87 protein-coding genes and 1 tRNA gene (1 of these 88 only partly in view) are annotated in these 107,056 nt (G+C 65.4%); 60 read left to right on the top strand and 28 right to left on the bottom strand.

Translation table 11 applies throughout. The annotated features are described in order from the left end of the window. Both BM436_RS03445 and BM436_RS03440 read left to right on the top strand, forming a co-directional pair. Positions 1-318, top strand: a 318-nt coding sequence (locus tag BM436_RS03445) for an RNA-guided endonuclease InsQ/TnpB family protein (protein ID WP_143132948.1), incomplete at its 5' end; no start/stop codon positions are given. 102 nt (positions 319-420) lie between these two features. Continuing rightward, positions 421-597 carry a GNAT family N-acetyltransferase gene (locus BM436_RS03440; RefSeq protein WP_229488856.1) on the top strand — a complete coding sequence of 59 codons (177 nt, stop codon included), beginning with the start codon at positions 421-423 and terminating at the stop codon, positions 595-597. Positions 598-753: 156 nt separating this feature from the next. On the opposite strand, the gene BM436_RS03435 is transcribed toward BM436_RS03440, so the two are convergent. Continuing rightward, on the bottom strand, positions 754-1,083 hold the full coding sequence (locus BM436_RS03435; RefSeq protein WP_093553496.1) for a helix-turn-helix domain-containing transcriptional regulator: 330 nt from the start codon (positions 1,081-1,083) through the stop codon (positions 754-756). A 271-nt stretch (positions 1,084-1,354) separates the two neighbouring features. Between BM436_RS03435 and BM436_RS03430 the strand changes: the two genes are divergently transcribed. The 9 genes from BM436_RS03430 (at position 1,355) to BM436_RS03390 (ending at position 14,921) form a co-directional block, all read left to right on the top strand. Continuing rightward, the gene (locus BM436_RS03430; RefSeq protein ID WP_093553495.1) at positions 1,355-1,597 is read left to right on the top strand and encodes an antitoxin; all 243 of its coding nucleotides are present in this window, start codon (positions 1,355-1,357) and stop codon (positions 1,595-1,597) included. Positions 1,598-1,605: 8 nt separating this feature from the next. Further along, complete coding sequence (locus BM436_RS03425; RefSeq protein ID WP_093553493.1) at positions 1,606-2,016, top strand: type II toxin-antitoxin system VapC family toxin; 411 nt, start codon at positions 1,606-1,608, stop codon at positions 2,014-2,016. 181 nt (positions 2,017-2,197) lie between these two features. Further along, positions 2,198-3,628 carry a FecR domain-containing protein gene (locus BM436_RS03420; RefSeq protein ID WP_093553726.1) on the top strand — a complete coding sequence of 477 codons (1,431 nt, stop codon included), beginning with the start codon at positions 2,198-2,200 and terminating at the stop codon, positions 3,626-3,628. A 639-nt stretch (positions 3,629-4,267) separates the two neighbouring features. Next, positions 4,268-8,191, top strand: coding sequence for a DUF4214 domain-containing protein (locus BM436_RS38310; protein WP_093553491.1), 3,924 nt, complete (start codon positions 4,268-4,270; stop codon positions 8,189-8,191). Between the two features lie 180 nt (positions 8,192-8,371). Continuing rightward, positions 8,372-9,913 (top strand): class I SAM-dependent methyltransferase, encoded by a 1,542-nt coding sequence (locus tag BM436_RS03410; RefSeq protein ID WP_093553489.1) that lies wholly within the window; start codon positions 8,372-8,374, stop codon positions 9,911-9,913. 242 nt (positions 9,914-10,155) lie between these two features. Next, the gene (locus tag BM436_RS03405; RefSeq protein ID WP_093553487.1) at positions 10,156-12,006 is read left to right on the top strand and encodes a type I secretion system permease/ATPase; all 1,851 of its coding nucleotides are present in this window, start codon (positions 10,156-10,158) and stop codon (positions 12,004-12,006) included. An 8-nt stretch (positions 12,007-12,014) separates the two neighbouring features. After that, on the top strand, positions 12,015-13,373 hold the full coding sequence (locus tag BM436_RS03400; RefSeq protein WP_093553485.1) for an HlyD family type I secretion periplasmic adaptor subunit: 1,359 nt from the start codon (positions 12,015-12,017) through the stop codon (positions 13,371-13,373). Further along, positions 13,373-14,710 carry a TolC family outer membrane protein gene (locus BM436_RS03395; protein WP_093553483.1) on the top strand — a complete coding sequence of 446 codons (1,338 nt, stop codon included), beginning with the start codon at positions 13,373-13,375 and terminating at the stop codon, positions 14,708-14,710. The genes BM436_RS03400 and BM436_RS03395 overlap by 1 nt, the downstream gene beginning before the upstream one ends. Before the next feature lie 7 nt (positions 14,711-14,717). Next, positions 14,718-14,921 carry a DUF6447 family protein gene (locus BM436_RS03390; protein ID WP_093553481.1) on the top strand — a complete coding sequence of 68 codons (204 nt, stop codon included), beginning with the start codon at positions 14,718-14,720 and terminating at the stop codon, positions 14,919-14,921. 54 nt (positions 14,922-14,975) lie between these two features. Here BM436_RS03390 and BM436_RS03385 read toward each other — a convergent pair whose 3' ends face one another. Beyond that, the gene (locus tag BM436_RS03385) at positions 14,976-15,830 is read right to left on the bottom strand and encodes a sulfurtransferase (protein WP_093553479.1); all 855 of its coding nucleotides are present in this window, start codon (positions 15,828-15,830) and stop codon (positions 14,976-14,978) included. 93 nt (positions 15,831-15,923) lie between these two features. Between BM436_RS03385 and BM436_RS03380 the strand changes: the two genes are divergently transcribed. From BM436_RS03380 to BM436_RS03365, 4 genes are all read left to right on the top strand, one after another. Next, complete coding sequence (locus tag BM436_RS03380) at positions 15,924-17,039, top strand: acyltransferase family protein (RefSeq protein WP_093553477.1); 1,116 nt, start codon at positions 15,924-15,926, stop codon at positions 17,037-17,039. A gap of 154 nt (positions 17,040-17,193) precedes the next feature. Further along, a complete protein-coding gene (locus tag BM436_RS03375) occupies positions 17,194-17,847 on the top strand; it encodes a transposase (protein ID WP_229488854.1) in 654 nt (217 codons plus the stop codon). Positions 17,848-18,025: 178 nt separating this feature from the next. Then, entirely contained in the window at positions 18,026-21,544 is a 3,519-nt protein-coding gene (gene dnaE / locus BM436_RS03370; RefSeq protein ID WP_093553473.1) for a DNA polymerase III subunit alpha, read from the top strand. A gap of 91 nt (positions 21,545-21,635) precedes the next feature. Beyond that, the gene (locus BM436_RS03365; protein WP_177306918.1) at positions 21,636-23,501 is read left to right on the top strand and encodes a DUF4214 domain-containing protein; all 1,866 of its coding nucleotides are present in this window, start codon (positions 21,636-21,638) and stop codon (positions 23,499-23,501) included. Between the two features lie 12 nt (positions 23,502-23,513). On the opposite strand, the gene BM436_RS03360 is transcribed toward BM436_RS03365, so the two are convergent. Continuing rightward, positions 23,514-23,744 carry a DUF6139 family protein gene (locus tag BM436_RS03360; protein ID WP_093553724.1) on the bottom strand — a complete coding sequence of 77 codons (231 nt, stop codon included), beginning with the start codon at positions 23,742-23,744 and terminating at the stop codon, positions 23,514-23,516. 112 nt (positions 23,745-23,856) lie between these two features. Here BM436_RS03360 and BM436_RS03355 point away from each other — a divergent pair, with 112 nt between their 5' ends. Then, positions 23,857-25,437, top strand: a complete 1,581-nt coding sequence (locus BM436_RS03355) for an ATP-binding protein (RefSeq protein WP_229488852.1) — start codon at positions 23,857-23,859, stop codon at positions 25,435-25,437. Between the two features lie 13 nt (positions 25,438-25,450). Further along, entirely contained in the window at positions 25,451-26,047 is a 597-nt protein-coding gene (locus BM436_RS03350) for a response regulator transcription factor (RefSeq protein WP_229488851.1), read from the top strand. A gap of 28 nt (positions 26,048-26,075) precedes the next feature. Here BM436_RS03350 and BM436_RS03345 read toward each other — a convergent pair whose 3' ends face one another. Further along, positions 26,076-26,954 carry a glycosyltransferase family 2 protein gene (locus BM436_RS03345; protein WP_093553465.1) on the bottom strand — a complete coding sequence of 293 codons (879 nt, stop codon included), beginning with the start codon at positions 26,952-26,954 and terminating at the stop codon, positions 26,076-26,078. A gap of 241 nt (positions 26,955-27,195) precedes the next feature. Between BM436_RS03345 and BM436_RS03340 the strand changes: the two genes are divergently transcribed. From BM436_RS03340 to BM436_RS03325, 4 genes are all read left to right on the top strand, one after another. After that, a complete protein-coding gene (locus tag BM436_RS03340) occupies positions 27,196-28,278 on the top strand; it encodes an O-antigen ligase family protein (RefSeq protein WP_177306916.1) in 1,083 nt (360 codons plus the stop codon). After that, a complete protein-coding gene (gene waaF / locus BM436_RS03335; RefSeq protein ID WP_093553461.1) occupies positions 28,275-29,333 on the top strand; it encodes a lipopolysaccharide heptosyltransferase II in 1,059 nt (352 codons plus the stop codon). The genes BM436_RS03340 and waaF overlap by 4 nt, the downstream gene beginning before the upstream one ends. A gap of 22 nt (positions 29,334-29,355) precedes the next feature. Next, the gene (locus BM436_RS03330) at positions 29,356-30,903 is read left to right on the top strand and encodes a GGDEF domain-containing protein (RefSeq protein ID WP_093553459.1); all 1,548 of its coding nucleotides are present in this window, start codon (positions 29,356-29,358) and stop codon (positions 30,901-30,903) included. 183 nt (positions 30,904-31,086) lie between these two features. Continuing rightward, on the top strand, positions 31,087-33,207 hold the full coding sequence (locus BM436_RS03325) for a TonB-dependent siderophore receptor (RefSeq protein WP_229488849.1): 2,121 nt from the start codon (positions 31,087-31,089) through the stop codon (positions 33,205-33,207). 83 nt (positions 33,208-33,290) lie between these two features. Here BM436_RS03325 and BM436_RS03320 read toward each other — a convergent pair whose 3' ends face one another. From BM436_RS03320 to BM436_RS03275, 10 genes are all read right to left on the bottom strand, one after another. Next, complete coding sequence (locus BM436_RS03320; RefSeq protein ID WP_093553455.1) at positions 33,291-33,932, bottom strand: PEP-CTERM sorting domain-containing protein; 642 nt, start codon at positions 33,930-33,932, stop codon at positions 33,291-33,293. A 148-nt stretch (positions 33,933-34,080) separates the two neighbouring features. Beyond that, positions 34,081-35,544, bottom strand: a complete 1,464-nt coding sequence (gene rng / locus BM436_RS03315; protein WP_093553453.1) for a ribonuclease G — start codon at positions 35,542-35,544, stop codon at positions 34,081-34,083. Between the two features lie 49 nt (positions 35,545-35,593). Continuing rightward, entirely contained in the window at positions 35,594-36,214 is a 621-nt protein-coding gene (locus BM436_RS03310) for a Maf family protein (protein ID WP_093553451.1), read from the bottom strand. A 20-nt stretch (positions 36,215-36,234) separates the two neighbouring features. Further along, a complete protein-coding gene (rlmH, locus tag BM436_RS03305) occupies positions 36,235-36,705 on the bottom strand; it encodes a 23S rRNA (pseudouridine(1915)-N(3))-methyltransferase RlmH (RefSeq protein WP_093553449.1) in 471 nt (156 codons plus the stop codon). Between the two features lie 4 nt (positions 36,706-36,709). Then, positions 36,710-37,447, bottom strand: a complete 738-nt coding sequence (rsfS, locus tag BM436_RS03300) for a ribosome silencing factor (protein ID WP_093553447.1) — start codon at positions 37,445-37,447, stop codon at positions 36,710-36,712. Positions 37,448-37,449: 2 nt separating this feature from the next. Then, a complete protein-coding gene (locus BM436_RS03295; protein ID WP_229488839.1) occupies positions 37,450-38,091 on the bottom strand; it encodes a nicotinate-nucleotide adenylyltransferase in 642 nt (213 codons plus the stop codon). After that, complete coding sequence (gene hemF / locus BM436_RS03290) at positions 38,088-39,005, bottom strand: oxygen-dependent coproporphyrinogen oxidase (protein ID WP_093553443.1); 918 nt, start codon at positions 39,003-39,005, stop codon at positions 38,088-38,090. The genes BM436_RS03295 and hemF overlap by 4 nt, the downstream gene beginning before the upstream one ends. 111 nt (positions 39,006-39,116) lie before the next feature. Beyond that, positions 39,117-40,385, bottom strand: coding sequence for a phosphoribosylamine--glycine ligase (purD, locus tag BM436_RS03285; RefSeq protein ID WP_093553441.1), 1,269 nt, complete (start codon positions 40,383-40,385; stop codon positions 39,117-39,119). A 64-nt stretch (positions 40,386-40,449) separates the two neighbouring features. Beyond that, positions 40,450-41,175, bottom strand: a complete 726-nt coding sequence (locus BM436_RS03280; RefSeq protein ID WP_093553439.1) for a YebC/PmpR family DNA-binding transcriptional regulator — start codon at positions 41,173-41,175, stop codon at positions 40,450-40,452. 186 nt (positions 41,176-41,361) lie between these two features. Beyond that, entirely contained in the window at positions 41,362-43,644 is a 2,283-nt protein-coding gene (locus BM436_RS03275; RefSeq protein ID WP_093553437.1) for a DUF4214 domain-containing protein, read from the bottom strand. Between the two features lie 108 nt (positions 43,645-43,752). On the opposite strand from BM436_RS03275, the gene BM436_RS03270 reads away from it, so the two are divergent. The 4 genes from BM436_RS03270 (at position 43,753) to BM436_RS38305 (ending at position 46,260) form a co-directional block, all read left to right on the top strand. Then, on the top strand, positions 43,753-44,655 hold the full coding sequence (locus tag BM436_RS03270) for a DMT family transporter (protein WP_093553435.1): 903 nt from the start codon (positions 43,753-43,755) through the stop codon (positions 44,653-44,655). Positions 44,656-44,685: 30 nt separating this feature from the next. After that, positions 44,686-45,069, top strand: a complete 384-nt coding sequence (locus BM436_RS03265; protein ID WP_093553433.1) for a methylglyoxal synthase — start codon at positions 44,686-44,688, stop codon at positions 45,067-45,069. A gap of 80 nt (positions 45,070-45,149) precedes the next feature. Next, entirely contained in the window at positions 45,150-46,133 is a 984-nt protein-coding gene (locus BM436_RS03260; protein WP_093553431.1) for a quinone oxidoreductase family protein, read from the top strand. Continuing rightward, on the top strand, positions 46,126-46,260 hold the full coding sequence (locus BM436_RS38305; RefSeq protein WP_259741423.1) for a hypothetical protein: 135 nt from the start codon (positions 46,126-46,128) through the stop codon (positions 46,258-46,260). The genes BM436_RS03260 and BM436_RS38305 overlap by 8 nt, the downstream gene beginning before the upstream one ends. A 9-nt stretch (positions 46,261-46,269) precedes the next feature. Here the strand turns inward: BM436_RS38305 and BM436_RS03255 are convergent, their stop codons facing one another. Next, positions 46,270-46,923 carry a DUF4136 domain-containing protein gene (locus BM436_RS03255; protein WP_093553429.1) on the bottom strand — a complete coding sequence of 218 codons (654 nt, stop codon included), beginning with the start codon at positions 46,921-46,923 and terminating at the stop codon, positions 46,270-46,272. Positions 46,924-47,126: 203 nt separating this feature from the next. On the opposite strand from BM436_RS03255, the gene pepN reads away from it, so the two are divergent. From pepN to BM436_RS03230, 5 genes are all read left to right on the top strand, one after another. Next, the gene (gene pepN / locus BM436_RS03250) at positions 47,127-49,772 is read left to right on the top strand and encodes an aminopeptidase N (RefSeq protein WP_093553427.1); all 2,646 of its coding nucleotides are present in this window, start codon (positions 47,127-47,129) and stop codon (positions 49,770-49,772) included. Between the two features lie 33 nt (positions 49,773-49,805). Continuing rightward, positions 49,806-50,807 (top strand): class 1 fructose-bisphosphatase, encoded by a 1,002-nt coding sequence (locus tag BM436_RS03245; protein WP_093553425.1) that lies wholly within the window; start codon positions 49,806-49,808, stop codon positions 50,805-50,807. 136 nt (positions 50,808-50,943) lie between these two features. Continuing rightward, positions 50,944-51,019 (top strand) — tRNA-Thr (locus tag BM436_RS03240). Between the two features lie 210 nt (positions 51,020-51,229). Beyond that, positions 51,230-51,724 (top strand): hypothetical protein, encoded by a 495-nt coding sequence (locus tag BM436_RS03235; protein WP_143132944.1) that lies wholly within the window; start codon positions 51,230-51,232, stop codon positions 51,722-51,724. After that, positions 51,721-52,077, top strand: a complete 357-nt coding sequence (locus tag BM436_RS03230; RefSeq protein WP_093553421.1) for a hypothetical protein — start codon at positions 51,721-51,723, stop codon at positions 52,075-52,077. Before BM436_RS03235 ends, BM436_RS03230 begins: the two co-directional genes overlap by 4 nt. Positions 52,078-52,154: 77 nt before the next feature. Here BM436_RS03230 and BM436_RS03225 read toward each other — a convergent pair whose 3' ends face one another. Continuing rightward, the gene (locus tag BM436_RS03225) at positions 52,155-53,192 is read right to left on the bottom strand and encodes a helix-turn-helix transcriptional regulator (RefSeq protein ID WP_177306914.1); all 1,038 of its coding nucleotides are present in this window, start codon (positions 53,190-53,192) and stop codon (positions 52,155-52,157) included. Positions 53,193-53,396: 204 nt separating this feature from the next. Here BM436_RS03225 and BM436_RS03220 point away from each other — a divergent pair, with 204 nt between their 5' ends. The 5 genes from BM436_RS03220 (at position 53,397) to BM436_RS03200 (ending at position 58,651) form a co-directional block, all read left to right on the top strand. Further along, positions 53,397-54,347, top strand: coding sequence for a fatty acid desaturase (locus tag BM436_RS03220; protein WP_093553417.1), 951 nt, complete (start codon positions 53,397-53,399; stop codon positions 54,345-54,347). A 115-nt stretch (positions 54,348-54,462) separates the two neighbouring features. Then, entirely contained in the window at positions 54,463-55,326 is an 864-nt protein-coding gene (locus BM436_RS03215; protein WP_093553415.1) for an alpha/beta fold hydrolase, read from the top strand. Positions 55,327-55,457: 131 nt separating this feature from the next. Further along, positions 55,458-55,622 (top strand): rubredoxin, encoded by a 165-nt coding sequence (locus tag BM436_RS03210; RefSeq protein WP_093553413.1) that lies wholly within the window; start codon positions 55,458-55,460, stop codon positions 55,620-55,622. A 93-nt stretch (positions 55,623-55,715) separates the two neighbouring features. Continuing rightward, positions 55,716-56,882 carry an FAD-dependent oxidoreductase gene (locus tag BM436_RS03205; protein ID WP_093553411.1) on the top strand — a complete coding sequence of 389 codons (1,167 nt, stop codon included), beginning with the start codon at positions 55,716-55,718 and terminating at the stop codon, positions 56,880-56,882. A gap of 62 nt (positions 56,883-56,944) precedes the next feature. Beyond that, complete coding sequence (locus tag BM436_RS03200) at positions 56,945-58,651, top strand: GMC oxidoreductase (protein WP_218164806.1); 1,707 nt, start codon at positions 56,945-56,947, stop codon at positions 58,649-58,651. On the opposite strand, the gene BM436_RS03195 is transcribed toward BM436_RS03200, so the two are convergent. Continuing rightward, on the bottom strand, positions 58,560-59,177 hold the full coding sequence (locus tag BM436_RS03195) for a TetR/AcrR family transcriptional regulator (protein ID WP_093553407.1): 618 nt from the start codon (positions 59,175-59,177) through the stop codon (positions 58,560-58,562). The genes BM436_RS03200 and BM436_RS03195 overlap by 92 nt on opposite strands. 67 nt (positions 59,178-59,244) lie before the next feature. Continuing rightward, positions 59,245-60,033 carry a TetR/AcrR family transcriptional regulator gene (locus tag BM436_RS03190; protein WP_177306912.1) on the bottom strand — a complete coding sequence of 263 codons (789 nt, stop codon included), beginning with the start codon at positions 60,031-60,033 and terminating at the stop codon, positions 59,245-59,247. A 545-nt stretch (positions 60,034-60,578) separates the two neighbouring features. Here BM436_RS03190 and BM436_RS03185 point away from each other — a divergent pair. The 21 genes from BM436_RS03185 (at position 60,579) to BM436_RS03085 (ending at position 89,910) form a co-directional block, all read left to right on the top strand. Further along, positions 60,579-61,373: an enoyl-CoA hydratase/isomerase family protein gene (locus BM436_RS03185; protein ID WP_093553403.1), complete on the top strand. Its 795-nt coding sequence runs from the start codon at positions 60,579-60,581 to the stop codon at positions 61,371-61,373. 2 nt (positions 61,374-61,375) lie between these two features. Then, a complete protein-coding gene (locus tag BM436_RS03180; RefSeq protein ID WP_093553722.1) occupies positions 61,376-62,668 on the top strand; it encodes a CaiB/BaiF CoA transferase family protein in 1,293 nt (430 codons plus the stop codon). 17 nt (positions 62,669-62,685) lie between these two features. Then, positions 62,686-64,002 carry a fumarylacetoacetase gene (gene fahA, locus BM436_RS03175; protein ID WP_093553401.1) on the top strand — a complete coding sequence of 439 codons (1,317 nt, stop codon included), beginning with the start codon at positions 62,686-62,688 and terminating at the stop codon, positions 64,000-64,002. Continuing rightward, positions 63,999-64,505, top strand: coding sequence for a (2Fe-2S)-binding protein (locus BM436_RS03170; RefSeq protein ID WP_093553399.1), 507 nt, complete (start codon positions 63,999-64,001; stop codon positions 64,503-64,505). Before fahA ends, BM436_RS03170 begins: the two co-directional genes overlap by 4 nt. Continuing rightward, positions 64,505-66,898, top strand: a complete 2,394-nt coding sequence (locus BM436_RS03165) for a xanthine dehydrogenase family protein molybdopterin-binding subunit (RefSeq protein ID WP_093553397.1) — start codon at positions 64,505-64,507, stop codon at positions 66,896-66,898. Before BM436_RS03170 ends, BM436_RS03165 begins: the two co-directional genes overlap by 1 nt. Further along, positions 66,895-67,752 carry an FAD binding domain-containing protein gene (locus BM436_RS03160; protein ID WP_093553395.1) on the top strand — a complete coding sequence of 286 codons (858 nt, stop codon included), beginning with the start codon at positions 66,895-66,897 and terminating at the stop codon, positions 67,750-67,752. The genes BM436_RS03165 and BM436_RS03160 overlap by 4 nt, the downstream gene beginning before the upstream one ends. A 22-nt stretch (positions 67,753-67,774) precedes the next feature. Beyond that, positions 67,775-68,437, top strand: a complete 663-nt coding sequence (locus BM436_RS03155; protein ID WP_093553393.1) for a DUF302 domain-containing protein — start codon at positions 67,775-67,777, stop codon at positions 68,435-68,437. Between the two features lie 8 nt (positions 68,438-68,445). After that, entirely contained in the window at positions 68,446-69,699 is a 1,254-nt protein-coding gene (locus BM436_RS03150) for an SRPBCC family protein (RefSeq protein ID WP_143132940.1), read from the top strand. A 6-nt stretch (positions 69,700-69,705) separates the two neighbouring features. Continuing rightward, positions 69,706-70,740 carry an XdhC family protein gene (locus BM436_RS03145; RefSeq protein ID WP_093553388.1) on the top strand — a complete coding sequence of 345 codons (1,035 nt, stop codon included), beginning with the start codon at positions 69,706-69,708 and terminating at the stop codon, positions 70,738-70,740. Positions 70,741-71,047: 307 nt separating this feature from the next. Further along, a complete protein-coding gene (locus BM436_RS03140; RefSeq protein ID WP_093553386.1) occupies positions 71,048-72,904 on the top strand; it encodes a DUF1302 domain-containing protein in 1,857 nt (618 codons plus the stop codon). A gap of 19 nt (positions 72,905-72,923) precedes the next feature. Then, on the top strand, positions 72,924-74,273 hold the full coding sequence (locus tag BM436_RS03135; protein WP_093553384.1) for a DUF1329 domain-containing protein: 1,350 nt from the start codon (positions 72,924-72,926) through the stop codon (positions 74,271-74,273). Positions 74,274-74,381: 108 nt separating this feature from the next. Further along, a complete protein-coding gene (locus BM436_RS03130) occupies positions 74,382-75,554 on the top strand; it encodes a WD40/YVTN/BNR-like repeat-containing protein (RefSeq protein ID WP_093553382.1) in 1,173 nt (390 codons plus the stop codon). Continuing rightward, a complete protein-coding gene (locus BM436_RS03125; RefSeq protein ID WP_229488837.1) occupies positions 75,551-77,977 on the top strand; it encodes an efflux RND transporter permease subunit in 2,427 nt (808 codons plus the stop codon). Before BM436_RS03130 ends, BM436_RS03125 begins: the two co-directional genes overlap by 4 nt. Positions 77,978-77,995: 18 nt before the next feature. Then, positions 77,996-79,726 carry a methyl-accepting chemotaxis protein gene (locus BM436_RS38430; protein WP_143132938.1) on the top strand — a complete coding sequence of 577 codons (1,731 nt, stop codon included), beginning with the start codon at positions 77,996-77,998 and terminating at the stop codon, positions 79,724-79,726. 22 nt (positions 79,727-79,748) lie between these two features. After that, positions 79,749-81,401: a 3-(methylthio)propionyl-CoA ligase gene (locus BM436_RS03115; RefSeq protein WP_093553378.1), complete on the top strand. Its 1,653-nt coding sequence runs from the start codon at positions 79,749-79,751 to the stop codon at positions 81,399-81,401. 108 nt (positions 81,402-81,509) lie between these two features. After that, the gene (locus BM436_RS03110; RefSeq protein WP_093553376.1) at positions 81,510-82,694 is read left to right on the top strand and encodes a thiolase family protein; all 1,185 of its coding nucleotides are present in this window, start codon (positions 81,510-81,512) and stop codon (positions 82,692-82,694) included. Between the two features lie 172 nt (positions 82,695-82,866). Continuing rightward, complete coding sequence (locus BM436_RS03105) at positions 82,867-83,634, top strand: SDR family NAD(P)-dependent oxidoreductase (RefSeq protein ID WP_093553374.1); 768 nt, start codon at positions 82,867-82,869, stop codon at positions 83,632-83,634. A gap of 40 nt (positions 83,635-83,674) precedes the next feature. After that, positions 83,675-85,783, top strand: a complete 2,109-nt coding sequence (locus BM436_RS03100) for a 3-hydroxyacyl-CoA dehydrogenase NAD-binding domain-containing protein (RefSeq protein WP_093553372.1) — start codon at positions 83,675-83,677, stop codon at positions 85,781-85,783. A gap of 20 nt (positions 85,784-85,803) precedes the next feature. Continuing rightward, positions 85,804-86,988 (top strand): acetyl-CoA C-acyltransferase, encoded by a 1,185-nt coding sequence (locus BM436_RS03095; protein WP_093553370.1) that lies wholly within the window; start codon positions 85,804-85,806, stop codon positions 86,986-86,988. Next, complete coding sequence (locus BM436_RS03090; RefSeq protein WP_093553368.1) at positions 86,988-88,832, top strand: acyl-CoA dehydrogenase; 1,845 nt, start codon at positions 86,988-86,990, stop codon at positions 88,830-88,832. Before BM436_RS03095 ends, BM436_RS03090 begins: the two co-directional genes overlap by 1 nt. Positions 88,833-88,899: 67 nt before the next feature. Beyond that, positions 88,900-89,910: an AraC family transcriptional regulator gene (locus BM436_RS03085; RefSeq protein ID WP_093553366.1), complete on the top strand. Its 1,011-nt coding sequence runs from the start codon at positions 88,900-88,902 to the stop codon at positions 89,908-89,910. Positions 89,911-89,928: 18 nt separating this feature from the next. On the opposite strand, the gene BM436_RS03080 is transcribed toward BM436_RS03085, so the two are convergent. Then, positions 89,929-90,537, bottom strand: a complete 609-nt coding sequence (locus tag BM436_RS03080; RefSeq protein WP_093553364.1) for a TetR/AcrR family transcriptional regulator — start codon at positions 90,535-90,537, stop codon at positions 89,929-89,931. 337 nt (positions 90,538-90,874) lie between these two features. Between BM436_RS03080 and BM436_RS03075 the strand changes: the two genes are divergently transcribed. Together BM436_RS03075 and BM436_RS03070 are read left to right on the top strand one after the other, a co-directional pair. After that, on the top strand, positions 90,875-91,771 hold the full coding sequence (locus tag BM436_RS03075; protein WP_218164805.1) for a hypothetical protein: 897 nt from the start codon (positions 90,875-90,877) through the stop codon (positions 91,769-91,771). Positions 91,772-91,847: 76 nt separating this feature from the next. Next, a complete protein-coding gene (locus tag BM436_RS03070; protein ID WP_093553360.1) occupies positions 91,848-92,513 on the top strand; it encodes an SOS response-associated peptidase in 666 nt (221 codons plus the stop codon). A 52-nt stretch (positions 92,514-92,565) separates the two neighbouring features. Here BM436_RS03070 and BM436_RS03065 read toward each other — a convergent pair whose 3' ends face one another. After that, on the bottom strand, positions 92,566-93,213 hold the full coding sequence (locus tag BM436_RS03065) for a PEP-CTERM sorting domain-containing protein (protein WP_093553358.1): 648 nt from the start codon (positions 93,211-93,213) through the stop codon (positions 92,566-92,568). A gap of 213 nt (positions 93,214-93,426) precedes the next feature. On the opposite strand from BM436_RS03065, the gene BM436_RS03060 reads away from it, so the two are divergent. Continuing rightward, positions 93,427-93,633, top strand: coding sequence for a hypothetical protein (locus BM436_RS03060; protein WP_093553356.1), 207 nt, complete (start codon positions 93,427-93,429; stop codon positions 93,631-93,633). Positions 93,634-93,819: 186 nt separating this feature from the next. Beyond that, on the top strand, positions 93,820-94,116 hold the full coding sequence (locus tag BM436_RS03055) for a hypothetical protein (protein WP_093553354.1): 297 nt from the start codon (positions 93,820-93,822) through the stop codon (positions 94,114-94,116). 93 nt (positions 94,117-94,209) lie between these two features. Here BM436_RS03055 and BM436_RS03050 read toward each other — a convergent pair whose 3' ends face one another. From BM436_RS03050 to BM436_RS03015, 8 genes are all read right to left on the bottom strand, one after another. After that, the gene (locus BM436_RS03050) at positions 94,210-95,334 is read right to left on the bottom strand and encodes a branched-chain amino acid ABC transporter substrate-binding protein (protein ID WP_229488939.1); all 1,125 of its coding nucleotides are present in this window, start codon (positions 95,332-95,334) and stop codon (positions 94,210-94,212) included. Positions 95,335-95,455: 121 nt separating this feature from the next. Then, positions 95,456-96,250, bottom strand: a complete 795-nt coding sequence (locus BM436_RS03045) for a substrate-binding periplasmic protein (RefSeq protein WP_093553350.1) — start codon at positions 96,248-96,250, stop codon at positions 95,456-95,458. 190 nt (positions 96,251-96,440) lie between these two features. Further along, positions 96,441-99,200: a coiled-coil domain-containing protein gene (locus BM436_RS03040; RefSeq protein ID WP_143132936.1), complete on the bottom strand. Its 2,760-nt coding sequence runs from the start codon at positions 99,198-99,200 to the stop codon at positions 96,441-96,443. 150 nt (positions 99,201-99,350) lie between these two features. Further along, entirely contained in the window at positions 99,351-101,738 is a 2,388-nt protein-coding gene (locus BM436_RS03035; protein ID WP_093553346.1) for a glycoside hydrolase family 3 N-terminal domain-containing protein, read from the bottom strand. Between the two features lie 38 nt (positions 101,739-101,776). After that, positions 101,777-102,910 (bottom strand): sugar ABC transporter permease, encoded by a 1,134-nt coding sequence (locus tag BM436_RS03030; RefSeq protein ID WP_093553344.1) that lies wholly within the window; start codon positions 102,908-102,910, stop codon positions 101,777-101,779. 159 nt (positions 102,911-103,069) lie between these two features. Then, complete coding sequence (xylG, locus tag BM436_RS03025) at positions 103,070-104,593, bottom strand: D-xylose ABC transporter ATP-binding protein (RefSeq protein WP_093553342.1); 1,524 nt, start codon at positions 104,591-104,593, stop codon at positions 103,070-103,072. Between the two features lie 10 nt (positions 104,594-104,603). After that, positions 104,604-105,608: a D-xylose ABC transporter substrate-binding protein gene (xylF, locus tag BM436_RS03020; RefSeq protein ID WP_093553718.1), complete on the bottom strand. Its 1,005-nt coding sequence runs from the start codon at positions 105,606-105,608 to the stop codon at positions 104,604-104,606. 149 nt (positions 105,609-105,757) lie between these two features. Next, a protein-coding gene (locus BM436_RS03015; protein WP_093553340.1) for an IlvD/Edd family dehydratase crosses the window boundary here: on the bottom strand, positions 105,758-107,056 show its 3' portion. 471 nt of this gene lie beyond the right edge of the window; the window shows 1,299 of its 1,770 coding nt (coding positions 472-1,770); the start codon falls outside the window, past its right edge; its stop codon occupies positions 105,758-105,760.

Below are 107,056 nucleotides of genomic sequence, written 5' to 3'. Positions count from 1 at the left end.
ATCCTCGATCAGGGCTGGTACGAGTTCCGCCGCCAGCTCGCTTACAAGCTGGCGTGGCGCGGCGGCATATTGGTGGCGGTGTCGCCGCGCGACACAAGCCGGACCTGTCCGGGCTGCGGCCATGTATCGGCCGACAACCGGCCCACGCAAGCGGTGTTCGCGTGCGTGTCGTGCGGTTATTCGCGGCATGCCGACCTGGTCGGCGCGATCAACATCCTCAGGGCGGGACACGCCCGATGCGCCTATGAAGTGAGCGACGCGGCAAGGTCGCCAGCAGTAGGAACCCGCCGAAGCGGCTCGAACCGGCTCGATCGGTGACAGCGCCGTAGGAATCCTCCCCTTTCCGCGTCGGCGGCAACCGAAGGTTGAGGGGGCGGAGGATGTCAACGTCGGGCCCAGGGCGTCAAGCTTGGGGCTTCCTTGTTGCAAGACGCCGTCAACCGCGCTTTGATGGTTGCGCGAAACGCGGGTGTCCGGGCCCTGCTGGTGCATGCGCTTCACGACCGTGCCAAGGAATTCTACGAGCATTATGGTTTTCAACAGTCGCCACAACATCCGATGACCCTGATGCTGCGTTTGAGCACCGTGACGGCGTGACGGGCTTGCGCATTGAGAAACTTTAAATATTCGACGAAAACCCTTTGCTACAAAGTGTAATAGCTGTTCGACGTGGCGCTGGGGCGGATCGGCGCGGCGCTTGAGCGTCTGATGGTCGTGACCGTGCCTTGGCTTCCCGCAAAGGCCTGACCAGACTCAACTGATATGAGATGTGGCGGTGCCAGGAGTGTTCGCCGTCGTGGATTGTACCGCCAGGCGCAGCCCCATTGCCTTGAGGATAGCAGAGAGGCTACTCAGGACTGGATTGCCGTCGGGCGAGAGTGTGCGGTAAAGTTGTGTCGCGCTCAGGTGGGCGGTGCTGGCGACGGCCTGTACGCCACCAAACGCTTTCGTCATTTGCCGCAAGGCGATCAGAAGCTCGCTTTGATCGCCGTCCTCAAGAATGTTGTTGAGCAATTGCACTGCGTAGCCCGGATCTTCCCGCAGCAGCTCTGCCATTGCCTTGTCGTGTGATCTATCTTTCATCGCATCTCCTTTGCAAACTAGACAGGCATCATTGCCATCGGTCGTCAAATAATGTCGGATTTCATATATGGCAATATTCGTTTATAAACGAATTCGTGTCAAGGTTCGTGCGAGCGCGGGGCATGGGGCATATGGAAGAAGTCACCCTTCCATCGCCGCCTGAAGGCCCGTGTTTTCCGAACAGGTCTGATAAAAGGCTAAAAAATACCTATCATTGATAGGTACTATTGGGTGGTATATACTTCGAATAGCTATTGAAAAGGAGATTCAAATGCCATCCACCGCCAAGCTTTTCACCACCGGACGCAGCCAGGCGGTGCGGCTGCCAAGGGAGTTCCGGTTTCAGGGAACGGAAGTCTTCATTCGGCGCAACCCGGAGACGGGCGAGGTTGTGCTATCGCCTAAGCCAACATCGTGGCACGAGTTTTTCGAACTAGCCGACCGCACCGACATCCCGGCCGACTTCATGAGTGACCGCGAAGACCCGCCGGCCGAAGAGAGGAACCTGTTTTGAGCCGTTTCATGCTGGACACGAACATGGCTAGTTATGTCATCAAGGGGCGTCCGCCGGAGGTTCGTCAACGATTGGTCGCGCTGCCAATGGAAAGCGTTGTTGTCTCGGTTGTCACGCAAGCCGAACTGCTTTATGGCTTGGCCCGCAAGGGGCACCCAGCGGCCTTTGCAAATCTCATACGCGAGTTTTTGCTCCGCGTTGAGGTGTTGCCTTGGGATGGGGAAGCTGCAACCGTTTACGGCGATTTGCGATCATCGTGCGCCGCGTCCGGCATCACGCTAGGCGCACTCGATATGATGATTGCCGCGCACGCGGTGGCTGCTAAAGCGACTCTCGTAACGCACGACCAGGCCTTCTCCCTTGTTCCTCATGGTGTCCTCGCGGTCGAGGACTGGGTCGGTGCCGCCGCTCTCAAGTAGCCACACCGTTGGCGGAATGCACGGTCTAACCCGCATATTTGAGAAACATTGAATATCCGACAAAAACCCTTTGCTACAAAGTGTAACGTTCATGCGGCCTCAAGGGCATATCGCGGAGAATGTGATAGCTGTCACGGAAACTTATCCTGTGAGCAGGATAATGGCCGAAAAGGGGAACACCATGCTACGTCAACTACTCGCCGTGGCCGGCTTCGCGCTGGCCGCCCACACCGTTCAGGCCGCCGAGGCGGGCCGGATCATCTATGTCGCCGGCTCGGCGCAGGTGGCCGACCGCGCCGCCACGCTGAACGCGCCGGTGCAGGAGGGCGAGATGCTGGTGACCGGCAAGGATGGCTTCATTTACATCAAGACGGCCGACGACGGCCTGTTCATCCTGCGGCCCTCGACCAAGGCGCGCATCGCCGCCTACTATATAGATAAGCAGAATCCGGCGAACACCCGCATCAAGCTCGAACTGCTGAGCGGCGTGGCCCGCAGCAAGTCCGGCGAGGCGGTCAAGCTGGCGCGCCAGAACTTTCGCTTCAACACGCCGGTGGCGGCGATCGGCGTGCGCGGCACCGACTTCACCGTGTTCACCGACCAGGACACCTCGCGCGTGACGGTGCTGACCGGCGGCATCACCATCAGCGGCTTCGACGGCGCCTGCCGGCCCGAGGGCGGCGGTCCCTGCGAGGGCGCCGCCGCGCGCGAGCTGTTCGCGACGCAAAAGGGCCAGCTGTTGCAGATCCGCCGTGGCCAGCCCGCGCCGCAGATGCTGCCCGAAACCAATGCCGTGTCGCCCGACGCCGTCGCGCCGCCACGTCCGGACGAACCGGGCAAATCGCCGGCCACCACGCTGTTGCCGCCGCCGCAGGCGCCCAGCCTGGACGCGCAGAAAACCAACACGCTGAAGCAGCAGCTCGGCAGCAACCAGGAGCCCGGCGATGGCGGCAATGTCGTCACGCCCGAACAGCCAGGCGTGCCGACCGACCCCATCGTGACCGTGCCGCCGGTGACCGAAACCGGTCCGCTGCCGACCGAGCCGACCAAGCCGGTCGATCCCAAGCCCGCCGATCCCGTCAAGGTCGTGCCCGATCGCGGCATCGTGTGGGGACGCTGGCAGCCGGTGCTGGACCAGGCCGCCGCGGTTGATCTGGTGGCCGAGCTGAACAAGGGCTCCGAGCTGGTCGCGCAGAACTCCTACTACGCCTTGTTCCGCACCCAGGGCAAGGAATACCTGGTGCCGGAGCGCGGCGGGGTCAGTTTCGAGCTGAGCGGCGGCAGCGCCGTCATCCGCGATGACAACACGGCCATCGCCAACCGTTTGGCCAGCGTGGAGAACGGCGTGCTGAAGTTCAACTTCGACAACCGCACCTTCGCCACCAACTTCGACCTGGTCAACCAGAGCGAGCGCCTGCTGATGCAATCGACCGGCAAGGTCTCGTCCGACGGCCGCTTCGTGGGCGATCCCTTGTACGTCCAGCCCAACAACATGTCGGTGAGCGGCTTCATCAGCCTGGAAAACAGCGGCACGGCGGCCTACCTGTTCGACAGCCGCCTGTCTGGCGGACGCACCGTGTACGGCGCCACCAGCTGGAACAAGCCGAAATAGCCGTTGGCAACCGGCCGCAGCGCGCGCCAAGCAACTCCATGCAACCCAGGCTACTCCCGTAGGGCGGACTCTTAGTCCGCCATGCATGCAGTCCCGGCAACCATCCATCGGCCACCCCATCGGCCCACGACTGCCTTCCCCCATCCAGCCCGGATCTCAGCGGTGTGCCGCTGACATCCGGGCTGTTGTATTGTTCCCACTGCTCAGTAAAATTTCTTGCGCGGCGCTGCTGATGCGGTCTTACAACAGCGCCTGACGGCGAAATTACAATTGCTTACGAATTTCCAGCGACATCCGCCGAACGACGCCGTCAGATCAAAGATAGACGTTTTGAAAACATATTTTGGCTGTAAACGATGCTTGTTCCACCATGAAAAACAGGGCTGTAGCCCCGTAAACATGGGCTTTCCGGGTGGTCCGGTGGGAATCCTTGCATTGGGCGCAATCTTCCAAGATAATGACCCGCCGTATTAGTGTTAGTTGAATAAGTAACCACTATTCAGAGGATATTGCTCATTTTTGTGACGACCGTCACATTAAGCGCCCAGTACCTTCTGACATTATTCGGTACGTTAGATTGCAGTAGCCACCGCGTGACCTGCAAGTAACTTTATTAATTTTCCCTTAGGAGCAATACAAATGGGTATTTACGCTACTGATCTGCAAAAGCTTTACGTTGCATACTTCAACCGTCCTGCTGACCCAGTCGGTCAACAGTACTGGGAGAAGCTGCTCGAAGCTGGCCAGACGACTCTCGCCGCGGTGGCTAAGAACTTCGGTATCTCGAAAGAGTACACCGACCTGTTCGCTGGTCAAACCGACGCGCAGAAGATCAACACGATCTACGTGAACCTGTTCGGCCACAACGCCGACACCGCCGGCCTGCTGTACTGGGCTGACGTGCTGACCTCCGGTCGCGCAACCATCGACGTCATCGTGACCAACATCGCTGCCGGTGCCCAAGGCACCGACACCGTTGCTTACAACTCGAAAGTGTCCGCCGCTTCCGCGTTCACCGCCAAAGTGCTGACCACCGACGGTGGCGTGGCCGCCTACAACGGCGCCACTGCCAACGCCGTTGCCAAAGCGTACATCACCAGCGTGACCGATCCGGTTACCCTGGCCGCTGCCACCACCGACGCCGCCCTGGCCGCGACGATCACCAACGTTGGCACCGCTTCCGACCCACTGCTGGCCGCTTCGGTTGCCGCTCAAGCCGCTGTGACCGCCGCCAACACTGATGCTGTCGCCAAAGTGGCAGCCGCTGCCGCCGCTGCCACCGCTGTGACTACTGCGGAAACTGCCGCCGCTGCTGCCGTCACCGCCGCCGCCGCGACCGATGCTGACGCATTGACGGTTACCAGCACCGCCTCCGCCGCTACCGCCGCTACCGCTGCTGAAGCCAAGACCACTGCCGACGCGAACGTTGCCACCCAGACCAAAGCCGTTGCTGATGCGTTGGCTGCTGGCGATCAGACCGCTTACATCGCCGCACAAGCAGCACTGGCAACCGCTAAATCGGTGCAGGAATTTGCTACCGCCAATGCCACCACGACCGCTACCAAAGCTGCAAGCGACAAGGCTGCCGCTGACGCCGCTGTTGCCGCTGACGCCGCTGTTGGCACCACCGCCACCGCGCTGACCACCGCTGTGACCGCCGCTGGTACTGCTGCTACTGCAGCCACCGCTGCTGCTGCTGCTGCCAAAGTTGCTGCTGACGCGTTCACCGCCGCTGCTGCAAAAACCACCAGCGTGACTACCGACGACGCCGCTGCTGCTGCTGCTGCAACCGTCGCAACCAAAGCTGTTGCTGATGCCGCCAACGCCAACGGCGTTGTGGCTGTGATCAACACCTCGGCTGAGTTCGCTACCAAAGCTGCGATCGCTGATGCTGACGCTGCCGCTGTTACCGCAGCCCACGCTGCCGCCGCAACCAAAATCGCTGCAGTGAACTCCGTGGCAACCGCAAACGAAGCGATCACCGCCGCCGCTGCTGAAGTTGAAGCTGCCGCTAAAGCGCAAGCTTCGGCTCAGGCTGAGTTGGAAATCGCTACCAAATACGACACCGCTGCTAAGCAAACCACCGTTACGACCGATGACAACGCTGGCGCCGCTGCGCTGACCGCCGCACAAGCTGACGTTGCCGCAGCCGCAGCCGCTGTAACTGCCGCTGCCGCTGCAAAAGCAGCCGCTGACCTGCTGCCAGCTAACTTCGTCGCGAAGACCTTCACCCTGACCACCGGCGTGGATCTGGGCGCAGCCTTCACCGGCGCCGCTGGTGAAGACGCTTTCAACGCTACCACCACCGCGACTTTCAACGCGCTGGACAGCCTGGACGGCGGCGCTGGCAACGACACCCTGACCGTTGCTGATAACGTCGGCGCTGTCGCCACTGCTGGCGTCAAAGTGGTTAACATTGAAACCGCTAACCTGTCGGCCAAGACCACTGTCACCGCCAACACCACCACCTGGACTGGCCTGACCACCCTGAACGTTGTTGGTACCGGCACGCAAGACATCACCGCTGCCACCACCACCACCGTGACCGCTTCGAACAGCGGCGCTAACACCATCGACATCGTCGGTGCTGGTGGCGTCGTCACCGCCGCGACTGGCGCTGGCACGGTCAAGATCGGTCAAACCGCTGTTGCCAACGCGATCACCTCCGCTGTAATCACCGGCGGCACCACGGTAGAGGTGCGTGACCGTTCGGGCTCTTCGGCTGCTACCGGCTCGACCCTGAAATCCGTGTCGATCGATGGCAACACCGGCACCGCTACCCTGACCGGTAACGGCATCACCGGCGTGACCATCGCCAACACCTCGTCGAACGTCGACATCGTTGCCGCTGCTGCTACCCGTACCGATGCCATCACGCTGAACACCGTGACCGGTGGCACCGTGGCCGACGCAACCGCGACGACCCTGAACGTGACCTTGGCTGGCTCCGCCGCTACTACCGGCGTAACCATCTCCGGCGCTGCTGCGACCTCCGTGAGCGTAGCCAACACCAGCACCAAAGCCGCTACCATCGCTGCGCTGACCACTGGCGTTGCCAAGGCTGTTGCTCTGTCGGGCACCGCTGCCATCACCATCACTGGCGATACCCTGGACGCTGCCGCTGTTATCACCAGCACCAACTCCAGCGGCGTAACCCTGTCCCAGGCCCTGACGGCTGGCCAGCAATTCGTTGGTACCGGCTCGTCCGGCGCTGACACCATCTCGATCGCTACGGCTACGACCGTTGCCGACACGACTGGTGCTGGTGACGATATGGTTACCGTTGGTGGCGCGTTTGGCACCGGTGGCTCCGTTGATGCTGGCGCTGGTACCGACACCCTGTCGCTGACCGAAGCTCTGGCCGCCAACGACAGCCTGTCCGCTAACAGCACCTTCGCTGGCAAGATCAGCAACTTCGAGCGTCTGAGCCTGAACACGGTGACCGGTTCGAAAACTGTTGACCTGAACCAACTGGATGCGATCAACTATGTGACCACCACCGCAGCGACCGCACTGGTGCTGGACAACATGGCCGCCAACGGCACCGTTGTTCTGACCGCTGCGACCAACACTGTGACGGTTAACGAAGTCAGCGCTACGACGAACACGAACGACGTGCTGAATGTCGTCGTTACTCAGACCGCTGACACCGCTTTCGGCACCGTGACCGCCTCCAACGTGGAATCGCTGAACATCACGTCGACCGACAGCAACTCGACCGTCGCTGGTACCACCGACCACACCCTGACGGTTGTTGACACTGCCGCCAAGGCGATCGTTGTCACCGGCAATGCCCACCTGACGCTGACTCAGGCAAGCACCGCTCTGACCTCGATCAGCGCTGCTGGCATGACTGTGACTTCGGCTACCACTGCCGCAAATACCGCTGGCTTGAACTTCGTGAGCGGCAACCTGGGCCAAGCAGCAACCGCTACCGGTTCCGCTGGTGTTGATTCGCTGGACTTCTCCGCTGTCGCAACTTCCAAAGCCATCACCATCAATGGTGGCCTGGGCGGTACCGCTGGTTCTGCTGGCGATACGCTGATTGGCGGTGCAGGTGCTGACGTGATCACCTTCTCGGGTCTGGGTAACGCAACGCTGACGGGCAATGCTGGTTCCGATACCATTACCGGCTCGACTGGCGCCGACACCATCTGGGGTGGCGCAGCAGCTGACAGCCTGATCGGTGGCGGTGGTAACGACACCTTCAAGTACACGCTGGTGTCCGACTCCGCTCCTGGCGCGTTCGACACCATCACCGACTTCTCGGCGAAGACTGCTAGCGCAGCCGGCGATGTGATTCAATTCGCAGCCGCTATGTTCGGCGGTACCGCAACGACCGTTAATGTGTTCGTTGCTAACAGCGGCTCGCTGGCTCTGGCAGCACTGAGCGCTGCAACCCATACCGCGAACGAAATCATCGTGTCCCTGGACTCCTCGACCGGCACTCTGTACGTAGACGGTACTGGCGTTACTGCTGGCACGCCTGACGGCACCGCCGACCTGGCAATCGTGCTGACCGGTGTGACCACGCTGACCTCCAGCGCATTCACCATCGTTTAATGGTGTTCTCCTGACGGCCGCCGCAGTATGCGGCCGTCAGGTAGGTTGCATGAAAAAAGCCCGAAATCGGTGACGATTTCGGGCTTTTTTCATGCGCGTCCGAACGTGTGTTGGAGTGGCCGCAGGTACGCTACAATCTGGCCGTGATTGTCTTCTATTTAACTTTGACGGAGTGGTGACATGGGTTGGACTTCAGGATATATATCGGACATTGAATACACAGCGGGCTTTTACCAGGAGCAAAGCCCGGTGCTGCTAAATTATGTTTGTGCGCTGAATGGTGTTGAACCGGCGGTAACGGACTCGTTCTGCTATTTTGAGCTGGGTTTTGGACGCGGCCTGACGGTCAATCTGCTGGCTGCATCGAACCCGAACGGTCAGTTCTACGCCGCCGACTTCAATCCATCGCATGTGGCGGACGCGCGCGTGCTGGCCGCCGCCGCAGAACTGCCCAATGTGACGCTGCTGGAGAACAGCTTCGCGGATCTGGCGCAAGGCGCCGCTGACCTGCCGCAGTTCGATTACATTACGCTGCACGGCATTTATACCTGGGTCACGACGGAGAACCGCCAGCACATAGTCAATTTCATCGCCCGCTACTTGAAGCCGGGTGGCGTGGTATACGTCAGCTATAACGCGATGCCGGGCTGGACCGCCAGCCTGCCACTGCAGCGGCTGCTGGTGGAGTACGGTGACATCTTCCCCAACCGCAGTGATCTGCAAGTCACGGATGCGGCCGCTTTCGTCCAGAAGCTGGTCGACATTCAGGCAGGATATTTCGCGGCCGGTCCCGCCGCCTTGAAGGTTCGGCTGGACGGGTTGAAGACGCACAGCCGCAACTACCTCGTGCATGAGTACATGCACAAGCACTGGCAACCCTTGTATCATGCCGATGTGGCGCGCGACTTCGACGAGGCCAAGCTCGAATTCGCCGGCTCCGCCGAATTGCCGCTGGCTTACAACAAGCTTTACCTGACCGAAGAGAAGCTAGCGCTGATCAACTCGATTCCCGATCCAGTGATGCGCGAGACGCTGAAGGACTACATCCTGAACACGGGTTTCCGCAAGGATGTGTTCGTGCGCGGCGCGCGGCGCATGGGGGCGGTGCGCCGCATCGAGGTGCTGGGCCGATTCGGTGTGGCGCTGACCGTACCGCGCGACGCATTGGATAATAAGATGAAACTGGTGGTGGGGGAGGTGACTGTTGGTGCCGATATCTTCACAATAGTTTGCGATGCGCTGGCTCGCAAACCATATACCCTGCGCGAGTTGGAGGTGCTGCCGGCACTTGCCGGGAGACCGTTCGAGGACATTGTTCAAGTGGCGACGCTGCTGACAGCCTCCAAGCAAGGTATCATCTACATGGATTCCTATGCCGGTCAGTCGGTTGACGCTGCGCATCGCATGAATGCCGCAGTGTCGGCCTACACGCGCTATGACGATGAATTCAATACTCTGTGCTCGCCGCTGTCGGGTAACGGTTTTGTTGTGCCGTACGTCGCCCGGCTTGTGTACTGGTTGATGAGCAAGCAGCGGGTCGAGGCTGATGCCACTGCATTGGCGACCGCAGGCTGGCCCATCATGGCAGCACAAGGGAGGCGCATGATGAAGGACGGGGTCAGGCTGGAGTCGGATCAAGAGAATCTGGCCGAACTGCGCCAGCACATTGGGGCCATACTAGAGGAGCAGTTGCCATTGTGGCGCAAACTGAATATGCTGTAAGGCTGGACCGGGCGGATCCCCCCCCCCCCGCGGCCGCCTTTGTTACCTATTGATACAATAAGTTCTTTTCCCCGCCCTCAATAAAATGTGATGTGCGTCACATTTTCTCTTCGTTTTCGGCGATAATGTCACGTCTTTGATTATTCGTGGTGCGTGTGCATCACTTGGTCGCATGGGCATCGCCGTCGCAGTGGCGCGCCGCCGTACTTGCGTCATCTAGCCGTATCAAGCAGCCTATCCACATGAAAAAACTACTGAATCCGAAAAACGAAATTGAGCAGGTGCTGCTCAAGTTTAAGAGCACGTTTTATACGGTTGGCGCGTTCAGCGCGATCATCAACCTGATGATGCTGGCGCCGTCGATCTACATGCTGCAGGTGTATGACCGCGTGCTGCAGAGCCAGAACGAGATCACGCTGCTGATGTTGACCTTGATGATACTGGGCGCCTATCTGCTGATGGGGGCGCTGGAGCTGATACGTAGTTTCGTGCTGGTGCGCGTCGGCGCCCAGTTCGACATGGAATTGAACCGCCGCGTCTACACCGCCGCGTTCGAGCAGAACTTGAAACGCGCTGGCGGCAATGCCGGCCAGTCGTTGTCGGATCTGACAAACCTGCGCCAGTTTTTGACCGGCAATGCGCTGTTTGCCTTCTTCGACGCGCCATGGTTCCCGGTCTACCTGATCGTCATTTTCTTCTTCGAACCGTCTCTGGGCTGGTTCTCGCTGGGCGGAACCGTGCTGCTGGTGATTCTTGCTTATGTCAACGAACGCGTCACCCATAAGCCCCTGGCCGAAGCCAATTCGATGGCGATCGGTTCCAATACCCTGGCCACCAACAACCTGCGTAACGCCGAGGTGATCGAATCCATGGGCATGCTGCCCAATCTGATGGGCCGCTGGTTCAAGTTGCACGGTAAGTTCCTGCATCTGCAAGCGGAAGCGAGCGAAAAGGCCGGCATGGTGGGAGCGCTGACCAAGTTTGTGCAGGTGTCGCTGCAATCGCTGGTTCTGGGCTTTGGCGCCTTGCTCGTGCTCGAGCAAAAGATTACCCCCGGCATGATGATCGCCGCATCCATTCTGGTGGGCCGCGCCCTGGCGCCGGTGCAGCAAGTGATCGGTGTTTGGAAAAGCTGGGCGAGCACCCGCAGTTCGTACGAGCGCCTGAGTGCCTTGCTGGAGCTGAATCCCGTCCGCGAGGCGAGCATGGAGCTGCCCAAGCCGCAAGGCAAGCTGGCGGTGGAAAGCGTGATCGCGGCGCCACCAGGCGCGAAGGCCGCGCTGCTGAAAAACCTGAACTTCGCCATCAACCCGGGCGACGTGCTGGGCGTGATCGGCCCGTCCGGCTCCGGCAAGTCGACTTTGGCCCGTTTGCTGGTGGGCGTATGGCCCGCGCAAAGCGGCAAGGTGCGCCTGGACGGCGCCGATATCTTCCAGTGGAACAAAGCGGAACTGGGCCCCAACATCGGCTACCTGCCGCAGGATATCGAATTGTTCGCCGGCACCATCAGCGAAAACATCTCGCGCTTCGGGGAACTCGATCCAGAGAAGGTCGTGTTGGCGGCCAAGCGCGCCGGCGTGCACGACATGATCCTGCACATGCCAAGCGGCTACGACACCATATTGGGCGACGGCGGTGCCGGCCTGTCCGGCGGCCAGCGCCAGCGCCTGGGCTTGGCGCGAGCAATGTACGGCGACCCTTCGCTGATCGTGCTCGACGAACCGAACTCGAATCTGGACGACGTGGGTGAGCAGGCACTGCTGCAGGCCATTGCCGATCTGCGTCAGCATGGCAAGACGATTGTGCTGATTACCCACCGCACCTCCGCCATTGGCGCGACCAACAAGCTGCTGTTGCTGCGCGACGGGCAGGCTGAAATGTTCGGGCCTAGCGATCAAGTATTGGCGGCGTTGCAGCAAAACAGCCAAAAGGCGATCGCCCAGCAGCAAGCGCAACAACAGGCCCAGCAGCAGGCGCAGTTGCAGGCGCAGGCCGCCGCGCAGCAACAGGCCGCCCAGCAAGCGGCGCAGCAGGCCGCGGCCTTGCAAGCCTCCGCCCAGGCGGCGCAGGACGGCAAGGCGACCACGGAATAGGATAGAAGATGAAACTGATCGATACGAAAGCATTGGCGACCGACGTCGTCACGCGTGATGTCACCCCTGCCACCGTCAACACGGACGCGCGCGCCTATGCCCGCCTGGGCTGGTTTATTGTGTTGGCGGGCGTGGTGGGTTTCCTGCTGTGGGCGTCGTTCGCGCCGCTGGACAAGGGCGTGCCGATGCAGGGCAACGTGGCGAAGGAAGGCAACCGCAAGGCGGTGCAGCACCTCACGGGCGGCACGGTGGATGAGATCCTGGTCAAGGACGGCGACGTGGTCAAGAAGGGCCAGATCCTGGTCAAGATGAACTCGGTGCAGGTGACGGCGCAATCGGACATCACCAAGGTCCAGTTGCTGTCCGCAATGGCGGCCGAGGCGCGCCTGATGGCGGAGCGCGACGGCAAGAGCGCCCCGGACTTCAAGGAGGTGCGGGAGCGCTTCAAGGGCGACCCTCAGCTTGAGGAAAACATCGGCATGCAAACCCAGTTGTTCAATGCCCGCCAGTCCAGCCTGCGTAACGAGATGGGTGCGTTCGATGAAAGCGTCGCCGGCCTGAAGTTCCAGCTGACCTCGGCCCAGGCGGCGCGGGACAGCAAAAAGGAGCAGCTCGTCATCTTGAAGGAGCAGCTCGACAATCTGCGCGACCTGGCGAAAGACGGTTTCGTCGCCCGCAGCAGGCTGCTGGAAATGGAGCGCACCTATGTCCAGACCAGCGGCGGGATGGCCGAGGATGTGGGTAATATCGGCCGTATCCAGCGCCAGATGGCCGAACTGTCCTTGAAACGCTCGCAGCGCATGCAGGACTACCAGAAGGAAGTCCGCGGCCAGCTGGCCGACATGCAAAAGGAAGGCTCGGCGCTGGGCAGCCGCCTGAACGCCGAGAGCTACGCGGTGAGCAACGCCGAGGTGCGCGCGCCGGTCGACGGTGTGGTCATCGGCGTGGCCGTGTTCACGCGCGGCGGTGTGGTGCCGGCGGGCTTCAAGATGATGGACATCGTGCCGATGGATGACGCCCTGATCGTCGAAGGCCACCTCCCGGTCAACCTGGTGGACAAGGTGCATGTGGGCTTGCCGGTCGAGATTATGTTCTCGGCGTTCAACACCAATACCACGCCGCACATTCCGGGCACGGTCACCAAGGTGTCGGCCGACCGTCTGATGGACGAACGCACCGGCCAGCCATATTACACCGTCACCGCCAAGGTCACGCCGGAAGGCCAGAAGCTCATTCATAGCAAGAAGCTGGAAGTGCGTCCCGGTATGCCGGCCGACCTGTTCGTGAAGACCGGCGAACGCACGATGATGAGCTACATCCTGAAACCGCTGATCGACCGCGCCCACACGTCCATGTCGGAGGAATAATGCTGCAATCGCTGGTATCCAAACGCGGCCTGCTGGCCCAGGCGCTCGGCGCCGCCTTCCTGCTGCACAGCTCCGGCGCCTCGGCGCTGGGCCTGATGCAGGCCTACGAGGCGGCCCTGAAGAACGACCCGGTGTACCGCGCCGCCTTCTACAGCAACGAGGCCGGCAAGGAAAACCGGATACTGGGCCGCTCCAACCTGCTGCCCAGCCTGTCCGGCAGCTACAGCGGCAGCAAGAACCGGAGCGACATCAAGAACGGCGCCTTGCCGGAGACGCATCCGGAATACAACAGTAAATCGGCCGTGGTGCAGCTGCGCCAGACGCTGGTCAATTTCGACGCGCTGGCGCGCTACAAGCAAGGCGGCCTGCAGGCCGACTACAGCGCATCGATCTACATGAGCGAGCAGCAGCAGGTGGCGCTGCGCGTGGTGGGCGCCTACGTCGAGGTGCTGTTCAAGCAGGACCAGCTGGCCGTGGCCAAGTTCGAGCGCGACGCCTATGTCGAGCGCATGAAGGTCAACGACCGCATGTTCAGCAAGGGCGAGGGCACCCGCACCGACATGCTGGAGACCCGCGCCCGCCTGGACGTGGCCGAGGCCGCGCTGCTGGAGGCGCAGGACAACCTGGCCGCCACGCGCGCCACCTTGGCCGGCGTGATCGGCGGCGACCCGGGCGAGCTGGACCGCCTGACGCCGCAGTTCAGCCAGCGTCCGCTGGGCACGCAGAGTTTCGACGCCTGGAAGCGCCTGGCGATGGAGCGCAGCCACGAGATCCGCACCCGCCAGTTGGCCGTGGAGATCGGCCGCCAGGAGGTCAACAAGGCGAAGGCCGGCCACTATCCGCGCCTGGACTTCGTTGCGTCCTACAGCAAGAACACGTCCGAGTCGATCAACACCATCAACCAGGACTCGACCACCCGCAGCGTCGGCTTGCAGCTGAACGTGCCGCTGTACGCGGGCGGCTCCGTCAACGCGTCCACCCGGCAGGCGGTGGCCAACCGCGAAAAGGCGGCGGCCGAGCTGCAGGCGGAGATCGACAAATCCATGGTGGAGCTGCGCAAGGATTACGACCAGTTGATCAGCAGCGTGTCGCGCATCGAGGCGCTGGGCAAGGCGGTCGACTCCGGCAAGCTGCTGGTGACCGCCACCGAGCAGAGCATCAAGGGCGGCGTGCGCATCAACCTGGACTTGCTGGACGCCCAGCGCCAGCTGAGCGCCACCGAGCGCGACCTGGCGCAGGCGCGCTATTCCTACATCCTGGCCTACCTGAAGCTGCGCGCGGCCGCCGGCACGCTGGAGGCGCAAGACTTGCGCGAGATGGCGGCGTACTTCCGCTGATAGCACCATGGACGAGGTGGAAGAAGTCACCGTCGACGGTGTCAGCTACCGCGTGAGCGAGCTGAGCGCCGAGGCCCGGGAGCAGGTGAACAACCTGAAGTTCGTGGAGACCGAGATGGCCGCGCTCAATTCGAGGCTGGCGGTCTACACCACGGCGCGCAACGCCTACGAGCAGGCGCTGCGCGCTGCGTTGCCCCGTTCGATACAGTAGAAACAACAAAGCCCGGCACGCCGGGCTTTGTTTCGTCGTCGTCGCGCGGCGCGGTCAGGCGGCCGATTCCACCTGCGCGCAATGCGGGCAAGACTTCTCATACACATACAGCGGCGACAGCTGCTCGCGCGGCGTCACCACGGCGCGGCAGTTGAAGCACTGCACGGTCTCGGTCGGTTCCAGCTTCGGGTTCAGCGCGGTGCGGTAGTCGAACACGAAGCAGTCGCCCGTGTAGTGCGCGCCGCCCACTTCCTCGAAGTACTTCAGGATGCCGCCTTCCAGCTGGTAGACGTTGTCGTAGCCGATGTTTTGCATGTGGATGGCGGCCTTTTCGCAGCGGATGCCGCCGGTGCAGAAGGTGACCACGGTCTTGCCGTCGAAGTCGGCCTTGTGCGCCTCGATCACGGCGGGGAACTCGGTGAACTTGGCGATGCGGTAGTCGACCGTGTTGTCGAAGGTGCCGACGTCCACCTCGAAATCGTTGCGGGTGTCGACCATGACCACCGGCTTGCCGTTGTCGTCGTGACCCTGGTCCAGCCAGCGCTTGAGCGTGCGCGCCTCGACGAAGGGCGCGCGGCCCTCCTCGGGCTTGATCAGCGGCATGCGCATGGTGATGATCTCGCTCTTGATCTTCACCAGCATGCGCTTGTGCGATTGCTCGGCCGACAAGCTTTCCTTGACTTCGATATCGGCGAAGCGCGCGTCGCCGCGCAGCCAGGCCAGGTAGTCGTCGATGTTGGCGCGGGTGCCGGACAGGAACATGTTGATGCCCTCCGGCGTCAGCAGGATAGTGCCCTTCAGGGCCAGCCGCGCGCACACCTCCTGGAAGCGGGGGCGTTGTGTTTCCGTGTCGTCAAAAGTGATGAACTTGTAAGCGGCAATATTTACGTAGGGAGTAGCGGTGGACATGATGACTGAATGCGGTAAGATCCCTGCATTATAAAGCAGCAGCGGCGGCAACAGTATAATGGCGCCCCGCCGGCCACCAGAAAACGCATACCGATGAAGTCGCTGAACCTGCCCTACAACGCCCGTATCGACCAGTTGCGCTGGCTGGCCGCGACCATTGTCTTCCTGTTCCATTACTATCTCGCCTACCGCGAGCAGGGCGGGGCGCCGTTGGCCAGCAACTGGTTCGGACTGGTCACCGAAGGGCACACCGGCGTCGGCCTGTTCTTCGCGCTGTCCGGCTTCCTGTTCATGCAAATCGCGCGGCACCAGCACCAGATCAGCTACCGCGACTTCATGCGCAACCGCTGCCTGCGCATCCTGCCGCTGTTCCTCACCATCTTCATGCTGGCCACGGCCATCGGGCGCGACAAGTTCGCGCCGCAGGACATCCTGTACCTGCTGTCGACCAACCTGGGCCTGGCGCCCACCTCGTACACGCCCGTCACCGGCGCTGCCTGGAGCATCTCGGTGGAATTCACGTTCTACCTGGTGTTCCCCTTCCTGGCCAGGTTCACGCTGGAGCAGGGGCCGCGCTACCTGCTCAAGCTGCTGGCCCTGATGGTGTTCTTCAAGCTGGCCGCCTTCCACGTCAACGAGAAGAGCACGCTGATGTACTTCAGCACGCTGGTGGGGCGTTTCGACCAGTTCCTGATCGGCATGCTGGCCGCGCTGCTGTACGCGCGTCACGCGGACGCGCTGCGGCGCCACGCCGCGTGGCTGGCGCCGCTGGCGCTGCTGCTGGCCGTGTTCAACAGCGCGCTGCAAAGCAAGTACGGCAAGTTCGACCCGTCCAGCCATTCGGTGTTCTGGATCTGGTGGTCGATGCTGGAGGCGGCCGGCTGGAGTTGCGTGATCATGGCTTGGGTGGCGTTCGACAAGCGGCTGCCCGCGTGGCTGGAGCGCGCCCTGGACCATGGCGGCAAGATCAGCTTCTCCTTCTACTTATTGCACATGGCTATGATCCACCTGCTGGCGCGCTTCGTCGGGTTGCCGGCGCTGACCGGCGACCGCGCGCTGGACGCGCTGCTGTGTTTCCCGGTGGTGTATGGCGCCACCTGGGCCGTCTCCGCGCTCAGCTACAGCGCCATCGAGGAACCGTTCCTGCGCCTGCGCCGGAGCTACGGCGCCGCCAAGCCCGGCGTCCAGTTGGTCAGCGACGCCGCCTAAAAAGGGGGCAGATTCCGTAAAAAGGGGTCAGGTTCCGTATTCCTTAGTTTGTAACCACAGGTTGCGAAAGCTGTTTGACATGGCGCAGCATCCCGCAGTGAGGCAAGCCTATGCTGAGGGCATGCCACGCAGACCACGCTCCCACCTAGCAGACATGCCGCTGCACATAGTGCAGCGGGGTCACAATCGCCGCCAGTGCTTTTTCAGCGACACGGACTATCGCGCGTATCGGCATTTCCTTGCGCAAGCTTTGGAAGAGAGCCAGTGCAAGTTGCACTCCTATGTGTTGATGGGGAACCATGTGCATCTACTGGCGACGCCTGCGCAGGCGGACGGTCCATCCCGCCTGATGATGAGTTTGGGCCGCAGTTTTGTGCGCTATATGAATAAGGTGCATGGCCGCACAGGCACGTTGTGGGATGGACGATACAAATCGTCACTGGTCGACTCGGAGGTATATTTGCTGAACTGCCAACGTTATATCGAACGCAATCCGGTGACGGCGGGAATGGTTGAGAGCCCCGCCGACTATATCTGGAGCAGCTATCGCGCCAACGCTTTTGGCGAGCATGATGCTTTGCTGACACCGCATGCCAGCCTCCTGCACTTGTGCCCTACGGATGGACGGCGGCACGACGCCTATATCGCGCAGTTCCAAGACGCTCTGCCGCCGGAGATGCTCGAGCACATCCGTCGCGCGCTCAGGCAAGGCAGTCCCTTCGGAAGCGAGGCTTTTGTTGAGGAGGTAACGCGCCGGCTTGGGCGTCCTTTCGCGGCGCTCCGGCGAGGACGCCCGAGCAGGACGTAGCCCGACTCCCTTGCGGGCTGGACACCGCTGCCCGGAGCGGGTCCCATTAATTGAACCTGACCCCTTTTTTCGAACCCGCCCCCTTTTTGATTAATTGAACCTGACCCCTTTTTCGGGGCGGTCAACGCGCCCGGGCGGGGTAAAATAGCGGGATATTTCCTTCCCCAAGAGCAGTTGAATGAGCATAGTAGCAAGCGAACAAGCCGGCCCGTCCTTCGTCCACCTGCGGGTGCACTCGGAATACTCCATCGTCGACGGCCTGGTGCGCATCGACGACCTGGTCAAGGCCGCCGCCAAGGACCAGCAGGCCGCGCTGTGCGTGTCCGACCTGGGCAACCTGTTCGGCATGGTCAAGTTCTACAAGACCGCGCGCGGCAAGGGCATCAAGCCGGTGGTCGGCTGCGAGGTGTGGATCACCAACGACGACAACCGCGAAAAGCCCGGCCGCCTGCTGCTGCTGGCCAAGAACCGCATGGGTTACCTGCAGCTGTGCGAGCTGCTGTCGACCGCCTGGCTCACCAACCAGTACAAGGGCCGCGCCGAAATCCGCACCGAGTGGCTGGCCGAACGCGCCAACCAGACCTATGACCTGCTGCCGGGCGAACGCACCGACAACGGCCTGATCGCGCTGTCCGGCGCCGGCTTCGGCGACGTCGGCGCCGCCATCGACAACGGCAACCTGGAACTGGCCGAGCGCCACGCGCGCAAGTGGGCCGCCATCTTCCCCGGCCATTTCTACATCGAGATCCAGCGCGCCGGCCAGCCCAACCAGGAGGCGCAGGTGCGCCACTCGGTGGCCTTGGCGGCCAAGCTGGGCCTGCCCGTGGTGGCCACCCATCCGGTGCAGTTCATGTCGCCGGACGAGTTCATCGCCCACGAGGCGCGCATCTGCATCGCCGAGGGCGAGATGATCGCCAACGCCAAGCGGGTGCGCCGCTTCAACGAGCAGATGCGCTTCCTGACGCAGGCCGAAATGGGCGAGCTGTTCGCCGACCTGCCGGCCGCGCTGCAAAACTCGGTGGAGATCGCCAAGCGCTGCAACCTCACGCTCACCCTGGGCAAGCCGCAGCTGCCGAACTTCCCGACCCCGCCCGGCATGACCATCGACGAGTTCCTGGTGGCCGAGTCGAAAAAGGGCCTGGAGGCCCGCCTGGAACACCTGTACCCGGATCCCGTGAAACGCGAGCAGGAGCGTCCCCGCTACGAGGCGCGCCTGAAGTTCGAGACGGACACCATCTGCAACATGAAGTTCCCCGGCTACTTCCTGATCGTGGCGGAGTTCATCCAGTGGGCCAAGGAGAACGGCGTGCCGGTCGGACCGGGCCGGGGCTCGGGCGCGGGCTCGCTGGTGGCCTACGCGCTGCTGATCACCGACCTGGACCCGCTGAAGTACAACCTGCTGTTCGAGCGTTTCCTGAACCCCGAGCGGGTTTCGATGCCCGACTTCGACATCGACTTCTGCCAGGAGGGCCGCGACCGCGTCATCCAGCACGTGAAGGATTTGTACGGCAAGGAGGCGGTCTCGCAGATCGCCACCTTCGGCACCATGGCGGCCAAGGGCGCGATCCGCGACGTCGGCCGCGTGCTCGATTTCAGCTACACCTTCTGCGACGGTGTGTCGAAGCTGATCCCGTTCAAGCCGGGCAAGCCGGTGACGATCGCCGACGCGATCGAAGAGGAGCCGATGCTCAAGGAGCGCCTGGAGAACGAGGACGAGGTCAAGCAGCTGCTGGACCTGGCCCAGCAGGTGGAGGGCATCACCCGCAACATCGGCATGCACGCCGGCGGCGTGCTGATCGCCCCCGGCAAGCTGACCGACTTCTGCCCGCTGTACACGCAGGGCGGCGACGGCGGCGTGGTGTCGCAGTACGACAAGGACGACGTGGAGGCCGTGGGCCTGGTGAAGTTCGACTTCCTGGGCCTGACCACGCTGACGATTCTCGACCGCGCGGTCAACTACATCAAGGACCTCGATCCGAAAGAGGCCGGGTTCGACCTGGCCAAGCTGCCGCTCAACGACCGCCCGTCCTACGAGCTGCTGACCAAGGCGAAAACCGTGGCCGTGTTCCAGCTGGAGTCGCGCGGCATGCAGGGCATGCTGAAGGACGCGCGCCCCGACCGCTTCGAGGACATCATCGCGCTGGTGGCGCTGTACCGTCCGGGCCCGATGGACCTGATCCCGGACTTCTGCAAGCGCAAGCACGGCGAGCGCTTCGACTATCCCGATCCCCGCACCGAGACCATCCTGTCCGAGACCTACGGCATCATGGTGTACCAGGAGCAGGTGATGCAGATGGCGCAGATCGTCGGCGGCTATTCGCTGGGCGGCGCGGACATGCTGCGCCGCGCGATGGGCAAGAAGAAGGCCGAGGAGATGGCGGAGCACCGCGAGATCTTCCGCGCCGGCGCCGCCAAGGATGGCCTCACCACCGAGAAGGCCGACGAGATCTTCGACTTGATGGAGAAGTTCGCCGGCTACGGCTTCAACAAGTCGCACGCCGCCGCCTACGCGCTGCTGTCCTACCACACGGCCTACCTGAAGGCGCACCACCCGGCCGCGTTCATGGCGGCCAACATGTCGCTGGCCATGGACGACACCGAGAAGGTCAAGATCCTGGTCGAGGATTCGATCGAGATCTGCGGCCTGACCATCCTGCCGCCGGACGTCAACAAGTCGGCCTATCGCTTCCGGCCGGACGGCGAGGCGCCGTCCGTCACCGGCAAGAAGGTCACGCAGATCCGCTACGGCCTGGGCGGCGTCAAGGGCGCCGGCCAGAACGCGATCGAGGCCATCATCGCCGCGCGCGAGTCGGGCGGGCCGTTCACCAGCTTGTTCGACTTCTGCATGCGGGTCGACAAGAAGCAGATCAACCGCCGCACCATCGAGGCACTGATCAAGAGCGGCGCCTTCGACTGCCTGCAAATCGACCGCGCCATCCTGCTGGCCACCGTGAGCTTCGCCATGGAATGCGCGGACCAGGCGGCCAAGGCGGCCAACCAGGTCAGCCTGTTCGGCGGCGACGACAGCGACCTGGTGGCCCCGCCCGAGTACGTGAAGGCGGCGCCGTTCACCGACCGCCAGAAGCTGGCCGAGGAAAAAACCGCCCTGGGCTTTTATCTGTCCGGCCACATGTTCGATTCCTACGCGCCGGAGGCGCGCCGCTTCGCGCGCACCAAGCTGGCCGACCTGGAGCCGTCGCGCGAGCCGCGCATGCTGTGCGGCGTGATCACCGGCATCCGCCCGCAGATGACGCAGCGCGGCAAGCTTTACATCCTGACCCTGGACGACAAGAGCGCCGTGGTGGAGGTCACCGTGTACAGCGAGTTGTTCGACGAGAACAAGCGCATGTTCAAGGAGGACGAGTTCCTGGCCGTGGTCGGCAAGGTGTCGGAGGACCGCTTCTCGGGCGGCCTGCGCATCTCCGCCGAGAAGGCTTACGACATCATCGCCGCGCGCAGCCACTTCGGCCGCCAGATGGGCTGGTCGCTGCCGGACTCGGTGGCGTCGTCCAAACTGCAGGAGGTGCTGGCGCCGTACCGCGACGCGGCCGGGCTGCCGGTGGCGATGCGGGTCAAGCCGCAGGGCGTCGATTGCGTGTTGCAGCTGGGCGACGAGTGGCGCGTGGCGCCGTCCGACGCGCTGAAGATCTCGCTGGAGCAGGTGCTGGGCGCGCGCGAGGTGGCGGTCGAGTATTAATGTGAACTGTTAAGCTTCGTCCATTGACATTGCATTGATGGCGGGAAATACTGAGGGTTCCCGTCCTCTCAGCAGTTCAGTGCACACCGCCATGGCAACCATCTCCGACGTCAGCACCGCCCCCCTTTCTGGCCAGAATTACATCGACGCGCTGCTCAACACGTCGCCGCAATGGAATTACCTTACGCCGGCCGGCAACACCATCCGCTACACGTTTTCGACGACGGGCCATCCGTCGGATCCCGACATCCTGAGCACGCCGCTGGCCTTCAGCGCCGCCCAGCAGGCCGCCACGCGGACGGCGATGGCCTACCTGTCGCAAGTCACCGGCATCAATTTCGTCGAGACCAGCAACGCCAGCCTGGCCCAGGTGCACCTGGCCAACGCCAATATCGACGGCGCCAACACGGCCGGCATCTGCATGTCGTCGTCGGAGTACGGTTTCCTGCAGGGCAGCCAGACCATCACCAGTTACGAGGCCTCGTCGTATATCTATCTGGACAACGTCGAGTGGGGCACGGAGAACGCCAACCCGACGCCGGGCGGGCAGGGCTATGAAACGCTGCTGCACGAGCTGGGCCACATGCTGGGCCTGGGCCACCCCTTCGACGGCGACATCCGCCTGCCGACCGCGACCGACAACACCAACTACACCATCATGTCCTACACCCACGTGGGCGCCGACCGCTCCACGTTCAGCGAGTACGACATCGCGGCGCTGAAGTGGCTGTACGGCGAGGACGGCCTGGGCGGCGCGCTGGGGATAGGCTCGGCCACGGGCGCGCGCTACCTGGCCGGCACCGGTGTGGCGGACCAGCTGACGGGCACCGCCTTCAACGACATGCTGGAGGGCTCGGGCGGCAACGACATCCTGAACGGCGGCGCCGGCACCGACACCGCCCGCTACAGCGGCGCGCGCGCCGCCTACGCGGTGGCGCAGCTGGGCATCGGCAGCTGGAGCGTCACCGGCGCCGAGGGCACGGACACGCTGAGCAACATCGAACTGCTGCGCTTCAGCGACACCACGCTCACCCTGAACAACGTCGACACCACGGCGCCGGCCGCGCCCACCCTGGTCGTCACCAAGGAGGGCACGGCGGCGGCCAGCGGCAACCGGCCGGTGTTCAGCGGCGTGACGGAGGCGGGCGCCCAGGTCGAGGTGTTCAACGGCGCCACCAGCCTGGGCACGGCCGCCGCCAACGCCAGCGGCGCCTGGAGCCTGACGCCGGTGGCGCTGGCCAATGGCGCGTACAGCGTGACGGCGCGCGCCACCGACGCGGCCGGCAACGCGTCCGCGGCCTCGGCGGCGCAGTCGCTCACCGTGTCCAGCGCGCGCAACCTCGGCGGCACCACCGGCACGGACACCTTCACGGCCAGCGCCGGCAACAACCATATCGACGGCGGCGCCGGCACCGACACCGTGGTCTACGGCGGCGCGCGCGCCGATTTCACCATCGTCAAAAGCGGCGCCGGCTACACGGTGACCGACAATGTCGGCGCCGGCGGCACGGACGTGCTGCTGGCGGACGAGCGCATCCGTTTCAGCGACAAGACGGTGGGGATCGATATCGACGGCGTCGGCGGCCAGGCCTACCGCATCTACCAGGCGGCCTTCGACCGCACGCCGGACCAGGCCGGGCTGGGCTATTGGATCAAGGCCATGGACCAGGGGACGAGCTTGCGCGACGTGGCCGCCAGCTTCGTGGCCGGCGCGGAATTCGCGGCGCTGTACGGCGGCAGCAATCCCAGCAACCTGACCTTTGTGACCAAGCTGTACAACAACGTGCTGCACCGCGCGCCGGAACTGGACGGGCTGAACTACTGGCTGGGCATCCTCGACAACAACCAGCTGGGCAAGGCCGAGGTGCTGGCGTATTTCAGCGAGGGGGCGGAAAACCAGGCGCTGGTGATCGGCAGCATCACCAACGGCTTCGAGTACATCCCGTTCGCGGGCTGACCGCGGGGCCGCCTACATGTCCTTCAGGCCGGTGATGGCGTAGCCCTTGTCGCCGATCTGTTCCAGCGGCCGCTCGATATGGAAGTCGGGCAGGGCGCTGGCGGTCTCGTCGACCTCGAACGCCATCGCGTCGGGTTCCCAGTCGGTGTTGATGGCTTCCTGCGGGATTTCCTGTCCCTCCGGCACGGCCAGATAGGAAAATATGCCATCGTGCTCAGCTCGTCGGTAGATATCAAGGCGCATCATGTTTCCTCCAGATAGTGGAATAAGCGGGCTTGCGTTACGATTCTACCGCGACGCGCGGCGGGGGAGCGTTCTTCTAGCCGCCGGGCACAATTTATGGAGCACGCGCCACTTGATCCCTCCCTCGCTACGCACCCTGATCGCGCGCCTGCACGGCGTCTGGTTCGTCCTGCTGTACCTGCTGCTGGACTGGTCGACCTATATCGATCCGCGCTACGGCCTGAACATCACGCCGTGGAATCCGGACACCGCGCTGGGCCTGGTGTACTGGCTGCGCCACGGGCCGCGCGCGGCCGTGCCCTGGTTCGTGGCGCTGGTGGGGGCCGAGGCGCTGGTGCGCGGCATGGCGGCCGGCCCCGCCTTCACCGTGCTGGGCGCGCTGGCGCTGACCGTGGGCTACGGCCTGATCGGCGAGGGCCTGCGCCGTAATTTCAGCACCGCCACCATGTTCGACAACCGCGGCCGCCTGACCACCTGGCTGGCGGTGGTGGCGGCCGGCATCCTGCTCAACAGCGTGGCCTACGTCCTGGTGCTGTCGCTGGCCGGGCTGATTCCGACCGGGCAGTGGGCGCTGGCGGTGTCGCGCTTCGCCATCGGCGACGCGGTCGGCGTGCTGGTGTCGATGCCGCTGATCTGGAAACTGGCCAGCCAGTCCAGCCGCGAACGCCTGCGCGACGCGGTGTGGCGCTGGGAAAGCCTGGGCTACCTGCTGCTGGCCATCTGCGTGCTGACGGCCGTGTTCGGCCACATCGCGCGCGCCGAGTACCAGCACTTCTACCTGCTGTTCCTGCCCGTGATCTGGGCCGCCGCGCGCCAGGGCGTGTACGGCGCGGCGGTGATCGTGTTCGTGCTGCAACTGGGCATCATCACGCTGGTGAAGTGGACGGACGCGGCCGACATCTCGGTGGCCGACCTGCAAATGCTGGACGCGGTGCTGGCGCTGGTCGGCTTTTTCATCGGCATCGTGGTCGACGAGCGGCGCCAGGTGGCCGACGAGCTCAAGCAAACGCTGCGGTTGGCGGCGGCCGGCGAGATGGCCGCCGCGCTGGCCCACGAGCTGAACCAGCCGATGACGGCGCTGTCGGCCTACGGCAAGGCCTGCCAGCACCTGCTGGCGCGGGGCGAGACGGGGCCGTTGCTGGCCGGCGCGATCGAGCGCATGATCGCCGAGTCCGGCAGGGCGGCCGAGGTGGTGCGCCGCCTGCGCGACTTTTTCCGCACCGGCGCGCTGCGCCTGGAGGCGGTGCCGGCGGAGGCCTTGCTGTCCGGCATCACCGAGCAATTCTCGGCCCAGTGCGGCGAGCAGGGCGTGGAACTGGCGGTGGCGCCGGCGCCGCCGGTCGCCGTGCTGGCCGACCGCCTCCAGGTCGAGCTGGTGCTGCGCAACCTGCTGGCCAACGCGCTCGATTCGGTGGCCGCGCGGCCGCCGGGCGAGCGCCGCATCGCGCTGTCGGCCGCGCGGCTGGACGACGGGCGGCTGCGCGTCACGGTCGAGGACAACGGCGCCGGCGTGTCGGAGGCGCTGGCGCGGCGCCTGTTCGAGCCCTTCGTCTCGTCCAAGGCCAGCGGCCTGGGCCTGGGACTGGTGCTCAGCCGCGCCATCGTCGAGGCGCACGGCGGCAGTTTGTGGGCGGAAGTGGCCAGCCACGGCGTTTTCCGTTTTATACTGCCAGCCCTGGAATCGGGAGAATAACGTGGCCCTGGCATTGACTGTATACATAGTGGACGACGACCCCTCGGTGCGCGACGCGCTCAGCCTGCTGTTGGGCGTGCACGGCTACCGCACCGCCGTGTTTCCCGGCGGCGAGGCGCTGCTGCGCGCCTGGCAGCCGGATTGGGCCGGCTGCCTGCTGATCGACATCCGCATGGCCGGCATGGACGGGCTGGAACTGCAGCGCCGCCTGGGGGAGCTGGACAACCGCATCCCCATCGTCATCGTCACCGGCCATGGCGACGTCGGCCTGGCGCGCGCCGCCTTCAAGGCGCAAGCGCTGGATTTCCTGGAGAAACCCTTCGACGACGCCAAGCTGCTGGCCGCCATCGAGGAGGCGTTCTCGTCCGAGGCGCGCCAGCGCCAGGAGCTGCGCCAGCGCGAGGACGGCCGCAACCTGCTGCGCGAGCTGACGCCGCGCGAGCGCGAGGTGATGCGGCTGGTGGTGCTGGGACGGCACAACCGCGAGATCGCGCCGGAACTGGGCATCAGCGTGCGCACGGTGGAGGTGCACAAGGCCAGGCTGATGAGCAAGCTGGGGGTCGGCCACGTGGCCGAACTGGTGCGCATCGCCATGCTGGACGACGAGTAGCGCGGGAGTTGTCCGGGAAGGCGGCGGGTCAGGTGCCCGAGGTGGGCAGCGGCGCCATGGCGGCGCTGCGGCGGGCGCCGCCGCGCGGGCCTGCCGACTGCAGGCCCTGGGTGGCCAGCACGGTCTTGTCGTTGGCGCGCCGCAGCACGATGTTGCGGTTGCGGTCTTCCAGGCTGCGCTCGTTTTCGCGGTGCCACAGGTGGTAGACCTCGGTGGCGAACGCGCCTTCCTTGCGCATCACGCCGGCGTTGAACAGGCGCACCACCAGGTCGGAATCCTCGTGTCCCCAGCCGTGGAAGCTCTCGTCGAAGCCGTTCACCAGCGTCAGGTCGCTGCGCCACACGCCCAGGTTGCAGCTCTTGATGCGGCGCCAGCTGAAGCGGCGGCTTTCGCGGCCGAAGTCCGGCAGGGTCAGCACGGTTTGCAGGAATTTGTTCAGGTCGCCCGTCAGGCGCAGTTTCAGCTTGTCCCAGAAACCCAGCTTGCACACGTCGATGCGCTCGGCCAGCATGCGCAGCGTGTAGCCCGGGCTGAGCAGCACGCGGCTGCCGGTCACCAGGTAGCCGGGCCGGGCCAGCTTGCGGTGCTGGCTGACGAAACTGGGCTGGGGCACGCAATCGCCGTCCAGGAACACGATGTAGTCGCCGCTGGCGGCCAGGATGCCCTGGTTGCGCGCGCGCGCGGCGCGGAATCCCTCGTCGGGCTGCCACACGTGCCGCAGCGGCACCGGCGAGCGGCCCTTCAGCCGGGCGATGCACTGGCGCGTGTTGTGGGTGGAGCCGTCATCAGCGATAATGATTTCGAAGTTGTTATCATCCTGGCAGAAGCAAGCATCGAGCACCGCCGCCAGCGCGTCCGGGCGGTTGTACGTGGTAATGATGACGGATATTTTTGATGCTTGTTGCATGAAGTCGATGCTGCCTGTGTTGATTCTGCAAGAATAGGCTCACAAAACATTAATGAATAATACTTTTACAAAAAAAAACATTCTGCAAAACAACGCCTTATCGTACCCCTCGTACCTCATCCACAGTCTGGTTTTCCTGCTGCCGTGCCTGGCGCTGGTCACAAAGTCCGGCGTCAGCCTCGCCGGCTTCGGCTTTTTGCTGGCCGGTATGCTCTGCTGGCGGGCGGCGAAAGCGCCGCTGGTGCGCCATCTTACTGAGATTCGCTGGGTTTTAACAGCGCTGCTGCTGAGTTTTGCCTTCGCCCTGGCGGGGATGCTGTGGCATCCGGAGCTGCATTTGCGCGCGCTGGAAAAGCCGGCGCGCATGGCGTTCAGCGTCACCGTGCTGCTGGCGGTGCTGGCGGTCCGGCCCGGCCGCAAGGCCCTGTGGTGGGGGCTGATCGCCGGCGCCATGGCGGGCGCGGTGTTCATCTGCTACCAGCGCTGGTCGCTCGGCATCGAGCGTCCTGGCGGACTCATCAATGCTATCACATTCGGCGATATCCAATTATGCATGGGCATGATGTGCCTGGCGGGGGTGCTCGATTTCAAGGGCCGGCAAGCGGTGTGGCCGGCACTGGGCGCGCTGGCGGGCCTGCTGGGATCGGTGGCCACCGGCACCCGCGGCGGCTGGATCGCGATCCTGTTCGCCGCCGTGCTGTTCGTCAAATACGGCCATTTCCTGCGCGCCCGCGCCGCCAAGGCGCTGGCCGTCGCGGCGCTGGCGCTGATGGTGAGCACTTACTTCATCGACCAGACCGGGGCCCGCGAGCGGCTCGAGCAGGGCGTCACCGAAGTGAAGACTTACTTCGACGGCGGCAACGCCTACACCAACGTCGGCGTGCGGCTGGAACTGTGGAAGGGCGCGCTGATGCTGGCCGAACGCCACCCCTGGCGCATCTCCACCACCGGCGAGATCGAGGCCGAGCTGGCCGAGGAGGTGCGGGCGGGCCGGCTGCAATCGTTCGTGCTGGAGGCCGAGCATTTCCACAACGATATCTTGCAGGTGCTGGTGTACGGCGGCGTGCCCGGCCTGCTGGTGTGGCTGGGCACGCTGATCGCGCCCTTCCTGTTTTTCGCGCGCATCCTGAAAACCCACGAGTCGGCCAGCCCCGCCGTGACCGCGCCGGCGCTGGCCGGGCTGCTGCTGGTGATCGGCTATTTCAGCTTCGGCCTGACCGAGGTGATCTACTGGTCCATCATGAGCACCATGTTCTACGCGCAGATGCTGTTCCTGCTGATGGGCCTGTGCCTGAACGCGCGCGACGAGGGGGACGCCGCATGAACGGCCACACCGCGGGCGGGCGCACCCTGGTCATTTCCCCCAACTGGATCGGCGACGCCGTGATGGCGCAGCCGCTGCTGGCGCTGCTGAAGGCGGCCCATCCGGAGCGGGCGATCGACGTGCTGGCGCCGCCGTCGGTGGCGCCCGTGTGGCGCCAGATGGCGGAGGTGGCCGAGGTGCTGGAAACGCCGTTCCGCCACGGCCCGCTGCAACTGCGCGAGCGCTGGCGCTACGCGCGCCGTCTGGCGCGGCGCGGCTACGCCGACGCCTACGTGCTGCCGAACACGCTCAAATACGCGCTGATCCCGTGGCTGGCCGGCATTCCCCGCCGGGTCGGCTACAAGGGCGAGAGCCGTTACGGCCTGATCAACGTGATGCACCGCGACGACGCGCCGCCGCGGCCGATGGTGCCGTTCTACGCCGCGCTGGCGCTGGCGCCGGTGGCGCCGCTGCCGGCCGCGCAGCGCGACGCCGTGCCGCGGCCCCGGCTGGCGGCCAGCCCGGAGCAGATCGCGGCCGCCTGCGCGCGCGCCAACCTGGACCTGGCGCGGCCCTTGGTGGCCTTCGCCCCCGGCGCCGAGTTCGGCACGGCCAAGCGCTGGCCGCCGGCGCACTTCGCCGGCCTGGCGCGGGCCATCGTCGCGGCCCATCCGGACGTCCAGATCGCCCTGCTGGGCTCGCCCAAGGACCGCGAGGCCTGCGAGACCGTGATCCAGGCCGCGGGCGGCCTGCCGGCGCTGCGCAACCTGGCCGGCGCCACCTCGCTGGCCGAGGCGGTGGCGCTGATCGCCCGCGCCGGCGCCGTGGTCAGCAACGATTCCGGCCTGCTGCACATCGCCTCCGCGCTGAACCGGCCGGTGATCGCCATCTACGGCCCGACCGACCCCGGCCACGCGCCGCCGTTCTCGGACCTGGCGGCCTCCATCTCGCTGCGGCTGGAATGCTCGCCCTGCCGCCAGCGCGAGTGCCCGCTGGGCCACCAGGACTGCATGCAAAAGATCGCTCCGGAACAGGTGTGGCGGACCCTGCAACCCATGCTGGTCCCGCGCGCCTGAGCCGGGCGGGGGACGGGACGCCATGCTGAAACGGTTCTCGATCACGTTCTGGGCCACCGTGTTCGTGGCCACCGTCTGCCTGTCGCTGGTGGCCATCGACGGCTGGCGCAGCCTGAACGCGCGCGGCGAGCTGCTGGCCGCCACCGAGCGCACCACCTCCAACCTGGCGCGCTCGATGGCGCAGCACGCGGACGACACCATCAAGGCGGCCGACACCAGCCTGGCCGACATCGTCGAGCGCATCGAGACCGACGGCACCGGCCCGGCCGCGCTGCGGCGGCTGCACCCGCTGATGGTGGCGCAGGTGCGCAACCTGCCCCAGCTGAACGGCCTGTTCGTCTACGACGCCACCGGCCGCTGGGTGGTCAATTCCCGCCCCGTCACGCCGCCCAACGTCAACAACGCCGACCGCGAATACTTCGTCTACCACCTGAACCACACCGACAGCGGCCCGCACATCGGCCTGCCGGTGGTCAGCCGCTCCACCGGCAAATGGATCCTCCCCGTGTCGCGCCGCCTGAACCACCCGGACGGCGCCTTCGCCGGGGTGGCGCTGGCCACCATCGACATGGACTACTTCAAGGACTTCTACGACAGCCTGGACATCGGCGAGCGGGGCGCGGTGGCGCTGGTGCTGAACAGCGGCGCCATGGTGCTGCGCCGCCCGACCGAGGAGCACAAGATCGGCGCCAACGTGATCAACACCCCGGTGTACCAGGCCTATATCCGCTCGGGCGACGCCGGCAAGGGCGAATTCCGCTCCACCCAGGACGGCGAGGTGCGCCTGAACAGCTTCCGCGCGCTGGAGCGCTATCCGCTGTTCGTGGTGGCGGCGCTGTCGCGCAGCGAGGTGCTGGAGGGCTGGCGGCGCGACACGCTGCTGCACTCCCTGGGGGTGCTGCTGCTGGCGGCGCTGCTGGCGTTGTTCGGGCGGCGGCTGATCCAGCAGATCGACCTGCGGCTGGAGGCGGAAAAGGAATTGCTGGTGGCGCGCGACGCGCTGGAAAGCCTGAACCGCACCCTGGAGAAGCTGGCGCTGCAGGACGGCCTGACGGGCCTGGCCAACCGGCGCCAGTTCGACGTCACGCTGGGCAACGAGTTCAGCCGGGCGATCCGCGGCGGCGCGCCGCTGGCCTTCATCATGATCGACGTCGATTGCTTCAAGCAGTACAACGACCTGTACGGCCACAGCGCCGGCGACGATTGCCTGCGCGCGATCAGCAAGACGATACGGGTGCTGACGCCGAAGCGCCCGGGCGACCTGGCGGCGCGCTACGGCGGCGAGGAGATCGGCATCCTGCTGCCGGGCACGGACGCGGCCGGGGCGGCCGCCGTGGCCGAGCGCGTGCGCAAGGCCATCGCCGAACTGCGCATGCCGCACGAGGGCAGCCCGGCCAAGGTGGTGACCATCAGCGCCGGCGTGGCCGCGATGACGCCGCGGCGCGGCGTCGACAACGCGGGCGAGCTGGTGGAGGCGGCCGACCGCGCGCTGTACGCGGCCAAGTCGGCCGGGCGCAACCGGGTCGAGGTCGAGGGGTACGCGGACCAGGCCGCCAACAATCCGGCTTGAATCAGGGACGTTCGGCGCGCGCCGCGATATTGCTTGCTTCTTTGCTTTCAGCTCGGCTTGCGGGGCGGCGGTCCCAAGTGGATTTGACTTTACATTGAGAATGATTCCCATTTACAATGGTGACCATCCACGCACCAGCCAGCGTTTTGCAAGCCAGTGTCCCCGCCATCAAAGGAATTCACCGTGCTCCGCAAAACCACGCTTGCGCTGGTGCTGGCTGCCGCCTGGGCGTCTCTGCCCCAGGCCGCGCCGGCCCGGCTATCCACAGACGACGCCGATGCCGGCGCCACCGCCGCGCTGCCCCAGGTGACGGTGACCGGCGACCGGGATGAAACCGCCGGCCTGGCCGCCAAACGCGCCGCCAGCACGACCAAATCCGGGGCCGGCCTGCTGGAAACGCCGCAATCGATCACGGTCGTCACGCGCGGCCTGCTCGACGCGCAGCAATCGACCACGCTGGCCGAGGCGCTGCGCACGGTGGCCGGTGTGACCCCGGGGCAGTACGGCCGCCGCGGCTTCGACGACTTCATCATCCGCGGCATGCGCGCCTCCGAATCGACCTTCGTGGACGGCTTGCGCACCGCGCAGTCGGTGCAGATCCCCGAGGAGCTATTCGGTGTGGAGCAGCTCGACGTGCTGAAGGGGCCGGCCTCGCTGCTGTTCGGCAATGTGCAGCCGGGCGGCATGGTCAACTCCGTCAGCAAGCGGCCGCGCGCGCACGCGTTCAACGAGGCGGGCGTCACCATCGGCAGCGACAACCACCGGCAGGCCACGCTGGATGTCGGCCGTCCGCTGAACGCCACCGGCAAGGCCGCGTTCCGCGTCAACGCGCTGGCGCTGGACAGCGACGACCCCACCGATTTCGTGTTCTTCAAGACGCGCTGGCTGGCCCCGGCGCTGACGCTGGACCTGGGGGGCGACACCGATCTGACGCTGCTGGCCAGCTACCACCGGCGCGAATGGCTGCGCCAGCAGGGCCTGCCGCCGCGCGGCACCTTGCTGCCCAACCCCAACGGGCCGATCCCGCTCAACCGCTTCATCGGCGATCCCGCGATGGGCGGCTACGACGTGGAGCGCAAGCGCGTGGGCTATGCGCTCGCGCACCGCTTCAACGACCGCTGGACCTTGCACCAGAACTTCCGCTGGGAGGAGTACGGCGGCGTCGGCCCCGGCGTGTTCAACGGCGCGCTGGCGGCCAACGGCGCCACGTTGAGCCGCACCGGCAGCCGCCGCGAATTCGACGGCGAGGTGGCCGCGCTCGACACCCATGTGGGCGGCACGCTGTCCGTGCTGGGGACGTTGCACCATCTCACACTGGGCCTGGACGCCAGCACGCAGCGCGAGCGCTTCGCCACCACCACGTGCACTCTCCCGGCGCTCAACCTGTTCAACCCCGTGTACGGCGTGGCGATCGCCTGTCCCGCCGCCGCGCAGGCCGACACCACCAGCCGCCTGCCGATGACCGGCCTGTACGCGCGCGACCGGTTCGCCCTGGCCGGGCGGCTGGATGCGACCCTGGGCTTGCGCCGCGACCGCGCCACGACGGGCAACACCAACAACCGCGGCGGCATCGAGGACCGCCAGACCGACAGCGCCACCACCGGCAGCGCGGGCCTGTCCTACCGCCTCGCGCCCGGCGCGGCGGCCTACGCCAGCTACGCCACCTCGTTCCTGCCGGTGTCCGGCGTCGATTACTTTGGCGCGCGTTTCGAGCCAGAGACGGGGCGCCAGTCCGAACTGGGGATCAAATACAGTCCCGATGGCGGCCGCGTCACCGCCGTCATGGCCGTCTACGACCTGCGCCGCCGCAACGTGACCACGGCGGACACGGAGCACAACGGTTTCAGCGTGCAGACCGGCGAGGAGCGCAGCCGGGGAGTGGAGGGCGAGCTGACGCTGAACCTGCGCAACGGCTGGACCCTGCGCGGGGCCGCCGCCCACATCGCTTCCGAAGTCACGCGCGACAACCGCGCCGCCTACGTGGGCAAGCCGCTCAACAACGTGCCGCGCCGCGGCGCCACGGTGTGGGCCAATTACCTGACCGGGAATGGCGCGCTGGCGGGATTGGGGCTGGGAGCCGGCCTGCGCCACGAAAGCGAAAAGCGCGGCTATTCCTTCGACTACACGGTGCCGGCCTACACGGTGGTGGACGCGGCGGCGAGCTACAGCGGCAATGGCTACCGGGTGTCGCTCAACGTGAAGAACCTGTTCGGCAGGGACACCTACGCGGGTGGCTTGAGCAACAACGTCGTCACCCTGGGCGATCCGCGCCAGGTGAGGCTGAACACGGTGTTCGAGTTCTGATCCGGCTTGGCGCGCGGGACGTTTTCGTCCGGGCCAGCCGGTATCGCGCCGTCCATTCCGGGACGGCGCGGAGGAGGGGAACGTTAAGCGGCCGCCTTCTTGCGGCGGCTGAACGCCACGCCGGCCATGCCGACGGCGAACAGCGCCAGCGTGGCCGGTTCCGGCACGTCGTTCGACGACACGGGCGCCACTTCAAACTCGGTCGAGATGCCGTAGAACAAATCCACATTGCCGAACGTCTCCTCGCCCCAGCTATACACGCGGTTGACGTCGCCGGTCGCGGTGAACGAGCCGGTGACGCCGCCGCCGCCCAGAATGTCGAGCATCAGGTTGCCGGCGCTCGGATCGTAGACGAAGGAACCGAAGAAATCGACCCGATTGTTGACGGTGACGCTGCCGTTCCCGGTGGCGAACAGCGCCTTGTCCGCGCCCAGGTTGCTGGCGAACGCCGAATTGATGCCGCTGCCGTTGGCGTTGGTTGCCAGGCGCACTTGCCACGGCGTCTGGTTCGTTTGGTCCAGGTAGTTGAAGAAGAAGCTGATACGGCTGATTTCGACCGTCGAGCCGAAGGCGGCCGCGTCGTATTCCTGCTGGAGGTGGGCGGTGCAGGTATAGGTGCAGTCGCCGCCATTGGAGGAGGTGGAGCCGAAGTTGATCACGGCGCCGTGCGATGGTGCCGTCAGGGCGGCGGTGGCTACGCACAGTGCGGAGATGAGCTTTTTCATTGTTATCCTAGGGTGGGTTAAATGCTTATGGGAACTTTAAATATCCTATAAGCAATTAACATGCCACTTGGAAATAATGTTACTTTTCAATGACTTGGTGCGGCATCGGCTTGCAAATCGGGAGTGACTGTAAGATTTTCCGACGCGGCTACATCAGGATCACGTCGTACTGCTCCTGGTGATAGGAGTTCTCCACCTGCAGCGAGATCTTTTTGCCGATGAAGTCGCCCAGCATGGCCAGGTGCTGGGATTCCTCCTCGAGGAACAGGTCCACCACCTCCTGCGAGGCGAGGATGCGGAATTCGCGTGGATTGAACTGCTTGGCCTCGCGCAGCAGTTCGCGCAGGATCTCGTAGCAGATGGTGCGCGAGGTCTTCACCTGGCCCTTGCCGGCGCAGGCCGGGCACGGCTCGCACAGGATGTGGGCCAGCGACTCGCGGGTGCGCTTGCGCGTCATCTCCACCAGCCCCAGCGCCGAGAAGCCGGACACCGACACCTTGGTGCGGTCGCGCGACAGGGTCTTCTTCAGCTCGGCCAGCACCGCGTTGCGGTGCTCGTTGTTCTCCATGTCGATGAAGTCGAGGATGATGATGCCGCCCAGGTTGCGCAGCCGCAGCTGGCGCGCGATCGCGTGCGCCGCCTCCAGGTTGGTCTTGAAGATGGTGTCGGCGAAGTTGCGCCCGCCCACGAAGCCGCCGGTGTTGACGTCGATGGTGGTCATCGCCTCGGTCTGGTCGACGATCAGGTAGCCGCCGGACTTCAAGTCCACGCGCCGGCCCAGCGCGCGCAGGATCTCCTCCTCCACGCCGTACAGGTCGAACAGCGGGCGCTCGCCCGTGTAGTGGTGCAGCCGCGGCAGCACGGACGGCGTGTAGGTCTTGCCGAACTCGGTGAGGTTGATGAAGTTCTCGCGCGAGTCGACCTGGATGCTGGCCGTCTCGTCGTGCACGAAGTCGCGCAGCACGCGCTGGGCCAGGCTCAAGTCCTGGTGCAGCAGGCTGGTGGCGGGCAGCGTGCGCGCGCCGTGGCAGATCGCGCCCCAGGTCTTGCGCAGGTAGTCGACGTCGGCCGCCAGGTCGGAATCGCTGGCGTCCTCGGCCTGGGTGCGCACGATGTAGCCGCCTTTCTCCTCCGGCGGCAGCAGGCTTTGCAGCCGCGCGCGCAGCTGCTCGCGCTCGGTCTCCTTCTCGATCTTCTGCGACACGCCGATGTGGTTGTCCTGCGGCAGGTAGACCAGCATGCGGCCGGCGATCGAGATCTGCGTCGACAGGCGCGCGCCCTTGGTGCCGATCGGGTCCTTGATGACCTGCACCGTCAGCACCTGGCCGTCGAACAGGATCTTCTCGATCGGGGTGGGGGCGGCGTTCTGGCCGTCGTGCGGACGGGCCTCCCAGATGTCGGCCACGTGCAGGAAGGCGGCCCGTTCCAGGCCGATGTCGATGAAGGCGGACTGCATGCCCGGCAGCACCCGCACCACCTTGCCCGAATAGACGTTGCCGGCGAGGCCGCGGGTCAGGGTGCGTTCGATATGCAATTCCTGCACCGCGCCCTGCACGATCAGGGCCACCCGCGTCTCCTGCGGGGTGATGTTGATGAGTATGTCTTCGTTCATTGGTAGTGCTGCCGGTTATTGTTTTCTTGAACGAGGATCATACAGACCTTTACGGCAGAGGCAAGCCTGCCTGGCGTAGTAATTGGGCCGTTTCGTAGATCGGCAGGCCCATGATGCCGGAATGGCTGCCCTCGATGTGCTCGATGAACACCGAGGCCAGGCCCTGGATGCCGTAGCCGCCGGCCTTGTCGTAGGGCTCGCCGGTGGCGCAATAGGCCTGGATCGAGGCCGGCGTCAGCGTGGCGAAGCGCACCTCGGACACCTGCGTGACCTGCAGCTCCAGCTTGTGGTGGTAGACCGCGATGGCCGTCATGACCTGGTGGGTGCGGCCGGACAGGAGCTCCAGCATGGACACCGCCTCGGCCGTGTTGGCCGGCTTGCCCAGGATGGCGCCGTCCAGCGTGACGGTGGTGTCGGCCGTCAGCACGGGGCGCGGCACCAGGTGGCGGCGCCGTATCAGGTCGAAGGCGAAGGCGGCCTTCTCGGCCGCCACCCGGCCCACGTAGTCGTACGCCGACTCGCCCGGACGCACGTCCTCGGTGACGTCGGCGCCGCGCGGGCCGTCGTTGCGCAGCAGCAGCAGCTCGAAGTCCACGCCGATCTGGCGCAGCAGTTCGCGCCGGCGCGGGCTCTTGGAGGCGAGGTAGATCTTCTTATCGACCGGTTTCATCTGCTTGTTCTTTCATCGTTCTAGACGCGATGATAGGGGTGGTTCTGCGTGATGGTCCACGCGCGGTACAGCTGTTCGGCCAGCATCACGCGCACCATCCCGTGCGGCAGCGTCATGCTGGAGATGCGGATCAGGCCCTCGGCCCTGGCCTTGAGCGCCGGGTCCAGCCCGTCGGCGCCGCCGATCAGGAAGGCCGTGTCGCGGCCGTCCTGCTGCCACAGCTCCAGCTGCTGCGACAGGCCGACGCTGGTCAAGTCCTTGCCCCGCTCGTCGAGCGCGATGATGCGCACCGACTTCGGCAGCGCCGCCTCGATGCGCTCGCGTTCCAGCGCCATCGCGGTGGCGGCGGTCTTGCTGCCGGACCGTTCCACCGGCTTGATTTCCTTCAGCACCACGCGCAGTTCCGGCGGCATGCGCTTCACGTACTCGGCGTAACCGCTTTCTATCCAGGCCGGCATCTTGTGGCCGACCGCGGCGATGATCAGCTGCACGGTGTTACTCGGCGGCCTTCTTCAGGCGCTTGATGACGGTCTTGGCCGGCGCCTCGGCCGCGGCCTTCAGCTTGCTGGCCACCTTGGCCTTCTCTTCCTTGTTGGCCTTGGTGGAGGCCACCAGCGACTTGCTGGCCGAGACCTTGATCTTCTTGCCCTCGGGGATGGCGGCCAGCTCGACCGGCGCGGCGACCTTCTTCGCCACCGCTTTCCTGGCGGCCGGCTTCTTGGCCACGGCGCCGTCGGCGGCGACCTTCTTGGCCACGCCCGGCTTGCGCGCGGCGACCTTCTTCTCGACGACCGGCTCGGCGTCCTTGGCCACCTTGGTGGCCGCCAGGTGGCTGCCCGCCTTCTTCGGCGCGGTGGCGGCCTTGGCGCCTTCCTCGGTCGACTTGCGCTTGGCGGCGCCCAGTTTCACCGGCTTGTCGCCCCAGATCTCCTCCAGGCGGTAGTAGGCGCGGATCGGCGCCTGCATGATGTGGACGATCATGTCGCCCAGGTCGACCAGCACCCACTCGCCCGTGTCCTCGCCCTCCATGCCCACCACGTCGCCGCCCTGCGCCTTCACCTTGTCGCGCACCGAGGCGGCCAGCGCCTTGGTTTGGCGGTTCGAGGTGCCGGAGACGATGGCGATGCGGTCAAACAGGCTGGTCAGGTGAGTCGTGTCGAACAGGACGATGTCCTGGCCCTTGACGTCTTCCAGGGCGTCCACGACGAGGGTTTGCAGTTTTTTGATATCCATTATTATTTGTAAAGATTATGTTGTTCAATATAGTCTAGCACCACCGGGGAGATAAGCGAGTCTGGCTTATTTCCGCGTTGTAATGCCGCACGAATGCCGGTGGATGACATGTCCAGCGCCAGATCGGGCGCCAGGCAGGCCAAGCCGGCGGGGGTGTTTCGTAGCTGTTCCGGCGTCCCTGCGCGCCGGGCCATCTCTTGCGCCACCGCGGGCGGCAGCTGGTCCAGCGTGAAGCCGGGCCGGGCCGCCGCGCAGATGTGCGCCAGCCCGAATAGTTCATGCCAATCGCGCCAGGTGTCCAGGCGCCGCAGCTGGTCGGCGCCCATCAGGAAGGCGATCGACGTTTCCGGTCCCAGTTCGGCGCGCAGCGCGCGCAGCGTTTCGACCGTGTAGGTCGGCCCGCCGCGCGTGATTTCCTGGGTGTCCACCACCACCTTGAAGGGCTGGCCGGCGAAGGCCAGCCCGGCCATCTCGGCGCGCTGCTCCGGGGCGGCGCCCAGGGCGGCTTTCTGCCAGGGCGCGCCGGCCGGCAGCACCCGCAATTCGTCCGCGCCCAGCAGGCGCATGAAATGGGCGCCCAGCGCGACGTGGCCATGGTGTACCGGATCGAAGGTGCCTCCCAGCAGGGCGACGCGGTAGGTCACGCGCCGGCCAGCCAATCGCGGTGCGGCAGGAAGTCGGTGTACAGCGCCGCCTCCGGCGAGCCGGGTTCGGGATGCCAGTCGTAGCGCCATTTGACGATGGGCGGCATCGACATCAATATCGCCTCGGTGCGTCCGCCCGACTGCAGGCCGAACAGCGTGCCGCGGTCGAACACCAGGTTGAACTCGACATAGCGGCCGCGCCGGTAGGCCTGGAAATCGCGCTCGCGCTCGCCGTACGGGGTGTCCTTGCGGCGCGCCAGGATCGGCAGGTAGGCCTCGACGAAGGCGTCGCCCACGCTGCGCACCATGGCGAAGCTCTGCTCGAAACCGGCGGCGTTGAAGTCGTCGAAGAAGATGCCGCCCACGCCGCGCGCCTCCTTGCGGTGCTTCAGGTGGAAATAGTCGTCGCACCAGCGCTTGAAGCGCGGGTGCAGGTCGGCGCCGTAGGGGGCCAGCGCGTCGTGGCAGACCCGGTGGAAATGGCGCGCGTCCTCCTCGAAGCCGTAGTACGGCGTCAAATCCATGCCGCCGCCGAACCACCACACCGGCGTGCCGTCGGCGGTGGTGGTGCTGAAGAAGCGCACGTTCATGTGCACGGTGGGCGCGTAGGGATTGCGCGGGTGCAGCACCAGCGACACGCCCATCGCCTCCCACGCCCGGCCGCCCAGTTCCGGGCGCGCCGCGGCGGCGGATGGCGGCAGCGCCGCGCCCGTCACGTGCGAGAAATTGCAGCCGCCGCGTTCCAGCACCGGCGCGTCCTCCACCAGGCGCGAGATGCCGCCGCCGCCCTCGGGACGCTGCCACTCGTCGCGCAGGAAGGGCGTGCCGTCGAGCTCTTCCAAAGCCTGCACGATGCGGTTCTGCAAATCGAGCAGGAAATCCTTGACGGCGGAAGGCGAGGGCGTGGACGACATCTAAGCTGTGGGGAGAAAAGTGGAAGGGACGGATTGTAGCATGGCGGAAAAAAGGGGTCAGGTTCAATATTCCGCAGAGCGGAATATTGAACCTGACCCCTTTTTGGGCGCTTAGTGCTTCAGGCCGCGCCAGCCGATGTCGCGGCGGTACTGCATGCCGTCGAAGTGGATCTTGTCGACCGTCTCGTAGGCCTGCTTCTGCGCCATCTTGACGCTGTCGCCCAGGCCGACCACGCACAGCACGCGCCCGCCGCTGGTCAAGAGCTTGCCGTCCGCCTCCACCGTGCCGGCGTGGAAGGTCACGGTCTCCGGCGTCTCGGCCGGGATGCCGTCGATGACGTCGCCCTTGGCCGGGCTGTCCGGGTAGCCGCCGGCGGCCAGCACCACGCCCACCGCCGTGCGGCGGTCCCATTCCAGCTCGACCGCGTCCAGCGTGCCGTTGACGGCGTGTTCCATCACCGTCAGCAGGTCCGTCTTCAGGCGCGCCATGATGGGCTGCGTCTCCGGATCGCCCATGCGGCAGTTGAATTCCAGCGTCTTCGGATTGCCGGCCGCGTCGATCATCAGGCCGGCGTACAGGAAGCCGGTGAACGGGATGCCGTCCTTGTGCATGCCGGCGATGGTCGGGTTGATGATCTCGCGCATCACGCGCGCGTGCATGGCCGGGGTCACGATGGGGGCGGGCGAGTAGGCGCCCATGCCGCCCGTGTTCGGGCCCTGGTCGTTGTCCCGCAGGCGCTTGTGGTCCTGGCTGGTGGCCAGCGGCAGGATGTTCTTGCCGTCGCACATGACGATGAAGGAGGCCTCCTCGCCGGCCAGGAATTCCTCGATCACGATGCGGGCGCCGGCGTCGCCGAAGCGGTTGTCGGCCAGCATGTGGTCGACCGCCTGGTGCGCCTCCTCCAGCGACATCGCCACCACCACGCCCTTGCCGGCGGCCAGGCCGTCGGCCTTGATGACGATGGGCGCGCCCTTGGCGTCGATGTAGGCGTGCGCCTGTTTGACGTCGGAGAAGGTCTGGTACTCGGCGGTGGGGATGCCGTGGCGCTGCATGAAGGCCTTGGCGAAGTCCTTGGACGACTCCAGCTGGGCCGCCTCGCGGCTGGGGCCGAACACCTTCAGGCCGCGGGCGCGGAACAGGTTGACGATGCCGCCGGCCAGCGGGGTCTCGGGGCCGACCACGGTCAGCGCGATGTGCTCGCGCTCGACGAAGGTGGCCAGCTCGTGCAGGTCGGTGATATTGATGTTTTGCAGACGCGCGTCGCGCGCCGTGCCGCCGTTGCCGGGGGCCACGTACACCATCTGTACGCGTTTCGATTCGGCCAGTTTCCAGGCCAGTGCGTGTTCGCGGCCGCCAGAGCCGACTACCAAGATTTTCATGAGACCGTTCCAAATAATACGGGGGAGCGGCCCTGCGGCCGCCGGGGTTTGCCAGCAGCGGCGATCAGTCCTCGATCACGGCGTTGGTGTAGATTTCCTGCACGTCGTCCAGGTTCTCCAGCGCGTCGAGCAGTTTTTGCATCTTGACGGCGTCGTCGCCGGTGAAGCTGGTTTCGGTGGCGGGCTTCATGATGATCTCGGCCACCTCGGCCTTGAAGCCGGCCGCCTCCAGCGCGTCCTTCACGCCGGCGAAATCGTTGGGCTCGCAGATCACCTCGAAGCCGCCCTCGTCGTCGGCCACCACGTCCTCGGCGCCGGACTCCAGCGCCGCCTCCATCAGCTTGTCCTCGTTCACGCCGGGCGCGAACAGGAACTGGCCGCAGTGCTTGAACATGAAGGCCACCGAGCCCTCGGTGCCCATGTTGCCGCCGTGCTTGTTGAAGGCGTGGCGCACCTCGGCCACGGTGCGCACGCGGTTGTCGGTCATGCAGTCGACGATGATGGCCGCGCCGCCGATGCCGTAGCCCTCGTAGCGCACCTCCTCGTAGCTGGCGCCGTCCTCGCCGCCGGTGCCGCGGGTGATCGCGCGTTGCACGTTGTCCTTCGGCATGTTCGCGTCGGCGGCCTTGTCCACGGCCAGGCGCAGGCGCGGATTGGACGCGAGCTCGCCGCCGCCCATGCGCGCGGCGACGGTGATTTCCTTAATCAGGCGCGTCCAGATCTTGCCGCGTTTCGCGTCCGTTGCGGCCTTTTTGTGCTTGATATTGGCCCATTTGCTGTGTCCAGCCATGTTCAATCTTCCTTCGACGGTATGCCAGTGAGGCCGGTATTTTAGCATAAGGCACCCCTTTTTTGACCGTTCGAGGGGGCCGCCGGCTCCCCGGCGGCCGCCGTCCCGGCAGCGCATAAATACCCCTGGGGTATTTATTACCCCTGGGGTGTTTATGGCGGGCTTGGCGCCGCGCGCCATGCGTCGTCAGCCGTAGTGGGCGTACTCGTAGCCGTTGGCGATGATGGCGGCCACCTGCTGGTAGTTCTCCTCGCCGGCGGCGAAGCTGAGCAGCACCTCGGCGCGCGAGGCGCCGGCGGCCAGCGTCCAGGTCCAGTAGTCGTACCCGGTCTGGTCGTAGGCGCGGTGCAGCACGTTGCTGTACAGCTTGGCGACGAAGGCCGCATCGGTGGGGTTGGCGCCGCCGTAGAGCCGGGCGAATTCCTCGCTGCGCAGGAAGCTCTCGGCGATGCCGGCCATGCCGGCGCCCTGGTCGGCCTGCGCCAGCCAGTAGCCGACTCCGGCCGCGTCCGGCTTGCGGTCGAAGGCGGCCTGGTACAGACGGTACACTTGGCCGCCAGCGCCGTCGCCGCCGACATCGAGCGCCAGCATGCCGTCCGCGAAGCGCAGCCGCTCTACGTCGTTCAGCGTGTCGGTGCCGTCCATGCCGGCGAGGGCACTGACGGTCAGCGCTTCGTTTTGCCACGCCAGGTCATAGGCGCGGCGCGCTCCCGTGAAGACCGCGGTGTCGACGCCGGCGCCGCCGAAAAGTTGGTCGGCCTCCGCGCCGCCGGACAAGGTATCGTTGCCGGCTTCGCCGAAAAGGTAGTCGGGATCCGCGCCACCGGACAGCATATCGTTGCCGGCATCGCCGACAAGGTAGTCGGGGTCCGCGCCACCGGACAGGATGTCATTGCCGGCGCCGCCGAAAAGGTAGTCGTCGCTGGCGCCGCCGGACAGGGTGTCGTTGCCGGCCCCTCCGAACAGCTCGTTGCTTATCGCGTTGCCGGTCAACGCGTCGTTGCCGGCGCCGCCCTTGGCGCCCACGATGACGCTGCCGAAGTTGATCGTGATCTGTCCGGCGGCGGTGATGGTGTCCGCCTTGGCGCCGATGTGGCTCCAGTGGCCGGGTTCGAGGTTCAGCGTCAGGTCGGCGGTCAGGTGCGCGCCATCGATGATGTTGAGGCCTGCGCCGACCCAGATCATGTTGGCGGCGGTCGCAACGAGCACGTGCGTCCGTGCGCCGGTGGCGCCGGGCGCCACGCCGTACAGGTACTGCAGCGCGGCGATGTCCAGCGGACTGAATCGGTCGTATTGCGCCAGTTCCCCTTCCGTGTAGCTCATGACCGTGGCGTCGGTCTGGTCCTCGCCCGACCCAAGATAGGGGCCGGCGCCGATCTCCCCTCCATAGGCGTCCGGCGCGGCGAAGGGATGCTTCAGGCCCAGCGAGTGCCCCAGCTCATGCATCAGCAGCGAGTACAGCGAGTCGCCGTCATCCCGGCTGGGATGCATGACGAGAAAGTCTTCGCTCAGCATGAGCGGGGATCCGAAGTCGTCGTGGAGGCTGTTCGCGTAGGCGGCGGAGTCTTCCTGCCGGTTGTTGCCGAACACAATGCTCAAAGGCTGGTCGGGGGAATCGGTCTCCTCGAACTTGATGTTCAGCACCGTTTCGATATAGGCCAGGGCCTTGCGGGTGTAGGCGATCTGGTCTTCCGTGAAAGGCAGGAAGTCCCGCCTGTCATCGTCGGTGAAGAAATCCGCCGGCGTCGTGGGAAAGCTGTAGTGGACGCTGCGGCCGGCTGTCCGCACCAGCATCGCGACATACGGCGCATAGTCCGCCGTCAGCGCGTCGACCCAGTACGGCAGCCGCTGCACGCCGGGCGCCCAGGTCCAGTTTTCCACCTCGTCCGCCGTCTTGTACCAGTCGGCGTTGATGACGCCGCCATCGACGCCGCCGCTGTCGCTGATATAGTCGTCCTGGCTGTGGACCAGGTAGGTGTCGTCGCCCTTTTGGCCCAGGAGCAGATTGGCGCCGTCGCCGCCATCCAGCGTGTCCCGGCCGTCGCCTCCGGCGAGAAGATCGTCGCCGCCGCCGCCAAGCAGCAGGTCGTCGCCGGCGCCGCCAATGAGGTAGTCGCCGTCGCCGCCTCCTTCCACGCGGTCGTCGCCAAGTCCGGCATCGACGAAATTGCCCTGATCATCGCCGAGCAGGTAATCGCCGCCGTCGCCGCCCTCGGTCAGCGCATCGGGGCCGGCGGGGATGTAGCGGCCGCCGTCGGGGAAGGTCAGCGCCAGGCTGGCCGCCGTCAGCGCGCCGCCGGCCACCGGCGTCAGGGTCAGCGTGCCCAGCGCGCCCGCCGCCAGCAACAGCCGGCCGTCGGCGACGCTCAGTTCCAATTGGGATGCCGCGATCCCCGAGAGTTCCAGTGTGTCGCCGGCCGCGTACTGGATCGATTTGGTCTCGCCCGCCACCCATTTGAACGCCGTCATCTCATGCTGAATTTCATTAATAGAAAGTTCATTTTAGCAATATATTAGTAATTTTTCAATTCGGCGCGGGGCGAGGCGCCGGAACCGGTTTGGACGTACAATTCCGGCATGGAAAAAAACGCGACCGCCCCCTTGCCTCGCGCCGCCTACCTGGGCGGCCTGGCGATCGCCGTCGGCGGCGCGGTGCTGTTTTCCACCAAGGCGGTGGTGGCCAAGCTGCTCTACCGCCACCAGATCGACGCGGTCACCCTGATCGCCTTCCGCATGCTGTTCTCGCTGCCCGTGTTCGCCGCCGTCGCCGTCTGGAAGATGCGCGCCGGGCCACCTCTGGGCAGGGCGGACCGCTGGCGCGTCGTCGGCCTGGGCCTGGTCGGCTACTACCTGTCCAGCTTCCTCGACTTCCTCGGCCTGCAATACATCTCCGTCGGCCTGGAGCGGCTGATCCTGTTCCTGACGCCGACCTTCGTGCTGCTGATCTCCACCCTGTTCCTCAAGCAGCACATCGGCCGCCGCCAGTGGCTGGCGCTGCTCACCTCCTACGCCGGCATCGTGCTGGTGTTCCTGCACGACCTGAAGGGCGGCGGCAACGTGGCGCTGGGCGCGTCGCTGGTGCTGGGCTCGGCTGCGGCCTACGCGGCCTATCTGCTGCTGTCCGGCGAGATGGTCCAGCGCCTCGGCTCGCTGCGCCTGGTGGCCTACGCCATGTGCGTCTCCAGCGTCGCCTGCGTCGGCCAGTTCTTCCTGCTGCGCCCGGCCTCGATGCTGCTGCAGCCGATGCCGGTGTACGGCCTGTCGCTGGTCAACGGCATCTTCTGCACCGTGATGCCGGTGTTCATGACCATGGTCGCCGTGCAGCGCATCGGCGCCGGCACGGCCTCGCAGGCCGGCATGATAGGCCCGGTCTCCACCCTGTTCCTCGGCGCGCTGATCCTCGGCGAGCCGGTAACCGACTGGCAGCTCGGCGGCACCGCACTGGTGCTGGCCGGGATCTACCTGTTGTCAAAAAAATAGCACTCAACCACCACTACGGACGCTTCCACCATGAATCCCCGCATCGCCCTGATCGCCCACGACAAGAAAAAAGACGACATGATCGCGCTGGCCACCGAATACGCGGCCTTCCTCAAGCAGTGCACGCTGGTCGCCACCGGCACCACCGGCGGCCGCCTGGCCAACGAGGTGGGCCTGACGGTGGACCGCAAGCACTCCGGCCCCTTCGGCGGCGACCTGCAGATCGGCTCGCTGCTGGTGGAGGGCCTGATCGACGCCGTGATCTTCCTGCGCGACCCGATGACGCCGCAGCCGCACGAGCCGGACATCAACGCCCTGGTGCGCGCCTGCGACGTGCACAACGTGGCTTGCGCCACCAATCTGTCCAGCGCCCACCTGGTGCTGTCGCAGCTGCAGTCGAACGCGGCGCAGTAGCCGCCGCGTTCCGACGGCGCGACCGTTTCCGGCCAACGCTGGCACAATCGCGCCATCCGCAATCCTTTGAAGGAGCCGACATGAGCAAGGCGATACGCATGACCCGCACCGGCGGGCCGGAGGTGATGGAGTACGTGGATGTCGAGGTCGGCCCGCCCGGTCCCGGCGAAGCCACCGTGCGCCACGCCGCCATCGGCCTCAATTTCATCGACGTCTATTTCCGCACCGGTCTGTATCCGCAGCCGCTGCCCGCCGGCCTGGGCCAGGAGGGCGCCGGAGTGGTGGAGGCGGTGGGCGAGGGCGTGACCGAGGTGAAGGTGGGCGACCGGGTGGCCTACGCGGGCCGTCCCAACGGCGCCTACGCCGACGTGCGCAACCTGCCGGCCGCGCTGCTGGTGGCGCTGCCGGACAAGATCGACTTCGAGACCGCCGCCGCCATGATGCTGCAGGGCTTGACCGTGCAATACCTGTTCCACCGCACGGTGCCGCTGAAGGCGGGCGACACGGTGCTGTTCCACGCGGCGGCCGGCGGCGTGGGGCTGATCGCCTGCCAGTGGGCGCGCGTGATGGGGCTGAACCTGATCGGCACGGTCGGTTCGGCCGAGAAGGCCGCGCTGGCCATCGAGCACGGCGCCAGGCACGTGATCAACTACAACACGGACAACTTCACGGAAAAGGTGCGGGAGCTGACCGGCGGCGAGGGCGTGTCGGTGGTGTTCGATTCCATCGGCAAGGACACCTTCGCCGGCTCGCTGGACTGCCTGGCGCCGCTGGGCACCATGGTCAGCTTCGGCAACGCGTCCGGCCCGGTGCCGCCGTTCAACCTGGGCGAGCTGCAGTCGCGCGGCTCGCTGTTCATCACCCGGCCCACGCTGGCGACGCACACGGCCAAACGGGAGAACCTGGAGGCGATGGCGAAATCGCTGTTCGGCGTGGTCAAGAGCGGGGAGGTGAAGATCGTCGTCCAGCAGCGCTATAATCTGGCCGACGTCGCCCGGGCCCATGCCGACCTGGAGGCGCGCAAAACCACCGGCTCCACCATCCTGATACCCGCCCATGACTGAACCCACGACCCAGCCACCAGCCGACGACGACGGCTCCCCCAAATTCGGACGCCTGTTGATCGTGCTGGTGCTGGCCGTGCTGCTGGTGGTGGCGCTGACATTCGCCACCGAGGCCTACTACAGCTGACGAGGGTGCTTACTGCAGGGTGAGCTCCACCTGCTTGACCTTGCCGTTCTCGCCCGGGAAACCGGTGAAGGCGCTTTGCACCAGGGCCGGCATCACCGTCGGCGTGGCGCGTTTGCGGCTGGTGTTCTGCACCGTCACGTCGAACAGCTTCTTGCCGTCGATGGTGCTGATCGCCACGCGCAGCTGGCGCTCGTAGTTGTGCAGGATGGTTTCCTGCATTTCCAGCGGACTATCCCAGAACGGGTCGTAGAACGGGCTGTAGCGGTAGCCGAAATAGGGGCGGTAGTAGCCGCGCCGGTAGAAGCCGCCGCCGTAGTAGCGCGGTCCCCAGTACGGCGAGCCCATCCAGAACGGGTCGGTCGCGCGCAGCACCTTGGTGGGACGGTCGATGGTGCTGAAATGCACGCCCACGCGCAGTTTGGGGCTGGCGCCGTCGGCCGCCTGGGTGAAGCCCAGCTTGGCCAACTCGCCGGCCACCATGGCCTGGTAGGTGCGCAGTTCCAGCGTGTCGTCGGCGGACGCGGGCGGCGCTTCGAAGACATAGGTTTTCTCGGGCAGGCTCGCCGGCCACTGCTGGAAGGTGGTGACATCGCTACGGATGGTCGTGGCGCAGCCGCTCAGCAGCAAACTGGCCGCCGCCACCAGAATCGCTAGTGTTCTCATGGTGTTCCCCAAAATACGTCGACAAAAATCAAACGGATACTGCCTCTGTTAGTGTATGGCGGCAGTCTTTGTTGCGCTCAATTATTACAGATTGTTACGGCGGCGGGGAAAGCGGAAAAGAATGGCGGATCGCTAATAGGCGCGTCGCCCGGCGCTGGTATTGGTAAAATAGCCCTTCCTTCCTTGTCCGATCGAACATCCCAATGCGCACCGACAGCCCACAGACGATCTTCCGTAAAGACTATACCCCTCCCAGCTATCTGGTACACACCGTTGAACTGGGCTTCGACCTCGATCCCGCGCGCACCATCGTGGCCAATCGTGTGACGATGAGCCGCAATCCGGACAGCGCCAGCGCCGACATCGTGCTGCACGGCGAGGAAATCGAGCTGGTGGCGCTGCGCATGAACGGCAAGGCCTTGCGGCCGGGCCAGTACCTGCTGGGCGCCAGCACCCTGACCATCCCGAAGGCGCCGGCCGAGGTCACCTTGGAGATCGAAACGCTGTGCTCGCCGGAGACCAACACCACGCTGTCCGGCCTGTACGTGTCCAACGGCAGCTTCTACACCCAGTGCGAGGCCGAGGGCTTCCGCCGCATCACCTACTTCCCGGACCGGCCCGACGTGATGGCCAAGTACACGGTGATGCTGCGCGCGGACAAGCGGCGCTTCCCGGTGCTGCTGTCCAACGGCAACCTGGTCGAGCGGGGCGAGCTGGACGACGGCCGCCACTACGCCAAGTGGGAGGACCCGTTCAAGAAGCCGTCCTACCTGTTCGCGCTGGTGGCCGCGCGCCTGGTGTGCCAGGAGGAGACCTACACGCTCAAGTCCGGCCGCGAGGTGCTGCTGCAGGTGTGGGTCGAGGAGGGCAACCTGGACAAGACCGACTACGCCATGCAGTCGCTGAAGAACAGCATCCGCTGGGACGAGGAGCGCTTCGGCCTGGAGCTGGACCTGGACCGCTTCATGATCGTCGCGGTGGGCGACTTCAACATGGGCGCGATGGAAAACAAGGGCTTGAACATCTTCAACACCAAGTTCGTGCTGGCCAACCCGCGGGTGGCCACCGACATCGACTACGCCGGCATCGAGGCGGTGGTCGGCCACGAGTACTTCCACAACTGGACCGGCAACCGCGTGACCTGCCGCGACTGGTTCCAGCTGTCGCTGAAGGAGGGCCTGACCGTGTTCCGCGACCAGGAATTCTCGGCCGACATGATAGGCACGGCCAGCGGCCGCGCCGTCACCCGCATCGACCAGGTGCGCACCCTGCGCCAGGCCCAGTTCCCCGAGGACGCCGGCCCGATGGCGCACCCGGTGCGGCCCGACTCCTTCGTCGAGATCAACAACTTCTACACGGTGACCGTGTACGAAAAGGGCGCCGAGGTGGTGCGCATGTACCAGACCCTGCTGGGCCGCGAGGGCTTCCGCAAGGGCATGGACCTGTATTTCGCGCGCCACGACGGCCAGGCCGTGCAGTGCGACGACTTCCGCAACGCCATGGCCGACGCCAACGGCATCGACCTGTCCCAGTTCGAGCGCTGGTACAGCCAGGCCGGCACGCCCGTCGTCAGCGCCGTCACGCGCTACGACGCGGCCGACGAGACCTACGAGATCACGCTCAGCCAGCGCTGCCCGGACACGCCCGGCCAGAGCGACAAGCTGCCGTTCCACATCCCGGTCGCCATCGGCCTGCTGGGCGCGGACGGCAACGACCTGCCGCTGGCCGTGAACGGCAAGGTGGTGGGCGCCACCACCGCCGTGCTGGACTTCACCGAGGCCGAGCAGACCTTCCGCTTCACCAACGTGCACGAGAAGCCTGTGCCGTCCATCCTGCGCGACTTCTCCGCGCCGGTGGTGCTGGAGTACGGCTACACGGACGAGGAGCTGCTGCACCTGTTCCGCCACGACAGCGACCCCGTGAACCGCTGGGAGGCGGGCCAGCGCCTGGCCATGGCGCGCCTGCTCAAGCTGACCGCGGCGGTGGCCGACGGCGCCACGCTGGCGCTGGACGACACCTTCATCGCCGCGCAGCGCGCGGTGCTGGTGGACGCGTCGCTGGACGCGGCCTTCCGCGAGCAGGCGCTGATCCTGCCGTCCGAGACCATCATCGCCGAGCACATGGACGTGGTGGACCCGCAGGCGATCCACACGGCGCGCCAGTTCATGCGCCGCACCATGGCCGCCGAGCTGGGGCCGGAACTGCTGGAGCAGTACGAGGCCAACCTGACGCCCGGCCCCTACAGCCCGGACGCGCAGTCGGCCGGCAAGCGCGGGCTGAAGAACCTGTGCCTGGCCTACCTGATGGTGGCGCCGGGACCGGCCGAGATCAAGCTTGCGCGCAACCAGTTCGAAAAGGCCGGCAACATGACCGACCGCGCCGCCGCGCTGGTGGCGCTGATCCACAGCGGCGCGGACGCGTCCGGCCACCTGCAAAGCTTCTACGACGACTTCTCCGGCGAGGCGCTGGTGGTCGACAAATGGTTCGCCATGCAGGCCGCCGCGCCGGGCACGGACCTGGCGGCGGTGCGCGCGCTGATGCTGCACCCGGCCTTCACGCTGAAGAACCCGAACCGCGCGCGCAGCCTGCTGTTCAACTTCTGCAACGCCAACCCCTCGCGGTTCCACGCGGCCGACGGCAGCGGCTACGCCTTCTGGGCCGAGCACGTGATCGCGCTGGACGCCATCAACCCGCAGGTCGCGGCGCGCCTGGCGCGCAGCATGGACCGCTGGCGCCGCTACGTGCCCGAGCTGCGGTCGCGGATGGGCGCGGCGCTGGAACGGGTGGCGGCGGCGGGGCCGCTGTCGAACGACGTCGCCGAAGTGATCGGCAAAGCGCTGGCCAATTAATCAGTACGAACTCAAAACCAACCAAGGGAAACAATGAAACGCATCAGCCTGACCCAGTACCTGGTCGAAGAACAACGCCTGCACAACACGATCCCGGCCGAGCTGCGCCTGCTGATCGAAGTGGTCGCGCGTTCCTGCAAAACCATCGCCCACAGCGTCGGCAAGGGCGCCCTGGGCGACGTGCTCGGCGCGCTGGAATCCGAGAATGTGCAGGGCGAGGTGCAGAAGAAGCTGGACGTGATCTCCAACGAGATCCTGCTCGAGGCCAATGAATGGGGCGGCCACCTGGCGGCCATGGCGTCGGAGGAGATGGAATCGATCCACCCGATCCCGAACCGCTATCCGAAGGGCGAATACATGCTGCTGTTCGATCCGCTGGACGGCTCCTCCAACATCGACGTCAACGTCTCCATCGGCACCATCTTCTCCGTGCTGAAGGCGCCGGAGGGCATGGGCCAGCCGACCGAGGCCGACTTCATGCAGGCCGGCAGCAAGCAGGTCGCCGCCGGCTACGCCGTGTACGGCCCGCAGACCATGCTGGTGCTGACCACCGGCCGCGGCGTGAACTGCTTCACGCTGGACCGCGAGATGGGGTCGTGGGTGTTGACCCAGCGCGACATGCAGATCCCGGCCAAGACCAAGGAATTCGCCATCAACATGTCCAACGCGCGCCACTGGCACGCGCCGGTCAAGCGCTACATCGACGAGCTGCTGGCCGGCGACAGCGGTCCGCGCGGCACCAACTTCAACATGCGCTGGGTCGCCTCCATGGTGGCCGACGTGCACCGCATCCTGAACCGCGGCGGCATCTTCATGTACCCGGCCGACATGCGGGACACCTCGATGCCGGGCAAGCTGCGCCTGATGTACGAGGCCAACCCGATGGCCTTCATCGTCGAGCAGGCGGGCGGCGCGGCCACCGACGGCAAGCAGCGCATCATGGACATCGAGCCGCACAAGCTGCACCAGCGCGTGCCGGTGTTCCTGGGCTCGCGCGACGAGGTGGCCGTGGTGACCAGCTACCACCACGAGTGATTGATTTTTCGCAATTGATGAACAAATGATGAACAAATATCGCGGAGGCACTAGCGCTTTGCATAATTTGTTTGTTAAAATGCGATCCTCTTTCACCGCAGCCGGTCTGTACCGCTGCAGGCGTTAGGCAGGTTTCGCCGCTTTAGCTCAGTTGGTAGAGCAGTTCATTCGTAATGAAAAGGTCGCCAGTTCGATTCCGGCAAGCGGCACCAGTAGGAAGAAAAAGGGTTGCAAGCGCGAGCTTGCAGCCCTTTTTTGCATTCCGGCGCGTCGACCTGCGATGCGGCCACCGATCCCCGATACGCCAACAACAGGCCCAACGTTGCAATCCGCCGCGTGCCGACTTGATCGGTGCAGGTCCCTGCGCGTGGCGATGCGCGATCATGCCCATTACAGGGCGCGCTGGCGCGGTAGAGGAAGCGATGTTCGAAAATAGTCAACTGAACTGGCTGGTGTTCGAAGGGCTGCTGCCATTGTTCGGGTCGGGCCTGCTGTTTGTTGGCGTGGGTTGGTGCAAGTACGCGGTTTCGTCCTCGGTGTCGTCGTTTGCGTGGCGCGAGGCGATCGATTCCATGGGCTGGCTCTATGGCGCGTTGACCATCGCGGTACAGTCGTCCGTGCGATGTTTCGACGCGGGAAAGGCCGAAATCGGGCTGGGTTGGTGGGCCGTTTTTTGTGCTATTGTTTGTGCCATGTTGTTGATTTCCGCGATGGGGGAACGGGGCCACGATCCCGCTTGGCAACCGACATCCAAGTTGAAATGGCATGCTTTCGCTTTGGTTGCGGTGGTGCTATTGAATGGCTACCGCGTCCAGGCCATACCCAAGAAGGGGAGCTCCCCAGTAACAACCCCGGCGGCGGCGGTCGCGCCATCCCCAGCCGCGCCGCCAGCATTGGATAGCAAGGAGAGGCCATGAACACGCCAGTGAGTGACTATTCGCAGCGGGGCAGTATCGAACCCAAGGATATGTCGGTGCAGGGTGTCCACGCCGAGCCGGCAATGTTGCAAGACCATCCTCCACGTCCCCGCCATCATGCTGTGCAATTGGGACAGCCGGCCATTCCCGGCCAGCCAATCAAGGTCGAGTGCGTGGACCGCCCCCGCGCCGCGCCGCTTCCGCTCACGCAGCTGGCCACCGTACTGAGTAGTGGCGCCGCCGCGGGAGGGCTAGTCTTGGCGTTTGCTCCCGCCGCGCTGATTCCCGCGATGGTCGCGGGCAGTGTCGCGACCGTCGTCAGCGTGCTGGCGACCAGGTTTCAGAACCGGTAGTTCTCAAGTCCCCGCGAGACCCCCACGAACTTCGCATGAAAGAGGGCCAGGTCCGGCCTCCAGGGATTCAAATCTGATCAGTCCAGATCCAGGATCCTGCGGAAATTGGATCTGTATTCACTGGGGGTGCAGCCCTGCATGCGTCGGAAACTTCTCGTGAAATTCGCTTGGTCGCTGAAGCCGGTTTTCTCGGCGATATCGTGAAGCGGCAAACCCGACCTGCGCAGGAACCAGCAAGCCAATTCACCACGGGCTTCATCGAGCAAGAGCTGGTAACTGAGTTCCTCTGATTCCAGCTTTCGAATCAAGGTTCTTTTCGACATGGCCAGCTTGTCAGCGACTTCTTGCAGCGATGGCCATGCGGGTGTCCGTTGATGGAGCAAATGGCGAACCTTGGCTCCCGTGCTGCCCTTCAGTTTGGACAACTCTTCTTCACCCGCCATCTTGAGCCGCATGCATAAATCCGGGTCCGCGGTCTGAGACGGCTGTAGCGCCACCTCCATTGGAATCTGAAGGCTGAGGGACTCCTTGTTGAAGTCGAAAACCCCGGCGGGTATGGAGGAACGCCCCAGCCGGGATGGCGTCTCCCATGGGAAGGTGAGTCGCATCGCATTGAGCGCCGTGTCTTCCGAAATGGCCTTGAATACATTGAAAATCGCCAGCACGGTCGAATACATCAGGAACCGCTCGTAACGGGCAAGGTTTAAACGTGGCCGGACCTCCAGGACCGCCATGTCGGCCTGCTGCAGACATCGGTAATTGAACAGGTGATTGCGAATGGGCCCGTAGCGCACCATCGTCACCATGGCGTCCCACAGGGTGTCGCTGGACAGCGCGACCAGCCCCATCGCTCCGTGCGCGGCGCCAGGAACCGCCAAACCCAAATCGATGCCTGCCTCCGGCGTGTCCAGCGCATGAAACACCTCGATGGAGGGAAGAAAGTCCAAGAGGGGCAGCAATCGCGGCTGGCCGGTAAAGGGACGCGGCAGGGGAAGGCGATGCGCGGCGAGGAGCTTGGTAAAGATCTGGTAGTACGCCGAGTGGATGCTGGGTTCAAACCATGACGAGGGCAACTCGCTGTTCCTCGTGCCCGTCGCGCTATTGAATCTGGTCATGGAAGGCTTTGCTGGCAGGTGCATGGATTCGAGAGGGGTGGTGTCATCTTAAGACAAATATCTGGCACTATCAAGCATTGTTGAGGGCGCCCCTGGACTCGATAATCTGTCACGGACCGCAGGCCGAATCCGTGACTAGCAAGAGACCATCTGGAGACACCATGAACCATCGACAAAAATTCAAATCCTTGGAGGAACGCAGCCATGTCCTCTAACTCTTCTTCCAACAATCCCGTCAGGGTCCCGCCTGAAAAGAAGGCCGAGCTGTACCGCCTGACGAACCCGCCGAAAGTGGCGTGGCCTACTGTAATGGTGTTGGTTTACATCGTGGTTGGCGTGATATCCGTCGACGTGGCGGTCGTGCGGGGCCATATCCCACTGTGGGCGGGAATGCTTTTGAATGTGGCGACGATGTTTCCCATGTTCCATGTGATGCATGACTCGATGCATCGTTCCGCGTCATCCAATGTGAGGTTGAATGATTGGATCGGGCGCATCGACCTTCTCGTGGTGGGGCCGCATACCACCTTGGAGTTGTGCCGTTATTCGCACATGATGCATCACCGTTTCACCAACGATGCCAAGGATCCGGACAACTATATCCACGGCAGTGGGTGGACGCTGCCGCTGCGTTGGATGACTTTTGACTTTAGCTACGCGTGGTACAACCTGACCAACAATGACCCGCGCAGCCGAAAAGTCATGCTTCAAGCGCTGCCCAATATGATCGCCACCGCTTTGGTCGCAGGCTGGCTGGTCGACCAGGGATATGGTTGGCATGTGCTGATGCTGTGGTTCATACCTACACGCATCGTGTCCGGGCTGATTGCGTTCGTATTCCTGTGGTTGCCTCATCTGGACGGAGATGAAAACGGCAAAGTCGGGCATATCACGAGCGCCGGATCGACCGCGGACAACCTGACCGCGGGCACCACCATGCGCCTCGGCAGCGAGGGGATTCTGAACTTCCTGATGCAGTGGCACAACTATCATCTGATCCACCATCTCTGGCCCACCACCCCGTCTTACAACCACGCCAAGGTCTGGAAACTCATGGAGCCGGAACTGCGCGAGCGCGACCTGCGCATTCAGTACAACTTCGATCTGATTCCCACATTGCACCGCGGCGGTACGACCGCCGCGGGCGTCCGCTGAGCAAGCGGCAATATTCGGGAGTGCCGGGCGGCTCGCCGCGATCGAGGCTCGTTTTCGTCACGTGGCGCGTGGTCTGTCCACCCCCGAGAGACTCAACCAATCACAGAGAACCACAATGATCAATTCAAAGCAAAACGGCAGGAATCATTCCGCCGAACCGACGTTCCTGAAGGTTTCCGACTCGGTCTCCCTCCGCTATGAGCGGTCGGGCGATGGCCCGCCGCTCATTCTCCTCCACACGATCCGTACGCAGATTGAGTATTTCCGCGACCTGGTGCCGCTACTCGCGAAGAAGTTCACGGTTTACGCCGTGGATCTGCCCGGGCATGGCCTGTCTTCCATCGACACCTCGGAGCCGTACGACGAGCCGTACATGCGAAAAAATATCATCACCTTCATCAAGGCCCTGGATCTGCGCGCAGTGACCATGGTGGGTGAATCGATCGGCGCCGTGATCTCGCTGACGACGGCTGCCGATGTTCCCGACCGCATCAAAGCGGTCTACGCGCTCAATACTTACGACTACGAGACGCGATACGGCGATGGTCTCCGCCGCGGCAACTGGTTCGCGAACATGATCATCGGCAGTTTGCAAGTCCCCGTCTTCGGACCGATTGCCGCCGCTATCGCCACTCCCTGGATTGTCCGAAAGATCATGGGGGGCGGTTATGCGGATCCACGTAAATTGCCCGCTGACCTGCTTGCCATATTTTTCAAGACTGGCAGTCGTCCCAACTTCCACTACGTCGAGCGAAGGGTGCTGGCCGTGTGGCGCTCTTGGAGCAAGGCGCGTGAGAGGTATTTCGGTGTGGAAGCGCCTGTAACCCTCATCTATGGCGAGAAGGACTGGTCGCGCGTCCCGGAGCGGAATCGCACAAAGGACGCGCTGAAAAACGCCCGCATGTTCACGCTCCGGGACACGGGTCATTTCTCGGCGGTCGAGAATCCGAAAGAAGTCGCGAGAATTATCCTGTCGTGATTTGGAGCGGCTTGCCAGCGCGTGAAAGGGGCGGCCCCGCATGCGTCGGAAACCGCCCGTGAAATTCGCTTGCTCGCCGATCCTGGCCGCAGACCGAATCCTTCACCAACAAGAAACCATCTGGAGACACCATGAGAAAGTTCCGCTGCACCTACTGTGCCCATGTATATGACGAAGCCAAGGGGGATCCGGACTCCGGCATCGCTCCCGGCACACGCTTCGAAGATATTCCCGACGATTGGCAATGCCTTGAATGCGGCGCACTCAAGTCCGACTATCGCCTTATTGAAAACTAAAACACGGCCATGCCCCGTTCCTCTGCCACGGAGGGGGGCGGGCATCAACGAGCGCCTGGCACATCAGGTTCCGTCGCACTTGGGAGTTGCACTATGGTTTCACCTATTGTCATTATCGGCACCGGACTGGCCGGATACAGCCTCGCCAAAGAGTTGCGCAAGCTCGACGCCACTATTCCCATCGTGATGATCAGCAGGGACGCCGGCGATTTCTATTCAAAGCCCATGCTGTCCAACGCGCTCCGCGCGAAGAAATCCGCCGCCGCTCTCGTCCTGAAGTCGTCGGCGGCGATGGAGGAGGAACTCCGTGCGCGGATTCTCACGCATACCGAGGTAGTGGAAATCGACTTGCAAGCACGTTGCCTCCACCTCGAGGGTGGCATGAAGCAGTCCTACGGCACGCTGGTGCTGGCGATGGGCGCGGATCCCACGCGCCCGGTACTGGAGGGGAATGGCGGGGACAGCGTCCTGTCCGTGAACGACCTGGACGACTTTTCCCTGTTCGAGAAATCACTGGCGGAGCTTGACGCTCGCGGCACCTCGCGGGATGTGCTTATTTTGGGTGCCGGCTTGATCGGATGCGAATTCGCCAACGATCTGCTGGCCCGCGGCTTCCATCCGACCGTCGTGGATGTGGCGGATCGGGTGCTGGAGCGTCTGATGCCGCCACAAGCCAGCCGGCGCTTGCAAACCAGGCTGGAACACGCCGGCGCCGCGTTCCGGTTCAAGGCGGCGGCCGTGTCGGTGAACCGCTCGGCCGCCGGATTGGCGGTGGGGTTTTCGGATGGCTCGTCGATGCGGTGCGATCTCATCATGTCCGCCATCGGGTTGAAGCCGCGGATAGGGCTCGCGGCGCAGGCGGGTCTCGAGGTTCATCGCGGAATCGTCACCGACGGAAAACTGATGACCAGCGACCCGCGGGTGTTCGCCATGGGCGACTGCGCCGAAGTGGGCCGCTCCGTGCTGCCTTTCGTTATGCCGATCATGTTCCAATGCCGCGCGTTGGCGGCGACGCTGACTGGCACGCCCACCGTGGTCAAGTATCCCGCCATGCCTGTCACGGTGAAGACGCCGGCCTGTCCGACGGTCGTATGTCCGCCGCCTTCCGGTGCCGAGGGGGCGTGGCAAGTCCTCGAAACGGAGGATGGTCTGGAAGCCCTGTTTTCGGACGGTGCCTCACCGGACCGCGCGCTGGGTTTCGCCTTACAGGAAAATTCGGTGTCGAAGCGCCAGCGGATGGCCGGTCGCGTCGCCACTTGAGCGCAACTTCAACAAGCGGCGCCCGGCGCCGCCGGAATTAATTACAAAAAATGGAGACATCAATGAAATCGGCCAATTTTGATTTCGACTGGCTTGTCATAGGCTCCGGTTTTGGCGGCAGCGTCTCGGCGCTGCGCCTTGCGGACAAGGGCTATCGCGTCGGCGTGCTCGAGCGCGGCCGGCGGTATCGCGACGAAGACTTCCCCAAGTCGGCCTGGCAGTTGGGCAAGTTCGTGTGGGCACCGGCGCTGGGCCTGAAGGGCATCTTTCGCATGGCGCTGTTTCGACACGCCTTGGCCGTCAGCGGGGCCGGCGTCGGTGGCGGCAGCATCGTGTACTCCAACACGCTGTACCGCGCCAAGCCTGAATTCTTCGAGAATGCGCAGTGGCGCACGCTCGGCAGTTGGAGCAAGCTGCTGCAGCCGCACTACGACACGGCCGAGCGCATGCTCGGCGTGACGCCCGTGCCCTTCGATTCGGTCAGCCAGCAACTGATCCGCGAGATGGCCAAACACTTCGGCACCGAGGACACCTTCACCCGCACACCCTGCGCGGTGTACTTCGGCGAGCCGGGCAAGACCGTCAGCGATCCCTACTTCGGCGGCGAAGGCCCCGACCGCACCGGATGCACGCGCTGCGGCGCCTGCATGGTGGGCTGCCGCGTCGGCGCCAAGAACACGCTGGTGAAGAACTACCTGTGGTTCGCCGAGAAGCGCGGCGTGCAAATCCTGGCGGAACGCGAGGTCGTGGACGTGACCCCGCTCGGCGCCGCCGACGGCAGCGAAGGCTACCGTGTGACCACGCAGCGCCCCGGCGCGTGGTTCGCGCGCGATCGCCAGACCCACACCGCGCGCGGCGTGGTGTTCGCCGGCGGGGCGCTCGGCACCAACGAATTGCTGGCCAACTGCAAGCACGGCGGCTCGTTGCCCCGCATCAGCGACCGTCTCGGCGAGCTGGTGCGCACCAACAGCGAATCGATCCTGACCGTGCTCCTGCCCGAGGACCGCAACACCTGGAACGATGTGGCCATCAGCTGCAGCGTGCACGTCAACCATGACACGCATATCGAGTTCATCAACTATGGCCGCAACGCCGACTTCGTTGGCATGCTTTATACGGTGCTGGTCGGCAAGGGCAACAGCATCACGCGGCCGCTGAAGTGGCTGGGCAGCATCGCAGCGCACCCGGTGCAGTGGCTGAAGACGCTGTCGCCGGTGGGCTGGAGCCGGCGCATGGTCATGCTGCTGGTGATGCAGGCGCTCGACAACGCCATCGCGCTGCGTGCCAGCAAGCGCTGGTTTGGCGGCGGCTACCGCCTGGCCTCCACCCAGAATCGCGACAAGCCGAACCCGACGTACATCGAAGCCGGCAACCGGGCGGCCAAGTGGCTGGCCGGGCACACCGGCGGCATCGCTCAAAGCAATACGCTCGAGGCACTGGGCAACATTCCGACCACGGCCCACTTGATCGGCGGTGCCGTCATTGGTGAAGATCCAGCCAGCGGCGTGGTTGACCGCCAACTGCGCGTGTTCGGTTACCGCAACTTGCTGGTGTGCGATGGGTCCGCGATGCCGGCGAATCCCGGCGTGAATCCGTCGCTGACGATCACGGCACTCGCCGAACACGCGATGGCGCAGATCCCGGCGGCGTGGGGCGCCGCAGGCGGCTCACCCGCGATCACGGCGACAAGCTCCGCAGCACCAGGTTGGAGAGATGGGGCCGTGCCTCCTCGGCGTACTCATAGTTGTACTGCAATAGCGCCGGATTGAAGTAAGGGCGCATCACCAGGAAAACCGCCGTCGCCGTCTCGTCGAGCGGCGTCTTGCGCTCGAACTCCTCCGTTTCGCGCCCTTGGCGCAGGGTGTCCCGCAATATCGCCTGGATGCGCCCGTCGAAGGCGCGCACCGCCTCCCAGCGCTCGGCGGCGGCCGAGACCGCAATGTCATGGAGCTTGCGATTTTCAACGAACAGGCGAAGGCTCGACTCGACGATCGCCTTGAACATCCGCCGCAGCTTCTCGGGCGGACGGTCGACCGCATCGATGGCCGTTCTGACATCCGTTTCGATTTCGTGCAGGCATTTTGCGCAAATCACTTCGCCGATGGCCTGCTTGGAATCGAAGAACTTGTAGATATAGGCCTTGGAAAAGCCAATGGCCTTGGCAAGGTCGGAAACGGTCGTCTTCTCGTAGCCGTACAAGCGGAAATGCTCGGTCGCCGCCGCGACGATCTGATCCCGCACCTCATGGTCGACCGGGCCACGGGCCGGGCTGGGGGAAATGGCCGCTCTATTCATGTTCAACAGCTCACCTCTTGTCTTCGGTTCGCCCAACGAGCAAGCAGTTCGTCATCTGGCCGGATCATCACCGCTTTTTCCTGCCGCCGCGGGCGGAATCGGGCGCAGCGCTCCCGGGAGCGACTTGACTTTCTATTTGGGCGAAATTCTCGGGGCCAGCTGCGATGCCGTTCAACAACATCGAGAGCGAAAATTGGACCATGTGCTCGGCTTTCATCTTGCGACCGGGGCCGGGAACCTGGTTTGTAAGGATCAGCATCGCCACCCCATGTTCAACCGACCAGGCGGCGTGTACCAACAGTTCAAAATCCTTGTCGGTCCATCCTTTGGCGCTGGCGTACTCGCAGACGGCGGACGCGAACAGGTTAAACGAAGATGTCGCCAATGCGTTCAGCTCCCTGGGGGGCTTCTTCTTGTCCCACATTCGAGGGCCGACCATCAAGTAGAAGAGCCCTTTTTCACGCTCGGCAAAGCTGACATAACACTCCATAATCCGGTAGAGCCTTCGCAGCGGATCGGTTGTCGACGCGACGATGCCGCGGCGCAGCGCGGCGAGTTCGTGGAAGCCGTCCGAGGCGATTGCGGCCAGCAATCCATCTTTGCCCTCGAAGTGGTGGGAGGGCGCGGCAATGGAGACGCCCACCGAGCGGGCCACGTGCCTGAGGCTCAATTCGTTGGCGCCTATCTCGTTCAGCAGACGGCGTCCTGCGACGATCAGGGCGTTGCGGAGGTCGCCATGGTGATACGAGGGGGAGGCCGCCCTGGATGCGCGCGCCGGTTTTTTCGCGGCGCCGGAAGCAATTTCGGCCGCTGCGTCGGACTCCTCGGATGGGGTCGAAAGGGATATTTTTTGCATGATGAGAGTGTATAAGCGTGTGTTCCATTCTGGCGCGCGAGGTGGCCCTGGTTCGTTACGCGGCCTTGACAGGCCACGAGGGCTCGCAAGCCGCCGCTGCGAAGTGATTGTAGCAATATTAGCGCTGCTAAGATGAATAAATTCATCACCGGGGATGAATCCGGACGGGACCATCGGTGGCGGCGTCGCGAGCCCCGGCGGCGGCGATCCGGCGCGGGCGAGCCCGTGAAATTACCGCTTGACATCCTTCTCCCCATGACATATCTTTCCTCTACCGGCTCGTTTTTTTTCAGTACATCTTATCATTGATAAGATGTCGCGTGGCTCAAGGGGCGGCATCCCTCAACCGGATGCGTGGATATGCGGCCCTGCCCACCGTGTGGCGTCGATCGCCCGGCTTGGCCGAATCAGTGTCCGCCCGGGAGTGAGCCGATGCCGGATTTCCCGCGGAAAGCAAACCCAGTGGTGTCGTGCTGGATAAAAGAATTCAACTGCCGCGCTAAACTTATCATTGATAAGATTGACGCGAAAATAGGAGATGAGTAATGAATGACGATGTTATCCTCAAGGAGCGGCACGGGAATGTGATCGTGCTATCGATGAATTCCAATCCGCACAACATCATGGGGCCAAGGCTGCTCACCCCCTTGGTCGCGGCGATGCGGGAGGCGGTCGAGCAGGGCGGGCGTGCGATTGTGCTCCGAAGCAACCTGAGGAACTTTTGCGCCGGCGCCGACGTCACGCTGTTCGACGCCCTGATCGAGGAAGCCACCACCGGGAAAGCCGCCCCCGCGATGGAGTTGGGCGTGCTGGATCTCCTGCAGGCTTTCGAGGCGCTGCCGATCCCGATCGTGGCAAGCGTTCGTGGCGCCTGCCTTGGCGGCGGACTCGAATTGGCGCTGGCTTCCGACTACGTCGTGGCCGCCGCGTCGGCGAAGTTGGGCTCGGTCGAAAGCGCGCTGGGCTTGCACCCGCTCATGGGGGGCATTCAGCGGCAGGTGCAGCGCATCGGCTTGGCGCGGGCCAAGGAAATGTCGATGCTGGGCCGCCGCTATGACGCCGAAACCCTGGAGCGCTGGGGGCTGATCAATCTGGTGGTGCCCGACGACCGCCTCGACACCGTCGCCCTGGGCGTGGCCACGGAACTCGCGAACGGACCGACCGTCGCCCATGCCGCGACCAAGAAGATCGCGGCCATTGCCGCCAACGAAGGCGTCGAGGCGGCCGATCTGGCCATGGCCGAGTTGCAGAAGCCCATCTGGGCCTCCAAGGACGTCAAGGCCGGACTCGCCTCCTTCCTGGCGCAAGGCCCCGGCTTGACCAAGTTCGAGGGGTGCTGACCATGTCTGGACCACTGCAAGGCCTGAAGGTCGTCGACTTGTCCCGCGTGCTGGCGGGCCCCCTGTGCGCCCGCACCCTGGGCGATCTGGGAGCGGAGGTGATCAAGGTCGAGCCGCCGCGGCCCGACGTCTCGCGCTTTTCCTTCCCGTTTGATGATGGCATGTCCGGCTACTACGCGCAGCAGAACGTGGGCAAGCGCAATGTCAGCATCGATCTGAACGTGCCCGGCGCGCGCGAGCTGATCTTCAAACTGTGCGAAGACGCGGACATCTTCGTCGAGAATTTCCGCGCCGGCACGCTCAAGTTCTTCGGGCTCGACTATGAAGCGCTGTCGCGCCACAATCCGCGCCTGATCTACGTGTCGATCTCCGGTTACGGCCAGGGCGGCCCGTGGGCCTCGCGCATGGCCTACGCGCCGACGGTGCAGGCCGAGACGGGCTTCACGCACAATACCCTCCGCCACTACGGCGACAATTTGACCCGGTGGCGGCCGGACCCGCTGTCGCACGCGGACGTCTACGCCGGATTGCAAGCGACGATAGGCGTACTGGCGGCGGTACAGCGGCGCGCGACCACGGGCCGCGGCCAGTACATCGACGTGGCCATGGCGGCGGTCATGCTGGCGATCAACGAGCGCGCGCACGTCGACCTGGCCGGTGTCGACACCGGCGCCGAACCGGCGGTGCTGGGCGCCACCGACGGCGCGTTCTGGGTGGGCCCGGGCGGCGAGCGCTTCCTGACGCCGGCGAGCCTGGTCAGCAGCCTGACCTTTCCCCAGTACCTGATGGCCATGCGCCGGGTCGAGCTTGCCAGCGACCCGCGTTTCGCCACCGCGGCGCTGCGCTCCCAAAATTACGACGCCCTGCACGAGATCATCCAAACCTGGATGCTGACGTTCCGCGACATGAAGTCGCTCGACGCGCAGTTGGACGAGTCCAAGATCGCGATGGGTGAAATCCGCACCATGAAGGAGCTTGCGGAAACCGAATGGGCCGCATACTGGGGCGCTGTGCACGACGTTCCGGACCGGCGCGGCGGCACGTATCGCCTGCATGGCCGTCCATGGCGCTTCTCGGAAGACACGCTGGATCCGCCCGGCTTGCCCGCTTTCCGCGGCGAGCACAATGCCGAAGTGTTTGCCGGCCTCGGCATGAGCGCGCAGGAAATCGACGCGCTGAAGACCTCCGGCATGCTGGTCGAGCATCAGCGTTCGAGTCCGGTCGTTCCGGTTCCTCAACCAGCGCAATCCGCGGACCGGGCCAGCACGGCGGACGCGGGCGTTGTCGCCGCATAGCCGCCGCCGGGAACGCCATGAGCACGAAAACCGACCACACACATGACCCGCGCGCGCAAAGTTGGGTGAGCAGTGCCAATGAGCCGGGCGCCGAGTTTCCCATCCAGAATCTTCCGCTTGGGGTCTTTTCTTCGGGAGCGGCAGCGGCCGGCCGGATCGGCGCCGCGATCGGGGATCAGATCCTGGATTTGGCGGCGGCTTTGGACGGCGGCCTGTTGCCGGGCCTTGAAAGCCATGCCGCCGCGCTGCACAGCGACAGCCTCAACCTGCTGATGTCGCGTGGCCCGGGCGCCAGGCTGGCGTTGCGGCGCGCCGTATTCGAACTCTTGCACGTCAGCAACGCCAACATCGCCCCGGCAGCCCGCTGCCTGGTGCCGATGAGCGGCGCGCGCATGCATCTGCCTGCGCGTATCGGGGACTTCACGGACTTCTTCACGTCGATCCATCACGCCCGCCGCACCGGGGAGCTGTCGCGGCCCGACATGCCGGTGGCGCCCAATTTCAGGCACATGCCGATTGGCTACCACGGCCGCGCCTCCAGCGTGGTCGTGAGTGGAACGCCGTGCGTCCGGCCGCGCGGACAAACCGGCGCCTCCGCGGCCGCGGGGCAGGGCTACGCGCCGACCCAATGGCTCGACTTCGAACTCGAGGTGGGATGCTTTGTCGGGGGCGGCAATCCATTGGGCGCGACGATTTCGATCGACGATGCCGAGAGCCACATGTTCGGCTTATGCCTGGTCAATGACTGGTCGGCGCGCGATATCCAGATTTGGGAAAGTTATCCATTGGGGCCCTTCCTCGCCAAGAGCTTCATGACCAGCGTGTCGCCCTGGGTCGTCACGCTGGACGCGCTGGCGCCATTTCGCGTGGCGGCGCCGACGCGGGGCGAAGACGAGCCGGCGCTGCCGGCGGGGCTGACCTCGCCCGCGCATGCGGCCCGGGGCGGCATCTCGATCGCGCTGCAAGTGCTGTTGCAGACGCAGGCCATGCGGGACAATGGCATGGACCCGGTGCTGCTGTCGCAGCCGCGGTTCGAGGATCAATACTGGACGCTGACGCAGATGCTGACGCATCAGGCCAGCAACGGATGCAACCTGCAGACCGGCGACTTGTTGTCCAGCGGGACCGTCTCCGGCCCCGAGCGCGAGAACAGCGGCTGCCTGGTCGAGTTCAATGCCGGGGGCAAGGAGCCGATGCGCTTGCCTTCGGGGGAAACGCGCCTGTTCCTTGAAAACGGCGACATCATATGGCTGCGCGGTGTGTGCCATCGGGATGGCTACCGGTCGATCGGATTCGGCGAGTGCAAGGCGCAAATTTTGAAGGAGATGAAATGACGCTGCGAAAAGTGACGATTGCCGTCAACGGCGCGCCGGTGACCGCCGAGATCGAGCCGCGCGAGCTGCTGGTGCATTTTCTGCGGGACCATGTGGGGACGGGGACGCACATAGGCTGCGACACCTCGCAATGCGGGGCCTGTCTGGTGCGGATTGATGGCGGGACGGCCAAGTCCTGCACGGTGCTGGCGGTTCAGGCGCAAGGCCACGACGTCACCACGATCGAGGGGCTGGGCACGCCGAAAGAGTTGACGCCGCTGCAGCAAGCTTTCATGGAGGCGCACGGGCTGCAATGCGGCTTTTGCACGCCGGGCATGGTCTTCGCGGGGCAGGCCTTGCTGGACCGGGTCCCCAACCCGACCGAAGAGCAGGTGCGCGAAGCCCTGCACGGCAACCTGTGCCGTTGCACCGGGTATCAGAACATTGTCAACGCGGTCCTGCTGGCGGCAAGCCGCGGGAACCAGACGGCCGGCGCTTCTGGCGATTCGAAGGAGGGTCTGTAATGAGCAAGCTGAATGATCTGCCATCCGCCCGCCTGGTCGGGCAATCCGTCACCCGGCGCGAGGATCCGCGCCTGCTGACCGGCCGCGGCCGCTTTACCGACGATATCGCGATCGAAGGCCTGGCCTGCGCAATGGTGTTGCGCTCGCCCCACGGCCACGCGCTGATCAAGTCGATCGACACGTCGGCCGCCTTGGCCATGGAAGGGGTGGTGGGCGTGCTGACCTATGACGACTTGCGCGGCAAGGTCGGCGATATCCGCCCCAACTGGGTGGTGGGCGAGGTTCACATCCCGGCCCATCCTCCGCTGGCGGACGGGCGGGTGCGCTATGTCGGAGAATCGGTCGCGCTGTTGGTCGCCAATACGCGGCAGCAGGCCGCCGACGCGCTCGAAGCGATCGCCGTCGATTATGAAGTGCTGCCCGCCGTGGTGGACGAGGAACTGGCCGTGCGGGAAGGCGCGCCGCAATTGCACGACAACGTGCCCGGCAACCTCCTCAGCGTATACCGGACCGGCGGCGGCGACTACGAGGCGGCGGCCGGCCTGGCCGACCACATCGTCCGGGTACGGCTTGTCAACAATCGCCTCATTCCCAGCCCCATCGAACCGCGGGCCGTGCGCGCGGCCTACGACACGGCGGACGACAGGCTGACGTTCTACCTGCCGTCGCAGGTGCCGCACATGTCCAAGCGCTGGCTGGCTGAAACCCTGGGCTGGCCCGAACACAAGATCCATCTGGTCGCGCCCGACATCGGCGGGGGCTTCGGATGCAAGATGCACTTCTATGCCGAGGAAATCCTCGTCGCGTTTGCCGCGAAACACTTCGGGCGGCCGGTCGGCTGGACCGAAACGCGCAGCGAAGCGCACATGGCCACCACCCACGGCCGCGCGCATATCGAGAACGTGGAGGCGGCGGTCAGGAAAGACGGCCGTGTGCTTGGCATCAAGTTGCGCTCGTACGCCAATCTGGGGGCCTACCTGTCGAACATGGGGACCGGCATCCCGACGATCAACACGGTGTCGTTCGTCTGCGGCAACTACGACATTCCCGCGCTGGACGGGGAGATGCGGCTGGTGACGACCAACACCACGCCGGTGGACGCCTATCGCGGCGCCGGCCGGCCGGAGGCGGCATACATCATCGAACGAACGATGGATGCGGTCGCCGCCGAATTGGGTATGGACCCGGTCGAACTGCGCCGTATCAACTTGATTCGATCGCATCAGTTTCCCTACAAGCCTTACGGCCACCCGCTACTCCTGTGGGACACCGGCAACTACGAGGGGTGTCTCGAGGCCGCGGTGAAGGAGATCGGCTACGACGAATGGCGCCGGCGGCAGGCCGAGTTGCGGGCCCAGGGGCGCTATATCGGCGTTGCCGTCACCTGCTACATGGAACTGGTTGGCATGGGCAGTTCGGCCGTGCTCAAAATGCTGGGATTCGACCGCGGCGGATGGGAAAGCGCGCTGCTGCGCGTGCATTCCGATGGCAAGGTCACGCTGTTCTCGGGATCCATGCCGCAGGGCCACGGACACGCGACCAGCTACGCGCAGATCATTGGCGATGCGCTGCAACTGCCGCTCGACCATATCGATGTCGTCCAGGGCGATACCGACCGGGTGCCCTTCGGGCACGGCACCTTCAATTCGCGCTCCATGGCGGTGGGCGGCACCGCGGCCCACATGGCGGCGGGGAAAATCCTGGACAAGGCGCAACGCATCGCCGCTTGCATGCTCAAGGCGCAGCCGGAAGAAGTCAACTATGCGCGGGGAACGTTCAGTGTCGCCGGCCAGCCGGAGCGCTACGTCGGCTTCGGCCAGGTCGCGCGCATGGCGTACGTGAGCTACGGACTGCCGGTGGGCATGGCGCCGGGCCTGGAGGAAACCGTGTTTTACCAGCCCGAAGACATGGTGGCGCCATTCGGCAGCCACGCCGCCGTGGTGGAGGTCGACATCGAAACGGGCGAGGTGAAGATTCTCGACTATGTCGCGGTGGACGACGTCGGCAACATGATCAATCCGATGCTGTGCCATGGCCAGATGCATGGCGGCATCGCCCAGGGCATCGGCCAAGCCTTGTACGAGGGCGTCGACTACGACGAGACCGGACAGCTGCTGACCGGTTCATTGCTCGATTACGCGCTGCCTAAAAGCGAACAGATCCCGTCGATGCGCACCAGCTTCCAGGTGACGCCGACCCCGGTGAACCCGCTGGGCGTCAAGGGGATCGGCGAAGCCGGCTGTGTCGGCGCGCCGACGGCCATCGTCAGCGCGGTGTGCGATGCGCTCAAGAGCTTCGGTATCACCCACATCGACATGCCGTTGACGCCGCCCAAGGTGTGGCGCGCCATCCGCGCGGCGCAAGCGGCCGAACAAAAGGAGCTGAACCCATGATCCCCAGTGCTTTCGATTACGTACGACCCGGCAGCGTGGCCGAGGCGCTTGGCCAGCTCGCCCAGGGGGGCGAGGGCGCCAAGCTGATGAGCGGCGGCCATTCCCTGCTGCCCATGATGAAGCTGCGCCTGGCCGCGCCGTCGACCTTGATCGACATCAGCGCGCTTGCCGAACTGCAAGGCATCAGCGTCGGCGCGGACGAAGTCGTCATCGGCGCCGCCACCACCCACGCCCAGCTGGAACACCACGCCGAAGTGGCCAGGGCGCTGCCGCTGATTCCCGCCACGGCGCACCTGATCGCGGACCCGCCCGTGCGCAATCGCGGCACCATCGGCGGCGCGCTGGCGCACGCCGATCCGTCGGCCGATTGGCCGGCCGCCATGCTGGCCCTCGAGGCCACGATCGATGTGACCGGGCCGCAAGGTTCGCGTTCGATTCCGGCCGACGCCTTCTTCAAGGGCCTGTTCGAAACCGATCTCGGGCCCGATGAGCTCCTCGTGCGCGTGCGCATTCCGGTGGCGCCAGGCCGGCGCATGGCCTACCGCAAGTTCCGCCATCCGGCCTCGGGCTACGCCGTCGCCGGCGTGGCCGTGGTGCTGGAGTTCGAGTCGGGCCGGTGCGGCGGCGGGCGCATCGCGGTGACCGGCTTTGCCGAGCATGCCTTCCGCGCGCGCCTGGCCGAGGCCGCGTTGGCGGGATATGCCGGCCAGCCGGACCGGACGGAGCGCTTGCTCGACCTGGCGTTCGACGGGGTGTCTCCGCTGGAGGACCGCTTCGCCGACGCCGGCTACCGCACCCAGCTCGGCCGGACGATGTTGCGCCGCGCGCTGGCCGATGCGCTTGCCACTGAATAATCGAAAAGACGAGGAGACGGCAATGACGACAAACGGAGCGAAGACCATGGGCAATCCGCTGAAATCGATCTTGAACGCGCGAAGCCGCCTGCGGCGCGTGCCCCTGGCATCGGCAAGGGGCGCGCTGCTGGGGCTGGCGAGCGGAGCGCTGTTGGCGGGCCAAAGTCTTGCCGCGGACGCCGGCGCGGATGCGCGCGCGAGCATGCGGCCCTTGACGGTGGAACATATCCGTATCACGTCGAAACGGTCATTCGACGAAGTGAGGACCGCGCTTGAATCACGGATTCAGCCGTTCCGGATCGAGCGGGTGATGCCATTCGTGATGAAGGGGGACATGGCCGGCGCGCGCGCCGAGCTGGAGCAATTGGCGGCGCCCACGGGGCTGTCGATACTGTATTCGCTGGACCATGGCCTCGCGCTTTCCCTGGAGGGAGCCCCCCGGAAAGCCGTGGGTTACGGTATTGGCAATGTCCTGACAGCCGCCTCCATGAACAAACACAATCTGGCCGCGGGTCTCTACGCACCCATCCGTGTGGTGCTGTACGAGGGAGCCGACGGTACCGCATTGTTCGAATACGACAAACCTTCTTCGATGTTCGGGCTGTTCGGCGACGCCGTGATCGACGGCGTCGCCGTGAAACTCGACGTCGCGTTGAAGAACCTGTTGATGGAAGTCAGTAAATAAGATTCCGTTTGATCAATCACTTTTTTGGGGCCCTCGGGCTTGGATGTATGGAACTTATTGGGGAAAAGCTGATACCGGCGCCGATTTCGGCAACCTGGGCGGCGCTGAACGATGCCGAGGTGCTCAAGTCCTGCATTGCGGGATGCGAGTCGCTGGACCATGTGCAGGCGAACATGCTGGCCGCCCAGGTGGCTTTGAAAATAGGACCTGTCAAGGCGCGCTTCAAGGGCACGTTGACATTGAGCGACATGAATCCGCCACACAGCTACGTGGTGTCCTTCGAGGGACAGGGCGGCATCGCCGGTTTCGGCAAGGGAGCGGCGGACGTCTCGCTCACGGAACAGGGGGATCAGACGCTGCTGCGCTATGCGGCCCGTGCCCAGGTGGGCGGCCGCCTGGCCCAGGTCGGATCGCGGCTGATCGATGCCGCCGCGGCGAAGATCACGGAGGACTTCTTCGCCGCCTTCGAAGTCCAGTTGCAGCCGGCCAGCGTCGAAGCGGCGGCGTATCAGCCCGCCGTCCTCGGCAAGGCCGGGGCGCCGGCGACATCGCGCCTGGCCGGGGCCGCCGCGCCGAAGGTCGTCGCGCATTCCTTGCCGGCGGCCGGCGCGCGGTTGCCGCCGTTATCGGCCGCGGCGGCGGTGGATCAGCCGAACGTTTTCGCCCAGACCGGGGCGCCGGCCAAACCGCGCCCGGCCGTCGCCGCCACGCCGATCCAGCTGGTTGGGGAAAGAGTGTTTCCGGCGCCGATATTTGCGACTTTCAACGCGATGAACAATGCCGATGTGCTCAAGTCCTGCATCGTCGGATGCGAGTCGCTGGAACATCTGCGGGCGGACACGCTGGTGGCCGTGCTGGCTCTGGGCATCGGCCCGGTCGGCGCGCGCTTCAAGAGCACATTCCAGGTGAGCGATATGCGGATTCCAAGCGGTTATGTGCTGTCGTTCGAGGGGGAGGGGGGCACCAGGGGTTCGGCCAACATCTCCTTGATCGAAGAGGGCAGGCAGACGCGCGTGCGCTACGCGCTCCAGGCCGAGGTCAGGGGAGCCTTGGCCAAGGTGGGGCCGCGCTTGATCGAAGCCGTGTCGGCGCAGGTCGCCAAGGGTTTCTTTTCGGCGTTCGAGGCGCGCCTGTTGCAGGCAACGGCCGACATGGCGGCGGACCGGTCCGCGGTGCCGGCCAAGACCGGGGCGCCGGCGAAAAGGTGGCTTTGGGTTCTGTTGGCGGGCGCCGCGGCGGCGGCTTACACCATGTGGAGGTAGTCGGTCATGGATGCGCTTGATCTGGATGTCTTGCGTACTTGTTCGGCCTGGCGGAAGGACGACCGCGCGGTGCTGCTGGTTACCGTCGTGCGCACCTGGGGCTCGTCGCCCCGTCCCGTCGGCGCCATGATGGCGTTGCGCGACGATGGCCAGGTGGCCGGATCCGTATCGGGCGGATGCATCGAGGACGACCTGATCGCCATGGTGCGACAAGGCGGCATCGCGGCCCTCCTTCCGGACGGCCTGCCCCGTTCCGTCACCTATGGTGTGAAGGCGGAGGAAGCGCGCAAGTTCGGGCTGCCGTGTGGCGGCACCCTGCAACTGGTGCTCGAACCACTGGGCCGCCGCAGCGCCATTCGCGAGCTGGCAAGCCGCGTCTTCGCGCGTCGGCTGACCCGGCGCCGGCTGGACATGGATACCGGGATCGTGGAGCTGGGCGATGCCGGCCAGCCCGATGCCTTGAGCTTCGACGGCCGCTATCTGGACCACGTGCTTGGCGCCGGCTTCCGGCTGCTGGTCATCGGCGCGGGGCAGCTCTCGCGCTATCTGTGCGAAACGGCGCTCGGCCTGGGCTTCGACGTCACGGTGTGCGATCCGCGCGGCGAATACATGGACGGGTTCGAAGTCGAAGGCATCACGCTGTTGCGCTGCATGCCCGACGACGCCGTGCGGGACATGAAACCGGATGAGCGGTGCGCCGTGATCGCGCTGACGCACGATCCGAAGCTGGACGACCTGGCATTGCTCGACGCCCTGAAAACACCCGCTTTCTATGTGGGCGCGCTGGGCTCGCGCGTCAACAATGCGCAGCGGCGGGAACGCCTCAAGGAACACTTCGGGTTGGCTGAAGACGAATTGGCGCGCCTGCGCGGGCCGGCCGGCATCTATATCGGCAGTCGCACGCCGCCGGAGATCGCGTTGTCGATCCTCGCCGAAATCGTCGCGGTCAAGAATGGCGTGGAAATCCCCAGACTGTTCGCGGTCGCCGGCGCCAAAGAGGCCCGGGCCTTGCCGTCCTCGCCGCAAGCCTGCGCCGTCTAGCGCCATACATCAAACAATACAGGAGACACACCATGGACACACTGCCACACCCATCCCCCCATCGCCACAGGCGGCCACCACGGTGGTCCCGGTTCCATTTCATGCGATAGCCGGCGGCGACGAAACATGGGGTGACAGCGGCGCGGCTTGAACGCGACCTCGCCGCCGCCTCATCGGTTCTCAACAGCTTGTTTGATCTTTGTGTGCCCGACGCGCGCCGCGCGCCGGCAGGGGAGCTTTTCGCCTTTTTCCCAGGCATTCAAGAAAGAAAAATTTTTTCGCAGTCAAAAAAGGAGGGGAGACGAATATGAAGAACATTCACGAGGGACGGATCGGCGACGCGCGAGACCGTTTCAAACCCATCGCCGCGGCGCGAGCGTGCGCCGCGGCGATGGCCTTGCTGGGCACCGGTTACACGGCATCGGCCAGTGCCGGCGACTTCAGCCTGGCGAACGGCGTCGAGGGGCAATGGTCGCTCGGCGCCTCGATCGGCGGCAGCTGGCGCGCGCGCGATGCCGACCCGGCGCTGATTGGCGTCGGCAACGGCGGCCGCAGCGTCGGCCTGAACGATGACGGCAACCTGAATTACGGCAAGGGTTCGCCGTTTTCGACGATTGCCAGGGTCAACGGCGAGGTCAAGCTGAAGAAAGACAACATCGGCGCCGTCATCGGGGCCAAGGGCTGGTACGACCACGCGGGCCGGCACAAGAATGTCGGGCACGGCAGTTTCGCCAACGGCTATGTGCCGGGCGCGACGCTGGACGATGGCGGATTCGCCCCGTTGTCGAAGTTTTCCGGTGTCGCGCTGGATAACGCCTATGTGTTTGGCACCTTCGATGTGGCCGCGGGCACGCCGTTGAATGTCAAGCTCGGCAACCAGGTCGTGAACTGGGGTGAAAGCCTGTTCATCCCCGGCATCAACCAGTTCGGCGCCTTCGACGTCACGGCGGCCAATCGCCCGGGCGCGCAGGTGAAGGAAATCCTGCTGCCCATCGCCCAGGCATCGGCCACCCTGAGTCTGCCGGGCGGTGTCAACGTGGAAGCGTTTTACCAGTTCAAGTGGAAGAAGAACAACCTGGATGGGTGCGGCGCCTACTGGTCGATGAGCGACCTCCTGAACTGCCCCGGCGGAGCGGTCGTCGGCGGCGATCCGCTGTCGGACCAGGCGCGGTACAACGGCGTGCCGCCCGCGCCCGGGCTGCCGCCGTTCAACTTCCGCATGGGGCGCGCCGGCGATGTCCAGCCCAAGGACAGCGGACAATTCGGCCTGGCGGCGCGTTACCAGGTCGCGGCGATCGACACCGAGATCGGCGCCTATTTCGCCAACTACCATGCGCGCAGTCCTGTCTTCAGCATGGTGAAATCACCGTCGCCGGGCGCCTCGGTCTGGTCCGGCGCGCTGGCGCCGTTCGGCGGTGTCGGCCCGGCCCAATTCCTCTGGGATTACTCCGCGCGCAACACCAAGGTCTTCGGCGTGAGCGCCTCGACCGTCGTGGGCGGCTGGTCGCTGTTCGGCGAGGGGAGCCGCACCAGGGATTTGCCGGTCCAGATCAACTCCACGGACCTGCTGGCCGGCTTTGTCATGGGCGCGGGCCCGCAGGCGAGCCTCGCCGCCGGCGGCGCGGCGCGTGGCTACGATCTGAAGAACAAGACGCAGCTGCAGGTATCGACCGTCAAGATCTTCCCGCGCATGGCGGCCGCCGAATCGCTGACCCTGGTCGGCGAAGTCGCCTATCAGCACTGGTCGGGCATCGGCGACCCCAACACGTCGACTCGCTACGGACGCGCCTCGGTCTTCGGCCTGGCGCAAACGGCAACGATCCCGTGCGCATTCACCGGCAATCCCAATCCGGACCATTGCGAGAACAAGGGATTCGCGACCAGCAACGCTTGGGGATACCGGTTGCAGGCCGAGTTGAGCTATCCGAATGTCTTCGCGGGCGTCAACCTGAAGCCGCGACTGTTCTGGTCGCACGACGTGAAAGGCTATTCCGCCGACGGCACCTTCGTCGAGGACAAGCAAATTCTCGGGCTGGCCGTGCGCGCGGAATACAACACGCAGTATTACGTCGACTTCAGCTATACGGGCCACAAGCGCAGCGCCAAGTACGACATTTTCCACGACCGCGATCGCTACTCGGTGGTTGCCGGCATCAATTTCTAAGCACCAAGGAGATACTGGAATGAAAACCAAATCACTATTTTCGCTGACCTTGGTCGCCGCTCTGGTGGCCGGCGCCGGCGGCGCGGGCGCCACGATGACGGCGCAGGAACTCGAACGCCTGGGCAAGGACCTGACCCCGATGGGCGCGGAAAAGGCGGGCAACAAGGACGGCACCATTCCCGCCTGGGACGGCGGGTTGCCAACAATTCCTCCCGGTGTCGATCCGAAGGAAGTGTATGCCGATCCGTTCCCCAAGGAAAAGCCGCTGTATACGATCACGGCGGCCAACCTGCAACAATATCAGGGCAAGCTGACGGCCGGCCAGATCGAGATGTTGAAGCGGTTCCCGGAGTACAAGATGCTGGTCTATCCGAGTCACCGCACCGCGGCGCTGGAGCAGAGCGAGTACGACCATATCAAGGCAGAGGCCGGCAAGGCGGCCTTGGCCGAGGGCGGCAACGGGATCCTCAATGTGAAAAATTCCTCGGTGCCGTTCCCGATGCCGAAAAGCGGCGTGGAAGCCATCTGGAATCACATGACGCGCCATCGCGGGGGGAGCTTTATCCGTTACACCTCCCTGCTGCCGGTACAGGCCAACGGCGCCTTCACGCCGGTGGTGCGTATCGAACACATCGCCATGGCCTCGAAAGTGAAGAACGCGGAACCGAACCGGCTGATGTACTACATGCGAACCGACACCGCGCCGTCCAGCCAGGCGGGCACGGCATTGCTGGACTATGAACCGCTCGACCAGGTCAAGGAGCAGCGGCTCGTCTGGACTTACAACCCGGGCTCGCGTCGTGTCATGCGCGCGCCGGATGTCTCCTACGATTCACCGGCGATCGGTTCCGACGGGTTGGCGACACAAGACGATTTCGACGGCTTCAACGGCGCGCCGGACCGTTTTGACTGGAAACTGATTGGCAAGAAGGAGATGATCGTTTCCTACAACAACAACCGGCTGATCGCCAAACAAGTCAAGCCGACCGACATCGTCAGGCCCGGGCACATGAACCAGGATCTGGTGCGGTATGAAATGCATCGCGTCTGGGTGGTGGAGGCGACGCTCAAGCCGGGCAAACGCCATGTCTATTCCAAGCGGGTGTTTTACATCGATGAAGACAGCTGGGCGCTCGTCCATGCCGACAACTTCGATGGCCGCGGGGAATTGTGGCGCGTCCACGAGATGCATGGCCTGCAGTATAGCGCCGCGCCGGCGTACGGGCCCGCTTGCGATGTCATCTATGACCTGCAGGCGCGCCGCTATCTGGTCAGTTCCCTGGTCAACGCGAGCAAGCCGTTCAAGTACCACGTGGAGTTCGACCTGAGCTCGTTCTCCGTCGACGCGATGCGCCGCTTCGCGAACTAGTTGGCTTGCCGGCGGGGCACCGGCCGGTGACCCCGTCGCTCCCTTGCGGGCACCGCTCATGGCCCGCCGTGCCCGGCCGCCCTGATAAAGAAGCAAAGAAGAAACGTCATGATTCATACAACTTTGGCAAAGACTGGCCGCACAAGACGGCGTCTGCTCGCCTGCATCGCACTGGCGGCGCCGCTGCTGGCGCATGCCGGCAAAGACCGCCTGGATACCCCCGCTTACCTGGCGCCGAAAGCGTCCGGCGCGATGATGGTGGACGTCGCCCGTGCCGGCAACCGGGTCGTCGCCGTCGGCGAGCACGGCATCATTCTCTATTCCGATACGAACGGAAAAACCTGGCGGCAAGCCGCGGTCCCCGTGTCCGTGACCCTGACCGCGGTCCATTTCCCGACGCCGGCAAAAGGCTGGGCGGTTGGCCACGACGGCGTGATACTTCGCAGTGAAGACGGCGGCGCGCGCTGGACCAAGCAGTTCGACGGCAACACGGCCAACGCCCTCGTGCTGGCCGCCGCGCAAAAGCGGGAAAAGGATGCGCGGGACACGCGGGACGCTTCCGCGGACGGCGCGGGCGGACAGCCGGCCGCGGCATTGCAGGCCGCCGAACGGGCGCTCGAAGACGCACAGGCCGGCGCCAAGTTCGGTCCGTCGCGGCCCTTGTTCGATGTGTGGTTCAAGGATGAATCGGAGGGCATCGCCGTCGGCTCTTTCGGGCAGCTTTTCCATACCGCCGATGGCGGCCGGACCTGGGCGCTGTGGGGCGGGCGCATCGCCAATCCCGACGGCCTGCATCTCAACGCGATCTCGGCCACCGACAAGGGCGCGCTGCTGATCGCGGGCGAAGCGGGAAAAGTCTATCGATCCGCCGACGGCGGCGCCTCGTGGACCACGCTCGATACCGGCTACGCGGGACAACTGTACGGCGTGCTTGGCCTGGAGCGGGGCGGGGATAGGGAAACGCTGATCGCCTTTGGCTTTGGCGGAAACGTTTTCCGTTCGACCGCCAGCGGTTCGAGTTGGCGCCGTGTCCCGGTGGAAGAGACGAAGCCGGTGGTTTCCGGCCGCATGTTGCCGGACGGCCGAATCGCCTTGCTGACCTACGACGGCCGGATCCTGCTCGGCGACGAGCAGGGACAAGGCTTCAAGCCGGCGACGGGCAACGCGGGCATGTCGGTCGCCGCCTTCGCTCCGATCGACAACGACGCGTTCATCGTCGCCGGCGAGAAGGGGACACGGATCGTGTCCATGAACAGCCCCACCAAGACGAGGCAGCCATGAACCGAAAAGCGGCAGCCCCGCGGGACGCGGAAGACCTCGCCATGCATCGGGGCACGGGCAGGATGGAAGGCCTTGTCGAACCGGTCCTGTTCGGCCATCGCCTCAAGGTGATCCTGCTCTTCCTGGTGGTATCGATTTTCTTCGCTGTCCAGATGCTGAAGTTGAAGCCGGACGCCAGTTTTCAGAACATGATCCCGGCGTCGCATGCGTACATCGCGAACTACCTCAAGTTCGAAAACGAGCTGCGCCCGCTCGGCAACGTCGTGCGCATCGCGGTCGAGAACACGCGGGGCGATATCTATGACCCGGCGTATCTGGAAACCTTGCGGAAGATCACCGACGAAGTGTTCTACATTCCCGGAGTCGACCGCGGCAACCTGAAATCGCTGTGGACGGCAAACGTCATGTGGTACGAGGTGACGGAAGAGGGGATGACGGCCGGGCATATCATTCCCGAAGGTCTGGGCGGCTCGCCGGAAAAGCTCGAGCAGGTGAAAACCAACGTGGTCCGCTCCGGCCGCATCGGCAGCCTGGTGGCCAACGATCACCGCTCGGCGATCATCATGGCGCCCTTGCTCGAATCCGATCCCCAGACCGGCGAGAAGCTCGACTATGGCCAACTCTCCGAGCGCATCGAAACGCTGATCCGGCAAAAGTATGAGACCGGTCATATCAAGATTCACATCACCGGCTTCGCCAAGGTCGTCGGCGACTTGATCCACGGCGCGCGCGCGATCACCCTGTTCTTCGCGATCACCTTCGCCCTGGCTTGCGCGCTGCTCTATGCCTACTCGCGCTGCCTGCGCAGCACGGCCATCACCATCCTGTGCTGCAGCCTGGCGGTGATCTGGCAGATGGGCATCGTGAGCCTGCTCGGCTTCGGCCTGAACCCGTATTCGATCCTGGTTCCCTTCCTGACCTTCGCCATCGGCGTCAGCCATGCGGTGCAAAACATCAACACCATGGCATCCGAGGTGCATAACGGGCGTTCGAAGATGGAGGCCGCCAAGGCCACCTTCCGGCTGCTCTTCATTCCCGGCACGGTGGCCCTGCTGTGCGATGTCGTCGGTTTTTCGACGCTGCTGGTGATCGACATCGGGGTGATCCGCGAACTGGGGATAGGCGCCAGCGTCGGCGTGTTCGTGATCATCCTGACCAAGATGTTCCTGCTTCCGGTATTGATGTCGTATGTCGGCGTTTCGCCGGCCTGCCTGCGCAAGCAGGAGCGCAAGGCGCGCAGCCGGCACCGGGTCGCGCGCGCGCTGTCGCGCGTCACCGAGCCGCGTATCGCGCGAGCGGTCGCCGTGCTCGCGCTAGTGATCCTCGGCACGGCCTGGCATTTCAGCCGCGACCTGAAAATCGGCGACCTCGATCCCGGCGCGCCGGAATTGCGCAGCACCTCGCGCTACAACCAGGACAATGCCTTCACGGTGTCGCATTATTCGACCAGCCCGGATGTGTTTGTGGTCATGGTCACGACCAAACCGGGCGAATGCGGGTCCTATCCGGTGGCCGCGGCGGTCGAGCGGCTGCAGTGGGAAATGGAGAACCTGGACGGCGTCGAATCGAGCGCCTCGCTGTTTACCGGCATGAAGAAAATGATCGCGGGCAGCAACGGCGGCAACTTGAAATGGGCCGCGATCACGCGCGACCGCTACATCAGCAACGCGGCGCACAAGTCGCTGCCTTCGGAGCTTTACAACAACGATTGCTCGATGGTGCCGGTGATGCTGTTCCTGTCCGACCACAAGGCGGAGACGCTCTCGCGGGTGGTGCGGGCGGCCGAGCGGTTTGCGGCCGAGCACGACAGCGAGGACGCGCGATTCGTGCTGGCCGGCGGCAATGCCGGTATCGAAGCGGCGACCAATATCGTCATCAAGCAAGCCGAAGTGCAGATGCTGCTGCTGGTCTACGGGATCGTGGCCTTGCTGGTCTGGTGGGAGTTCAAGAGCTGGCGCGTCACGCTCGCCGTCATGCTGCCCTTGTATGTCACCTCGGTCCTGTGCGAGGCGATCATGGCGCAGCTCGGACTCGGCGTGAAGGTCGCCACCTTGCCGGTGATCGCGCTCGGTGTCGGGATCGGCGTCGACTACGGCATCTACATCTACAACCGTCTCGAACACTTCCTCGAGCGGGGCTACACGCTCGGGAACGCGTATTTCGAAACGCTCAAGACCACCGGCACCGCCATCGCGGTGACCGGGGTGATGCTGGCCCTGGGGGTCATGACCTGGGTCTTCTCGGATATCAAGTTCCAGGCGGACATGGGATTGCTGCTGGCGTTCATGTTCCTGTGGAACATGATCGGCGCGATTGTCATGCTGCCCGCGTTGGTGGCGATCCTGATGCCGCGCGCAGCGCCGCGGCGCAAGGTGTCCGAAGCCGCGTCGAAGGCAGCGCGTGGTTTCCAGCTCAGTGAATGAACGGCGGGGAGAACTCATATGCGCGATTTGTCGATCAGGTTAAAGCTGGTGGTGTTTTCCGGCGCCGCCATCCTGTTGCTATTGGTCGTCGCGACATCGGGATGGCTGGCCGCGCGCAGCGTCGGCGAACAACTTAGCGGTCTCAGCGGGGAACGTCTTCCCTCCATTCTTAACCTGATGCGCATGCGAACCTGGCAGCTGGTATCGATCTCGGAAAACAGGAATGCCATGGGCTTCGACGCGGCCTCCTACGATTCGGCGCGGGACGAGGCGGTCGCCGTGCAGGAGGGGGGCGCATTCTTCGCGGACGTGCTCAAGACCAAGCTCGATGCCGACATGCAGGCGCAGGCCTACTTCAACCACTACGCCAATCTGCCCAAGACGGCGGAAGAACGCGAAAAGTGGCAGTCGCTGCAATCGGACTGGAAAGCGTACCTGGAGGCCAATGCGGCGGCGATCAACGTCCTCAAACGCCTGGCCGGCGAGCGCGACTGGCGGCGCATGCAGCTCGGCATGAAGGACTTCACGGGTATTGACGGCCCGGTGCGCCGGCTGAGCGAAACGATACAGGCCCAGTTCGATGCGCTCATTGCGCTCAACCAGACCTACGCCATGCGGGCGGCCGAGGATGGCAAGCGCGTCCAGGAACAGGCGCGCCTGCTGATCTTCCTGATGACCGGCGTCGCGGTGTTGTTGTGCGGCGCGGGGGCATGGTGGGTCATCCATGGCATCACGACGCCGTTGCGTGAAGCGGTGGAAGTGACGGCCCGCGTCGCCATGGGCGACCTGACGTCGCGCATCGACGGGCGCGGCCGGGACGAGATCGGCCAATTGTTCGCCGCGCTGCGCCAGATGAATGGCAGCCTGGCCGAACTGGTCGGCAATGTCCGCGGCGGCACGGAATCCATCGGCGCCGCCACCCGGGACATCGCCCGCGGCAACGCGGACCTGTCGGCGCGCACGGAGTCGCAGGCCAGCTCGCTGGAACAGACGGCTGCGTCGATGGAACAGCTGACGCAGACCGTGAAGCGGAATGCCGAAAATGCGCGGCGGGCGAACCAACTGGTGCTGTCGGCGTCGGACCATGCGCTGAAGGGGGGGCGGGTGGTGGGACGGGTGGTCGAAACGATGGAATCGATCAGGGAGAGCTCGCGCAGGATCGCCGACATCATCGGCGTGATCGACGGTATCGCGTTCCAGACCAACATCCTGGCGCTGAACGCGGCGGTGGAAGCGGCGCGGGCCGGGGAGCAGGGCCGCGGTTTCGCGGTGGTGGCGGCGGAAGTGCGCAACCTGGCGCAGCGCTCGGCGGGCGCGGCCAGGGAAATCAAGGCCTTGATCGGCGACGCGGGGGGAAGGATCGATGCCGGGAGCAAGCTGGTGGACGAGGCGGGCGAGACGATGAACGACATCGTGGCCTCGGTCAGGCATGTGGCCGACATCACGGGGGAGATCACCGCGGCGAGCCGGGACCAGAGCCTGGGCATCGAGGAAGTGAACCGGGCCATCTCGCAGATGGACCAGATGACGCAGCAGAACGCGGCGCTGGTGCACCACTCGGCTAACGCATCCGAAAACATGCGGGAGCAGGCGGTGAAGCTGGAGCGGGCCGTCTCCGTGTTCAAGCTGGATGGCGCCGGCGGACCGATGGCAGAGCTTCCGCCCGCGCCGGCCGCGCCCGGCGCGGCGCGCCCCCCCGGGAGGCCGGCCATGCTGGAGCTTTCGGCCGCCGAAGAGTCGGGCCAATAACCAATCGCAAACAGGAGAAGCAATGTCGCACTACCCGAAGAGCCCCGTGATGGGGCAGATGATGAGCCAGCCTTTGCTCATTTCCAGCATCATTCAGCATGCCGACCGCTATTTCGGCGCCAACGAGATCGTGTCGCGGCGTGTCGAGGGGGATATCCACCGTTACACCTACCGCGATTGCCACAGGCGCGCGCGGCGGATGGCCAACGCCCTCGGCGGCCTGGGTGTGAAGATGGGGGACCGTGTCGCCACCCTGGCATGGAACGGATACCGGCATCTGGAACTGTATTACGCCATTTCCGGTTTTGGCGCGGTCATGCATACCCTCAATCCACGCTTGCACCCTGACCAGATCGCGTACATCGCCAACCATGCGGAAGACCAGTACCTGTTCTTCGACACCACCTTCCTGCCGCTGGTCGAGACGTTCGCCGCGCACTGCCCGACAGTCAAGGGTTTCGTGATGATGTGCGACCGCGAGCGCATGCCGGCCGCCAGCAAGGTCCCCAACCTGCTGTGCTACGAAGACTTGATCGGCGCCCACTCCGACCAGTACGCATGGCCGCTGTTCGACGAGCACTCCGCCTCGAGCCTGTGCTACACCTCGGGCACGACCGGCAATCCGAAAGGCGTGCTGTACTCGCACCGCTCGACCGTGCTGCATTCCTATGGCTTGACGATCCCGGATGGATTGAATGTCTCGGCGCGCGACGTCGTCATGCCGGTGGTGCCGATGTTCCACGTCAACGCGTGGGGCCTGCCCTACGCGTTGCCGCTGACCGGCGCCAAGATGGTGCTCCCCGGCGCCGCGCTGGACGGCAAATCGGTCTATGAACTGCTCGAACAGGAAGGCGTCACGTTTTCCGCCGGCGTCCCGACCGTGTGGCTCGGATTGCTGACCTATGTCGGCGAGAACAATCTCGGCTTTTCCACCTTCAAGCGCACGTCCATCGGCGGGGCCGCATGCCCGCCCGCGATGCTGCAAACCTTCCGCCATCGCTACGGCGTCGAGGTCACGCATGGCTGGGGCATGACGGAAACGTCGCCGCTGGGGACGACCTGCACGTTGCAGCGCCATCACCTGGACCTGCCGGAGGAAGAGCAACAGGCCATGCTGGAAAAGCAGGGCAGTGTGGTTTTCGGCGTCGACATGAAGATTGTCGGCGATGACGGCGGGGAAGCGCCGTGGGACGGCAAGACCCGCGGCGACCTGCTGGTGAAGGGGCACTGGATCGCCAGCGGCTACTTCAAAAACGAGGGTGGCGACGCGCTCGTCGATGGCTGGTTCCCGACTGGCGACGTGGCCACGATTTCCCCCGACGGCTATATGCAGATCACCGACCGCAGCAAGGATGTGATCAAGTCCGGCGGCGAGTGGATCGGTTCGATCGACCTGGAAAACATCGCGATGGCGCATCCGGCGGTGCAGCAGGCCGCCTGCATCGGCGTGTTCCATCCGAAGTGGGACGAACGCCCCCTGCTGGTCGTGGTGAGGAAGCCGGGCGCCCAGGTCGGCAGGGAAGAATTGATCAAGTTCTATGAAGGAAAAATCGCCAAATGGTGGACGCCGGACGACGTCGCCTTTGTCGAGGCGCTGCCGATCGGGGCCACCGGCAAGGTATTGAAGAACCGCATCCGCGAACAGTTCAAGGGACACGCGCTGCCCACGGCATGAGTGCGCGCCCTGCCCGGCGCGGCCGCATGCCATTCCCCCCGCGGTTTGCCTCCATCCTCGATGGGACATGCCGCCTATCGTTACGTTTCTGAACCAGGAGATATCAACATGAGCAAAGAGATCGTTATCTGTTCCCCCGTCCGTACCGCCATCGGCGGCTTTGGCGGCTCGCTGAAAGGCACACCGGCCGCGGCGCTGGGAGCGCACGCCATCGCCGCGGCCGTGCGCCGTTCCGGGCTGGACCCGGCGCTGGTCGACGGCGTGGTGATGGGGAACGTGGTGCAAGCCGGTAACGGCATGAATATCGCGCGCCAGGCGGCCATCCATGGCGGACTGCCAGTCGGCGTGCCCGCGATGACGGTCAACCGGGTGTGCGGTTCCGGCGCCCAGGCGGTCGCCACCGCTTATGCCGAAGTCGCCAGCGGGCTCTCGCGCATCGTCATCGCCGGCGGCATGGAAAACATGGAGCGCGCGCCGTATCTGCTGCCGTCCATGCGCTCCGGGGCGCGCATGGGCAATGCGGAGGCGATCGACGCGATCCTTGCGGATGGCTTGAACGACGCGTTCTCGGGCAAGCACTCGGGCTGGCACACGGAAGACCTGGTCCAGAAGTTCGCCATCTCCCGCGAGGCACAGGATCTGTTCGCGGCGCAGAGCCAGCAGCGCTTCGCGGCGGCGCAGGCGGCCGGCTGGCTGGACGCGGAGATTGAAGCGTTGTCCCTGAAGGGGGCCAAGGGCGTCGTCGCCAGTTTCGCGGCGGACGAGTCGGTCCGGCCGGATACCACGGAGGCCACGCTCGCCAGGCTCAAACCGGCCTTCCGCCCCGACGGGACCATCACCGCGGGCAACGCTCCCGGGGTCAATGCGGGCGCGGCCGCGATGATCGTCTGCGATGCCGGCGTGGCGCGCGAACACGGCCTGGAAGCGATGCTGGTGGTGCGCGGCATCGGGGTGGCCGGGGTCGAGCCGGGATACTTCGGATTGGGGCCGTTGCCGGCGATTCGCCAGGCGCTCGAGCGCGCCGGCTGGACGGTGGACGAGGTGGATCGCTTCGAAGTCAACGAGGCGTTCGCGGCGATCGCGATCGCGGTGCGCGACGAGTTGAAGATCGACCCGTCGAAGTTCAATGTCGATGGTGGCGCCATCGCGCACGGCCATCCGATCGGTGCCACGGGCGCCATCCTGACCACGAAGGTGGCGCACGCGCTCCGGCGCACCGGCACGCGCAAGGCGGTGGTGTCCCTGTGCATCGGCGGCGGCCAGGGGATCGCGCTCTGCCTGGAACGGGTCTGACGGTCGCGGCGCCGGGGCGCCGTGTGGCGGATTTTGTCAATGGCACGGCGCCCATTGCCAATGACACGCCCGGGACGCTCCCTTATAGTCGTTTCAAGCCCAAGGCTTAAGGAAACCCGGCCGATGTTCACGCCGGGGTGGCAGTCACATCGTTCAGGGAATTACCAATCTTATGGATATCGAAGCCCTCTTTGGCTTGTCCGGGAAAGTTGTATTGATCACCGGTGCTTCCAGCGGCATCGGCTTGCATATCGCGAAGGTGTACGCGCAGGCGGGCGCGAAGGTCGTGCTGGCCGCCCGGCGCCGGGACAGGATAGACAAGGCCGTCGCTGAGCTGCGCCTTCAGGGCCATCCCGCGCTGGGCGTGTATCTCGACGTGACGGAGAGCGCATCCATCGCGGCCGCATTCCAGGAAGCGGAGAGCCACTTCGGCGCCGGGATCGACGTCCTCTATAACAACTCGGGGATCATCTATCAAAAGCCATTCCTCGAGCAGGAAGAGTCCGAAATCGCGCGCGTTTTCGACACGAATCTGAAAGGCGCGATGCTGGTGGCGCAGGAAGCGGCCCGCCGCATGGCCATGCGCGGAAGCGGCGTCATCATTAATATCGCGTCGACGGCGGGCCTGCGGGCGGGTGGCATGCTCTCCAGCTATGGCGCGTCCAAGGCGGCGCTGATTCAAATGACCGAGGTGATGGCCCTCGAGCTCGCGTCGAAAGGGATCAGGGTGAATGCGATTTGCCCGGGAAATATCGAAACCGATATGCAGGAAAGCTTGAAGGCATTCGAGCAAGCGTTAATCAGGAGAACTCCCATGAAGCGTTTCGGCAGGCCTGAAGACCTTGACGGCGTTTCGCTGCTTCTGGCGTCCGAAGCGGGGCGCTACATGACCGGCGTGTCGATTCCCGTGGATGGCGGCCAGGTGCTTGCCTGGATGTAGGCCATCGGCAGTGACTTACCTTTAAATGTGGAACCACAAAATGAATTCTCCCGTTACATTTGTACAGGAAGGCAGCATAGGGCTGATCCGCATCGATAACCGCCCGGTGAACGCGATTTCCCCACGCGTTGTCGCCGCGCTCGAGGAGTCGTTCGCCGAGTTCGAGGGGCGCGGCAGCCTTGATGCGCTGGTGATCTACTGCGCGGGGCGCACCTTCGTCGCCGGGGCCGATATCTCCTGGTTCGAAAGCAGTGATTTCAATCCCCAGGCATACAACCGGTTGTTGGCGCGCATCGAGGCTTCTGAAAGACCGGTTATCGCCGCATTGCATGGGACGGTATTGGGCGCCGGACTCGAACTCGCCATGGCGTGCCACTGGCGGGTGGCGGAGAGGGCCACCAGACTTGGCCTGCCAGAAGTCAAGCTGGGATTGCTGCCTGGATCGCTGGGAACGCAGCGTTTGCCGCGCCTGGCGGGCGCCGGCACGGCGCTCGATATGATGTTGAGTGGCGCCATGGTTGCGGCAACGAAGGCGCTGCGGGACGGCTTGATTGACGAGGTCTGCGAAGGTGAAGCGCGCGCGGCCGGAAAGGCATGCGCCCAGCGCCTGGTTGAAAGCCGCGCGGCGTTGCGGAGAACGAGCGCCCTGGCGGCGCCGTCCCCGCCCGTCGATGGCTTCGCGCGGTACTTCACCGAGGCCGGCGGCAAGCCCCAATACCCCGCCCGCGCGGCAATAGTGCGCTGCGTGGAGGCCGCCGTCGAGCGGACCTTCGCGGAGGGGGAACAGGTCGAGGCGCGTGAATTCGCCGCGCTGCTCGGCTCGACAGCATCGAAGTGCCTGCGCCATCTCTTCTTCGCCGAGCGCGAAGCGGCCAGGATTCCCGACCTGTCGGAGAGTTCGGCGCTTCGGGCGATCGGTAAGGTGGGCATCGTCGGCGCCGGCACGATGGGCGGCGGCATTGCGATGAACTTCGCCAACGCAAACATTCCCACGGTGCTGCTCGACACGACAGAGGCCGCGTTGCAGCGTGGCCTGGATCTTATTCGCAAGAATTACGCGGCCAGTGCCGCCAAAGGCAAACTGACCGCGGAACAGGTCGAGCAGCGTATGGGCCTGCTGACAGGCGCGCTGGAATACACCGCGCTCGCGGATTGCGATCTCATCATCGAAGCGGTTTTCGAAGACCTCGAACTCAAGATGCAGGTCTGCGCGCAGATCGGACGTGTCGCAAAGCCAGCCGCGATTATCGCCACCAACACGTCCACGCTGGATGTCAATTTGCTGGCCCGCGCGGCCGGCCGTCCCGAACGGGTGCTTGGCATGCATTTCTTCAGTCCCGCGAACGTGATGCGGCTGCTGGAGGTCGTGCGCGCCGACGATACCGCCCCGGAGGTCCTCGCCACCGTGATGAGGCTGGCGAAAGCCATCGGCAAGACCGCGGTTGTCTCGGGCGTATGTTTCGGCTTTATCGGCAACCGCATGCTGGAAGTGTATTTGCGCGAAGCGGAGTTCCTGCTGATGGAAGGCGCCGATCCGGAGCGGGTCGATGCCGCCGCCGAGTCGCTCGGCATGGCCATGGGGCCGTGCCGGATGCTCGACATGGCGGGCGTGGATGTGGGCGCGAAGGTGGTCATCGAACGCGCGAAAGCCGGCGAACTGCCGGCCGATCCGGGTTACCGGGCCGTGGTCCGCAAACTGTTCGAGCTGGGACGGTATGGGCAGAAGACCGGCGCCGGTCATTACCGGTATGACGGACGCACGCCCATCCCCGATCCCGAATTTTCCGCGGTCGCCCGCGCCCTCGGCGAATCGCATGGCATTGCCCGCCGCGACGATATCACCGGCGAGGAGATAGTCGAGAGGCTGTTTTATCCGCTCATCAATGAAGGGCTTCGCATCCTGGACGAGGGCATCGCCTACCGTCCCGGCGATATCGACGTCGTCTGGACCGCCGGCTATGGATTCCCCGACCATCGCGGCGGGCCGATGTTCATGGCGGAACAGATCGGCCTGGCCAAGATCGCGGAGCGCCTGCGCCATTATGCGGACCTGCGCGGCGACGCGTTTGGATACTGGACCCCGTCGTCCCTGCTCACGCGGCTCGTTGAAACGCGCGCTCCGTTGAGCAAGTGGGCGCGCACCGCATAACACATTCCTTGGAGAGAATCATGAGAGAAGCAGTAATCGTTTCCACCGCGCGCACGCCGATTGGACGGGCATACCGCGGAGCACTGAACAATATCAAATCCCCGACGCTGCTCGGCCATGCGATATCACACGCCGTGCAACGCGCCGGGGTCGATCCGGCGGAGATCGAAGACGCCGTCATCGGCTCGGTGCTCAATGGCGGCACGGCCGGCATGAACGTGGCGCGCCTTGGCGCGATCGCCGCGGGCCTGCCGGCCAGCGTGGCGGGACAGACCATGGACCGCCAGTGCGCTTCCGGACTGATGGCGGTGGCGACCGCCGCCAAACAGGTGATGGTCGACGGGATGGACGTCGTCGTGGCTGGCGGACAGGAGAATATCTCCGCTGTGCAGACACCTTACTTCGACTGGGCGATGCGCGACAAGGATGACAATGTCATCCTGCGCGCGCCGCACGCGTACATGCCCATGCTGCAAACCGCGGAGTTCGTAGCGCGAAAGTATGCGATTTCGCGCGCGGCGCAGGACCGCTATTCCCTCGAGTCCCAGCGCCGTACGGCAGCCGCACAGCAAGCGGGCCGGTTCGACGCCGAAATCGTGCCGATCAGCGCAACGATGGCGGTGGTGGATAAAACCACCGGCGCCGTCTCCCACCAGGCCGTCACCTTATCCAGGGATGAGGGAAATCGGCCGGACACGACGCTTGCAGGACTTGAAGCGCTCAAGCCGGTGACCGAGGGAGGGGTCATCACGGCGGGTAATTCCAGCCAGCTTTCCGATGGCGCATCGGCATGCGTGGTGATGGACCGCGCGCTGGCCGAGCGCCGGGGGCTTGAGCCACTCGGGGTGTATCGCGGCATGGCGGTCGCCGGATGCGCACCCGAGGAAATGGGAATTGGACCGCTGTACGCCATTCCCAAGCTGTTGAAACGGCATGGATTAAAGGTCAGCGATATCGGTTTGTGGGAGCTGAACGAAGCCTTCGCATGCCAGGCCCTGTACTGCCGCGATACGCTCGGGATCGACCCGGACTTGTACAACGTCGACGGCGGCGGCATTTCGATCGGCCATCCCTATGGCATGACGGGCGCGCGGCTGGTCGGCCACGCCTTGCTGGAAGGACGGCGCCGCAAGGCGAAGTATGCGGTTGTGACCATGTGTATTGGCGGCGGTATGGGAGCCGCCGCTTTATTCGAGGTGTTCTGATGGCCATTGACTACGCCACCATCCGGACTACGCTCGACTTTTATCTGAATGACTGGCTGGAAATCGATCGTCTTTGCGAACGTCCGCGTTTTGCCGACCATGGTCCCGAGACATTTTCCGGTGTGCTGGATCTGTGCGAACGCCTGGCGGCGGAGCGCTTCGAGCCGTTCAACCGCCTGGTCGATACCGAGGAGCCCCACTTCGACGGGACCCATGTCAGCCTCCCCGCCGCCACGGAATTGGCATGCAAGGCTTATGCGGAGTCCGGTATGCTGGCCGCCGCGCAGGATGCCGACATCGGCGGCATGCAGTTGCCTTGCACCGTCGAAATGGCCGCCAACAGTTTCTTTAGCGCGGCAAGCATCGGCATCCGGGGTTATTCGATGCTCACGGTGGCGAACGCCAATCTGTTAATGGCCCATGGTTCGGAGCGCCAGCGCCGCGTGTTCGCCCATCCGCAGTTCGAGGGGCGGTGGTTCGGCACGATGAATCTCAGCGAGCCGCAAGCCGGTTCGAGCCTGTCGGATATCGCCACGCGCGCGGTGCCCGACGGCGACGGCTACGCGTCCGATCCGCTCGGACCGCGTTACCGCATCAGCGGCCGGAAAATGTGGATTTCGGGGGGCGAGCATGCCATGGGCGAGAATATCGTTCACCTGGTGCTCGCCAAGATTCCGGATCCGGAAGGGCGCTTGCCCGCGGGGACCAAAGGTATTTCGCTGTTCATCGTCCCCAAGTTCAATGTCGATGCGGATGGGCGCCTTACCGGGGAGCGCAACGATGTCTCGCTGGCGGGGCTGAACCACAAGCTGGGTTACCGGGGCACGGTCAATACCCTGCTCAACTATGGCGAGGGCGGCGGCGCCGTCGGATACCGCGTTGGCGACGCGGGGTTCGGGTTGACGTACATGTTTCACATGATGAACGAGGCGCGCATCCACGTCGGCCTGGGGGCGGCGATGCTTGGGATGGCGGGCTACCTGGAATCGCGGGACTACGCATTCCAGCGGCCGCAGGGGCGGCCAGTCAAGCTTGGACGCGGCGCGGGGAAAGACGCGGCACAGGAACCGGTGCTGATCGCGCGGCATCCCGATGTCAGGCGCATGCTGGTCGCGCAGAGAAGCTATGGCGAAGGGGCGGTCGCCCTGTGCCTCTTGTGCAGTCGCCTGGTGGACGAGGAGCACACCGGTACGGGCGGCGCGGCGCTGGAGGCGAAAGCCCTGCTGGAAATGCTGACGCCGATTGCAAAAAGCTGGCCGAGCGAGTGGTGCCTGGAGGCCAATAGCATGGCGATCCAGGTATTGGGCGGCTACGGTTATACGCGCGATTTTCCGGTCGAGCAGCATTGGCGCGACAACAGGCTCAACATGATCCACGAAGGCACGCACGGTATCCAGGCGATGGATCTGCTTGGACGCAAAGTGGTGATGGAAAATGGCGAGCCTTTCCGCTTGCTGTTGCGGCGCATGCGTGAAACGGTTGCGGCAGCGTCGGAGCTGGACCGGCTGCTGCCGCTGGCGAGCGAACTGGGCGGCGCATTGCTGCGCCTTGAGCACGCGACTGTCCTGGCATGGGCAAGCGGCAGCGCGCCGGAGGCATTAGCCAACGCGACAGCCTACCTCAGGGCGTTCGGCCATGTGGTAATGGGATGGATCTGGCTTGACGTGGCGCGTGCCGCGATTCAAGCCGGAAATAGCGAGAGGCGTTCGTCCGGCTTTGTTGAAGCCAAGATCGTGGCGGCCCGGTACTTTATTTTCCACGAGCTTCCTCTTGTCGAGGCGTGGCTGCGCCCTGTGGAACAATGCGACCGGATTTGGCTGGATCTTCCGGCAGAGGCGGTCTGAGGCGTAAAATCCGCCTATCCGTGCGGATTTTCGCGCGGATGGCAGCCGAAGCCCCACGGAAGGCATCATGAGCCAGCTTGCGCTAACACTATCGTCGGGATTCGTTAATGCGTTTCTCGATGCCGCCGAAGCCGCCGGCGACGATGCCGCGTTTCTTCGCCAACAAGCTGGAATTGCGGAAGCTGTTCTGAAGGAGCCGGGTGGACGCGTTACCGAAGACCAGTTCGTCGCGTTGTACCGTCTCATCGCCGAGAAGTACGATGACGAGCTTCCCCGACTCTTGTCCCATCCGGTGAGGGGCGGCGCGCTGAAATTCGGCGTGCTGAGCATCATTAACGCGCCGACGATGGGCGTTGCCATCTATCGGTATACGCGGTTCTTACGGCTTGCGATCCATGATTTTCAAGTGGAACTTATCCATAGCCCGGATATCAGCCGCATTGTTATCGACGAACCCCGTGGCGGCAGACGGTGCAAAACCATGGCGATCGAGATGGTGCTCAAAGTGATTCATGGGCTGGCGTCATGGCTGGTGGGACGTGAAGTCAGGTTGCTCAGGGTCGATTTCGCGTTCGATAGTCCGCCTTATGCGCAAGAGTTCCAGAACCTTTTCCCGGGACCGGTATTTTTCAACCAGCCCGCAAGCCAGATTGTGCTCGATAGCGACCAATTAAGCTTGCGGATCCAGCGCGTTCCCCGCGACGTCAAGCCTTTCATCGCGCGTCTGCCAAGAGACTGGATATTCGTCTCCTTTAAAGATTCCTTTGTTACGCACCAGGTGCGGGAACAGTTGATGAGGACGGGCGTCGGTAATATGAATATCGAAGAGATCGCGGAGGCATTGCGTATGTCGTCGCGAACTTTGTGCCGCAAGCTGGAAGCTGAACGGACGTCTTTCAAAAAAGTGAGAGATGATTTGCGGCGCGACCTTGCGATCGAGCTCCTGAACAACTCGCACGACTCGATGCTCGAGATTGCGCTGGAGCTGGGTTTCGGCGAAGTGTCGTCATTCCACCGGGCGTTCCGCACCTGGACTGGCGCGACGCCTGGCACCTATCGGCACATGAACGATCGCTGACGGGTGGACGGCGCAGCCTCAACTAGTTGCCGGGGCCAGATGTTTCAGCGTCGCTGCACATAAAGCCTGCGACAGCCCGGGGTCGTCCACGGCGCGCGCAACCATGGTCGTGCCGATCAGGGCGCACAGCAGCGCCATTGCCTGCTCGTGCGCCCGCGGCTGGCCCCAATCGGGCAACTGGCGGGCGATCAGGTCGATCATTTCCTTGATGTGGATGGTGGCGGCGCGCCGCACTTCCGGCGCCTGGCGGGGCATTTCCGAACACAGCGCGGAAAACGGGCAGCCAGTCTCGATCGCCTCGATATGCTGGGGCGACAAATAGGCATGCATTATGGCCTGCAAGGCCTGCCCTGGCGGCGCGGCGGCCGCCAAGCGGGCCCCCCGCGCCACCGTCTCGGCCCCGGCGCGGTCCCCGGCCTCGGCCAGCAAGGCGTCGCGCGAGTCAAAGTGGGCATAGAAGCCGCCGTGCGTAAGGCCGGCTTCCTTCATGATGTCGGCTACACCCGTGCCGCCGTAGCCGCTGCGGCGGATGGCGCGAGCCGCCACTTCCAGGATACGCTCGCGCGTGGCTTCCTTGCGGCCGACGGCGGGTTTGTTGACGGATTTCGATTTCATGATGATCATCATATATCAAATTTGGCCGAGATGCTCGGGATTTGAGGATGATGCCGCTTATACGCTTATACGCTTATACGCTTCTCGCTGTCACATTGGCCTTCGGGATGAACCATTCAGGTTTCAGAACCGGTAGTTCCAAGTCCCCGCGAGATTGGCTCCCGGGGTCAACAGCTTGGCCCGGGCGGTCGCGCCGCCTGGCCTATGATGGTTTTCGGCGCGTATCCCGCTCCACCCACCCGCGGCCGCGTTTGATCGCGGCCCGCTCCCCGGGCCCACAAGGCCGGCTTTCGCGCGGCCCCGGGCCGCGCGCCATCACCCACGAACTTCTACGGAGACACGGATGACCATGAGCATCATGAGGCGGCTCGCCGCGGCCACGGCCTTTTTATTGTCGGTCCTGGGAGGCGGCGCGGCCGGCGCCCAGACCACGTCCTTCGCGGCCGCCTACAACGGCGCCGGCACGGCCGGCGGAAGCTGCACCAGCAGTTTCAATATCTCGGCGGTGGAACCGTCCGCCAGCGGGACCTATCCCGTCTTCATCTACCTGGTAGGCACCTCCGAGACCTACAACAACGCGGCCGCCATGGCCGCCGTGAACGCGATGGCGGCCAAGGGTTACGTCGCCGCGACCGTGGAATACGCCAGCTCGCAGTTCGGCACCTGCCCGGTGTTGAGCGCGAAGTCGAGCTGCGTGTTCAACCCCAACAGCGCCACCAGCGCGGTCGCCCAGCTGTGCTCGCGCGCCAAGGCGGATTGTTCCAAGGGCATCGTGGTGGGCGGCTTCAGCCAGGGCTCCATCCTGGCGCTGCTGGCCAAGAACTTCGACGCGCGCGTGCAGGCCGCCTACGGCATGGGCATGGGCAATGTCTACGCCACCTACAACCTGTCGTCCTGCGTCTCCGACGGCAACCGCAGCCTGCCCGGCGACCGGCTGCGGGCGGTTGACGGCGAACGCGATAATTTCGCCGGCGGCGCGCAGGCGCCGGTCCAGTCGTCGCTGCAGAACGTCACCGGGCTCACCTGCCCGGCCGGCTCCTACGCCTGCCTGAGCGCCAATGGCAGCGGCTGGATCATCGCCAAAAACAGCCAGATGGCCGATGGCTCGGCGGACCACTGCTACATGCGGGCCTGGGGCGATTGCGTCGGCAGCCAGTACAGCCTGGACGCCGGTTGGAACACGGGCACGGCGAGCTGGTCCAGGGAGGCCAACCTGCAGTGGCTGACCAGGTTCACGACCAAGTGAGCGGCCCCGCCGCCCCCCGCGGCGAGCGGGGCGGTAAGGTACACTACGCGCTCGTGTGAATGCGCCGGAGGGCGGGATGTGCGTGAATTATTCGCCGGTGAAGCGGCGCGGACTGAATTTCTTCGACGTGGAGGCGCCGCGCGGCGATTGGCCGGACGAGACCTGGCAAGACTATGAAGCGCCCATCATCGTCGGCACGCGTTCCGGCGGCCGGCGCGCGCTGCTCGGGACCTACGGCATGATCCCGCAGCGCTGCTACCGCACCCCGGCGGAGAAGCGCAACACGGTGAACGCCCGCGCCGAAACCCTGGGCGAGAAGCCCGCCTTCGCCAGCGCATGGCGCGCCAGCCAGTTGTGCCTGGTGCCGCTGGAGCGTTTCTACGAGCCGAGGTACGAGACGGAGAAGCGCTCCACCCGCTGGGGCATCGGCATGGCGGACGGCGCGCCGTTCGCGGTGGCCGGCATCTGGCGCGCGTGGGAGGAGGCGGACGGCCGCCTCACCCATTCCTTCACGCAGATCACCATCAACGCCGACGAGCACCTGCTGATGCGGCATTTCCATAAATGGGACGACGAGAAGCGCTCGCTGGTGATCGTGCCGGCGGACAGCTATGACGACTGGCTGCGGTGCCGCGACCCGGAAATGGCGCGCGCCTTCCTGGCCCCGTATCCCGCCGAGTTGATGGCCGCGTCCGCCGCGCCCAGGCCGCGGCCGGAGAGCACGCAACTCGGCTTGTTCTGAAAGCAAAAAGGGCGGCCCCCACCGGCCGCCCTTTGCTGTTCCGCGCCGCCTGTTACTTGCGGCGGCGGCGGGCCGCCGCGATGCCGGCCAAGCCCAGGCCCATCAGCGCCAGGGTGGCGGGCTCGGGCACGGCGCTCGGGCCGACGTCGAGGTTGTCGAGCGTGAACATGGCGTTGGAACTGAACTGCAGCGACGCCAGGTTGCTAAACTGCGACGGCGCGAAGTGCGTGAAGTCGCCGTCGTCGAAGGTGAGGCTGTTCATGCTGCTCAGGTCGAGGGTGCTGCTGAAGGTGCCGCCGCCGGCGTAGGTGCCGGTGAGCGTCAGGCTGGCGCTGGAGAAGTCACTCCATACGCCAAGGTCCAGGCCGTTCAGCGAGAAGGGGGCCGAGCTCGCGCTGCGCAAGGTGAAGGCCGTGCCCATCAGATAGTCGGTGCCGTTGTATGGATTGCCCGCGTCCTGGTAGTGGCCGGTGTAGCCGGGGCCAATGAAATACATGGTGTCCGCGGCCGTGAACGTATAGTCCTGCACCGTGGCGACGCCGCCGCCGTTGAACCCGCTGAAAGCGCCGGTGTACTGGAAGTCCTGGTTGGCCATGTCGCTGCCGGCCAGGCCGTCGAACGTGATGGGGGCGGCGCCGGCGGTGGCGGCGCAGCAGGTGAACAGGGCGGCGGCGATGGCTTTGAGTGGCGGGATGCGCATGATGATTCCATGGTCGAAGTGTATGCCATGATGCAAGCAAGTTGCATGCCAGAAAAATAACTTACCTAGATTCAATGATTTAGCGCCGATCGGGTCCCTTGGCGCCGCCGGGTGTAAGATTTTTCGACAAAACTTTCCTTGCCCAGGTGTATCTTGCGCCAGTGTCGAAGCCGCTGTTTTAGACTTTTACGCATGAATCGGCGTGTAGATGAAATGACGGCGGAAAAGGTCTCGGTGGCCTTGCTTACCCGAGCGGCGTTCGGCGCCGGCCCGGCGGTGACCTACGCCGAGCTGGCGGGGTTGCCGACCGGACTGATCGAGGAGGTGCTGGCGCGGCCCGTGGGCTGCGTCCGTGAATTCACGCCCATGATGCTGGTCCAGGGCGACCGGCGCGCGGCGCCGCGCAACGCGGACTTTTGACGCGCTTTCCCGCTGTCATCCATCCTGGCAGGCGCTGCCGGACAAGTCTTACACCGCGGGGCGTCGCGCGCCGATGTCCCGCCCCGGCACGCGGGGTCTACCATGGCTTCACCCTGTTGCGCGATGACGCCGGAATCAACACCCGGCGCGCCGCCGGCGGGGCCACCACAACAATGGAGATACATCATGGCCACCAATGACCAAGACCGCAACCAGTCGATGAACCAGCAATCCGCCAACCAGGCCGGCAAGCAGGATAAACAGGACAAGCAGCAGGACCAGCAGACCGGCAACCAGGGCAGCCGCCAGGGTAGCGACCAGGGCAGCCAGCAAAGCGACAAGCAGGGCAGCCAGCGGCAGGACAAGCAACAGCGGGGCAACCAGCAGGGCAACCAAGCCAATCGCGATTCGGACAGCGGCCTGTCGGGCAGCGACGGCACCCAGACCCGGCGCGATGATCAGGGCACGGACAAGAGCCGCTGATCGGTAGGTAAGCCGCCGCCCAGGCGGCTTTACCGGCGGCATCAACCAGGGCGGACCACGCGCAACGCGGCGCGCCGGTCCGCCCTCCGTTTTTCAGTAGCTGGTCAATGGCGCGGGCGCGCCGTTCTTGAAGGTGAAGATGGTGACCGGCGACTCCTTCATGTCGCCCTTGGCGTCGAAGGCGTAGGTGCCCGCCACGCCCTTGTGGGAACCGGCGGCGATGACCGGGCCGACCTTGGCCGGATCGGTCGAATTGGCCTTCTGCATGGCCTGCGCGTACATCATCGTCGCGTCGTAATAGGAGGCGGCGTAGACGTCGGCGTCGCGGTTGTAGCGCTTCTTGAACGCGGCCTTGAACCGCGGGCCGGCGGCGGCCTTGTCCAGGATGGCGCCGCCCTGCGAGCACAGCACGTTGTCGCCCACCGCGTCGCCGCCCAGCTTGCCCATTTCGGCGGTGCAGATGGTGTCGCCGCCCAGCAGCTTGGCGTTGATGCCCAGCTGCTTCATCTGGCGCGCCATCGGCGCGCCCTGCGGCGCGTAGCCGCCGAAGAAGATGGCCTCCACCTTCTTCGCCTTCAGCTTGGTGAGGATGGCGGTGAAGTCGAAGGCCTTGTCGTTGGTGAACTCGTGGCCCGCCACCGCCATGCCGGAGGCCTTGGCCTGCTTCTTGAACTCCTCGGCCACGCCCTGGCCGAAGGCGGTGCGGTCGTCGATCACGGCCACGGTCTTGAACTTGAGTTCCTGCGCCGCGTACAGCGCCATCTTCGAGCCGAGCTGGGTGTCGCTGGCGTTCACGCGGAACAGGCCCTTGTAGCCCTGCTGGGTGATCTTGGGATTGGTGGCGACGGTGGCGATCAGCACGCCGGCGTCGTTGTAGGCGCGCGAGGCGGGGATGGCCACGCCCGAGTTGTAGGGGCCGGCCACGTATTTCACGCCGCCGTCGATGAACTTCTGCGCCACCTGCACGCCCGCCTTCGGGTCGCCCTGGTCGTCCTCGGACAACAGTTCGAATTTGATCTTCTTGCCGCCCACCGTGATGGGCTTGGCGTTCAATTCCTCGATCGCCAGGCGCGCGCCGTTTTCATTGTCCTTGCCGGAGAAGGCCTGCGGGCCGGACAGCGGGCCGCTGTGGCCGATCTTGACGACGTCCTGTGCCGCCGCGCCGTGGATGGCGCTGATGGCGCCCAGCAGGGCCAGTGCGCCCTTGGTGACTTTCAAATTCAATCTGATCTCCTTGTGGTCGATATGCCGTCGATATGCGCGAGCATTATCCCCACGCGCGGCGGGACAGGGCAAGCCGAAACTCTCCCGGACCGCGTTTTCCGCATTTCCTTCGGTTTTAGCGGGTCGCCACCGTCTTGCGCAGGCGCGCCAGCGCCGCGTTGATACGTTCTATCAAGCCGTCGTCCTGGCCGGGCGCGATGGCGAAGTGCTGGCCGTTTTCAACCTGCACGGGATGCGGCAGCACCGACAGGCTGACGGCCGGCGGGATGCCCAGTTCCCGCGCATAGGGCGCGATGAAGCCGCGGATGTTGGCCTCGATCTCCGGCGCCGTCTCCCAGCTGGGCTGGTACAGCAGCACCGCGTCCACCCGCTTCAGCAACAGGCGCTGCAGCCGGGACGCGCGCGAGGCGATGTCCTCGTCCACGCGGAACAGGCGGTTGCGCTGGCGTTCGAACTCGTCGCCGTAGCTGTAACCGCGCACCGCGCCCACCGTCTTGCCGCGCAGGTCGTACAGCCTCTGGAAGGGGAAGGTGGCGTCGCTGCGCGTGACCAGCCACAGCGTGTTGCTGGCGGCGGCGTCCGAATAACGCAGCGCGCGCTCGCGCTCGGGCGTCTTGGGTAGGCCGAAGATCAGGCCCGCGCCCTCGCGCGCGTTGCGCTCGGCGCGCGGCCACGGGTAGACCTTGATGTCGAAGGTGACGCCAAGCTCTTGTTCCAGTTGGTCGAACAGCTTGCGGCGCCAGGCCAGCATCGGCTTTTGCTTGCCCTTCGCGTCCAGCGCGTCGCCCAATAGCAGAGGGATGGTGCGCGGCGCAGTTTGGGCGCGCGCCGGGGGCAGCGCGGTGGCGCAGAGCAGTGCGCAGCCCAGGAGGAAAGCGCGTTTTTTGGCAAGATCGCCAGCTGAAGACATGCGTGGCCTGTAGGAATCGACGGGGAATTATTGCAGAAAACGGCCCCGGCGGGCTGTTTCTCCCGCCGGAGGCGACCTCGGCGTTGCGCGCGCGCCTCTGCCGGCGTGGTTGTGTTGCAAAGCCTCGGCCCGCGCGGCCCGGGATGGCCGGAACGGGCCTGGGTGGACCCGGGCGGGCGGACTGGGGCCCCTAGCGCTTCGTGCGGCCGGTCTCGCCGCCCGCGATATCGACCGGCTGCACCGGCGTGACCGGCGGCGCCGGTGGCACGCGGTCCGCGCGCGGCGCGGGCGCCGGCGCACGGCCGCTGGCGGCCGCGATGTTGGCCGTGTTGTAGGCGGCGATGGCGGCCGCCACGGCGGGATTGGCCGCCGTCGGCGCCTGTGGATTGTTGGCCGCGCTGGCCAGCGCGGCCCGTTGCGTTTCCGCCGCCTGCACGGCCGCTCTGGCATTGGCCTCGGCCTGCGCCTCGGCGGCGGTGTCCGCGTTCAGCCGCGCCTGCCGGTCCAGGTCGGCCTGGCGCGCGGTGTTCTGTTCCAGGCCCGTCAGGCCGCGCGCGGCCTGCTGCTCGGCCGCGATGCGCGCGTCGGCCGCGCGCTGGGCCGCAGCCGTCGCGGCGGCGTCCTGGGTCTCGGGCGGCGTGGCCAGTCGCTGGCGCTCGGCGGCGGCGCGGTCCGCCGCGCCGCGGTTGGCCGCCGCCAGCGAGGCAGCTTGCCGGTCCGCGCGCGCCGCCTCGGTCTGGGCGGTGGTGCGGGCGGTGGTTTGCAACCGGTCCTGCGCCTGGGTGGCGGCCGCCTGGCGCTCGGCCAGCGTGGCGGCCGCCTGGTTGTCGACCTGGCCGGCGTTCAACCGGCGCGCAGCGGCCAGGCGCTCGGTGGCTGCGCGGCTGGCTTGCGTCTCGGCGGCCCGGCGGTCATCGGCGATCTCCGCCTGCGTGCGGGTGCCGGCTTGCGCCGCCGCGTCGCGGCGCGTGTCGTTGAGCCGCTCGGCGGCCAGCCGGTCGTCGGCGAGGGTGGCCTCGCCGGCGCGCGCGGCCTGGGGCGCGTTGGCCTGGCGCTCGGCGGTCAGCCGGTCGGTCGCCGCACGATCGGTCGCCGTGCGGTCCGCGGCGACGCGCTCTGCCTGGGCGTCGCCTGCCACGCGCGCGGTGGTTTGCGTGGCGGCGCTCTGGCGCTCGGCCGCGAGACGGTCGGCCTCGGCCCGATCCGCCTGCGCGTCGGCCGCCACGCGCGTGCTGGCTTGTGCCGTGGCGGTTTGACGTTCGGTGGCCAGGCGATCGGCCATGGCGCGATCCGATTGCGCGTCGGTGGCCGCGCGCGCGGCGGTTTGCGTGGCGGCGCCCTGGCGTTCGGTTGCGAGGCGGTCGGCCTGGGCGTCCTCGGTGGCGCGGGCGCCGGCCCGCGTGGCGGTGCGCTGCGCGGTGGCGGCGCGTTCGGCTTCCACCCGTTCCGCCTGCGCGTCGGTGTCGGCGCGGGCGTTCGCTTGCGTTGCTGCGGTTTGCCGCTGCGTGTCGAGGCGCTGGTCGCCCACGCGCTGCGCTTCGGTGCGCGCGGCGGTCGTCGCCTCGTCCCGCGCCTCGGCGGTGGCCGTTGCTTGCAATCGCGTGTCCTCCCGGCGTCCGGCGTTGGCGGCCTCGGTCTCCAGGCGCTGGGCGGTGATACGGTCCTGCACGGTTTGCGTTTCCGTGCGCTGGGCCTCGGCGCCAACGGCCTCGCGCGCCGCGGCGTTCACGCGGTCCGCCGTGGCGCGATTGGCCTGCTGTGTTTCGGTGGTGGCGCGGTCCGCCGTTTGCCGGTCTTCCAGTGCGGTGAGCTGTTGGCCGGCTTGCAGCCTTGCGCGCGCCTGCAGCTCGGCTTGCGTGGCCGTGGATTCCTGCGCCGTGGCGATCCGCGCCGCCTCCTGGCGCGACTGGAGTTCCTGTTCGATCAATTCGCCGCGCGCGGCGCGGTCCAGCTCCTGGCGCAGCGTCTCGGTGCGCTGGGCCAGCGTGGCGCGGTCCTGCGCGGCGTCCTCCCGCCCGGCGGCGGCGGCCTGGCGCTCGGCCGCCATGCGCTCGGCCAGCGCGGTCGCGGCCAGGTCCTCCTCGCGCGTGGTGTTGAGCTGGCGGTCGCGCGCGGCCTGGTCCGCGGCGAGGCGGTCGGCCTGCGTTTCCTGCCGGGCGTCGGCCTGCTCGGCGGCGGCCTGCCGGGCGACCGCCAGTTGCTGCTGGCGCAGCAGCTCGGCGGGCGTGGTGGCCGATTCGGACAGCGCGTCGCGCAGCGCCAGGTCGGCCAGCAGGGTTTGCGAGGCCGGGGTCTCCGGTAGCAGGTCGGCGGGTGTGGGCGTGTCGCCGGCCAGCGCGGCGGCGGCGCTGGTCTGGCGGGCGGCGGCGTTGCCCAGGGTGTTGAAGGCGTCGGTGGTGCGCGTCAGCAGGGTCAGCGTGCCGTCGCGGTCCAGCTCGAAGGCGGCGCGCAGCACGTTGGCGTCGACGTTCAGGATATCGGTGCCGGAGGCGGGCGCCAGCGCGCCCAGGGTCAGGCCCAGGCCGGCCAGCGTGGTCGAGGACACCGGTCCGCCCGGCGTGGTGTCGGCGCCGTCGCGGCGCAGCGCCTCGGCCAGCCGCTCGGCCAGGGTGCCGCCGCCGTCCTGGTCCGCCAGCGGCGGGATCAGGTCCACCGACGCGGCGGGCAACTGGTTGAACGACAGCGCCAGATTGTCGGCCGCCTCGGTCAGCAGGGCCAGCTCGGCGGCGGTGGGCTGTGTGGTGGAGAGGGAACCCTGCAGTTCCAGCAGTTGCCGGCGGCTCAGCGCGACCGACGACAGGAATTGCGCCAGGTCGGAAAAGTCGACCTTGGAGGCGGCGGCCGTGCCGGCCGCCGCGGTGGCGGCGGGCGCCGCCGTGTCCGTCGTGGAATTGACGGGCTGGACGGCGGATGCGCTCGCCGCACTGGTTGAGTTTGTGACGGGCAACATGATGTTCACCTTGCAGCGGAAGTATCCGCTCAGGATGCGCCGTCGCGGCGGACCTGTCTGTGGGCTGGCCAACACAATGGATGCCGGCGCACGGCGGGGGCCCGCGCGCATCCGGCGGGGCCGCCCCGCGTGACCGGGGCGGCGTCGGGATTAGGCCGTCACCATCAGCTTCGCCGATTTCAGGTTTACGCTGTCCGGGCCGGCGTGGATGGTGAACGAGCCCGGCTCCACCACGCGCTTCATGTCGGTGTTGAAGAACCACAGGTCGGAAGGCTTGATGTCGAAGCCGAGCGTGCGCTTCTCGCCCGGCGCCAGCGTCACGCGCCGGAAGGCCTTGAGCTCGAGCACGGGCCGCGTCACGGAACTGACGTCGTCGCGGATGTAGATCTGCACCACCTCGTCGCCGGCCAGCGCGCCGGTGTTGCTCACGTCCACTTCCACCCTGGTCGATTCGCCGGCGCGGATACTGGCCCTGGCCAGCCGCGGCGCGGAGATCGCGAAGCTTGTATAGCTGAGCCCAAAGCCGAAGGGGTAGAGCGGCTTGGTCGAGCCGTCGATATAACCGCGCCGCGCCGACGGCTTGTGGTTGTAGAAGATCGGCAACTGGCCCACGTGGCGCGCGATGGAGACCGGCAGCTTGCCGCCCGGGTTGGCGCGGCCGAACAGGATGTCTGCCGCCGCGTGGCCGGTCTCCTGGCCCAGGTACCAGCCCTCCACCAGCGCGTGCGCGCGCTCGGCCAGCAGGTTCACCGACAGGGGGCGGCCGTTCAGCAGGAACACGACGGTGGGCTTGCCCAGGTCGAAGATGGCCTTGGCCAGGTCGTTCTGCTGGCCCAGCATGTCCAGGCCCACGCGGTCGCCCAGGTGCTGGTCGGCCCAGGCCTCGCGGCTGGTCTGTTCGTTATCACCCAGCACCATGACGATGGTGTCGGCCGATTTGGCCGCCTCCACCGCCTCGGCGATCAGCTTCGCGTTCACCTCGGGCGGCGTGAACTCGATCTTGTCCGCGCCCCAGCTGCGGCTGGCGGTGAGGCGCACGCCCTCGGCGTACGCCAGTTCGAAGCCCTGCGCCTCGCTCTCGGCCTTCAGGCCCTCGTAGACGGACACCACGTGGCGCGGCACGTCCGAGTAGCCGCCGATGGGCGTGTCCTTGGCGTGGGTGCCGAGCAGCAGCAGCTTGCCCACCTTTTTCGGGTTCAGCGGCAGCAATCCCTTGTCGTTCTTCAGCAGCACCACCGCGCGTTGCGCCGCCTCGCGCGCCAGCGCCACCGCGTCCGGCGCGGCGGTCAACTTGTCGGCGCTGGCCACGTCGGCGTAGGGGTTCTCGAACAGGCCGGCCTGGAACTTCAGTTCCAGCACGCGGGCCACCACCGCGTCGATCTCCGCCACGGAGACGCGCTTCTCCTTCACCAGTTCGCCCAGCGTGGTGTAGCCGCCCGGGTCGGGGGTCTCGATGTCCACGCCGGCCTTGACGGCGCGGTAGCCGGCCTCCTTGTCGCTGTCCACCAGCTTGTGGCGCGTGACCAGTTCCTTGACGCCGAAGTAGTCGGACACCATCAGGCCCTTGAAGCCCCATTCGCCGCGCGCCACCTTGGTCAGCAGCCAGTGGCTGGCGTGCGAGGGCACGCCGCCGATCTCGTTATACGACGGCATGATCGCGCCCACGTTGGTCTCCCTCACCAGCCTTTCGAACGGCGGGAAGAACTCCTCGCGCAGCGTGCGCTCGCTGACCTCGGCGGGGCCGATGTTGGTGCCGCTCTCCGGCTGGCCGTGGCCCGTCATGTGCTTGAGCGTGACGTAGACCTTGTCCCTGGCCAGCCGCTTGTCCTCGCCGGCGAAGCCCAGCACGGCGGCCTTGCCGATCTCGGCGCAGACGTGCGGGTCCTCGCCGTAGGTCTCCTCGATGCGACCCCAGCGCGGATCGCGCGCCACGTCCACCACCGGCGCCAGCGCGAAGTTGGCGCCGCGCGCGCGCATCTCGCGCGCCGCCACGCCGAAGACGCGTCGCACCAGGGCCGGGTCGAAGGTCGACGCCAGCGCGATCGCCTGCGGGAAGCTGGTGGCGTCGCGCGCCGCGTAGCCGTGCAGCGCCTCCTCGTGCATGAACAGCGGGATGCCCAGGCGGGTCTGCTCCAGCGCCCATTTCTGCACCGCGTTCACATAGGTGGCGGTGGCGGCGGCGCCGCGGTTGGGGCGTTCGCCGGTGTCGCCCGCCACGCTGCCCTCGGCCTTGCCCTGGCGGTCGGAGGGCCGCGCCAGCATGCCCATCCCGTGCGGATAGGCCTGGGTCGCCTTGGCGGGAACGAAGTTGCCGTCGACGTCCTCGATCTTGCCCTTCTGGCCCCAGATGCACTGCATCTGCGCGATCTTCTCCTCCAGCGTCATGCGCGCCAGCAGGTCCTTCACGCGCGCGGCGACCGGCGCGGACGGGGTTTTGTACACCGGCGCCGCCGCGGCCAGCGCCATCGGCGCCGGCAACACGGCCAGCCCGGCCAGGCCGGACACGGAGGAAAGGAACTGCCTGCGCTTGCTGCTCATCGATGCTGTCTCCAACTGTTTGTTTTTATGCGGTCTTGTTAGCGCCTGGCCGAGCGCGTGCTGACGTCGACCCACACGGCCAGCGTGAGGATCAGGCCCTTGACGATCATCTGCCAGTAGGTGTCCACGTCCAGCATGGACATGCCGTTGTCCAGGCTGGCCATGACCAGCGCGCCGATCAGCGCGCCGTACACGGTGCCGGAGCCGCCGCGCATGGAGGTGCCGCCGATGAAGCAGGCCGCGATCGCGTCCAGTTCGCCGGAGGTGCCGGCCGAGGGGGAGCCGGCCGCCAGGCGCGCCGTGTTGATCACGCCGGCCAGGGCGCACATCAGGCCCATGATGCCGAAGATCCACAGCTTCACCGCCTGCACGTTGATGCCGGACAGGCGGGTCGCCTCCATGTTGCTGCCCACCGCGTAGACGCGGCGGCCGAACACGGTCTGGGTGGTGACGTAGGTGAAAATGCCCAGCAGCGCGAGCAGCAGCAGCACCGGCAGCGGGATGCCCTCGTAGGAGTTGAGCGTGACGACGAAGGCCGTCACCGCCGCGCCCACGGCCAGCACCTTCAGGGCGTCGCGCCACAGCGGCGCCAGGTCCAGGCCGTGCTGCGCGCGGTTGCGGCGCTGCTGCCAGGTGAGCGCCACCGCCACGCCGAACAGCGCGAGGCCCAGCAGCGCGCCCAGTTGCGAGGACAGGTAGCCCTGGCCCAGGTAGACCATGTCGTCCGAGACGGGGGCGACGGTCATGCCGCCGGTCACGCCCAGCACGATGCCGCGGTAGGCCAGCATCCCGCCCAGGCCGACGATGAAGGAGGGGATGTTGAGGTAGGCGGTGAGGTAGCCGTTGAACAGGCCGATCACCAGGCCCAGGCCCAGCACCACCAGCAGGTTGAGGGGCAGGGGCAGGTGGTGGGTGACGTCCATGACGGCGGCGACGCCGCCCAGCAGGCCCAGCAGAGAGCCGACCGAGAGGTCGATCTCGCCGGCGATGATCACCAGCGACATGCCGCAGGCAACGATGCCGGTGATGGCCATTTGGCGCATCAGGTTGGAGAGGTTGCGCGGCGAGATGAAGCCGCCGTCGGTCTTCATGCTGAAGAAACCCCAGATCAGCGCGATGGCGATCAGCAGGGCCAGCATCTTGTACTGGGTGAACAGCTTTTTAATGTTCATGAGAACTCTTGATTGAATGAATGGATATCGCCACTGTCTACGCCGCTTTGGGGTCAGACCCCGAGCCGCTGTTGACGCCGCTTTTTCCGGCCGGCGCCTGCCGCTGACGCCGCTTTGGGGTCTGACCCCAAACGGCGGCTGACGCCGCTTGAAGGCGGGCTATGTCTGGTCGAGGGCGGCGGTGAGGACGGTTTCCTGGCTCAGATTGTCGTTGACGAAATCGCCCCGCAACTTGCCTTCGCCGATCACCAGCACGCGGTCGGAGATGCCCAGCACCTCGGCCAGCTCCGACGACACCATGATGATGGACATGCCCTGGCTGGCCAGGTCGAACATCAACTGGTAGATCTCGAACTTGGCGCCCACGTCCACGCCGCGCGTGGGCTCGTCCAGGATCAGGATCTTCGGTTTCGTCAGCAGCATCTTCGACAGCACCGCCTTCTGCTGGTTGCCGCCGGACAGCCCGGTGATCGGCAGGAAGGGGCTCGCCGTCTTCAGCCGCACGCTGGCGATCTCGCCGCGTATCGTCTTCAGCTCCGCCTCCTGGTCGATCCGCGTGCCGCGCGAGAACTCGTGCAGCACCGACATCGTGATGTTCTGCCCCACGCTCATGTCGGGGATGATGCCGTGCTGCTTGCGGTCCTCCGGCACCATCGCCAGCCCGCATTCGATGGCCTTGCGCGGCGTGGACGTGTCCAGCCTCTCGCCGCGCAGCAGCACCTCGCCCTCGAAGGCGCCCTGGTAGGCGCCGAAGATGGCCGAGACCAGCTCGGTGCGGCCCGCCCCCACCAGCCCCGCGATGCCCAGGATCTCGCCCTGGCGCAGCGAGAAGGAGATGTTGTCGACCCGCTTGCGCTGCGGATTGTCGGCGTCGTAGCAGGTGATGTTGCGCGCCTCGAACACCACCTCGCCCGGCGCGTGCCGGCGTTGCGGATACAGCTGGTTCATCTCGCGCCCCACCATCTGCGCGATGATGCGGTCGATGTTCATCTCGCTCATCGCCGTGGTGGCGATGTGCTGGCCGTCGCGGATCACGACGATGGTGTCGCAGATGGCCGCCACCTCGTCCAGCTTGTGCGAGATGTACACGCAGGTCACGCCCTTGGCCTTGAGCGCGTGGATGATGTTGAGCAGCACCTCGATCTCGGACGCCGTCAGCGAAGAAGACGGCTCGTCCAGGATCAGCAGCTTGGCCTGCTTGTTCAGCGCCTTGGCGATCTCGATCAGCTGCTGGTGGCCGCCGCCGTAGTTCTTCACCGGCAGCACCACGTTCACGTCGCGGATATTGAGCTCGGCCAGCAGCTCCTCGGCGCGGCGGTTCATGGCCGCGTAGTCCAGGCGGCCGCCCGGCAGCGTGATCTCGTTGCCGAGGAAGATGTTCTCGGCCACCGTCAGTTCCGGCACCAGCATCAGCTCCTGGTGGATGATGACGATGCCGGCCGCCTCGGTGTCGCGTATCGACTGCGCCCTCAGCGGCTGCCCGCGCCACAGGATCTCGCCGTCCCAGGTGCCGTGCGGGTAGACCCCGGACAGCACCTTCATCAGGGTGGACTTGCCGGCGCCGTTCTCGCCGCACAGGCCCACGCATTCGCCGGCCTTGATCTTGATGTCGATGCCGTTCAAGGCGCGCACACCGCCGAACTGCTTGACGATGCCCCTCATCTCGAGAAGATATTCAGTCATGCCGTTCTTCTCAGTTGGCGGTCAGTTGGGCCTTGGTGTAGAAGCCGTCGTCGACCAGCAGGTTGACGTTGGCCTTGGTCAGCGGAATGGGCTTGAGCAGCAGCGTGTCCACCTTCTTGAAGCCGTTGTCGTAGCTGGCGTTGAAGGCGGGCTTCTCGTTGCGCACCAGTTGCACCGACAGCCTGGCCGCCTCGGCGGCGATCAGCTTCAGCGGCTTGTAGACCGTCATGGCCTGGGTGCCGCCGATGACGCGCTTCACCGCCGCCAGGTCGGCGTCCTGCCCGGACACCGGCACCTTGCCGGCCAGCTTCTGCGACGTCAGCGCCTGGATCGCGCCGCCCGCCGTGCCGTCGTTGGAGGCCACGATGGCGTCGATCTTGTTGCCGTTGGCCGTCAGCGCGTTCTCGACGATGGACATGGCCTCGGCCGCGCTCCAGTCCTTCACCCACTGCTTGCCGACCACCTTGATGTCGCCCTTGTCCACCAGCGGCTGCAGCACCTTCAGCTGGCCCTCGCGCAGCATCTTGGCGTTGTTGTCGGTGGGCGAGCCGCCCAGCAGGTAGTAGTTGCCCTTCGGCTTGAGCGCCGTCAGCGCCTGCGCCTGCAGTTCGCCGACCTTGGTGTTGTCGAAGGAGATGTAGGCGTCGATGTCGGCGTTCAGGATCAGGCGGTCGTAGGACACCACCTTGATCTTGGCCTTCTTCGCCTCGCGCACGGCGTTGTTCAGCACCGTGGCGTTGAAGGGAACGATCACCAGCACGTCCACGCCGCGCGAGATCAGGTTCTCGATCTGCGCGATCTGGCGCTGCTCGCTGGCGTCGGCCGACTGCACGAACACTTTGGCGCCCAGCTTTTCCGCCTCCGCGTTGAAGTAGTCGCGGTCGCGCACCCAGCGCTCGATGCGCATGTCGTCGATCGAGAAGCCGATCTTGGGGTTCTTCGCGTCGGCGAAGGCCAGGGTGGTGCTCATGGCCAGCACCGCGCCGAGGACTGCCGCTTTCAGTTTCTTGTTCATCATTCCATCTCCTGAGAATTGCGATGAGGGTGCCGATTCGCCACGGTCGCGTCCACCGGGGACAGACCCGCGTTCCGCGCCGCAGGCCTATGCGTTGGCGTGTGGCGCGGAGGGTCTGTCCCCAGGTTTTGCCGTTGGTTTTCGGTCTTTTAGTGGTTATGGCGCGGCAGCGTTTCGGCGATGCCACGGTACTTCACGGCCAGCTCCATGCAGGCCCCTTGCTCCATCTGGCCCACGGTGGAACGGTACAGTTCCTGCCACGGCGTCTGGCTGGCCGGCACCGCCGGTATGCCTTCGGCCTTGCGCGCCGCCAGCGTTTCCTCGTCCACCAGCATGTCGCAGCTGCCGGTGTTCAGGTCGATGCGGATGCGGTCGCCGGTGCGCACGTAGGCCAGGCCGCCGCCCACCGCGCTCTCCGGGGAGGCGTTCAGGATCGACGGGCTGTCCGAGGTACCGGACTGGCGGCCGTCGCCCAGCGTCGGCAGGTTCAGCACGCCGCGCTTGATCAGCGCGTCCGGCGGTTGCATGTTCACCACCTCGGCCGAACCGGGCCAGCCCACCGGACCGGCGCCGCGGATCACGAGGATGCAGTCCTCGTCGATGTTCAGCGCGGGATCGTTGATGCGGGCGTGGTAGTCGGTGGAGCCGTCGAACACGATGGCGCGGCATTCGAACACGCCTTCCTCGCCGGCGCGGCTCAGGTAGCGGGCGCGGAACTCCGGCGAGATCACCGAGGTCTTCATGATGGCGAAGTCGAACAGGTTGCCGCGCAAGACCATGAAGCCGGCCTTTTCCTTCAGCGGCTGGTCGAACGGCGTGATCATCTCGCGGTCGTTGGACTCGCGGCCCTCCAGGTTCTGGGCCATGGTCTTGCCCGACACCGTGAGGCGGTTGGAGCGCAGCTTGCCGGCCTGTTCCAGTTCCCACATGATGGCCGGCACGCCGCCGGCGCGGTGGAAGCGCTCGCCCAGGTATTTGCCGGAGGGCTGCATGTTCAGCAGCAGCGGCACGTCGTGGCCGTAGGCCATCCAGTCGTCCGAATGCAGTTCCACGCCGGCGTGGCGGGCCATGGCCATGATGTGCTGCTGCGCGTTGGTGGAGCCGCCGATGGCGGCGTTGACGACGATCGCGTCCAGGAAGGCGTCGCGATTGAGGATGCTGGACGGGCGGATGTCCTGGTGCGCCATCTCGACGATGCGGCGCCCGGTTTCATAGGCCATCTGGCCGCGCTCGCGGTAGGGCGCGGGGATGGCGGAGCAGCCGGTCAGCGACATGCCCAGCGCCTCGGCCATGGCGTTCATGGTGGACGCCGTGCCCATGGTGTTGCAGTGGCCCGCCGACGGCGCCGAGGCGGCGCCGATCTGCAGGAACTTCTCGTTGTCGATCTCGCCCGCCGCCAGCCGGCGGCGCGCCTTCCAGATGGCCGAGCCGGAGCCCACCAGTTCGCC

Source organism: Pseudoduganella namucuonensis (assembly GCF_900116645.1).
Classification (GTDB): Bacteria; Pseudomonadota; Gammaproteobacteria; order Burkholderiales; family Burkholderiaceae_D; genus Rugamonas; species Rugamonas namucuonensis.
This window is presented reverse-complemented; position numbering and strand designations above follow the sequence as displayed.

What these genes read in the sequence shown, in the direction of transcription:
- BM436_RS03435 (WP_093553496.1), bottom strand. Translation starts at nt 1,083, where the DNA reads ATGAAAGATAGATCACACGACAAGGCAATGGCAGAGCTGCTGCGGGAA.
- BM436_RS03430 (WP_093553495.1), top strand. Translation starts at nt 1,355, where the DNA reads ATGCCATCCACCGCCAAGCTTTTCACCACCGGACGCAGCCAGGCGGTG.
- BM436_RS03425 (WP_093553493.1), top strand. Translation starts at nt 1,606, where the DNA reads ATGCTGGACACGAACATGGCTAGTTATGTCATCAAGGGGCGTCCGCCG.
- BM436_RS03420 (WP_093553726.1), top strand. Translation starts at nt 2,198, where the DNA reads ATGCTACGTCAACTACTCGCCGTGGCCGGCTTCGCGCTGGCCGCCCAC.
- BM436_RS38310 (WP_093553491.1), top strand. Translation starts at nt 4,268, where the DNA reads ATGGGTATTTACGCTACTGATCTGCAAAAGCTTTACGTTGCATACTTC.
- BM436_RS03410 (WP_093553489.1), top strand. Translation starts at nt 8,372, where the DNA reads ATGGGTTGGACTTCAGGATATATATCGGACATTGAATACACAGCGGGC.
- BM436_RS03405 (WP_093553487.1), top strand. Translation starts at nt 10,156, where the DNA reads ATGAAAAAACTACTGAATCCGAAAAACGAAATTGAGCAGGTGCTGCTC.
- BM436_RS03400 (WP_093553485.1), top strand. Translation starts at nt 12,015, where the DNA reads ATGAAACTGATCGATACGAAAGCATTGGCGACCGACGTCGTCACGCGT.
- BM436_RS03395 (WP_093553483.1), top strand. Translation starts at nt 13,373, where the DNA reads ATGCTGCAATCGCTGGTATCCAAACGCGGCCTGCTGGCCCAGGCGCTC.
- BM436_RS03390 (WP_093553481.1), top strand. Translation starts at nt 14,718, where the DNA reads ATGGACGAGGTGGAAGAAGTCACCGTCGACGGTGTCAGCTACCGCGTG.
- BM436_RS03385 (WP_093553479.1), bottom strand. Translation starts at nt 15,830, where the DNA reads ATGTCCACCGCTACTCCCTACGTAAATATTGCCGCTTACAAGTTCATC.
- BM436_RS03380 (WP_093553477.1), top strand. Translation starts at nt 15,924, where the DNA reads ATGAAGTCGCTGAACCTGCCCTACAACGCCCGTATCGACCAGTTGCGC.
- BM436_RS03375 (WP_229488854.1), top strand. Translation starts at nt 17,194, where the DNA reads ATGCCGCTGCACATAGTGCAGCGGGGTCACAATCGCCGCCAGTGCTTT.
- dnaE (WP_093553473.1), top strand. Translation starts at nt 18,026, where the DNA reads ATGAGCATAGTAGCAAGCGAACAAGCCGGCCCGTCCTTCGTCCACCTG.
- BM436_RS03365 (WP_177306918.1), top strand. Translation starts at nt 21,636, where the DNA reads ATGGCAACCATCTCCGACGTCAGCACCGCCCCCCTTTCTGGCCAGAAT.
- BM436_RS03360 (WP_093553724.1), bottom strand. Translation starts at nt 23,744, where the DNA reads ATGCGCCTTGATATCTACCGACGAGCTGAGCACGATGGCATATTTTCC.
- BM436_RS03345 (WP_093553465.1), bottom strand. Translation starts at nt 26,954, where the DNA reads ATGCAACAAGCATCAAAAATATCCGTCATCATTACCACGTACAACCGC.
- waaF (WP_093553461.1), top strand. Translation starts at nt 28,275, where the DNA reads ATGAACGGCCACACCGCGGGCGGGCGCACCCTGGTCATTTCCCCCAAC.
- BM436_RS03330 (WP_093553459.1), top strand. Translation starts at nt 29,356, where the DNA reads ATGCTGAAACGGTTCTCGATCACGTTCTGGGCCACCGTGTTCGTGGCC.
- BM436_RS03320 (WP_093553455.1), bottom strand. Translation starts at nt 33,932, where the DNA reads ATGAAAAAGCTCATCTCCGCACTGTGCGTAGCCACCGCCGCCCTGACG.
- rng (WP_093553453.1), bottom strand. Translation starts at nt 35,544, where the DNA reads ATGAACGAAGACATACTCATCAACATCACCCCGCAGGAGACGCGGGTG.
- BM436_RS03310 (WP_093553451.1), bottom strand. Translation starts at nt 36,214, where the DNA reads ATGAAACCGGTCGATAAGAAGATCTACCTCGCCTCCAAGAGCCCGCGC.
- rsfS (WP_093553447.1), bottom strand. Translation starts at nt 37,447, where the DNA reads ATGGATATCAAAAAACTGCAAACCCTCGTCGTGGACGCCCTGGAAGAC.
- hemF (WP_093553443.1), bottom strand. Translation starts at nt 39,005, where the DNA reads ATGTCGTCCACGCCCTCGCCTTCCGCCGTCAAGGATTTCCTGCTCGAT.
- purD (WP_093553441.1), bottom strand. Translation starts at nt 40,385, where the DNA reads ATGAAAATCTTGGTAGTCGGCTCTGGCGGCCGCGAACACGCACTGGCC.
- BM436_RS03280 (WP_093553439.1), bottom strand. Translation starts at nt 41,175, where the DNA reads ATGGCTGGACACAGCAAATGGGCCAATATCAAGCACAAAAAGGCCGCA.
- BM436_RS03275 (WP_093553437.1), bottom strand. Translation starts at nt 43,644, where the DNA reads ATGACGGCGTTCAAATGGGTGGCGGGCGAGACCAAATCGATCCAGTAC.
- BM436_RS03270 (WP_093553435.1), top strand. Translation starts at nt 43,753, where the DNA reads ATGGAAAAAAACGCGACCGCCCCCTTGCCTCGCGCCGCCTACCTGGGC.
- BM436_RS03265 (WP_093553433.1), top strand. Translation starts at nt 44,686, where the DNA reads ATGAATCCCCGCATCGCCCTGATCGCCCACGACAAGAAAAAAGACGAC.
- BM436_RS03260 (WP_093553431.1), top strand. Translation starts at nt 45,150, where the DNA reads ATGAGCAAGGCGATACGCATGACCCGCACCGGCGGGCCGGAGGTGATG.
- BM436_RS38305 (WP_259741423.1), top strand. Translation starts at nt 46,126, where the DNA reads ATGACTGAACCCACGACCCAGCCACCAGCCGACGACGACGGCTCCCCC.
- BM436_RS03255 (WP_093553429.1), bottom strand. Translation starts at nt 46,923, where the DNA reads ATGAGAACACTAGCGATTCTGGTGGCGGCGGCCAGTTTGCTGCTGAGC.
- pepN (WP_093553427.1), top strand. Translation starts at nt 47,127, where the DNA reads ATGCGCACCGACAGCCCACAGACGATCTTCCGTAAAGACTATACCCCT.
- BM436_RS03245 (WP_093553425.1), top strand. Translation starts at nt 49,806, where the DNA reads ATGAAACGCATCAGCCTGACCCAGTACCTGGTCGAAGAACAACGCCTG.
- BM436_RS03235 (WP_143132944.1), top strand. Translation starts at nt 51,230, where the DNA reads ATGTTCGAAAATAGTCAACTGAACTGGCTGGTGTTCGAAGGGCTGCTG.
- BM436_RS03230 (WP_093553421.1), top strand. Translation starts at nt 51,721, where the DNA reads ATGAACACGCCAGTGAGTGACTATTCGCAGCGGGGCAGTATCGAACCC.
- BM436_RS03225 (WP_177306914.1), bottom strand. Translation starts at nt 53,192, where the DNA reads ATGACCAGATTCAATAGCGCGACGGGCACGAGGAACAGCGAGTTGCCC.
- BM436_RS03220 (WP_093553417.1), top strand. Translation starts at nt 53,397, where the DNA reads ATGTCCTCTAACTCTTCTTCCAACAATCCCGTCAGGGTCCCGCCTGAA.
- BM436_RS03215 (WP_093553415.1), top strand. Translation starts at nt 54,463, where the DNA reads ATGATCAATTCAAAGCAAAACGGCAGGAATCATTCCGCCGAACCGACG.
- BM436_RS03210 (WP_093553413.1), top strand. Translation starts at nt 55,458, where the DNA reads ATGAGAAAGTTCCGCTGCACCTACTGTGCCCATGTATATGACGAAGCC.
- BM436_RS03205 (WP_093553411.1), top strand. Translation starts at nt 55,716, where the DNA reads ATGGTTTCACCTATTGTCATTATCGGCACCGGACTGGCCGGATACAGC.
- BM436_RS03200 (WP_218164806.1), top strand. Translation starts at nt 56,945, where the DNA reads ATGAAATCGGCCAATTTTGATTTCGACTGGCTTGTCATAGGCTCCGGT.
- BM436_RS03195 (WP_093553407.1), bottom strand. Translation starts at nt 59,177, where the DNA reads ATGAATAGAGCGGCCATTTCCCCCAGCCCGGCCCGTGGCCCGGTCGAC.
- BM436_RS03190 (WP_177306912.1), bottom strand. Translation starts at nt 60,033, where the DNA reads ATGCAAAAAATATCCCTTTCGACCCCATCCGAGGAGTCCGACGCAGCG.
- BM436_RS03185 (WP_093553403.1), top strand. Translation starts at nt 60,579, where the DNA reads ATGAATGACGATGTTATCCTCAAGGAGCGGCACGGGAATGTGATCGTG.
- BM436_RS03180 (WP_093553722.1), top strand. Translation starts at nt 61,376, where the DNA reads ATGTCTGGACCACTGCAAGGCCTGAAGGTCGTCGACTTGTCCCGCGTG.
- fahA (WP_093553401.1), top strand. Translation starts at nt 62,686, where the DNA reads ATGAGCACGAAAACCGACCACACACATGACCCGCGCGCGCAAAGTTGG.
- BM436_RS03170 (WP_093553399.1), top strand. Translation starts at nt 63,999, where the DNA reads ATGACGCTGCGAAAAGTGACGATTGCCGTCAACGGCGCGCCGGTGACC.
- BM436_RS03165 (WP_093553397.1), top strand. Translation starts at nt 64,505, where the DNA reads ATGAGCAAGCTGAATGATCTGCCATCCGCCCGCCTGGTCGGGCAATCC.
- BM436_RS03160 (WP_093553395.1), top strand. Translation starts at nt 66,895, where the DNA reads ATGATCCCCAGTGCTTTCGATTACGTACGACCCGGCAGCGTGGCCGAG.
- BM436_RS03155 (WP_093553393.1), top strand. Translation starts at nt 67,775, where the DNA reads ATGACGACAAACGGAGCGAAGACCATGGGCAATCCGCTGAAATCGATC.
- BM436_RS03145 (WP_093553388.1), top strand. Translation starts at nt 69,706, where the DNA reads ATGGATGCGCTTGATCTGGATGTCTTGCGTACTTGTTCGGCCTGGCGG.
- BM436_RS03140 (WP_093553386.1), top strand. Translation starts at nt 71,048, where the DNA reads ATGAAGAACATTCACGAGGGACGGATCGGCGACGCGCGAGACCGTTTC.
- BM436_RS03135 (WP_093553384.1), top strand. Translation starts at nt 72,924, where the DNA reads ATGAAAACCAAATCACTATTTTCGCTGACCTTGGTCGCCGCTCTGGTG.
- BM436_RS03130 (WP_093553382.1), top strand. Translation starts at nt 74,382, where the DNA reads ATGATTCATACAACTTTGGCAAAGACTGGCCGCACAAGACGGCGTCTG.
- BM436_RS03125 (WP_229488837.1), top strand. Translation starts at nt 75,551, where the DNA reads ATGAACCGAAAAGCGGCAGCCCCGCGGGACGCGGAAGACCTCGCCATG.
- BM436_RS38430 (WP_143132938.1), top strand. Translation starts at nt 77,996, where the DNA reads ATGCGCGATTTGTCGATCAGGTTAAAGCTGGTGGTGTTTTCCGGCGCC.
- BM436_RS03115 (WP_093553378.1), top strand. Translation starts at nt 79,749, where the DNA reads ATGTCGCACTACCCGAAGAGCCCCGTGATGGGGCAGATGATGAGCCAG.
- BM436_RS03110 (WP_093553376.1), top strand. Translation starts at nt 81,510, where the DNA reads ATGAGCAAAGAGATCGTTATCTGTTCCCCCGTCCGTACCGCCATCGGC.
- BM436_RS03105 (WP_093553374.1), top strand. Translation starts at nt 82,867, where the DNA reads ATGGATATCGAAGCCCTCTTTGGCTTGTCCGGGAAAGTTGTATTGATC.
- BM436_RS03100 (WP_093553372.1), top strand. Translation starts at nt 83,675, where the DNA reads ATGAATTCTCCCGTTACATTTGTACAGGAAGGCAGCATAGGGCTGATC.
- BM436_RS03095 (WP_093553370.1), top strand. Translation starts at nt 85,804, where the DNA reads ATGAGAGAAGCAGTAATCGTTTCCACCGCGCGCACGCCGATTGGACGG.
- BM436_RS03090 (WP_093553368.1), top strand. Translation starts at nt 86,988, where the DNA reads ATGGCCATTGACTACGCCACCATCCGGACTACGCTCGACTTTTATCTG.
- BM436_RS03085 (WP_093553366.1), top strand. Translation starts at nt 88,900, where the DNA reads ATGAGCCAGCTTGCGCTAACACTATCGTCGGGATTCGTTAATGCGTTT.
- BM436_RS03080 (WP_093553364.1), bottom strand. Translation starts at nt 90,537, where the DNA reads ATGATGATCATCATGAAATCGAAATCCGTCAACAAACCCGCCGTCGGC.
- BM436_RS03075 (WP_218164805.1), top strand. Translation starts at nt 90,875, where the DNA reads ATGAGCATCATGAGGCGGCTCGCCGCGGCCACGGCCTTTTTATTGTCG.
- BM436_RS03070 (WP_093553360.1), top strand. Translation starts at nt 91,848, where the DNA reads ATGTGCGTGAATTATTCGCCGGTGAAGCGGCGCGGACTGAATTTCTTC.
- BM436_RS03065 (WP_093553358.1), bottom strand. Translation starts at nt 93,213, where the DNA reads ATGCGCATCCCGCCACTCAAAGCCATCGCCGCCGCCCTGTTCACCTGC.
- BM436_RS03060 (WP_093553356.1), top strand. Translation starts at nt 93,427, where the DNA reads ATGACGGCGGAAAAGGTCTCGGTGGCCTTGCTTACCCGAGCGGCGTTC.
- BM436_RS03055 (WP_093553354.1), top strand. Translation starts at nt 93,820, where the DNA reads ATGGCCACCAATGACCAAGACCGCAACCAGTCGATGAACCAGCAATCC.
- BM436_RS03045 (WP_093553350.1), bottom strand. Translation starts at nt 96,250, where the DNA reads ATGTCTTCAGCTGGCGATCTTGCCAAAAAACGCGCTTTCCTCCTGGGC.
- BM436_RS03040 (WP_143132936.1), bottom strand. Translation starts at nt 99,200, where the DNA reads ATGTTGCCCGTCACAAACTCAACCAGTGCGGCGAGCGCATCCGCCGTC.
- BM436_RS03035 (WP_093553346.1), bottom strand. Translation starts at nt 101,738, where the DNA reads ATGAGCAGCAAGCGCAGGCAGTTCCTTTCCTCCGTGTCCGGCCTGGCC.
- BM436_RS03030 (WP_093553344.1), bottom strand. Translation starts at nt 102,910, where the DNA reads ATGAACATTAAAAAGCTGTTCACCCAGTACAAGATGCTGGCCCTGCTG.
- xylG (WP_093553342.1), bottom strand. Translation starts at nt 104,593, where the DNA reads ATGACTGAATATCTTCTCGAGATGAGGGGCATCGTCAAGCAGTTCGGC.
- xylF (WP_093553718.1), bottom strand. Translation starts at nt 105,608, where the DNA reads ATGAACAAGAAACTGAAAGCGGCAGTCCTCGGCGCGGTGCTGGCCATG.